We start from the raw sequence: 111,366 nt of genomic DNA, 5'->3' as shown, positions 1-111,366 counted from the left end.
TCTACGTGGTGCCGGCGCTCGGGCTCACCGTGGCGATGACCTCCGACGAGCGCCTGCCATCGGCCAGCAGCGGGCACCGCGCCGCGCTCCACGACCTGCTCGCGCGCATCGTGCGCGACATCGGCGCGCACGCGCCGTAGCGGCCGAGACGGCTCCGACGCCCTCGCATGCGGCGGCATCCTTGCGGACCCAGCGCGCGCCGGCTAGCCTCGTGCGCAGGGGAGAGCGACGCCGTACGGGAGAGGAGAGGGCAAGGATGACCATTCGGGTGTTCATGGTCGACGACCATGCGCTGGTCCGCACGGGGCTGCGCATGATCCTGGCCAACGAGGGCGACATCGAGGTCGTGGGCGAGGCGGACAGCGGCGAGGCCGCGCTTCCGGAGATCCGCAGGCTCGCCCCGGACGTCGTGCTGTGCGACCTGCACCTGCCGGGACTGAGCGGTCTCGAGGTGACCGAACGCATCGTGCGCGGCAAGTACGGCCCGCGCGTCATCGTGGTGTCGGTGCTGGAAGACGGGCCGATGCCCAAGCGCCTGATCGAGGCGGGCGCGTCCGGCTACGTCGGCAAGGCTGGGGACGCCAGCGAGCTGGTCCGCGCGGTGCGCGTGGTGGCCGCGGGCCGCCGCTACCTGGCGACCAGCATCGCGCAGAACATGGCGCTGTCGGGACTGGCCGGCGACGACAGCCCGTTCGACCAGCTGTCCGCGCGCGAACTGGAGATCGCCATGCTGCTGATCCAGGGCCTGCGCCAGGAGCAGATCGCCAAGCGGCTCAGCCTGAGCGCGAAGACCGTCAACACCCACAAGACGCGATTGTTCGCCAAGTTGCGCGTGCAGGACACCATCGCGCTGGCGCGACTGGCCGCGCAGTACGGACTCGCCGACCCGTCCCACGCGCTGTAGCTCCGCCTCGCGCGGCGATCCGCGCTTCGCGTTTCGCGCAAGGGAACGCGGGGCCGCTTCATGCCGCCGCCGCAAACGCAACGGGCGGCCCGAAGGCCGCCCGTGCTTGCGATGCCGAGGTGCGGGCCGGTCAGGCTTGCTTGCCGGCGGCGCGGTCCTCGTCTTCTTCAGCGCCGGTCGCGTCCGCGTTGGCGTTCGTGGTGTCCGCGTCCGCAGGCGCCGCGATGGCGTCGAACAGGCCCGGGGCGACCGGTGCGGCGCCGGGCGCTGCCTCGGTCCCGGTATTCGCGGTTTCCGGTGCCGGATGCGGGCGTGCGGGCGTGTCCTGCGGCCGGTCCGCAGCCTCCGCGACGGCGTCGGCCGGCGCGGGGGCGGCGCGCTGGACCGTCTCGGCGGACGCGGTGTTCTGCGTCGCTCGATCCGCATCGGCGGCCGCCGTCGCTTCGGGGAGCGTCGGCGCCTCGGCCTTGGCCTCGGCCTCCGGCTCCGGCTCCGGCTCGAGTGCCGGTGTGGTTTCGACGGCAGCCGTCGGAGCCGGTGCCGGTGCGGGAGCCGGTGTAAGCGCAGGCGCGGGTGCAGGTGCAGGCGTCGCCGGTGCCTGCGTCGCCTCGATCGGCGCACGTTCCGGTGCGGTCGGCGCCTCCGTCTTCGCGCCGGCGCCGGCTTCGATCGCGGCGACCGTCGCCGTGCTGGCGGCGACCGCGGCCGGCGCTTCGCGGCGCGGCTCATCGCTGCGCCGGGACGGCCGCGCCGGTCCGGCGGCGTGGGCATCGGCGGGCTGGACATCGTCGAAGTCGAACTCGGGCTGCGAGCCGTCCACGGCCTGCGTGGGGCCGTCCTGCCCGGCCTCGTCGTCGAGCGCGTCCAGGCCATTGTCCTGCTCGGCACCCGCTTCGCCGGCGCCGCGGCGGCGGCGACGGCCGCCACGACGACCACGGCGGCGACGGCCGCCTTCCGCCGTGGCGGTCTCGTCGGTGGGCGCGGCGTCGCCGTCGGGCCGGAGGGCTTCGGTCCCGGTCGCGGCTTCGTCTGCGACGACCTCGGGCGCGGTCCGCTCCTCGGTCCGTGCGCTGGGCTCGGTCGCGGCCTGTCCGGCTACCGCGGCCGTGGCGGCGGCAACGGCCACGGCCGTCCCGGCCGGGACGGTCTCGTCGCGGCGGATGTCCTCCTGCGCCTCTCGCGCCTCGCGGCGGGCATCCTCGCCTTCGGCCTTGCGGGCGTTCTTCGGCGGCTTCGGCGCGCGTGGCGGCTTCGGTGCGGCGGGCGCCTGGCCGGCCTGCGCCTGCGCGGCTGCCGGTTGCGACGGCGCCTTCTGCGCGGTCGCGCGGTCCGGTTGGCCGTTGCGCTGTTCGCGCCCGTTCTGGCCGCCGCGCTCGCCGGAGCCGTTCTGGCCGTTCTGCTTGGCGCCGCGACGCGGCTCGTCGCGGCGCTGCGCGTCGCGGCCCTGGCGGCGGTCGCGGCGGCCGTTCTGGCGATCGCGTTCGCCGTTGCGTTCGTCGCGCGACTGCGCCGGGGCGGGCGAGGCCGGGCGCGCGGGCGTGTCGGCGGCCGGCGCTGCGAACAACCGCTTCAGCCAGCCGACGACGCCGACGACAGCGGGCGCCGAAGGTGCCGGGGCGGGCGCTGGCGCCGGCGTCGGCGCGGCCGGCGCGGGCGCCGGCTCCTCGCGCGGCTCGCGCACCGGCGCGGGCTGCGCGGGACGCACGTTGGTGACCGCCGGCGGCGGGATGTTGAGGTTGTTCTTGTTGAGCGCGATGGTCGCCAGCTTGCGCGGGGTGCCGCGCTGGTAGCTGGGCTTGCTGGTCTCCTCGCCGAGCTCGTTCTCGCGGATGCGGGTGACCTCGTAGTGCGGGGTCTGCAGCTGCTCGTCGGCGACGATCACGATCGGCGCCTTGTGCCGCTTCTCGATCTCGGCCAGCGCGCCGCGCTTCTCGTTGAGCAGGTAGTTGGCGATCTCCACCGGGGCCTGCACCAGCACCTGCCCGGTGTTGTCCTTCATCGCGTGCTCCTCGGCCACGCGGATGATCGACAGGCTCAGCGATTCGACGCTGCGCATGCGGCCGTGGCCCTCGCAGCGCGGGCACACGATCTGGCTGGACTCGCCGAGCGAGGCGCGCAGGCGCTGCCGGCTCATCTCCAGCAGGCCGAACTTGGAGATCCGGCCCAGCTGCACGCGGGCGCGGTCGTACTTCAGCGCGTTCTGCAGGCGGTTCTCCACCTCGCGCTGGTGCTTGTTCGACGACATGTCGATGAAGTCGATCACCACCAGGCCGCCGAGGTCGCGCAGGCGCAGCTGGCGGGCGACCTCGTCGGCCGCTTCCAGGTTGGTGTGGAACGCGGTTTCCTCGATGTCGCCGCCGCGGGTGGCGCGCGCGGAGTTCACGTCCACTGCGGTCAGCGCCTCGGTCTGGTCGATCACCAGCGCGCCGCCGGAGGGCAGGCGGATGGTGCGCTCGTAGGCGTTCTCGATCTGCGACTCGATCTGGAAACGGTTGAACAGCGGGGTGTCGTCGGTGTAGTGCTTGAGCTTGCGCTTGTTGTGCGGCATCACCTGCTCGACGAACTCCAGCGCCTCGGCGTACATCTCCGGGGTGTCGACCAGGATCTCGCCGATGTCGGCGCGCATGTAGTCGCGCAGGGCGCGGGTGATCAGCCGCGACTCCTGGTAGATCAGGAACGGCGCCGGCTTGCTCAGCGCGGCTTCGGCGATCGCGCGCCAGATGCTGAGCAGGTAGTCGAGGTCCCACTGCAGCTCTTCGGCGTCGCGGCCGACGCCGGCGGTGCGGATGATCACCCCCATGTCGTCGGGGATGTTCAGCTTGTCCATCGCCTCCTTGAGCGCGGCGCGGTCCTCGCCCTCGATGCGGCGCGAGACGCCGCCGGCGGTCGGCGAGTTGGGCATCAGCACCATGTAGCGGCCGGCCAGCGAGATAAAGGTGGTCAGCGCCGCGCCCTTGTTGCCGCGCTCCTCCTTCTCGACCTGGACCACCACCTCCTGGCCCTCGCGCAGCAGCTCGCGGATGCCGGCGTTGCGGGGATCGACCCCGGCCTGGTAGTAGTCGCGGGAGATTTCCTTCAGCGGCAGGAAGCCGTGGCGTTCGGCGCCGTATTCGACGAAGGCCGCCTCCAGCGACGGCTCGAGCCGGGTGATGCGGCCCTTGTAGATGTTGGACTTCTTCTGTTCCTGCGACGGCTGCTCGATGTCGATGTCGTACAGCGTCTGGCCGTCCACGATCGCGACGCGCAGCTCTTCGGCCTGCGTCGCATTGATCAGCATGCGTTTCATGGTGCGTTCCTCGCGCGCTGCCACCGCGCGGAACGCCGTGGGCGTTTCGCCTCTGGACACTTGAGACCGCACCGCCCCGGTCGGGGACCGGATCGCGCGGGGCAGGGCCCCGGCGCTTCGCGGCGCGGTCTTGGGGTTTCCAGCGCTACGACACCACGGCAGGCCGCGGGAGCGCTTTGTTCGTCTTGCCTGTTTCGGGGCCGGCGGCGCCGTCGGCTCGGGGGCCGGGGCGCCGCGCGGGTCATGTTCAGCACCGGACCTCGCGGGCCGGACGATGGCCGGGTCTGCCGGTGAGCCGCTAACATGTCCGCCCCGGGGGCGGTGGCCGCGCACTGCATCGGAATCCAGAAAGCGGGGCTTTCGGCCCCTGAGCGCCCGGCCCGTCCCTTGCGGCGGTACCCTGCGCAACTTCCTGCGAAATCAAACCCTTATCTCGCGCGGCGAGTGTAGCAGATCAAAATCGCCGATGTCCCATTCACCTCCATCTCCCCGCGCCGGGGGCGCCCGCACCGTGCGGGTGCCCGAGGACCGCGACGGCCAGCGGCTGGACAACTTCCTGCTCGGCCAGCTCAAGGGCGCGCCGCGCAGCCTCGTCTACAAGCTGGTGAGATCCGGGCAGGTGCGCGTGAACGGCGGGCGCGCCAAGGCCGAGCGCAAGCTGGCCGGCGGCGACGAGGTGCGCATCCCGCCGGTGCGGCTGGAGGCCGACGGGGCGCCGCAGGGCGGCCCGGGGCGTTCGCTGCTGCAAGCGCTGGAGGCGGCGATCGTGTACGAGGACGAGCGGCTGCTGGCGCTGAACAAGCCCTCCGGCATCGCCAGCCACGGCGGCAGCGGGATCGCCTTCGGCGCCATCGAGACCCTGCGCGCGCTGCGCCCCGAGGGCAGCTTCGAGCTGGTGCACCGGCTCGACCGCGATACCTCCGGCCTGCTGGTGGTGGCCAAGAAGCGCAAGGCGCTGACCGAGCTGCAGGCGCTGATGCGCGGCGAGGGCGGGATCGAGAAGCGCTACCTGGCGCTGCTGCTGGGGCGCATGCCGGATGGCGTCATGAGTGTGGACGCACCGCTGCAGGTGGGCCTGCGCCAGGGCGGCGAGCGCCATGTGCGGGTGGACGCGGCGGGCAAGCCCTCGCTCAGCCACTTCAAGGTGCTGGAGCGTCGCGGCGGGCATTCCTGGTGCGAGGTGCGGATCGAGACCGGACGCACCCACCAGATCCGCGCGCACGCCGCGCACCTCGGCCATCCGGTCGCCGGCGACGACAAGTACGGCGACGCCGAGGCCAACCGCCGCCTGCGCGACCAGGCCGGCCTGCGCCGCCTGGCCCTGCACGCCGCTTCCATGGCCTTCGCGCTGGATGCCGGCCGCGCGCCCTACGTGCTGCACGCGCCGCTGGCGCCCGAGCTGGGGCAGGTGCTGGACCGGCTGGGGTGATCGGCGGGCGCCCGCATTGCGGGGCGCCCGCCTGGCACGCCGGCGTGGCTCAGAAGGTCGCGCGCAGCGACAGCGTGGCGTTGCGCGGTTCGCCGTAGAAGTTGCCGCGGCCGGTGGCGGAGATGCGGGTGTAGTAGACCTTGTCGAACAGGTTGCCGATGTTCAGGCGCAGCATCAGGCCGTCGCGGAGCCGGTAGCCGACCAGCGCGTCGACGACGGCGTAGCCCCCCTGGCGCACCACGGTCGGCACGGCCAGCTGGGCGTTGCCGCCCTCCACCGCGGAGTAGTAGTTCACCCCGGCGCCGACCTGCAGCCCGGCCAGCGGGCCGTCGGCGACGTCGTAGTGGATGAACAGCTTCAGGCCGTGCCGGGGCGATATCCGGGTGAACGGGCGGTTCTCGTTGCTGGCGTCCTTCGCGTACTCGTTGGTGTTGTAGGCGTAGCCGCCGACGATCGACCAGCGGTCGGTGAGGCGGCCGTTGGCCTCCAGCTCGATGCCCTGCGATTCCACTTCGCCCTCGGCGACGAAGAAGCCCTCGTTGTCCGGATCCGGCTGCGCGCGGCCGACCTGCTCGATCCGGTAGGCCGCGGCGCTGAGCAGCAGGCGGCCGTCCAGCACCTGGCCCTTGACGCCGCCTTCCCACTGCTCGCCGCGGGAAGGCTCGATCAGGTCGCCGTCGGCGGTGCGGCTCTGCTGCGGCTGCAGGCTCTCCACGTAGCTGGCGTAGGCCGTCCATTGCCCGGTCACGTCGAACGTCAGCCCCGCGAACGGGGTCAGTTCCGACGGCATCCGGTTCTGCGTCCACGGCCCCAGCCGGACCGGCTGCGGATCGGTCAGGCTCGGCCGGTCGCGGGTGAAGCCGTCGCGGGCCTCGATCTTCCAGTGGCTCAGGCGCGCGCCGGCCAGCAGGTTCAGGCGATCGCCGAGGCTCAGGTCGGCGTGGCCGTAGACGCCCCACTGGCGGGTCTTGTTCAGGCCGCCGCTGTTGGGCCGGTAGGCCGGACGCGGGATGGCGTTGTCGGGAGCGAACACATCGATGCGCGCGAACGCGCTGTCGCGCCACTCCTCGTAGTGGTAGTCGTTCTTCTGCAGGTCCGCGCCGAACAGGACCTCGTGCTCGCGCCCGAACAGCCTGAAGGCGCCGGAGACGTTGACGTCCACGCTGGTCCAGTCCTCGGTGGAATCGCCGTAGTAGGCGATCTGGTTGACCCAGCCGTTGTCGGGCGTGACCGGGCCGCTGCCGACGTAGGCGTAGTAGTTCAGCGCATCGTGGCTGGCGCGCTGGAAGGTGGCCCTGGCGCGCCAGTCGTCGCCCAGGCGCCAGTCGAGCTCGGCGAAGCCGACCAGGCTCTGGCTGTCGAGCGCGTTCCAGTCGGCGCCGAGGTAGGTGGAGCGGGGCACCGACAGCAGGCCGCCGCCGACGTACCCGGGCAGGCCGGTCTGGATCGGGGCCAGGTAGTCCTGGTAGTGGGCGCCGACGGTCAGCGTGGCCTGGTCGCCCAGGTCCAGCGCGGTCGCGCCGTACAGCACGTAGCGCTCGCGGCGGCCGACGTCGTAGAACATGTCCGACTCGTGGGCCGAGGCGGCGAAGCGCCCGCGCAGCCGGCCGCCCTCGACCAGCGGCCCGCCCACGTCCACCTCGGCGCGCAGGTTGTCCCAGCGGCCGGCCAGCAGCGCGGCGCTGGCCTGGAAGGTCCGTTGCGGGCGCTTGCGCACCAGGTTGATCGCGCCGCCCGGCTGCGCCGCGCCGGAGAACAGGCTGGAGGCGCCGCGCAGCACCTCGACGCTCTCGTAGACCGTCAGGTCCGGGCGCGTGCCCGGGTAGCCGATCGAGGCCACGCCGTCGATCAGGTAGGCGTCGATGTTGAAGCCGCGCGAGATGTAGGTCTGCCCTTCGGAGCTGACCCCGGTCACGGTGATGCCCGGCGTCTGCAGCAGGGCGTCCTCCAGGGTGTAGAGGTTGCGCAGCTCGATCTGCTCGCGCGAGATCACCGAGATCGTCTGCGGGATGTCCTTCAGTTCCGCGGCCTGCTTGGCGCCGGCGCTGTTGCGGGTGCCGGTCACGATCACGTGGTCGAGCGAGGTCGCCTCGGCCGCGGCGCCCGCGTCCTGCGCCTGGGACAGCGCCGGCGCGCCCGCCAGCAGGGCGCCGAGCGCGACCGCCAGCCGGAGGCGCGCGGGCGCTTGCCCGGATGCCGGGGAGAAGGAGGCGCGGAATGGCCGGCGGTGGGGCGTGCAGCGGGCGGTACGGACGAACATGGTGGGGGCTCTCGGGGAGGGGGCGGAGAAAAGCGCAGGCGTACGCGCCCGGGGAACGGGCACGGCGACGGCTTGGGGGGCGGGCTGGGCCTCGCGATCTCCGGGATCGGGCCTGGCTGGACGATGGGCGGGACGGCACTGGCCGTGCGCCTCAAGAACGATAATGGTTATCGTTCGTAAAAAAGTTGTCAATGGAGGCGCACGCTCGGCGTGCGCGACCTCGGGCGTGCGCCCGCGAGATGTGCGGGCACCCGCGTCGATCGGCGATCGCGTTCGCGCGGGCGAGGCGCGGACGCGCGGCGTCGCGGCTCAACCGGTCGCGCGCGCCTGCAGGGCGCGCAGGCGCGCGCCGATCAGCTCGAGGTTGGCCTGGCCGCCGCGCAGCGCGTCGGCGTGTCGTTCGGGCAGCACCGCCTCGGCCAGCCGGCGCAGGCGCTCGCCGCTGGCGCGCCAGCGTTCGGCCAGCGCCGGCGCGTGCTCGGCCAGTCGCGCGCGTTCCTCCGCCTGCGGCAGGCCGTAGCCCGGCGTGCCGTCGAGCAGGCGCGCCGGGCGGATCAGCAGGCCCTCCAGCGCGAGGGTGTCGTCGAGCAGGGCGCGGCCGGCGCGCGCCTCGGCGTCGCCGTGCGGCAGCCGGCGTTGCAGCGCATCGCGCGCGCGCCGTTCGGCGCGCCGCAGCGCGGCGTCCTCCAGCACCAGCAGGGCGGCGCTGGCGCGCAGGTCGCCGCGCTCCAGCCACGGCCGGCGCTGCGCGGGCGCGAGATCCAGCCACGCGTCGGCGTCGCGCACGGGCAGCGCGAGGCGCTCGCGCGCGACGGCGAACAGTTCGGCGTGGTGCGCGTCCGCGGACGGGAAGCGGTAGCCGAGCCGTACCGCGTCGTCGCCTTCGGGCGGTGCGGGATCGGCCACGCCGGCGCGTTCGAGCCGGCGCAGCAGCGCGGTCGGCGTGATGCTCGCCAGCCGCTGGCCGGCCAGCCGCGGCACGCCGTCGTGCAGCAGCTTGAAGGTCTCGGTGGCGCAGTTGTTGCCGAGGAAGGTGTAGCGGCCGTCGTAGCTCCAGTGCAGCTGCGCGGCGCGTTCGAGCAGCCCGGCGATCTCGCCCGGCGACAGCCGCAGCGGTACCGAGCGCAGCCCGCGCAGCTCGACCTGGGTGTACTCGTCGATCACCTGCGACAACGGCAGCACGAACAGCCGCGAGGGGTAGCGGCCGGTCAGGCCGCCCCAGCCGGAGACCTGCACGTCGTCGACGAAGGCGCGGAAGGACAGCACGCGGTGGTGGCCGAGGTCGAGGCGGCAGTCGGGGCCGGGCGCGCGGCCCGGCGCGCACACCACCAGCCGCAGCATGCTGTGGCCCCAGCGGCTCATCGGCGATGCGGCGGGCTCGGCCAGCAGGTACTCCACCGCGAACACGCGCGCCGGGTCCAGCGGTTCGTACACGCCGTCGGTGGCCGGGGCGACGAAGGGCAGCGCGTCCGGGCACGGCGGGCCGCCGGCGGCGGCGCCCGGCGTGCCCAGGCGCTCGGCGAGGTGCCGGTGCAGCGCGGGCCGGCGGCAGGCGTAGGCGGGGTCGAGCAGGAAGTGCTCGAGGTTCACCGCTAGGAATTCCGCCGGCGCGCGCAGCTCGTAGGGATCGGGCGAGCGGTCGCGCATCGGGTTGCGCGCGTTGCGCAGGCCGAGGCGGCGCGGGCGCACCTGCCAGCCGGCCAGGTCGAGCAGGCGCGGCTCGCGCGACAGGTCCAGCCGCTGGTCGAGCGCGTGGGCGATCTCGTGCAGCAGCGCCGCCAGGGCGGGATCGCGTTGCGGCGGGACGGGCGTACCGGGGGCCGCGAGGCGCGGCGCGAGCAGGGCGCGGTCCAGCGCGATGCGGTGGCCGCGCTGGCGGCCGTGCACGCCGACCGGCAGGTCGTCGCGCAGGCCGAGCCGCAGCGGCCCGATGCGGGCGGCCAGGGCGGCCGGCAGGCGGGCGCCGGCATCGGCGATCAGGCGCCGGGCGGCGGCGCGTTCGGCCGGCGAAAGGCCGGTCGCATCGAGATCGATGGTCAGGCCGGCCTGCGCCGGCCACTGGGCGAGGGCGAGCGCGGCCGCTGCGGCCAGCGCGTGGAGGCGCCGGCGGCGCCGCGGGCTCACAACGCCAGGATCGCCCGCGCCAGTTCCAGGTCGCTGGCCGCGCGGGCCTCGGGCGAGCGGGTGCGCAGGTGGTGCAGCGCGGCCTCGAGGCGCACGCCGCGGATGCGGCCGTCGCTGGCGACGAAGCTGGCCGCGTCGGCGCGCGCCTCGACGACGACCTTGTCGCGGCCCGCGCTGCTGGCGGAGGTGCCGGCGGAGCTGGCGGAGGTGCCGCCGGCGGTGGTGCCGGCGAAGCTGGAGGCGACCGCGGGCGATGCGGCGGTGGCGGCGAGAAGCAGGGCGGCGAGCGTCGGGCGCAGCGACATCGGCGGAACATCCGGGATTCGGGAATCCGGCGTAGGGTAGCGCAAGCGCGACCGTTCCCGCCGCTGGGAACGCGCTCAGGCCCGCGCCGCGCGGCTTGCGGATTCGCGCAGGTAGGCGAGCGCGCCCTGCGCGGCGATGCGGCCGCTGGCGAAGCAGGCGGTCAGCAGGTAGCCGCCGGTGGGGGCCTCCCAGTCCAGCATCTCGCCCGCGGCGAAGCAGCCGGGCCGCGCGCGCAGCATCAGCTCCGGCGTCAGCGCCTCCAGCGCGATCCCGCCGGCGGTGCTGATCGCCTCGGCGACCGGGCGCGGGCGCAGCAGGCGCAGCGGCAGCGCCTTCGCCGCCGCGGCCAGTCGCGCCGGGTCCTGCAGCGTGTCCTGCGGGCACAGCTCGCGCAGCAGGCCCGCGCGCGCGCCGGCGATGCCGGCGCTGCGGCGCAGGTGCTCGCCGAGGCTGCGCTTGCCGCGCGGACGGGCCAGTTCGCGCGCCAGACGCGCGGCGTCGCGGCCCGGCACGAGGTCCAGCGCGAGCGTGGCCTCGCCATCGCGCTCGATGGCCTCGCGCAGGTCGGCGGCGATGGCGTACACCGCGCTGCCCTCGATGCCGGTCGCGGTCAGCACGAATTCGCCCTGCAGGCTGCGCGCGCGGCCGGCGCCGTCGCGCCAGTGCAGCACCACCGGCTTGAGCGGGGCGCCGGCGTGGCGCGCGGCGAAATGCGCGCTCCAGCCGACGTTGAAGCCGCAGTTGGCCGGACGCAGCGACGCCACCTCGATCCCGGCCTCGCGCAGCCACGGCACCCAGGCGCCGTCGGAACCGAGTTGAGGCCAGCTCGCCCCGCCCAGCGCCAGCACGGCGGCGGCGGCCTCGACGCGCTTCTCGCCGTCCGGCGTCTCGAAGCGCAACGCGTGCCCGGCGTCCCAGCCGGTCCAGCGGTGGTGGACGTGGAAGCGCACCCCGGATTCGCGCAGCCGCCGCACCCAGCCGCGCAGCAGCGGCGCCGCCTTCAGGTCGTCGGGAAACACCCGGCCGGAGCTGCCGACGAAGGTGCCCACGCCCAGGCCGGCGGCCCACTCGCGCAGGGCCTGGGCGTCGAACGCGCGCAGCCAGCCGCCGACGGCATCGCGGCGCGCGCCGTAGCGCTCGCGGAAGCGCTCGGGCGGGTCGGAATGGGTCAGGTTGAGGCCGCCCTTGCCGGCGATCAGGAACTTGCGCCCCACCGAGCCCTTGGCCTCGAACAGGTCGACCTCGCAGCCGGCCGCGCGCAGCGTCTCGGCGGCCATCAGGCCGGCAGGGCCGCCGCCGACGACCGCGACGGTGGGCAGGGAAAGGGCAGGCACGGGCATCGCGGCATTATCGCCGGCGGCCGCCCGGGACGGGCGGCTCAGGCGGCCGGCGCGCGGCGTTCGCGGCGCTCGGCCTCGAGCGCTTCCAGATGCGCATCGAGCGTGCGCCCGTGCGCCGCGGCTTCCTCGGCGGCGGCGGCGCGCAACTGCGGCGCGCAGCGCAGCCGCAGCGGCTCGCCCTCGCGGCGCTGGGCAACGTGGCGCAGCATCGCCAGCGCCATCGATGCGCTGTCGGTGGCCGCGGCGGTGCGGCCGTCGAGCAGCAGCAGCCATTCGCCGTCGCGCAGCGCGGCCGCGGCGACGGTCTCGCCGGCCTCGTCGGTCAGGCGCGCCTGGACCTGCAGCGCGTCGCCCAGGCGGCGGATCGGCCGCGCCGGGTCGGCCCTGCGCCGCGCATCGCGGCGGGCCTTGGAGAATCTGGACATCTCGGGTTCCGTTCGATCGCGGGGCCCATCCTACGGGATGCGCGGCTGAACGCCGGGCGACGCCGTCTTGCCGCGACCGGTGCCGGCCCCCATCTTGCGTCATCCCCAGGCGTTTCGGAGACGCGGACATGGCGACCGGATGGGCCGGCGACGGCGCGGTACAGGATAGGGCCGGTTAGCGCGAATGGCATACCTCGCATGGCTCCCCGTGGCCGCCAGGCCACCCGCAGGGCCGGCCCAGCGGACGCGCGCAGCCGCGTCATCACTCCATTGCGTATCGACATACGCGCCGTCGTTCTTCCTTGCCGCGCACGCCCGCTGGACCGGTGCGAGGCATGCCATTCGCGCTAACCGGCCCTGGATCGACGCGACCGTCGAGGATGCGATCAAGCGCGCGCGCAGCCGGCTGGGCCAGGGGCCCGGGCTGTCCCGCTGCGAGACGTGCGACGCGGAGATCCCGCAGGCGCGGCGCCGGGCGGTGCCGGGGGTGCGCCTGTGCGTGGATTGCCAGGAAGCCGAGGACCGCGCCCAGGGCGCCGCCGCCGGCTACAACCGCCGCGGCAGCAAGGACAGCCAGCTGCGCTGAGCGCGACGGGCGCTCATTCCTGCACGCGCGGCGCGCCGCCCGGGATCTGCGGCGGGGGCGGCAGCGGGGCGCCGCGCCAGCGCCGCACGGTGCGCTGGAAGAACAGGTTGTTGGGCACCTGCAGGACGGTGCCGGCGCCGCTGCCGCCGGTTTCCTGCAGGGTGGTGTAGACGAGGTTGATGTCGCTCACCCGCCCGCGCAGGCCCGGCTTCTCGCCGTTGTCCAGGATCTCGATGTAGTCGTGCAGCCGGAACGGCCGCGTGGTGAAGATCAGGATGGTGCAGAAGATGTTCGACAGCACGCTCCAGGCAGCGAAGAACGCCACCGCGGCCACGGCCGCGAAGCCGGTGAAGGCCGTCCACAGCACCGTACCGGACACGCCCAGCCGCTCCAGGATCAGCAGCAGCGCGCCGCCGTAGATCACGAAGCCGAACACCCGGCGGGTGCCGACCGCCAGCTCCGGCGGCAACTCGTAGCGGGCGTTGACGCGGCCGATGATGCGCCGGACCAGGCGCAGCAGCAGCCAGGCCACGACCAGGATCAGCACCACCTGCGCGATCGGCACGATCACGCCGAGCCAGTCCTGGAGCCAGAGCGGCAGTCGCTCGCGCATGTGGTCGCGGCCTTGTACACGGATCGGGACCGGTCATTCTAGCGGCGCGGCGCCCGGGTCCCGAACATGCCATCCGCGCCGTCGCATAATGCGCACTTCCGCCCAGCCGACCGCCCGCGATGCGCACGCCGCTGCTCCTGCTCGCCGTTCTCGCCCTGCTGCCGACCTGGGACGCCGCCGCGGCCTGCCGCAGCGGCCGCGTGCTCGCCATGGGCGAGCACGCGGCCGGCGCGAGCGGCCTGCCGGGCGTGCGGGTCTCCGACGGGCGCCGCATCGCCACGACCGACGCGCAGGGGCGCTATGCGCTGCCCGAGGCGCCGCAGGGGCCGGTGTTCGCGATCAAGCCGGCGGGGTACGCCGCGCCCGCGCGCGCCGACGGCCTGCCCGATACCTGGCGCGGTGCCGACGCGGGCGACTGCGACTTCGTCCTGCGGCCCGAGCCCGTGCGGCGCGAGGCGCTCGAGGTGCTGGTGTTCACCGACCCGCAGACCGGCGATCCCGAGCAGGTGGGCTACTACCGCGACAGCGTGGTCGCGCCGCTGGTCGGGCGCCATCGCGCCGCGCTGGGACTCACCCTGGGCGACGTGGTCGACGACGACGTCTCGCTGTACCCGGCGCTCAACGCGGCGACCGCGCAGCTCGGCGTGCCGTGGCTGCACGTGCCCGGCAACCACGACCTCGACCTGGACGCGGCGAACGACGAGGACTCGCTGCGCAGCTTCCGCGCCGCCTACGGGCCCGACACCTTCGCCTGGGAGGAGCCGGAGGCGGTCTTCGTCGGTCTGGACGACGTGATCCACCGTCCCGGCGGGCGGCCGGGTTACATCGGCGGCCTGCGCGAATCGCAGTTCGAGTTCCTCGAGACCTACCTGCCGACCGTGCCGCGCGACCGCCTGCTGGTGCTGATGCTGCACATTCCGCTGTTCGACGCCCCGGCCGACCGCGAAACCTTCCGCGCCGCCGACCGGCAGCGCCTGTACGCGCTGCTGGCCGCGCACCCGCGCACGCTGGTGCTCAGCGGCCACCGCCACGAGCTGCAGCACGTCTTCCACGATGCCGCGGCCGGCTGGCCCGGAACGCGGCCGCTGCACGAGTTCAACGTCGGCGCGGCCAGCGGCGCGTTCTGGAGCGGCGCGCCGGACGCGCGCGGGATTCCCGATGCGACGATGGTCGATGGCACCCCGCACGGCCACGCGGTGCTGCGCGTGGCCGGCGGCGGCGACTACGCGCTGGCGTGGCGGCCGGCGCGCGCCGGCCAATCCGCCGCCTTCACCGAGGCGATGGCCCTGCATGCGCCGAAGGTGCTGCGGCAGGGCGCCTACCCGGCCTGGGGCGTGTACGCCAACGTCTTCATGGGCCTGCCGGACACGCGCGTGGAGTACCGCATCGGCGATGGCGAATGGCGGCCGATGCAGCGCGTGGTGCGGCCGGATCCGCGGCTGACGCTGGAGAACGCGCGCGACGACCTGGCCGAGCGCCTGCGCGGGCGCGACCGGTCGCCGGAGGCGGTCCCGTCGACGCACCTGTGGCGCGGCGCGTTGCCGACCGACCTGGCGCTCGGCGCGCACCGGGTGGAGGTGCGCGCCTTCGATCGCTGGCAGGGCGAGCAGCGCGGCAGCCTGGACTACCGGCTGGAGGCATGGCCGCCGGCGGGCGCGGACTCGCCGTAGCGGTACGAGCGCGCCGGAAGCCGTTACGGCGCGCTGCGCGGCGGCGCCTTGAACGGCACCGCGGGCCCGGGCTCGATGCTGGCGCGCCAGGCCTGCAGGCGCTCGCCGATGCGCGCGCCCACCGCCAGCTGCGGCAGCGAGGGCGCGAACCCCTCCGCGCGCTCGCGCCGGGCGATGGCGCGGGTGGCGTCGTCGTAGGCGGCGATGAAGTCGGGGCGGCGGTTCAGGCCGTCCACCAGCCAGGCGCGGCCGAAGAAGGTGAGGTCGGCATCGGCGCCGCAGCCGAACGAGGGCCGGTCGGACGCGGCCGCGGTGATCAGCAGGGTGTCGGGCGATTTCAGCTCGGGCACGAAGCCGCCGGAGAAACAGGCCGAGATCGCCAGCACGCGGTGGCGGATGCCGGCCGCATCCAGCGCCTCGCGCAGTTGCTTGGGGCGGATCTCCTCGTCGACCATCGGCCGCAGCACCGCGGCCAGGGCGTGGTCCTCGCTGCCGTGGGTGGTGACGAACAGCAGCAGGAGGTCCTCGTCGGGATCCATCGCGCGGCCGAGCGCGGCCAGCGCGTAGCGCAGGTTGTCCAGGTTGGCCAGCGCGCGCGGCGCGTCGCCGAGGCTGTCGGGGTGGTTGATCAGGGTCAGGGTGCGGCCGCCGTTGCCCAGCCGCTGCGCGGCCACCCGCTCCAGGTGCAGCACCTCGTTGCGGAACACGTCCTCCTGGCCGTCGCCGGCCACGCCCAGCACGTAGAGGTCGGGCACGCCCGGGCGCTGCGCCGGCATCGCCGCGATCGTGGCGTCGATCCGTTCGCGATCGCTGGCCTGCCAGGTCGGCTCGGCGGCGCGGGCGCCCGGCGGCAGCGCGACGAGCAGGGCGGCCAGAACCAGCGGCCAGGCGCGAGCGGCGTGCGCGGCCATCGCCTAGGCCGGTTCGAGCTGGTCGAAGCGCTCGATGCGCGGGTGGCCGTGGGCGGCCTCGCCCTCGCGCGGTTCGGGATAGTCCTCGCGGCGGTCCAGGAGCACCGTGCGCAGCCCGCTCTCGCGCGCGGCGTCGAGTTCCTCGACCACGTCGGACAGGAACACGATCTCGCCCGGCGCCGTGCCCAGCGCCTGGGCGATGCGCGCGTAGCTGGCGGCCTCGCGCTTGCCGCCGGTCTCGGTGTCGAACCAGGCCGAGACCAGGGCGCGCAGGTCGCCGGCTTCGCTGTGGCCGAAGAACAGCTTCTGCGCCGGCACCGAGCCGGACGAGTACACCGCGATCCGGCGGCCGGCGGCGTGCCAGGCGCGCAGCGCGCGAGCGGCGTCGGGATAGACGTGCGCGGCGTAGGCGCCCTGGCGATAGCCTTCCTCCCAGATTAGGCCCTGCAGAGCCTTGAGCGCGGTGTGCTTGCGGTCGGCGTCGATCCACTGCTGCAGCGTGCGCACCACCGCCTCGTCGCCGTCGGCGCCGGTCTCCGCGGCGACCTGGTCCAGCCAGCGCCGCACCCCGGGCTCGCGCCCGTGCGCGGCGACGAAGGCCGGCAGGTGCTCGCGCGCGTAGGGGAACAGCACCTCCTTGACGAAGGAGATGCTGCTGGTGGTCCCCTCGATGTCGGTCAGGACCGTCGCCGGCAGGTCGGCGGCCGTGCTCATGCGCGCTCGTAGCGCGGGAACTTCCGCGCGATGTCGGAGCCGGTGAAGTGCCCGACCCAGCCGTCCGGCTTCTGGAAGAAGCGGATCGCCACGAAGTACGGCTCCGGGCCCATGTCGAACCAGTGGGTGGTGCCGTCGGGCACGCTGATCAGGTCGTCCTTCACGCACTCGATCTCGTAGACCTTGTCGCCCACGTGCAGGGTGAACAGGCCGGAGCCGGCGACGAAGAAGCGGACCTCGTCCTCCTGGTGGAAGTGTTCGTCCAGGAACTTGCTGCGCAGCGCGTCCTTGTTCGGGTTGTCCGGGGCGATGCTGATGACGTCCACGCTGTTGAAGCCGCGCTCGGCGACCAGGCGGTCGATGTCGGCCTTGTAGGCGGCGATGACCTCTTCCTGCGAGGCGCCGGGCTCCACCGGCCGGCTGGCCCGCCAGCGTTCGAAGCCGGCGCCGATCTTGGCCAGCTCGCGGGCGATCTCGTCGCCGTCCTGGGTGACCAGCAGCGGGGTGTCGGGGGCGTCGTCGGCGAAGATGCGCAGGCGGCTCATGGCGGGGGATCTCCTGGCGGGCCAGATGAAAAGGCCCCTCAGACTAGCAATCGGGCGGGAAATGGGGAGTCTCGCGGCGGAACACAGGCCGCGCGCGGGCGCAACGCCGCGCGCGGCCGTTCAGGCGCGCATGCCGAGCCGGCGCAGGTCCAGCTCGCAGCCCAGCAGGAACTCGAACGCCTCCAGATGCCGGCGCGCCTCGGCCATGTCCCGGCCCCAGGCGTACAGGCCGTGGCCGTCGATCAGGTAGCCCCACAGGGGCTGGCGGTCGAGCAGGGCGTCCACCTGGGCGGCGAGGGTGGGCATGTGCTGGCTGTTGGGCAGCACCGGCAGGTCCAGCGCCACCTCGTGGGTGTCGTTGCCGCGGAACGCCTTCAGCAGTTCGTAGCCCTCCAGCCGTACCCGGCCTTCGCCGGCGAACAGCCGCGAGGCGACGGTCTGGGTGCGCGAGTGGGTGTGCAGCACGCAGCCGACGTCGTCGAAGCGGCGGTAGAGCTGGGTGTGCAGCAGCGTCTCGGCGGAGGGGCGGTGGTCGCTGCCGACGGCCTCGCCCTCCATGTCCACGACCATGATGTCGGCCTCGCGCAGGCGGCCCTTGTCGCGCCCGGAGACGGTGATCGCGGCGTGGCGCGCATCGAGCCGGCGCGAGAAGTTGCTGCTGGTGGCCGGCGTCCAGCCGAGCGCGGCCAGCTCGCGGACGTTGACGATGATCTCGCCGGCGAGTTCGCACAGCCGGTGGTGGTCGTAGGGGACGGCGCTCATGGCGGGAATTCCGTGGCCAGGCATCACTATACCGGCTCGCCGCGCGCATCGCGCCCGCGGCGTCGGCGCGCGCCGGGCCGCCCGCGCCGATCCGCCGCGCTGCTAAGCTTGGCCGGCTTTTCGGGAGAGAGAGAATCCATGTCGCATTCCGCCGCACCCGGCCGCCGCAAGCTGCCGCTCCACTGGAAGATGGCCATCGGCTTCGGCGCCGGCCTCGCTGCGGGCCTGGTGGCCTACCTGACCAGCGCGGACGCGGCCTGGGTCGATGCCTTCACCCGCTACGTCACCACGCCGTTCTCGTCGATCTTCCTCAATCTCATCTTCATGCTCATCGTGCCGCTGCTGTTCTCGGCGCTGGTGGCGGGCATCGCCGAGATGGGCGACGTGCGCGCGCTGGGGCGCATCGGCTGGCGGACGCTGGCGTACACGGTGGTGCTGTCGGCGCTGGCGGTGCTGATCGGCCTGCTGATGGTCAACTGGCTGCAGCCCGGCGCGGGCGTGGACCGGGCGCTGGCGGATTCGCTGATCGCGCAGAACACCGAGCGCACCCAGCAGATCGTCAGCAGCGTGGACGAGACGCCCCGCGGCATGGACATGCTGCTGTCGATCGTGCCCGACAACGTCATCAGCGCCGCCTCCGACAACGCCTCGATCCTGGCGCTGATGTTCTTCGCGGTGATGTTCGGCGTCGGCCTGGTGCTGTCGGACCCGCAGAAGACCGCCTCGCTCAAGCGCGTCATCGACGGCGTGTTCGAGGTCTCGATGACCCTGATCAACCTGGTCATCCGCCTCGCCCCCTACGCGGTCTTCTGCTTCATGTTCAACCTGGCGGCGGTGTTCGGCTTCGAGCTGCTGCTGCGCCTGGGCGCCTACGTGGGCGTGGTGGTCGGCGCGCTGGCGCTGCACATGTTCGTCAGCTACTCGGTCGCGCTGCGCCTGGCCGGCTATTCGCCGCTGGCGTTCTTCCGCGGCATCCAGGAGGCCGCGGTGATGGCGTTCTCCACCGCCTCCAGCAACGCCACCCTGCCGACCGCGCTGCGGGTGGCCGAGGACAACCTGCGCCTGCCGACCAAGGTCTCGCGCTTCGTGCTGACCGTGGGCGCCACCGCCAACCAGAACGGCACCGCGCTGTTCGAGGGCGTGACGGTGCTGTTCCTGGCGCAGTTCTTCGGCGTGGACCTGACCCTGGGCCAGCAGTTGATGGTGATGCTGGTGTGCATCCTGGGCGGCATCGGCACCGCGGGCGTGCCCTCCGGTTCGCTGCCGGTGGTGGCGCTGATCTGCGCCATGGTGGGCGTGAACCCGATCGGCATCGGCCTGATCCTGGGCGTCAACCATTTCCTGGACATGTGCCGGACCACGCTCAACGTGACCGGCGACCTGGCGCTGGCGGCCATCGTGGCCCGCGGCGAGGTCCGCGAGGACGGCCAGGCCGCGGCGCCGGAGCCGGGCGCCGGCTGAGCGCCGCGGAAGCGTGGCGGCGGCCGCTGCCGCCGAGGATGCGGGCGGCCGGCTGCGAAAGCGGCCTGTGCGCGCCCTGCGCTGGGCGGCGCGGCAGGCGCGCGCTCAGGCGGCGTCGGTCGCGCGGCGGGCGAAGCCGCGGTAGGCCGCCCAGGCCAGCAGGGCGATGATCATCGAGCCGATCAGGGTATCGGCCGGCGTCGACCAGACCAGCAGGCCGCAGGCGACCAGCGCGCCCATGCCGAGCATGCGCTCGCGCCCGCTGGACGGTCGTGCGCGGGTGCCCAGCAGCAGCGCCAGGCCGGCGGAGGCGTAGGCCATCACCACCAGCATCACCACCATCTCGATCAGCGTCTCGAACTGGTCGCCGACCGTCGGCGCCAGGGTCAGCACCGCCAGCGCGCTCATCGACACGGTCACGATCAGCAGGCCCCAGCCGGCCGAGCCGTTGTCGCGCAGGCGGCCGAAGATCGCGGGCAGGTAGCCGCGCTGGGCGGCGCGCGCGCCGGTCTCGCCGGAGACCAGCATCCAGCCGCCCAGGGTGCCGGTGGCCTTGATCGCGGCCGCGGCGGCCATCGCCGGGATCGCCCACGCGCCGAACATCTCGCCGGCCACCAGCGCGAACGGCGCGCTGGACTCGGCCAGCACCTCCGCCGGCACGATGCCCATCATCAGCACCGAGGAGATCAGGTACACGGTGCCGGCGATCAGGATGCCGCCGATGGTCGCGCGCGGCACGTTGCGGTCCGGGTCGTCGACCACGCCGGCCACCATCGCCCCGGTCTCCAGGCCGACGAAGGCCCAGAAGATCGGCGCCAGCGAGCCGAACATCACCGCCGCGTCCGACTGCCCGGACACGTTCCAGGCGCTGCGGTAGATCTCGCCGTCGAAGCTCGCCCAGCCGGCGCCCAGCACGCAGGCCACCGGCAGCAGGCCGAAGATCACGCAGAACGACTGGAAGCGCGCGATCGGCCGCGGGCCCATCAGGTTCAGCGCGAACATCAACCAGATCAGCAGCAGCTGGCCGGCCAGGCGCACGCCGTAGCCGTCGTCCACCGGCAGCAGCAGGATCAGGTAGCCGAAGGCCGCCACCGCGATCGCGTTGTTGCCGATCCAGGAGGAGATCCAGTACAGCGTGCTGGTGAGGAAGGCGAGGTCGCGGCCGAGCACCGGGCGCACGTAGTCGTCCGGGGAATCCATGTGCGGATACAGCCGCGCCAGCCGCGCGAACGCGGCGCCCAGCACCACCGCCAGCGCGGTGGCCAGCAGCCAGCTCAGCGCGGTCACCGCGCCCGACTTGGCCAGCGTGGCCGGCAGCAGGAAGAAGCCGGAGCCGATCATGTTGTTGGCGACCATGAAGGTCGCGAGCACCGGGCCGATCTTCTTGGCGTGGGTTGTCATGGGCGGTGCCGGTTCGGCCAGGACGGGGACGGGCGGGCGCGGCCGTGCGGCCCGGTCAGCGCGGGTGGCGCAGCTTGCTCCGGCGGTAGCCGTAGGCGAAGTAGACGATGAAGCCGATCACCGTCCAGCTCAGCAGCACCAGCCAGTTGAGCAGCGGCATGATCGCGACCAGACCCAGGCAGAAGAGCACGCCCAGCGTGCCGACCAGATAGACCGCGGGAACGCGGAACGGGCGGTGCAGGCCCGGCTGCGTGCGCCGCAGGACCATCACGCCGATGCAGACGGTGGCGAAGGCCACCAGGGTGCCCATCGACACCACGTCGCCCAGCAACTGGATCGGCAGCAGCGCGGCCATGACGGCGGCGATCAGCGCGACCAGCACGGTGCCCTTGTGGGGCGTCTGGAACTTCGGGTGGATCGCCCCGAAGAAGCGCGGCAGCAGCCCGTCCTGGGCCATCGAATAGAAGATGCGCGGCTGCCCCATCAGCATGACCAGGATCACCGTCGTCAGGCCGGCGATGGCGCCGATCTCGACCAGGCTCTTGAGCCAGGACAGGGCGGGATAGGCTTCCAGCGCGGTGGCGACGGGCTTGGCCGTGCCCAGCGACGTGTAGGGCGCGATGCCGGTCAACACCGCCGAGACCGCGATGTAGATCACCGTGCACAGCAGGAGCGAGCCGAGGATGCCGATCGGCATGTCGCGCTGCGGGTTCTTCACCTCCTGCGCCGCGGTGGACACCGCGTCGAAGCCGATGTAGGCGAAGAACACGATCGAGGCGCCGCGCACGACCCCTTCCCAGCCGAAGCGGTCGCCGCCCTGGTTCTCCGGCACGAAGGGCAGCCAGTTCTCGGCGTTCACGTACTGCGCGCCGAACCCCAGCAGCAGCAGGATCACCAGCACCTTGACCGACACGATGATGGCGTTCGCGGTCGCCGACTGGGTGATGCCGACGTAGCACAGCGTCGCGACGGCGGCGATGATCAGCACCGCCGGCAGGTTGAACAGCGCGCCCGTGAGCACGAAGCTACCGAACTCGCAGGTGCCGGCCGAGGCCGCCTCGTGCGTGCAGAAATTGATCGGCGCCTGGCTGAGCGCGGCGGGAATGTGGATCCCGATGCTTTCCAGGAAGCTGAGCGTATAGCCGGACCAGCCGACGGCCACGGTGGACGCGGCGAACAGGTACTCGAGCACCAGGCTCCAGCCGACGAACCAGGCCACCGCTTCGCCCAGCGTGGCGTAGGTGTAGCTGTAGGCGCTGCCCGAGGCGGGGATCATGGCCGCGAACTCGGCGTAGCAGAGGCCGGCCATGGCGCAGGCGAATCCGGCGATGACGAAGCTGAGCATGATCGCCGGGCCGGCGTGATTGGCCGCGGCGGTTCCGGTGATGACGAAGATGCCCGCACCGATGACCGCGCCCAGGCCGAGCATCACCAGATGCTTGGCGGTGAGCGTGCGCTTGAACGTCGCTTCCCCCCGGATGCTTCCTTCGACGGGCTCCCCTGCGTCCACGTGCGGCTGGGCCTGGATCGGCTTCTTGATGAGCAGGTTGTTGAACATCTGGTTCCCCGAAGGATGAGTTCTCGATCGCCGCGGCCGCGATGATCGGTGCCGGCGGTCGTCGTGCCGCGCCCCCGCAACCGCCGTACCTTGCCAAAGCTGCAGGACGATCACAAGCGCATGAAGGCAGGGATAATGCCGCGACCCGCCTGCCGGAACCGCCGATGCCGATGCCCGCCGCGACCAGCCGTCGCCCCCGCCTGGCCGCCGAACTGGCCGCCTACGGGCGCCGCTGGCGCGAGGAGGCGGCGGCGACCGCCGCATTCATCGAACTCGCCGGGGACGCCGCGGATCCGTTCGTGCGCGAGCGCCTCGCCGGCCACTTCACCGCCTCGGCCTGGCTGGTCAGCGCCGACGGCCGGCGCACGCTGCTGGTGCACCACCGCAAGCTCGGCCGCTGGCTGCAGCCCGGCGGCCATGCCGATGGCGATCCGGACCTGGCGGCCGTGGCGTTGCGCGAGGCGCAGGAGGAGACCGGCGTCGCCGGGCTGCGGCTGGAGCCGGGCATCTTCGACCTCGACCGCCACCGCATCCCCGAGCACGGCGGGGTGCCGGCGCACTGGCACTACGACGTGCGCTACGTGGTCCGCGCCGGCGCCGACGAGCGCTGCGCGGTCAGCGCGGAATCGCTGGCGCTGGCCTGGCGCGGCATCGACGACCTCGCGCGCGACGGCGACGCCGATCCCTCGCTGCGCCGCATGGCGCGCAAGTGGCTGGCGCGCGCGCCGGCGGCGTAGGGGCGCGCCGGGCGGGGACGGCTACGGCGGATCGCCGTCCCCGGCCAGCCCCAGCTCGGCGCGCATCGCCTCGCGCATGAGGTACTTCTGCGCCTTGCCCGAAACGGTCATCGGGAAGGTCTCCACGAAGCGCACGTAGCGCGGCACCTTGTAGTGCGCGATGCGGCCGCGGCAGAACGCGCGCACCGCCTCCTCGTCGAGCTGGGCGCCTTCGGCGAGCCGGATCCAGGCGCAGATCTCCTCGCCGAAGCGCGCGTCCGGCACCCCGAACACCTGCACGTCGGCGATCGCCGGGTGGCCGTGCAGGAACTCCTCGATCTCGCGCGGGTACACGTTCTCGCCGCCGCGGATCAGCATGTCCTTGAGCCGGCCGACGATGCGGCAATAGCCGTCGGCATCGAGCGTGGCCAGGTCGCCGGTGCGCATCCAGCCGTCGGCGTCGAGCACCTCGGCGGTGCGCTGCGGCTCGCCCCAGTAGCCGCGCATCACCGAATAGCCGCGCGTCCACAGCTCCCCGGTCTCGCCCGGCGCCACGGTGCGGCCGTCGGCGTCGACGAGCTTCGCCTCCACGTGCGGGTGGATGCGGCCGACCGAATCGACGCGCCGGTCGAGCGGGTCGTCGGGCGTGGTCTGGAAGCTGACCGGGCTGGTCTCGGTCATGCCGTAGGCGATGGTGACCTCGCTCATATGCATGCGCGAGACCACCCGTTTCATGACGTCCACCGGGCAGGGCGAGCCGGCCATGATCCCGGTGCGCAGGCTGGAGAGGTCGTAGGCGTCGAAGTCGGGCAGGCCGAGCATGGCGATGAACATCGTCGGCACCCCGTGCAGGGCGGTGCAGCGTTCGGCCTGCACGGTGCGCAGGGTGGCCTGCGGGTCGAAGCCTTCGCCCGGCACCACCATGCAGCTGCCGTGGGTCGCACAGGCCAGGTTGCCCAGCACCATGCCGAAGCAGTGGTAGAACGGCACCGGGATGCACAGCCGGTCGTGCTCGGTCAGGCGCATGCGCTCGCCGACGAACCAGCCGTTGTTGAGAATGTTGCGGTGGGTGAGGGTCGCGCCCTTGGGCGAGCCGGTGGTGCCGGAGGTGAACTGGATGTTGATCGGCTGCTCCGGCCGCAGGCCGGGCTCGACCGCGCGCAGCCGCGCGTGCGCCGCGGCATCGTCGCAGGCGGCCACGTCGTCGAAGCGCCAGGCGCCGGGCACGTCCTCGCCTTCGCCCAGCACCAGCACGTGGCGCAGGTCCGGCAGGCGCTCGGCGAACAGCAGCCCCGGCGCGGCCCGCGCCAGCTCCGGGGCCAGCTCGCGCAGCATGTCCAGGTAGCGCGAGGTCTTGAACGCGCGCGCCAGCACCAGCGCGCGGCAGCCCACGCGGGTGAGCGCGTATTCGAGTTCGTGGCTGCGGTAGGCCGGGTTGATGTTGACCAGCACCAGGCCGGCGCGCGCGGTGGCGAACTGCATCAGCACCCATTCGGCGCGGTTGAGCGACCAGATGCCGACGCGGTCGCCCGGCGACAGGCCCAGCGCCAGCAACCCGGCGGCCAGCCGCGAGACCGCGCGGTCCAGCGCGCGCCAGTCCATCCGCACGCCTTGCGGCGGCACCACCAGCGCGGGGCGATCCGGCCAGGTGCGGGCGATGCGCGCCAGCAGCGCGCCGACGGTCTCCTCCAGCAGCGGGGGCGCGTCGGCGCCGCGGACGTGGCTGGTGGCGAGCGGGGCGGTGCGGGACATCGGCTGGCGCACGGAACGGGCGGGGCTCCATCCTAACCGCGACCGCGCGCCGGGCGCACCGCAGGCGATCGCCTACAATACGGCGCGCTTTCCAGGAACCCACGATGTCCGAGTTTCCCGATTGCCCGCAGTGCGGGCGCTCCAACGTCTACGCCGACCGCGACCAGTGGGTCTGCCCCGATTGCGGCCACGAATGGCCCGCCAGCGCCGCGAGCGAGGAGGCCGCCGGTCCGGTGGTGCGCGACAGCAACGGCAACCCGCTGGCCGCCGGCGACACCGTCGTGGTGATCAAGGACCTCAAGGTCAAGGGATCGTCGATCCCGCTCAAGCAGGGCACGGTGATCCGCAACATCCGCCTGGTCGAGGACGACCCGGAGCACATCGAAGGCCATTCCGACAAGATCAAGGGCCTGGTGCTGAAGACGCAGTTCCTGCGCAAGGCCTGAGCGAGGCGTCTTCCGAATCGGGTGCAGCGAAGCGGCGGGGCCCGGTCGCCGGCAAATTCACCAGGCTCCCTGCAGTTGACCGGGAAGCGTGGCGGCGATAACGCGTGGCCATGGAGCTGGCCTGCACTGGCCGCATTGCTTACCGTCCGGGCTTCCGGCGCCGGATTGCACGATCGAGCGTCGATTGGCAATGGTTGGCGATCGCCTTTCTCGCGTCCTCGTCGGTACCCTCGAGAGTGGCCGATCCACCAATCACGGTACGGGCTTCTTGCAATGCTCTCCGCGCGCCGTCAGCGCTTCTCCTCAATACCCGTGGCCCGTGTTGCGCCGGAGGGACGGCAGGCAAGTGCAATCTGTCGTTCGTCGTCAACAGAGACGAAAGAAAGCATATCTCGAGAAACGCGGCCAGGTATTCTTCGTCTTGCTTCCGGGCTGCCGCTGCCGCACTGGCATGCAGGCTCTCGTGCAGGCCCGTGGATATCGAGTTTCTGACGGAGGTTCTGAAGGCGATGTTGGATTCGTCGCTTGCCGTGACATAGATTTCGATGATTGCGTAATCCGTCGCCTCGTGGCGCCTGACTATTCTCAGTCTCGACTCAGGTCTTACGAAGACCAATCTCAGGTCGATCGGTCTTTCTGCGCGTTCGGACGCATATCTTAGCCAGTGGACTGCGTTCTCGATTTCTTCATGCAGCCATTCCGTGTCGTTCCACGCGGGGCTATCGAATTCGGTGTCTCTGGCCACCGTCAACATCGAGCCATCCTTTGCAGCCGCGCTCGCCACGATCGTGCTCGAAATTTCCCGTTTAAGAGGGGTTGATGGATCCCCCTCCAAAGCGCTGGTGGAGTCGATGAACTCGCTGCCACCGAATCTGATTTGCCTCACGGCCCAGAATTCACCGGTGGCGGGTAATCCTGCGCAGGCGGAGGCGAGGAGTGAAGCGCATAGTGCCAAAAGAAAGCATATCCCCTTAGTGCTCATGTGCTGTTCCGCCAACGAGGTAGCGCGGGGGAGTCTGGTGGTCGGATTTTGTTCGCGTCAAGTCCGTTTCTTCGACATGATTCGGGGCTCTTGCCCGTAGCCGCATATGGACGCAGCGTTCGATCCGCTGTGATTCGGCGCATGGCGGTAGGCTGAGCCAGCGTGCCGATGCCGACGCCGACCGCAAGCAGTGGGTCCGGCCCCGAATGCGGCCGCGAGGTCCGCGAACGCCGCGAGCGGGGAGGCCGCCGGTCCGGTGGCGAGCGACAGCAACGGCGCGGGGCGCGAGGGATCGGGTGCGATCCCGGCCTCTACGGCCCAGCCTCTACAGCATCGCCAGCTCGACGTTGCGCAGGGTGCGGCCGTACTGGTCGCGCAGGTGCACCTTGCGCTCCAGGTCGGCGACGATGTGCCCGCTGAAGTCCACGCCGGTGAGGTCCTCGATCATGTTCAGGCCGCCCGGCGTGTCGACGTTGATCTCCATCATCTTGTCGCCGACGATGTCCAGGCCGGCGAAGTACATGCCGTCGCGCACCAGTTTCGGGGCCGCGATCTCGGCAAGGCGAAGCGCGTCGGCGTCGGGCTCGGCGGCCTCGTAGCGGCCGCCGGCGCTGATGTTGCTGCGCGCGTCGCCGCTGCCGCTGTAGCGGCGCAGGCAGGCGTAGGTGCCGTCGACCCGCAACGGGCGGCCGTTGAGGGTGAGCAGGCGCAGGTCGCCATCTTTCGCCGCCGGCAGGTACTCCTGCACGATGGCGTAGCCGTCGCGGACCACCGCGTCGATCATCTGGTTGAGGTTGGCCTCGCTGTCGGGGGCCACCACGAACACGCTCTGGCCGCCGGAACCCTGCAGCGGCTTGATGACCCCGTGGCCGCCGTGGGCGGCGATGAAGGCCTTGATCTCGTCGGGGTTCAGGGTGATGCAGGTCTCGGGCCGCAGGGCTTCGGGGAAGTGCTGGAAATAGGTCTTGTTGGCGGCGTCGGTGAGGTGGGTCGGATCGTTGAGCACGATGACGTGCTTGGCCGCGGCCAGCTGCGCGAACAGCAGGCCGCTGTTGGGCGCCCAGGGCCGGTCCTCCAGTTCCTCGGCCGGATCGCTGCGCAGTATCAGCACGTCCAGATCCTCGACGCAGATGCGCTCGCTGGTCGCGTCCTCGGCCTGCAGCTCGGCCAGCAGCGCGGCGTCGTCGGCGTAGTCGCCGCGGCGCGGGATGCGCGCCCTGGCGCAGACGCGGCCGTCGGCGTCGTAGATGAAGTCGCCCAGCCCGATCACGGCGACGCGATGGCCGCGCGCGGCGGCGGTCCGGGCCAGGCGGATGGTGGTGTAGTTGTCCTGCTCGGTCTCGATGCGGTTGACGACGAAGCCGATGGCGATGGCGGCGCGGGTCATGCGGCGGGTTCCGTGTGGTAGAGGCGGTGCACGGGCAGGCTGCGGCACAGCGACAGCCGGTGCGGGAAATCGTCGCCGCCGCAGTAGCGCGGCAGCAGCGCGGGCGGGGCCAGCCAGCCCGCCCCCCGCAGCGCTTCGAGCGCGGGCAGGTGGGCGAGCGCGAACTTGCCGGCGAACAGTGCCTCGAAGTCGCCGCCGGCGTGCAGGTACGCGACCAGGTCGCGCAGGCCGCGCAGGTACACCGCGTCCTTGGTCAGCCCGCCGCCGCGCAGCGCGCGCACCGCCACGTCGAAGGCGTCGTCGGTCGGCAGCCCCTCGGCGGCGTGCAGCCGCTCGAAGATTCCAGGCACGTCGCCGCCTTCCAGCGCCATCGCGGTGGCGACCACGCGCGCGGCCAGCACCCGCAGGCGCTCGCCCGGCAGGTAGCCGGCCAGGAATTCCGCCAGCACGCCCAGCCCTTCCTGCAGCGGATCGTAGTGGGCCAGTCCCACTTTCAGTTGCGCCAGCGGTTGCCGCGCGCCGTTGTGGCGGGTGACCACGTGGGTGCCGATCTCGTGCTGGATCAGCGGCTGCAGGCGCGCGCGCGGCAGGCGCAGGTTGCCGTCCACGTAGAACGTGCCGTGCGAGACCATCATCATCGAGTTGAGGTCGGTATCGACGATGACCTCGGCATGGAAGTCCGGCGCGCGCTCGCCGTACCAGGCCAGTTCGGCCTCGACCGCGGCCATCGTCTCGTCGATGCCGGCGTCGGCGGGCAGCGGTGCGCTGGTCGGCACCTCGCGCAGGATCCGTTCGGCCAGCGCCAGCAATTCGGGTTCGACGCCGCCGAACAGCGCCACGCTGGCCTCGACGAAGCCGGGACGGCCGCGCAGCCGCACCAGCTCGACCTGCCGCACGAGTTCGTCGCGCTTCTCGGCCAGCAGGCCGGCCAGCAGCGGCGATTCGATGTTCTCCACCGGCAGCGCTTCCAGGCGCGCGCGGGCGGTATCGAGGTCGAGTCCGAGGTCGATGTAGCGCAGCGCCGGCGCTTCCTGGCGGCCGCTGTCCTCGAAGGCCCGCCACAGCGCGTCGTTGCCGATCGGCGACAGCGCCAGCAGCCAGTCGAGTTCGGCGTCGAGCCTGGCCAGTTCCGCGTCCACCGCCGCAGCCACCGGCGGCAGCGCGCGCGGCGCGGTATCGGCGGGCCGCGCGGCGGTGTTCATGCGCCGAACGCGCCGCGCACCGCGGCCACCGCGCGCTCCAGGCCCTCGCGCAGGTCATACAGGCGCGCGATGTCGGCCTGGCCGGTCCACTCGTCCATGAAGGTCTTCTTGTACTCGATGGACAGCGTGCAGATCCGGTTGCCGTAGCGGGCGTGGATCCACTCCGGGAAGTAGCCGCCGCCCGGATAGCGCACGTTCTCGCGCACGTCGGGGCGGGCGCCGGCGACCGGCTGCGCGCGCAGGGCATCGGCGAACGCGTCCACCACCTCGCCCCAGCGGCCGCGGTCGAGCGTGGTCGCGCCGAGATCGATCTCCGGATTGCCGTCGGCCGGCGCGGGCGCGGCTTCGGCGCCGTCGCGGCGGTGGTTGTAGCTGTGCAGGTCGAGCACCAGCAGGCTGCCGTGGCGATCGAGCAGGGCGTCCAGCAGCTCGGCCGCCATCGCATAGAAGCGGTCGTGGATGGCCTGCGAGTGCTCGATTTCCTCGGCCGGCAGCTCGCCGTTCCAGAAGCGGATGCCCCAGGTGTCGGCAGGATCGCTGGACAGCGCCTTGTCGCGCGGGCGGTTCAGATCGACCTCGAAGCGCGAGCGGCGCGCCCGCAGGCGGACATCCCCGACGCCGGCGAACAGCCCGGTCAGCGGGTCCTCGTCGCGGCGGCGGGTCTCGGTGTCGATCAGCAGCCGCTCGCGCAGCGAATCGCGCATGGCGTGCCCATCGTGGATCGCGGCCGCCAGCACCGGGCCGTCGCCCAGGACCAGGTCCCAGTCTTCGCAGGGGCGTACGGCCAGGCACTTCGCCTCGCGCAGCCAGCGGGAAGAGGCAGCGGTTGCGTGGTTCATGGCCGCGCATGCTGGCCGCCGTCGCATGAGGCGCCCGTGGAGACGCGCCGGCGGCGTTCAGGCAGATGCACGCGGCGTCAGGCATCGCTGCCGGCGTCGGACCGCGCTATGCGACCTCGATCTCCACCTCGCCGACGCGCACGCGCTGGCCGGCGCGGATCTTGGCGGTCTTGCGCAGCTCGACCGCGCCGTCCACGCGCACCTCGCCGGCGGCCACCAGCGCCTTGCCGGCGCCGCCGCTGTCGACCAGCCCGACGAGCTTGAGCAATTGGTTGAGTTCGACGAAGTCGCGGTCGAGCGCGAAGCGGATGCGGGGCATGCGCGCATCTTCGCACGGACCTGAGGCGCGCACCGCCGCTACGGCGCGGTCTCCTCCGGCGGCACGCCGGGCACGCCGACGCGGATGGCGCGGGAGTAGTCGTCCCGGCTGGCGGCGCGGGCGCGCGCGTTGATGTGGCCGCGCGCGCGCAGCGTCGCCAGGTCGACCCCGGGCGTCAGCCCGCCCTGGTCGTGGACGTAGCCGTCGAAGTAGCCCGACAGCAGCAGGCGCGGGTCCAGCGGCAGCCCGGGCGCCAGCCGGCGGGCCAGCTCGAACACGATCGTGGTGCAGTTGCTGGTCGCGGTGTTGTAGAACGCCGGCTCGCGGCGGATGCGCTCGGCCTCGTCCAGATAGCCCAGGAACAGCGCGCGCAGGTCCTGCGGCGGCACGTTCAGCCGGTACAGGTACACGTCCTCGCCGCGGGCGTTGCTGCGGGTGCGCACGATGTCGCGCTCGTCGGCGGCGATCAGCACCTGCTCGAACTGGCGGAAGAAGCCGCCGATGGCCGAGAAGCGCTCGTGGCGTTCCTTGCGGATCTCCAGCGAGAACACCAGCCGCTGGCCGTCGTCGAAGCCGAACGAGACCAGGGTGTGGGCGATCGCCGGGCCCATCCAGTACGACAGCACCAGGTCGGCGCTGCGCAGGCGGCGCAGGTCGTAGCTGCGGGTTTCCCAGCGCACGTCGTAGTCGTCCGGCGTGCGCCATTCGAAGTCGCGGACCTCGTGCAGGACCACGCGGTCGCCGTCGATCTCGGCGCGCAGCAGCCGCGCGACGTCGTCCGCCCAGACCCGGTCGTGCGAGGGCGCGAGCGTGCTCCACCAGCCGAGCAGGACGGCGAAAGCGGCCGCCCACAGCAGCGGGGCGGCACGGCGCCCGGTCCACAGCCCGCGGACGGCCGCCGCGGTCAGCGCGAGCCAGAGCGCGGGCAACGCGGCGCGCAGCGCGGGCGGCGACGGGCCCTGGTACCACAGCGCCAGCGCGCCCCAGGCCGCGCAGGCCAGCGCGAGCGTCGCGAGCGCGATGCGCAGCGCCGCGCGCCGGCGCCCGGGGGCTTGGGCGGCCGGCTGCGTCATCGGTCGGCGCGGGCGCGCCAGGGCGCCGCCGCGGCGCGCGTGCGCACGCTCATCGCGGTGTCAATGCGCGCGCGGGCGCAGCCAGTCCAGCGCGGTCCGCAGGCGCGCATGCAGGGGCGGATCCACCGGGCCTTCGTCCATCAGGCCGGACGCCAGCGCGCGCCGGAACGGGGGCAGGCCGGCGCTGGCGCGCAGCGCCAGCCAGCGCACCGGGCGCATCGCGGCGCGGTCGTCGGTGTACAGCTCCACCACCGCGCGGGTAGCCAGGAACAGCGGCAGGCTGCCGCGGCGGTGGCGGCGGTCGTAGCGCGCCAGCGCCTGCGGATGGGCCGGATCGGCGTGGCGCTGCAGCGACAGCCGCACCGCCTCGGCCAGGCGCTCGACCCCGGCCAGGCCGAGGTTGAAGCCGTGCGCGGTGACCGGGTGCATGCCGACCGCGGCGTCGCCGACCAGCGCGGCGCGGGTGGTCGCGAAGCGCCGCGCGAACACCGCCACCAGCGGGTAGCGGTGGCGGCTGCTGGCGGTGCGCATCGGGCCGAGGCGGCCTTCCAGCCGGCGCTCGACCTCGCGCGCGTAGGCCTCGTCGTCGAGCGCCTCCAGCCGCGCGGCCTCGTGGCCGGCGAGCGTCAGCACCACCGAGGAGGTGTGCGCGTCCAGCGGCAGCACCGCGCGCGTCTGCGCGTCGCCGAACCATTGCCAGGCCTCGCCCTCGTTGCTCACCTCGTCGTGGCGCATGCGGCACACCAGCATGTGGCGGCCGAAATCGTGCAGGTCCGCCTCGATGCCCAGCGCCTGCCGGGTCTGCGAGAAGCGGCTGTCGGCGGCGACCAGCAGCCCGGCGCGCAGCACGCGGCCGTCGGCGAGGACGACCTCGGCGGCGCGCTCGTCGGTGCGGACCGAGGCGACCGGGGCGCCGGCATGGACGCGCACCTCCGGCAGCGCCTGCACCGCGCGCCAGGCGGCCGCGCGGATCAGGTGATTGGCGACCAGGCAGCCGAGGCGGTCGTGGCCGCTGTCCAGTCCGTCCACGCGCAGCTCGCGCGAGACGTCGCGCTCCATCACCCGCGCCACGCGCAGCGGCCAGGCCGCGTCCTCGGGCAGGTGCGCCCAGATGCCCAGCTCGCGCAGCAGGCGCATCGAGCCGTGGGTGAGGGCGATCTCGCGGCCGTCGAACGCGGGCTCGGCCAGCGCGGCCTCCGGCTGCCGTTCGACGAGCTCCACGCGCAGGCCGAGCGGGGCCAGGGCGCAGGCGAGGGCGAGGCCGGCGGGGCCGGCGCCGATGACGACGACGTCGGTCGTCCAGGGGGAGGCGGATGCGGTCATGGGGGCAGAGTCTATGCCTTCCGGCGGACGGGCGGCTTGACCTGGCTCAAGGTGGGCCGGATCGCGCCCGGCGCGCCCGCGCGGTAGGCTCTGCGCCCCCAAGGCGGTGCGGTGAGGCGAATGGGCGACGACGGAGGATGGTGGCGGCGCGTCTGGTCGCGCCTGCGCGGGCCGGTGGACGCGTCGGGCAAGCGCCTGCGGCGGCCGTTCGTGCGCCGCTACGGGCGCTACGCCTCGCTGCAGTTCACGCGCCGGCAGACCCAGAGCCGGATGCTGGCCGAGGATCCGGACCGCCTGCTGATCGACTACACGCGCACCATGCTGGCCGCCCTGCTGTGGGCGCCGGCGCAGGCGCGCATCGGCATGATCGGGCTGGGCGGCGGTTCGCAGGCCAAGTTCATCCACCGCTACCTGCCCGCGGCGCGGTTGGAGGTGGTGGAGAACAATCCCTGGGTGATCGGGCTGCGCGGTGAGTTCGGCGTGCCGCCCGACGACGCGCGGCTGCAGGTGATGCTGGGCGACGGTGCGGAGTTCGTGGCCGCGCGCCCGGGCCGCTACGACGTGCTGCTGGTGGACGGCTACGACGAGACCGGCATTCCGCCGATGCTGGCCACCGACGCGTTCTACGCCGCCTGCCGGCGCGCGCTCGCGCCGGGCGGGGCGCTGTCGGTGAACCTGTTCTGCGCCGATGCCGACCGGCACCTGGCGCGGTTGCGCGCGGCCTTCGGCGCCGATCGGGTGCTGCAGGTGGAGGAGACCCGGATGCGCAACCGCGTCGCCTTCGCCTGGACCGGGGCGCGGCCGCCGGCGGATGCGGCGAAGCGGCTGCTGGCCGCTCTGCCCGCCGCGGCCGCGCCGCAGCTGGCGCCGGCGCTGGAGCGGGTGGCGCGGGCGCTGGCGGCGTCGGACGGGCGCTGACGGCGAAGCGCCCGGCGGGGCCGGGCGCTCGTGCGGACTCAAGGCGGAGGCTATTCCTCCTCTTCGCCCGGATTCGGCTCGCGGCGCGGCTCGCGGCCGCCCTGGCGGTCGGGATCCTGCTCGCGTCCGGGCGGCTGGCCTTGGGCCGGCGGCCGGCCCTGCGGGTGCTGTGCGCTCATCTGGGACTCTCCATCGTGTCGGGGGACGCGGCGTCCGCTCGGACAGCCGCGCACCGACGCTAGGCGCCGGCCGCGGCGCGGGACGTGAAATCGCGGTCGCGGCGGCGTGAGGAGGCTGAACCCTTCAGCGCGGTACCGGGGGCGTTACCCGATATGGGCGAGCACGTGCTCGGCGCTGGAAACCTTGAACTCGCCCGGCGCCTCCACGAACAGCTCGCGCACCACGCCGTCCTCGGCGTACAGCGCGAAGCGCTTGGCGCGCATGCCCATGCCGTAGGCGCTGGCGTCCATCTCCAGGCCGAGCGCGCGGGCGAAGTCGCCGTTGCCGTCGGAGAGCATGCGCAGGCCGGCGGGCACGCCGAGCTGCTCGCCCCAGGCATGCATCACGAACGGGTCGTTGACCGCCAGGCAGGCGACCTCGATCCCGCGGGCGCGGAACTCGTCGAAGCGCTCCACGAAGCCCGGCAGGTGGCGTTCGGAGCAGGTCGGGGTGAACGCGCCCGGGACCGCGAACAGCACCACCTTGCGGTGCTCGAACAGGGTCGGGGTGTCGATGGCCTGGACGCCATCGTCGAAGTACTTGAGCACCACTTCGGGGATGCGGTCGCCGGGCTGGATGGGCATGGGGGAAACCTCGCTGGGGGAGTGAACGCAGTCTAGCCGCTCTCCGGGCCCCTCTTGAAACCGGCGGCGCGGACGCTACATCGCCGTCATCCCGGGCCGCGCGATGGCGCCGGTCCCGTTACCAGGCGTATCCAGGAGGAGCACACGATGAGACACGTTGTCCGCAATCCGCTGCAAGGCGCCGCCGCGTCCGGCTTCCAGGACGAACTGCGGCAGATGTTCAACACCTTCTTCCAGGCCGACGACGACCAGGACGCTTCGTCCGTGGTGACCAGCCAGTGGGTCCCGCGGGTCGACATCAAGGAGGAGTCCAACCGCTTCGTGATCTACGCCGACCTGCCGGGCATCGATCCGGCCGACGTCGAGGTGCTGATGGACAAGGGCATCCTGAGCATCCGCGGCGAGCGCCGCAACGAGACCCAGGAGGAGAACGGCAAGTTCTCGCGCGTGGAGCGCCGCTACGGCAGCTTCCACCGCCGCTTCGCGCTGCCCGACAGCGCCGATCCCGATGGCGTGACCGCGTCCGGCCACAACGGCGTGCTGGAGATCAGCATCCCGAAGCGGCCGGAGACCACGCCGCGGCGCATCCAGGTCGGCAAGCCCGAGTCGATGCCCACCCGGCAGTAAGGGCGGGCGCACGCGTCGCCGACGCAATGCCGGGCGCCCGATGGGCGCCCGGCTTCGTTCCGGCCCCTTACACTAGGCGCGTGGGCGGCGGGCGCCGTCCGGGCCGCGAAGCCGCGTGTACGACCCATTCCTCCGCGCGTTGCCCCTAGACCCGCTACGGGCCTGCGCAGCGACGGACCGGGCAGCACACGGGCGGGCTTTACGCCTCGGGCGTTTCGGCCGCCCACGTTCCCAGGCCTCCGTGCTCGTCGGCGAGCCCGCCGGACCGTCCGGCGGGCCGCGCGAGCCATCCAGACAGAAGACGGGCGAATGCAGTTCAAGGATTACTACGACACCCTCGGCGTCGAGCCGGGCGCCAGCGAGGCGGACATCAAGACCGCGTATCGCCGGCTGGCGCGCAAGTACCACCCCGACGTCAGCAAGGAGGCCGATGCCGAGGAGCGCTTCAAGGCCATCAGCGAGGCCTACGAGGCCCTGCGCGACCCCGCCAAGCGCAGCGCCTACGACCAGCTTCGCGCGCGCGGCTACCGCCCGGGCGACGAGGTGCAGCCGCCGCACGGCGGCTTCGGCGGCGGCGAGGGCCCCGATTTCGACGAGATCTTCGCCGGCGGCGCGGGCGGCGGCTTCAGCGACTTCTTCGAGGAGCTGTTCGGGCGCCGGCGCGGCGCCTATCGCGGCGCGCAGGGCCCGCAGGCGCCGCGCGGGGATACCCGCGCGCGGTTGGCGGTGCCGCTGGAGGCGGTCTACCACGGCCGCAGCGTGCGCATCTCGGTCAACGGCAAGTCGCTCGACGTCAACGTGCCGCGCGGGATCCGCCCGGGCCAGGTGATCCGGCTCAAGGGCCAGGGCACGCACGGCGACCTGTTGCTGGAGATCGAGTACGCCGCGCATCCCGACTTCGAGGCCGACGGCGCCGACATCATCCACGTGCTGCCGGTGGCGCCCTGGGAAGCGGCGCTGGGCGCGACGGTCAGCGCGCCGACCCTGGGTGGCCCGGTGGAGCTGAAGATCCCGCCCGGCTCCGAGGCCGGCCGCCGGCTGCGCCTGCGCGGGCGCGGCCTGCCCGGCACGCGCGGCGCGCCGCCCGGCGACCAGATCGTCGAGCTGGAGGTGCTGGCGCCGAAGGCGGAAACCGAGGCGCAGCGCGAAGCCTATCGGCAGCTCGAGCGGGCATTCGGCAGCGACTGGCGGCGCTGAGTCGCGGCGGCCTCGCGCCCCTGGCGGTCGCGAGGTCGCTCCGCCGTAGCCGCGGCGACGGCGTGGCTCTCCCGCGAGCGGGCGCACGTCGTTCGTTCTGCCGCGAGCGGGTCCACGCTGTTTTTCCCTTCTCCCGCGAGCGGGTGAAGGTGGCGTGCAGCGCCGGACGAGGGCGCGTTCGGGACGTTCCCTCGCGGGCTGGAAGCGTCGGGAACTACGGCGCCGCGCCCAGGCTGCTGGCGATGGCGTCGGCGAGTTCGGTCTCGCTGAACGGCTTGGTCAGATAGCCGCGCGCGCCCTGGCGCATGCCCCAGATGCGGTCGGTCTCCTGGTCCTTGGTGGTCACCAGCACCACCGGGATGTGCCGCGTGGCCGGGTCGCGAACGATCGCGCGCGTGGCCTGGAAGCCGTTGAGGTTGGGCATCACCACGTCCATCAGGATCAGGTCCGGCAATTCGCGCTTGGCCGCGTCCACGCCGGCCTGGCCGTCCTCCGCGGTCAGCGCCTCGTGGCCCAGCTTCTCGACGATGCGGCGGATGCCGGCCAGCTGCGAAGGCGAATCGTCGACGATCAGGATGCGCGCCATGGAGTTCCCCGTGTCCTGCGCCCGATTGTAGCGGCGGGGCATGCCCCCGCAAGCGACGCGATGTGCGCTGCGTCGCGGCGTCGCGCGCGGTTGCCGGGCGCCGGCGCGGCGGAAGCCCTCCGGCGGCACGGCGCGCCGGGCGCTCCATGTCCGCGCCGCTGCGCGGTCGGCAGGCCCGCGACGGTCCCCCGAAGCGGCACGGGGCCGGGCGCGCCCAGCGAACCGGTCGCCCCGAACGCGTCTACCGCCCAGGCTCCGGGCCGATGCGCACCAGGGTGCGGCCGAGGCCGCCGCCGGCGAGCAGGCGCGCGAAGGCGTCGGGCAGGGTGTCGAGCGTGGCCTCGTGCTGCGCGATGCGGTCGAGGTGGCGCGGCTTCCAGTCGCTGGCCAGCCGGCGCCAGACCTCGTCGCGGATGTCGCGCGCGGTGCCGGCGGAGGCCACGCCCAGCAACGAGACGCCGCGGATGATGAAGGGCATGACCGTGGTCTCCAGCGTGGGGGAGGCGGCCAGCCCGGCGCTGGCCACGTTGCCGTAGGGCGCGGTCTGCGCGAGCAGGCCGGTCAGCATCGGACCGCCGACGTTGTCGAGGCCGCCGCCGAAGCGCGCGGACTCCAGCGCCCGCCGCACGTCCAGCGCCTCGCGCCCGAGCACCTCCGCGGCGCCGATCGCGCGCAGGTAATCGGCCTGCTCGGGCTTGCCGCTGATGGCGTGCACGGTGTAGCCGGCACGGTCGAAGATGTCGACCGCCAGCGAGCCCACGCCGCCGGTGGCGCCGGTGACCGCGAGCGGGCCGAGCGCCGGCGTCTGCCGGTTCTCGGTCATGCGCAGCAGCGCGAGCGCGGCGGTGAAGCCGGCGGTGCCCAGGATCATGCTCTCGCGCAGGTCGAGCCCTGCGGGCAGCGGCACCGCCCACTTCGCCTCCAGCCGCGCGTACTCGGCGTAGCCGCCGTCGCGGGTCTCGCTGAGGCCGCAGCCGGTGACCAGCACCGCGTCGCCCTCGCGGAAGGCCGGGTCGCGCGACTGCACGACGTGGCCGGCCACGTCGATGCCCCCGACCAGCGGGAACCGGCGCAGGATCTTGCCCTGGCCGGTGCCGGCCAGGGCGTCCTTGTAGTTGACCGAGGAGTAGGCGGTGCGGATCACCAGTTCGCCTGGAGCGAGGTCGTCCAGCGCGATCTCCTCGAGGCCGGCGCGGTAGCCGGCATCGTCGTCGTGGATGCGGAAGGCGCGGAAGCGGGCGGGGACGGTCATCGGCGAACCTCGTCGGCGTGGAAGAAAGCCGTCATGGTAAGCATCCAGGCAGGGGACGGAGGCGATCGAACGAATTCGAGCGTGCCCGTCCCGTCTGCCCGTTCGTCGTTCCCGCCGCGCGCCTAGCGCATCACGCTCCGGCGCTTCTCGTCGAGCCACTTCGACGCCTGCGCGGGCTCGTAGGCCCGCATCCACGCCAGCAGCGCGTCGATGTCGTCGCCGTACCAGAGGTCGGCGCGCTGCTCGGGGTGCAGGAAGCGCTCGGCGACCATGCGGTCGATCATGCCGATCAGCGGCGCGTAGAAATCCTCGATGTCGAGGAAGGCGCAGGGCTTGTCGCCGATGCCGAGCTGGCGCCAGGTGAGCATCTCGAAGATCTCTTCCATCGTGCCGAAACCGCCGGGCAGGGCGACGAAGCCATCGGCCAGATCGAACATGCGCATCTTGCGCTCGTGCATCGAGCCCACCACCACCAGCTCGGTCAGGCCCGGATGCGCGACCTCCCAGTCCACCAGTTGCTGCGGGATCACCCCGGTGACCTCGCCGCCGGCTTCCAGCACGGCGTTGGCCACCGCGCCCATCAGCCCGACGTTGCCGCCGCCGTAGACCAGCCGCAGCCCTTCGCGCGCGATCCGGTCGCCCAGCGCCATCGCCCGCTCGACGTAGGCGGGCCTGTTTCCGGGGTTGGAACCGCAGTAGATGCAGATGCTGTTCATGGCGTTGCGACCAGGGGCCGGAGGCCAGGGACCAGGGAGAAGCGGGCCGTGCTCGTCCCGGGCCTCCGGCGGCTGATCCCTGGCCCCTCCACCGTCAATTCGCCTTGTGGATCGCCCGCTTGTCCACCGCCATCGCGGCATCGTGGACGACTTCCGACAGCGAGGGATGCGCGTGGCAGATCCGCGCCAGGTCGTCGGCCGAGCCCTTGAACTCCATCGTCAGCACGCCCTCGTGCACCAGCTCGGACACGTTCGCGCCGACCAGGTGCATGCCCAGCACGCGATCGGTCTCGGCGTGGGCGAGCACCTTCACGAAGCCGGCGGGCTCGCTCATCGCGACCGCGCGACCGTTGGCCGCGAACGGGAAGCTGCCCGCCTTGTACGGGATGCCCTCGGCCTTGAGCTGCTGCTCGGTCTTGCCGACCCAGGCGAGCTCCGGCTCGGTGTAGATGACCCACGGGATGGTGTCGAAGTTGACGTGGCCGGGAAGGCCGGCGATCAGCTCGGCCACCGCGATGCCTTCCTCGAAGCCCTTGTGCGCCAGCATCGGGCCCCTGACGCAGTCGCCGATGGCCCACACGCCGTCCACGCCGGTGTGGCAGTGCGCGTCGACCTCGATGCGGCCGCGGTCGTCGAGCTTGACCCCGGTGCCCTCGGCGAGCAGGCCCTGGCTGGCGGCCTTGCGGCCCACCGCGACCAGCAGCTTGTCCACGGTCAGGGTCTGTTCGCCGTCCTTGTCGGCGTAGCTGACCACGACTTCCTTCTTCTTGCCCTTGCCGGTCACTTCGGTCTTGGAGACCTTGGCCCCGAGCCGGATGTCCAGGCCCTGCTTCTTGAACTCCTTCAGCGCGACCTTGGACACCTCGGCATCGGCGGCGGCCAGGAAGTCGGGCAGGGCCTCGAGGATGGTCACCTCGGCGCCCAGGCGCTTCCACACGCTGCCCAGCTCCAGGCCGATCACGCCGGCGCCGATGACCGCCAGGCGCTTGGGCACTTCGGCGAAGTCCAGTGCGCCGACGTTGTCGACGATGGTCTCGCCGTCGAACTTGGCGAACGGCAGCTCGATGGAGTCGGAGCCGGCGGCGATGATCACGTTGGTGCCGGTCAGCTCGACCTCGGCGCCGTCGTGCTGCTTGACCACCACCTTGCGCCCCGGGTGCAGCGTGGCGAAGCCGTAGTAGGGCGCGACCTTGTTCGCCTTGAACAGCATCGCGATGCCGCCGGTGAACTGCTTCACGATCTTGTCCTTGCGCGCGACCATCGCGCCGACGTCGATCTTGGCGTCCTTGAAGCTGATGCCGTGGTCGCCGAACAGGTGGCCCATGTTCCAGAACTGGCGCGAGGAATCGAGCAGCGCCTTGGACGGGATGCAGCCCACCCGCAGGCAGGTGCCGCCGAGCGCCGGCTTGCCGTCCTTGCCCAGCGCGGCGTCCACGCAGGCGACCTTCATGCCCAGCTGCGCGGCGCGGATGGCGGCGTGGTAGCCGGCGGGGCCGGCTCCGATGACGACGACGTCGAATTGATGGTCTGACATGGTGCGAGTCCTGTTGTGTACGGGACTCGGGACTCGGGACCCGGGACCCGCAAAGCCGCAGCCTGCGCGTCCCGAGTCCTCGCTTGATCTAACGCCGAGCCCCGAGTCCCGAGTCCCGAGTCCCGGCTTCGGGCCTTACAGCCCCAGCAGCATGCGGTGCGGGTTCTCGAGCTGGTTCTTGATGTCGACCAGGAACAGCACCGCGTCCTTGCCGTCGATGATGCGGTGGTCGTAGGACAGCGCGATGTACATCATCGGCGCGGCGACGACCTGGCCGTTGTCGACGATCGGGCGCTCCTTGATCGCGTGCATGCCCAGGATCGCCGACTGCGGCGGGTTGACGATCGGGGTCGACATCAGCGAGCCGAAGGTGCCGCCGTTGGTGATGGTGAAGGTGCCGCCCTGCAGGTCGTCCAGGCCCAGCTTGCCGTCGCGCGCCTTCTTGGCGAAGTCGGCGATGCCCTGCTCGATCTCGGCGAAGCTCATGCGCTCGACGTTGCGCAGCACCGGGGTGACCAGGCCGCGATCGGTGGAGATCGCCACCGAGATGTCGGCGTAGCCGTGGTAGATGATGTCGTCGCCGTCGACCGAGGCGTTGACCACCGGGTGCTTGGCCAGCGCGTTGGCGGCGGCCTTGGCAAAGAAGCTCATGAAGCCGAGCTTGATGCCGTGGTCCTTCTGGAACTGCTCGCCCAGCTCCTTGCGCAGCGCCATCACCTTGCCCAGGTTGACCTCGTTGAACGAGGTCAGCATGGCGATGGATTCCTTGGACTGCATCAGGCGCTCGGCGATGCGCTTGCGGATGCGCGTCATCGGCACGCGCTCCTCGGGGCGCGCGCCGCCGGACACGCCCTGGGTCTTGCCGGAGGCGTAGTTGAGCAGGTCCTCCTTGGTCACCGCGCCGCGGCGGCCGGTGCCCTCGACCTGCGACGGGTCGATGCCCTTGCTCTCGGCGGTGAAGCGCGCGCCGGGCGGCAGGTCGGCGGTCTTGCCGCCGGAGACCGGCTGCGGCTTGGTCGAGGCCGGCGCCTTGTCGTCGGCCCGCTTCGCTTCCGGCTTGGGCTGCACTTCCTCGGCGCCGGCGGCCGGCGCTTCCTTGCCCTGGCTGCCCGATTCGGCGGGGGCGGCCTCGGCGGCGGCGCCCTCCTCGATGATCGCCAGCACCTGCTGGCTGTTCACCGTGGCGCCTTCCTCGAACTTGATCTCCTTGATCACGCCGTCGACCGTGGAGGGCACTTCCAGCACGACCTTGTCGGTCTCCAGGTCGACGAGGTTCTCGTCGCGCTTGACCGCGTCGCCGGCCTTCTTGTGCCAGGTCGCGATGGTGGCGTCGGAGACGGATTCGGGCAGGACGGGGACCTTGATTTCAGTGGCCATGCGGGCTTCCTGGCGGTGTGACGTGGAGAGGGGTGGACCGGCATCCGGGATGCCGGGGGCGGATCGCCGTGGCGGTCCTCATGGGGTCATTCGGCCGCGACCTTGCCCTTGAGCGGGTTGACCAGGGCGTCGGCGACGAGCTGCTTCTGCTCCTCGACGTGATCGTTGAAGTGCCCGACCGCGGGGCTGGGCGAGCGCGCGCGGCCGGCGTAGTGCAGCTTCTGGCCCTCGGCGAGGCAGGCGTCGAGATGGTGCTTGATCTGGTACCAGGCGCCCTGGTTCTGGGGCTCTTCCTGGCACCACACCAGGTCGGTGGCCTTGGCGTAGCGGGCCAGCTCGGCGGCCAGCAGTTCGCGTGGGAACGGATAGAGCTGCTCGATGCGCAGCAGCGCCACGTTCTCCAGCGACTGCTTCTGCGCTTCCTCCAGCAGGTCGTAGTAGACCTTGCCGGAGCAGGCGATCACGCGCTCGACCTTCTTCGGATCGGCGGCGCCGTCCGGGATCAGGTGCAGGAACTCGCCGCGGGCCAGCTCCTCCAGCGAGGACACCGCCAGCTTGTGCCGCAGCAGCGACTTCGGCGTCATCACCACCAGCGGCTTGCGCGTCTTCATGCACAGCTGCCGGCGGATCATGTGGAAGGCCTGCGCCGGCGTGGTGGGCACGCAGACCTGCATGTTCTCCAGCGCGCACAGCTGCAGGAAGCGCTCCAGCCGCGCCGAGCTGTGCTCCGGGCCCTGGCCCTCGTAACCGTGGGGCAGGAACAACGCCAGCCCGGACAGGCGCTGCCACTTGGCCTCGCCCGAGGACAGGAACTGGTCGATGACCACCTGCGCGCCGTTGGCGAAGTCGCCGAACTGCGCCTCCCAGATGTCGAGCGTGCCCGGCTCCGAGGTGGAGTAGCCGTACTCGAAGGCCATCACCGCTTCCTCGCTGAGCAGCGAGTCGATGATGGTGGCGTCGTCGGGATTCTTCACCAGCTGCTGCAGCGGGACGTAGTCCTCGCCGGTCTTCTGGTCGTGCAGCACCGCGTGGCGGTGGAAGAACGTGCCGCGGCCGGAATCCTGGCCGACCAGGCGCAGGCGGTGGCCCTCGTCGAGCAGGGTCGCGTAGGCCAGGTTCTCGGCGAAGCCCCAGTCGGCGGGCAGCTCGCCGGCGGCCATCTTGCGGCGGTCGTCGTAGATCTTGGCCACGCGCGGATGCAGGCTCAGCGATTCCGGCAGCGTGGTGATCTTTTCGGCCAACTCGACCAGGCGCTCGGGCGCGACCCGGGTGTCCACCGGATCGGACAGCCGGCCGGACAGGTAGGGGCTCCAGTCGATGGTGAGGTCGTAGTCGTCCGGCCGCGAGTCGGCCAGCTCGGTGGTCACCTCGCCGGCGTCGAGCTTGTTGCGGTAGTCGTCCACGATCGCCTTGACCGCGGACTCGTCCAGCACGCCCTCGGAAACCAGCTGCGCGGCGTACAGCTCGCGGGTGGTCTTGTGCTTGCGGATGATCTGGTACATCAGCGGCTGGGTCGCCGCCGGCTCGTCGGCCTCGTTGTGGCCGTGGCGGCGGTAGCAGACCAGGTCGATGACGACGTCCTTGCGGAAGGTCTGGCGGAACTCGTAGGCCAGCTCGATGCAGTAGACCACCGCTTCGGGATCGTCCGCGTTCACGTGCAGCACCGGCGCGCCGACCATCTTGGCCACGTCGGTGCAGTACAGGGTGGAGCGCGCGTCCTGGCGGTCGCTGGTGGTGAAGCCCACCTGGTTGTTGATGACCACGTGCACGGTGCCGCCGACGGCGAAGCCGCGCGCCTGCGACATCTGGAACAGCTCCATCACCACGCCCTGGCCGGCGAAGGCGGCGTCGCCGTGCAGCAGCACGGGAATCACGGCCTTGCGCTCGCGGTCGCCGCGGCGGTGCTGGCGCGAGCGCGCGCTGCCGGCCACCACCGGGTCCACGATCTCAAGGTGCGACGGGTTGAACGCCAGCGCCAGGTGGACGGCGCCGCCGGGGGTCTGCACGTCCGCCGAGAAGCCCATGTGGTACTTGACGTCGCCGGTATGGGGACGGTCGCCGGCGACGTGCTCGAACTTGCCCTCGAACTCGTCGAACAGCTTGCGCGGGTTCTTGCCGAGGGTGTTGACCAGCACGTTCAGGCGGCCGCGATGGGCCATGCCGATCACCAGATCCTTGACCCCGTCCTGGCCGGCGCGCTGGATCAGCGCGTCGAGCAGCGGGATCAGCGAGTCGCCGCCTTCCAGCGAGAAGCGCTTCTGGCCGACGTACTTGGTGTGCAGGTAGCGCTCCAGGCCCTCGGCCGCGGACAGGCGCTCGAGGATGCGGCGCTTCTGTTCCGGCGTGCGGCGGAAGCGGCCGCCGTCGAGCTCCAGGCGGCGGTAGATCCACTGCCGCTGCTCGACTTCCGGGATGTGCATGAACTCCGCGCCGATCGGCCCGGTGTAGGTGGCCTTGAGCAGCGCGAGCAGGTCGCGCAGCTTCATGCGCTCGTTGCCGGCGACGCCGCCGGTGCTGAAGTCGGTGTCGAGGTCGCGCTCGGACAGCGAGTGGAACGGCAGTCCCAGGTCCGGCGGATCGATCGGCGTGGTCAGGCCCAGCGGGTCGAGCCGGGCGCTCAGGTGGCCGCGCGCGCGGTAGGCGGTGATCAGCCGGCCGACGTTGCGCTCGCGCTCGTCGCCGGCCCCGGCGACCGCCTGGCCGCGCAGCGCGAGGCGACCGGCCTCGGCCACCGCCGCCATGACCGCCGAGTGCGGCACGTCGCCGTGCTCGCGGCCCTTGAAGCCCTCGAACCAGGTTTTCCAGCGGGGATCGACGCTGTCGGGATCCACGAGGTACTGCTCGTACAGCTCCTCGATGTAGGCGGCGTTGGCGCCGAGTTGCGACGACTGGGCGAACTGCTTCAGAAGACTGTCCACGTCTGGTTTGGGGCTCGGGGAGAAGGGGGCTGCGCGGCCCGGACGTGGATCGAATCGGTCGCCCGGGCGCGGACGCATGGAAGATCCCGATTATAGCCTCAGCCGGCGGCGAGACGCGACCCGCGCGAGCCGCGGGCGCGCGCGGCCGGCCGCCATTCAGGATGCGTCGCGCGCGACGACCGCGGCGACCTCACCAGGCCAGCGCGCGATACTCGCTGCAGGGGCGCGCACGCGCCCACACCGTGTCGAAGGTCGCCGCGAGCTGGCGGGCGCGCGCGGCACCGTCCAGGTCCGCCTCGCCGTCGAAGCGGTCGCCGAGGCGCCGGAAGTAATAGCCGCGCTCGCTGATCGCGAATGCCGAGGCGTAGGCGCGATCGACCGGATCCTCGACGGCGCGGAAAGCGAACGCGCTGGGCAGGCGTTGCGCCAGCGCCAGCAGCGGCGCATGCGCGCGCTGCGGCGCGTTCGGCGCTTGCAGCAGCAGGCGCACCTCGGCGGCGCCGGCGGTGGCGAACCGGCGCAGCGCGGCCAGCACCGGCGCGGCGTCGAACAGCCCCGGGTCGAGGTCGCGGCTGTAGAGGCGCAGCCGGCGCCGCGCGCCCCGTACCAGCGCCGAGACCACCGCCACCGCGTCCTCGCAGGTGCGCACCGTCTGCGCGCGGCCGAGCACGCGCCGCATCGCCTGGTGCGCGATGCCCGCCTCCTCGAAGCGACCGCCCTCGGCCAGGAAGCCGTGGCGGGCGTAGAAGCCGATCGCCGGCGCCTGCGCGTGCAGGCGGACCTCGGCCAGCCCCTGCGCGCGGGCCTCGTCCAGCAGCGCCTGGAGCAGGGCGTCGCCGACGCCGCGCCCGCGCCAGGCGCGCAATACCGCCATGCGGCCGATGCGCCGGCCGGGCGCCAGCCGTGCGGTGCCGATCGGCGCGCCCGTGGCGTCGCGGGCGAGCACGTGGACGCTGAGCGCGTCCAGGTCGTCGCGTTCCAGCGCCTCCGGCACGCCCTGCTCGGCGACGAACACCTCGCCGCGTACCGCCAGCAGCGCGCCGGCGTCGCGCGGCCATTCGGCCCGGGCGACGCGGAACGACGGCGCCGCCGGCCCGCTCAAGGCGCGGTCTCGTCCTCGTCGCCGGCGTCGTCGTCGCCCGGCATCAGCAGCCGGTAGTGGCCGCCTTCGAGCAGCGCGATCGCCGCGTCGCGGCCGGCCGGCGACAGGCGCGCGTAGCGCTCGCCGTCGATCGCGGTCGCGGCGGCGAGCGCCTGCGCGTCGCGTACCGGCAGGGCGATGTCCTGGCCGGCGGCGTACAGGCGCGCGCCCTTGCGCGCGCGGCGCCAGGCCGTGCGCGTCCACGGATGCCGGTACAGGACGCCGCCGGCCTCCAGGTCCCGCTCCACCTCGGCGCGCGGGCGCGGGGCCTCGTCGGGCACCGCCTCGCCGCTGGCGCGGTAGAGGGTGATGAAGCGGCCGAACCAGTCGCCGAGCCGGTCGGGATCGTTCATGCGCAACCGGTTCAGCGCCTCGACCACGCGGCCCATCGCGGCGGCGTCGATCTCGTAGGGATCGCGCGCCGGCGCCAGGTCGGGGTCGCGGTAGCGCTCGGCCTCGTCGGCCTCGGCGATCATCGCATCGACCCAGTCGCCGAGCAGCTCCGCCGACGAGGGCGCGCGCATGCCCACCGAGAAGGTCAGGCACGGGTCCTCGGCCACGCCGTGGTGCGGCACCCCGGGCGGCAGGTAGAGCATGTCGCCCGGCGCCAGCACCCACTCGTGGCTCGGGTCGAAGCGCTGCAGCAGCTTCAGCTCCACGTCGGGGCGGAAATCCAGCGGTGGACCGGGGCGGGCGTCGATCGCCCAGCGCCGGTGGCCGTGCGTCTGCAGCAGGAACACGTCGTACTGGTCGATGTGCGCGCCCACCGAGCCGCCGGTGGCGGCGAAGCTGACCATGATGTCGTCGATGCGCCAGCGCGGCAGGAAATCGAAATGCGGCAGCAGCGCGGCCACGTCGGCGTCCCACTTGTCCACGTCCTGCACCAGCAGCGTCCAGTCGCGGTCGGGCAGGCCGGGGAACAGCGACTCCTCGAACGGGCCGTGGCGCAGCCGCCAGCGGTCGTGCCGGCGATCGTGCTCGACGATGCGGGCCAGCACGCCGTCCTCGCAGGCCAGGCCGGCCAGGTCCTCGGGGGCGATCGGCGAGACGAGGCCGGGGAAGGCGTTGCGGATCAGCAGCGGGCGCTTCTGCCAGTAGTCGCGCAGGAAGCGGGCGGGGGGCATGCCGAGCGGGCCGCGCGCGGCGGCCCGGCTGGCGTCGATCTCGATGGGGGGCGGGGTGCGGCTCATGGCGCGGGAGCCTACGCGAAAACCGCGCCCCCCGCGCAGCGACCGCGCGCGACCGCGGCGTGGCGCTCGCCGCGGGCCGCGCCGGTCAGACCTCGCGGGCCAGGCGCTCGGCCAGGCCGGTGTAGCCGGCCGGGGTCAGCGCGCGCAGGCGCTGGCGGGCGTCGTCGGGCAGTTCCAGCGATTCGACGAAGGCCCGCATCGCCTCGGCGTCGATGCCCTGGCCGCGGGTCAGCGCCTTGAGCCGTTCGTAGGGATTGGGCAGGCCGTGGCGGCGCATCACCGTCTGCACCGCCTCGGCCAGCACTTCCCAGGCGGCGTCGAGGTCGGCATCGAGCCGCAGCGGGTTCACCTCCAGCTTGCCCAGGCCCTTGGCCAGCGAATCCAGCGCGACCTGGGTGTGGCCGAAGGCGGTGCCCAGCGCGCGCAGCACGGTGGAGTCGGTCAGGTCGCGCTGCCAGCGGCTGATCGGCAGCTTGGCCGAGAAGTGCTCGAACAGCGCGTTGGCCACGCCGAAGTTGCCCTCGGCGTTCTCGAAGTCGATCGGGTTGACCTTGTGCGGCATGGTCGAGGAGCCGACCTCGCCCTCCTTGAGCCGCTGGCGGAAGTAGCCCAGCGAGATGTAGCCCCAGACGTCGCGCGCGAAATCGATCAGGACGGTGTTGGCGCGCCGCGTCGCATCGCCGATCTCGGCGATGGTGTCGTGCGGCTCGATCTGCGTGGTGTAGGGGTTGAAGACCAGCCCCAGGCCCTCGACGAAGCGGCGCGCGAAGGCCGGCCAGTCGATGTCGGGGTAGGCGGCGACGTGGGCGTTGTAGTTGCCGACCGCGCCGTTGATCTTGCCGGTCAGCTCGACCGCGGCGATCTGCCGGATCTGCCGCTCCAGGCGGGCGACGACGTTGGCCAGCTCCTTGCCGAGGGTGGTCGGCGAGGCGGTCTGGCCGTGGGTGCGCGAGAGCATCGGCTGCCCGGCCTGCGCGTGGGCGAGCGCGCGCAGCGCGTCGGCGATGCCGCGGTAGGCCGGCAGCAGCGCCTCGTCGCGCGCCTGCGCCAGCATCAGGCCGTAGGCGAGGTTGTTGATGTCCTCGCTGGTGCAGGCGAAGTGCACGAACTCCAGCGCCGGCGCCAGCCCGGCCTGGTCGCGCAGCCGCTCCTTGATGAAGTACTCGACCGCCTTGACGTCGTGGTTGGTGGTGCGCTCGATCTCCTTGACCCGCGCCGCGTCGGCGACCGAGAAGCCCTCGGCGAGCGCGGCGAGCGCGGCGCGGTCCGCCGCGCCGAAATCGGCCAGCTCGACGATGCCCGGCTCGGCCGCCAGCGCCAGCAGCCAGGCGATCTCCACCCGCACCCGCGCCCGGATCAGTCCGTATTCCGAGAAGATCGGCCGCAGCGCATCCACCTTGGCGGCGTAGCGGCCGTCGAGCGGCGACAGGGCGAGCAGGGCGGCTTCGGACATGGGGGTTCCGGCGTACGGTGGGCCGCGCATTTTAGGCGCGCGCGCCCCGCAGGCGCCATCGACGCGGCCCGCGGCGCACCGCCGCGCACAGGCGCTGGCGTATGCTGGCGGGCGTCGCCAGCGCCGGCGTCGCGACGCGACCGGCGGCCAGCCAGCCCTTCGACGCTTCCTACTGGAGACCGAGCATGCCGGAGTCCTTCCGCATCGAACACGACAGCATGGGCGAACTGCAGGTGCCCGCCGACGCCCTGTGGGGCGCGCAGACCCAGCGCGCCGTGCAGAACTTCCCGATTTCCGGCCGGCCGATGCCGCGCGGCTTCATCCGCGCGCTGGGCCTGGTCAAGGCCGCGGCCGCCGAGGCCAACGGCGGCCTGGGCCTGCTGCCCGAGCGCCTGGCCGCGGCGATCGGCAAGGCCGCGCAGGCGGTCGCCGACGGCGAGCACGACGCGCACTTCCCCATCGACATCTACCAGACCGGCTCCGGCACCTCGTCGAACATGAACGCCAACGAGGTCATCGCCCGGCTGGCCTCGAGCGAGCGCCGCCAGGTGCATCCGAACGACCACGTGAACCTCGGCCAGAGCTCCAACGACGTGGTCCCCACCGCGATCCGGGTCGGCGCGGTGCTGGCCGCCGAAGAAGACCTGCTGCCGGCGCTCAAGCACCTGCGCAAGACCATCGATCGCCGCGGCCGCGCGCTGGGCAAGGTGGTCAAGACCGGCCGCACCCACCTGATGGACGCGATGCCGCTGACCTTCGCCCAGGAGTTCGGCGCCTGGTCCGCGCAGCTGGACTCGGCGCGCGCGCGCATCGCCGATGCGCTCAAGCGCCTGCGCCGGCTGCCGCTGGGCGGTACCGCGATCGGCACCGGCATCAACGCCGATCCGCGCTTCGGCAAGCACGTCGCCCGCGCGCTCTCCAAGCGCACCGGCGTGCGCTTCGAGAGCGCGGCCGACAAGTTCGAGGGCATCGCCGCGCAGGACGATGCGGTGGAGCTGTCCGGCCAGCTCAACGCGCTGGCGGTGGCGCTGATGAAGATCGCCAACGACCTGCGCTGGATGAACTCCGGCCCGCTGGCCGGGCTGGGCGAGATCGAATTGCCCGCGCTGCAGCCCGGCAGTTCGATCATGCCCGGCAAGGTCAACCCGGTGATCCCCGAGGCGACCTGCATGGTCTGCGCGCAGGTGATCGGCCACCACGCCGCGATCACCGTGGCCGGGCAGAGCGGCAACTTCCAGCTCAACGTGATGCTGCCGCTGATCGCGGCCAACCTGCTCGAGTCGATCCAGTTGCTGGCCAACGTCTCGCGGCTGCTGGCCGACCGCGCGATCGCGGGCCTGCGGGTGCGCCGCGACAACGTCGCCGCCGCGCTGGACCGCAACCCGATCCTGGTCACCGCGCTCAACCCGGTGATCGGCTACGAGAAGGGCGCGGCGATCGCCAAGCGCGCCTACAAGGAAGGCCGCCCGGTGCTGGAGATCGCGCTGGAGGACAGCGGCCTGGACGAGAAGACGCTGCGCGCGCTGCTGGACCCGGCCGCGCTGACCCGCGGCGGCATCCACGGCGAGCCAGGCGGCGGGGGCGGCTGACCGCCCCTCAGGGTGCGTCGTCGAGGCAGGCGGCGCAGGCGGATTCGGCGAAGCGCCGCAGGCAGATGCCGCGGACCTGCGCCGGGTCCAGCCCGTCGGGCACCTCGCTGCGCAGGCCGTCGCGGAACAGCGCGCAGGTGCGCGCGCCGATCCGGGCGATCGCCGGTTGCTGCAGCGCGACCCGCTGGCCGACGCTCTGGCTCAGGCGGGCGCCGTCGCCGTCGGCGCGCAGCTCGATCAGCCCGTCGCCGTGCCAGAGCTGCAGCGCGGCCGAGCCGTCGGGGCCGGCCACGAACAGCGCGTTCTGGCCGCGGCGGCCGTCCAGGGTCAGGCCGATGTTGTCGCCCTCGTCCCAGGTGACGTAGCCGCCGCGTTCCTGGCCGCTGCGGTCGTACAGCACGACGCCGGCCGCCTTGCTGCCGCGCGGTACGCGGCGGCCTTCGATGACGGCGTCGGGCAGGTCGCCGCCGATGCGCACCCGCGCCACGCCCTGCGGGTCGGTCACCACCAGCTCGCTCACCCGCAGGCTGTCTTCGGGCGCGCGGGTCGCGAGCCAGGCGATCGCGGCGATCGCGGCCGCCAGCAGCAGCGAGGCCAGCGCCAGCCCGCCCGCGAGGCGGCGATGGGCGCGCTCCAGGCGCCGCAGGCGCGTCTGCAGTTCGGTTTCCAATGCGCCGTTCTCCCCGTTTGCGCGCATGGCGCGGTCGATCGCCCTGGGGACGCCGGCGCTCAGCGCCGGCGCGGCAGCTCGACGGCGCCGGTCACTCCGTCGTGGTCGACGTCGCCGCTGCCCTTGGCGCGCAGGCGCAGATCGCCGCGCACGTTGCGCACGTCGAGGTCGCCCGAGCCGAGCGAGCCGACCGTCACGCTGCCGCGCACGTCGGCCACCGAGACGTCGCCGGAGCCGATGGCGCCGATCTCCACCGGGCCGTCCACGCCCTGCAGCTCGAGATCGCCGGAGCCGACGTTGCCGACGCGGACCGGACCGGCCAGGCGCCGGGCGACGAGGTCGCCGGAGCCGAGCGACAGCACTTCCAGCGCGCCGGCGTCCTCGATGCCGAGGTCGCCCGAGCCGACCTTGGCGGTGACCCGGCCGCGGATGTTGCGCAGTTCCACGTCGCCCGAACCGACGTCGGCGCTGGCGGCGGCGGCGCCGCTCAGCCGGGCGTCGCCGGAGCCCACCTTCAGCTGCACCAGCACGCCGTCGGGCACGCTGCCGGCGATGTCCAGGTAGGCGTAGCGCCGGCCCAGGGAAAACCCGCGCGGGCGATCCTCGGCGAGCGTCACCACCAGCTTGTCGCCGTCGCGCCGCTGCGCGAGGACCAGGCCGTCGAGCAGGCCGGCGCTGGAGGCGCAGGCGCGGCCCTGCAGCGCGCCGTCGGCGCCGGCGGCCGCGTCCAGGCGCAGGGTGTGCCGGCCGATCTCGAACAGGATCGTCTTCGCCCCGGCCAGGTCGAGCTGCAGCTGGCGCGGCTCGGCGTGGCGGCAGTGCGGCGCCTGCGCGCCGCCGGCGAAGGGCAGGGCGAGGCCCGCGGCGAGGGCGAGCGCGGGGGCCAGTCGAACGGGAAAGGAGGGGCGAGCCATCGTTCAGCCCTCGTCCCGCCAGCGGCGCAGGCGCACCGCGCCGGCGATCATCGCGGCGCCGGCGATGGCGCCGGCCCACATCTTCGGCGACAGGAAGCTCGAGTACAGCATGCCCAGGCTCCAGAAGCCGCGTACGCCCTGCAGATCGACCCGGCCCGCGGCGGCGAGCGCCTCGACGTCGACGCTGTCCAGCCAGCCGAGCGGGACCACGCCCAGCAGCAGGCGGCCGACGATGTTCTTCCAGAACCATGCGGTCTCCGCGCCGAACAGCTGCATCGCGTTGAACCACCACACGAACAGGCCCAGCAGCACCGGCACCAGCACCGCCCACAGGAACGGCTTGTTGCGCGCCCAGGCCGAGCACAGCAGCAGCCAGCCGACGGTGGGCAGCGCCCAGACCGCGTAGACCGGGATCGCGGCGACGAAGTACAGCGCCAGCTTGAACGGCGCGCCACCGGCCCACACGAGCTGGAAGGCGTCGCCGCCGTGGCTGGCGACCAGCGCGGTCAGCAGCAGTGCGAACAGCAGCATCGTGGCCAGCGCCGCGACGGTGGCCAGTACCGGCGCCACCAGCAGCGCGCTCGCCACCTTGGACAGCACGGTGTCGCGGTCGGAGACCGGCATCGATTTCCAGAACAGCACGCTGCGGTCCTTGCGGTCGTCGTACAGCGCGCCCAGGCAGTAGAAGAACACCACGAAGGCCATGACGATGAAGGGCCAGCTGGAGGCCATCATCAGGCTCATGTCCAGCGTGGCCAGGAGCTCGCGCAGGTCCTCGCGGCTGAGCTGCTGCATCAGCAGGCTGAGGTCGAGCCCGTTGACGGTCACGCCGTCGATGACGATCCCGCCGTCGGCGGCGGCCCGGCGCGCGGCGACCAGCGCGACGACGGCGAAGATCGCGGTCAGGCCCAGCGAGATCGCGCCGGCGACCGCCGGCGCCCATAGGAAGCCGCCCTTGTGTTCCCAGAACTCCCGTCGCAGCAGCATCGCGAAGGGATGCCGCCGCAGCGGCCGCGGCGCCGGCGCCGGCGCGCGGGCGGGGCGGGTTTCGGTGTGCGCGTTCATGCGTAGGTCCCCTTCATCTGGGCCACGAACAGGTCGGCCAGGCCGGGCGTGCGCGTCTCGCCGTAGGGCGCCAGGCCGGCCTGGCTGACGCCGTCGAACAGCATCACGGTCTTGCCGAACGGCAGCGCGCGCTCGCTCATCGGGCCCAGGGCGCGGGCGTCGTCGGCGTGGGCGGCGTCCACCAGCAGCTCCACGAAGCGCTCGCCGACTTCGTCCATCGAGGCGTCCAGCACCACCTTGCCGTCGCGGATGAACATCACGTCGGTCAGGATGTGCTCGATCTCCTCGACCTGGTGGGTGGTGATGAGGATGGTCTTCTGCTCGTCGAAGTAGTCCTCCAGCAGGCGCTGGTAGAACTCCTTGCGGTACAGGATGTCCAGGCCCAGGGTCGGCTCGTCGAGCACCAGCAGGCGCACGTCGATGGCCATCACCAGCGCCAGGTGCAGCTGCACGATCATGCCCTTGGACAGCTCCCGCACCCGGGCGCCGGGCTTGAGCTTGGTACCCGCCAGGAAGCGCTCGCAGCGCGCGCGGTCGAAGCGCGGGTGCACGCCCTCCACGTAGTCGATGGCCTGGCCCACCCGCAACCAGCGCGGCAGCACCGCCACGTCGGCGATGAAGCAGACGTCGTTCATCAGCCGGTCGCGCTCGCGGCCCGGGTCCAGGCCCAGTACGCGCAGCTCGCCGTCGACCCGGATCAGGCCGAGCAGCGCCTTGAGCGCGGTGGTCTTGCCGGCGCCGTTGGGGCCGATCAGCCCGACGATGCGGCCGGGCGCGATCTCGAAGCTGGCGCCGTCGAGCGCCACCGTGTTCCTGTAGGTCTTGCGCAGATCGCGCGCCTCGATCACGTTGCCGTGCGCGTTCATTCCCCACCTCCGTTGCGTACCGGCTTCATCAACTGGTCCAGGCTCAGGCCCAGGCGCTGGATGCGTTCGAGCACCTGCGGCCATTCCTCGCGCAGGAACCGCTCCCGCTCGCTGGCGAGCAGCTTCTTCGACGCTTCTTCGGTCACGAACATCCCCAGGCCCCTGCGTTTTTCCACCAGCGATTCGTCGGCCAGTTCCTGGTAGGCGCGCGAGACGGTGATGGGGTTGAGTTGGTAGTCGGCGGCGACCTGGCGCACCGAGGGCAGCGCGTCGCCCGGCTTGAGGACGCCGTCGAGCATCATCGCGATGACGCGTTCCTTCAGCTGCCGGTAGATCGGCGCGCCCTCGTTCCACTGGATGTTGGCCATGGTCAGCTCCGTCCCTGGCGGGCGCCGTGGGAGAAGGAGAAGTAGGGCATGGCGATGGCCCGCCGCTTGGCGCGGGCGCGCCGTGCCGGCTCGGCATCGGTCTCGCCGGGGCGGGCGCCGTCCGGGGGGGGCGGGGCGTCCTCGCCTTCCAGCGCCGCCAACGCACCGAGCGCGGCGGCCGCGGCCACGAAGCCGCCGATCACGGACGCGGTCTCGGCGGGCGACGTCGCCTCGGCCAGCGCGCGCTCCAGCCGCTCGGCCTGGGCATCGATGGCCGCCTCGGTCGTCGGCGGCACCGGGGCGCTCCGCGCCGCGGCCGCGGGGTCGGCCGCCGGCGGTGCCGGTCGGAGGGCCAGCAGCCCGGCCAGCGCGGCCAGGCCGGCGAGGGAGAAAGCCAGTATCGTGTGGTGGAGCTTGCGGTTCATGCCGAACCTCCTGCCCTGGTTGATCGGTGTTGTATGTAACTATAACACCAGTTCGGCGGCGGTCAAGCGTTGCCCCAGGCCAGTCCCGGCCTGTCCTGCGATGCCACTCGAGATGGGGATCGTGATGTCAATCAAATCAATGTGTTGCTTGTTCTTGCTGATGGTGGTCGGCGCCTGCGCGCAAGCATCCGAAAGCGTGCTGGAGCACCGCTACCGCCCGCTCGCCGGCCGCGAGCCGGTCGATCTGCAGGCGACCTACGGCGGCCAGGTGCTGCTGGTGGTCAACACCGCGAGCAAGTGCGGCCTGGCGCCGCAGTTCGAGGCGCTCGAACGCCTGCACGCGCGCTACGGCCCGCAGGGGTTCTCGGTGCTGGGCTTCCCCTCCGGCGACTTCAAGGAGCAGGAGTTCGAGGACGAGGCGCAGATCCAGGAATTCTGCACCCTGACCTACGGGGTGCGCTTCCCGATGTTCGAGCGCGTGCACGTGATCGGCGAGCGGGCCACCCCGCTGTTCCGCGACCTGGCCGCGGGCAGCGGCGGGTCGGTGCCGCAGTGGAACTTCCACAAGTACCTGGTGGGCCGCGACGGGCGGGTGCTGGCCGACTGGGGCAGCCGCACCGACCCCGAGGATCCGGCGATCGTGGACGCCATCGAGCGCGCGCTGGCGCAGCCCGCGCCGCGCTGAACGCACGCGATTGCCCGCGGCCGCGGCAGCCCCGACAATAGCGGCCCGTCGCGCCGCGGTTGCGGCGTCACCTACCTGCCCGGAGTTTTCCACGATGAAGAACGCGATGCGCGGCGCCGCCGCGCTGTGTCTGGCCGCGGCCTGCGCCGTCGCCGTCCCCGCCCTGGCCCAGGTGAGCAGCCTGGAAGGCGAGCGGGCGCAGGTCAGTTACATGGTGGGCATGGATGTCGGCCAGTCGATCGCCCCGGTCGGTCCCGACATCGATTACGCCGCGCTCGAGCGCAGCATCCGCAACGCCTTCGAGGGCGGCGAGCCGCTGCTGTCGGAGCAGGAGGTGGCGCAGACCGCGCAGGCGCTGATGCAGCGCGTGGCGCTGCGCAACGGGCAGACGCCGCCCGGCATGCCGCCGGGCACGCCGCCGCCGGAGGTGGACCGCGAGAAGGTCGGCCTGATGGTCGGCGCCGACATCGGCCGCTCGCTGCTGCCGATCCGGGGCGAGTTCGATCTGCCGGTGCTGATCCAGGGCCTGCGCACGCGCGTGGAGGGCGGCGAGCCGCTGCTCGACCAGGCGCGCGCCGACGCCCTGCGGCAGGCCTTCTCGGCGCGGGTACAGAAGGAGATGGAGGCCGAGGCCGCGCGGGCCGGCGAACGCAACCGCGCCGAGGGCGAGGCGTTCCTGGCCGAGAACCGCACCCGCGCCGGCGTGCAGGCGACCGCGTCGGGCCTGCAGTACATGGTGGTGCGCCAAGGTTCCGGCCGGCGCCCGGTGCCCAGCGACCGGGTGCGCGTGCACTACGAGGGCAAGCTGCTCGACGGCACCGTCTTCGACAGCTCCTACGAGCGCGCGCAGCCGGCGGAGTTCGGGCTGAACCAGGTGATCCCGGGCTGGACCGAGGGCGTCGCGCTGATGCCGATCGGCAGCAAGTACCGGTTCTGGATCCCTGGCCACCTCGGCTACGGCGCCCAGGGCACCCAGGGCATTCCGCCCAATTCCACGCTCGTGTTCGACGTCGAGCTGCTCGACATCCTCTGATCGACCGCGCGCTCCCCGGCCGCGTCCATCCCCCGCAGGATTCCCCCAGGAGTTTCCCCATGAAGATTTCCCGCAGCGCCCTGACCCTGTCCGCGCTCGCGCTCGCCACCGCCGTGGGCCTGTCGGCCTGCAAGAAGATCGAGGACGGCCAGGCGCCGGCCGCCGATGCCGCCGCCGACGGCGCCGCACCCGCGGTGCAGGTCGAGGGCCTGAAGACCAACCGCGAGCAGGTGGGCTACGCCATCGGCCTGGATCTCGGCAACTCGATCAAGCCGATCCACGAGGAGGTCGACCTCGACGCCATGCTGGACGGCATCCGCGACGTGCTCGACGACAAGGACCCCAAGCTCAGCAACGAGCAGGTGATGCAGGTGATGCAGGGCCTGTCCGCCCGCATGCAGGAGCGCCAGGCCGCCGAGGCCAAGGCGCGCGCCGAGCAGGCGGAGAAGTTCTTCGCCGAGAACGGCGCGAAGGAAGGCGTGCAGACCACCGAGTCCGGGCTGCAGTACCAGGTGCTGACCGCCGGCAGCGGCCAGTCGCCCAAGCCCAGCGACCGGGTGCGCGTGCACTACGAGGGCAAGCTGCTGGACGGCACGGTGTTCGACAGCTCGATCGAGCGCGGCGAGCCGGTGGAGTTCGCCCTGTCCGAGATCATCCCCGGCTGGCAGGAAGCGCTGCAGCTGATGCAGCCGGGCGCGAAGTACCGGGTCTGGATCCCGAGCCGGCTGGCCTATGGCGAGCAGGGCACCCCGGGCGGCCCGATCCCGCCGAATTCCGCGCTCGACTTCCAGGTCGAGCTGCTGGACGTGTTGCCGGCCGGCGGCGAATGATGGCGGCGCCGGTCGCAGGCCGGCGCGCCGATCCGGCGACGGCACCGCGGCCGCGCCTGCGCGCGCGGCCGCAGGGGCGGTCGCGCGGCGTGGAGAGCGAGGGATGAGCCAGGAACTCGAGCAGCGGGTGGTGGAACTGGAGACGCGGGTCGCGTTCCAGGAACACGCCCTCAACGAACTGAGCGACGCGCTGGCGCAGGTGCGCCTGCAGGCCGCGCAGAACGCGGAACTGCTGCGCCATAGCCTGGAAGAGCTCAAGCAGGCGCGCGGCGCGTTCTACGCCGATCCGGCGGAGGAGCCGCCGCCGCCCCATTACTGAACGACCGACGATGACCGACTCCCTGCGCGACCAGTTGCTGAACCTGGGCTTCAAGGCCTCGCGCCCCGAGCGCAAGCCGTCGCCGCGGCCGCAACGCGCCGGCGGCGACGCGCGCCCGCCGCGCAAGGACGCCGCGCCGCCCGGCAAGGGGCGCAAGCCGCGCCCGCGCGAGGACATCGACCTGGCCAAGGCCTACGCGATCCGCGCGCAGAAGGAAAAGGACGAGCGGATCGAGGCCGAGCGCCGCAAGCAGGAGGAGGCGCGGCAGCGCCGCGAGGCGCGGGCGCGCCTGGCCGCGCTGGTCAAGGGCAAGACCCTGAACCGCGACGATGCCGATATCGCCCGGCATTTCGAGTACGGCGGCAAGATCAAGCGCGTGTACGTGACCGCGGAGCAACTGCGCGCGCTCAACGCGGGCGAACTGGGGGTGCTGCAGATCGACGGCCGCTACCTGCTGGTGACCGCCGCGCTGCTGGCCGAGGCCGAGCAGGTGTTCGCGCCGGCGGTGGCGCTCAAGGTGGATCCGCAGGCGCCCGCCGACGACGATCCCTACGCCGACCCGAAGTACCGGGTGCCCGACGACCTGGTGTGGTGAGCGCGCGCGCCGTGCGGCCGCGCGCCATGAGCCCGCGCGGCTGCGGCCGGCGGCGCGCCGCTACAATGCGCCGATGCCCCTGATCGTCCTCAACGCCGTCGACGTGGGCGTCGGCGGCCCGCCGCTGCTCGAACGCGCCGAGCTGGCCATCGAAGCCGGCGAGCGCATCGCCCTGATCGGCCGCAACGGCGCCGGCAAGTCCACCCTGTTGCGGGTGCTGGCCGGCGAACTGGACCCCGACGACGGCGCGATCCGGCGCCAGGACGGGCTGCGCGTCTCGCGGCTGGAGCAGGAGGTGCCGGCGGGCGCGGCCGGCAGCGTGTTCGACGTGGTCGCCGATGGCCTCGGCGCGCAGGGCGCGTTGCTGGCCGAATACCACCGCCTCGCCCATGCCTCGCCGGTCGACACCGACGCGCTGGCCGCGGTGCAGGCGCGGATCGAACGCGAGGGCGCGTGGGAGACCGAGCGCCGGGTCGGCGAGACGCTGGAACGGCTGGGCCTGGACGGCGAGGCCGCGTTCGCCGCGCTGTCGGGCGGGCTGAAGCGGCGCGTGCTGCTGGCGCGCGCGCTGGTGTCGGCGCCGGACCTGCTGCTGCTCGACGAGCCCACCAACCACCTGGACATCGCCGCCATCGACTGGCTGGAGGGCTTCCTGCGCGAATGGCGCGGCGCGCTGGTGTTCGTCACCCACGACCGCCGCTTCCTGCGCGCGCTGGCGACCCGCATCGTCGAGATCGACCGCGGCCAGGTGACCTCCTGGCCCGGCGACTGGGAGAACTACCTGCGCCGGCGCGAGGAGCGCCTGAACGCGCAGGCGCAGGAACAGGCCCGCTTCGACAAGCTGCTGGCGCAGGAGGAAGCCTGGATCCGGCAGGGCATCAAGGCCCGGCGCACCCGCGACGAGGGCCGCGTGCGACGCCTGAAGGCGATGCGCAGCGAGCGCGCGGCGCGGCGCGAGCAGACCGGCAACGTGCGCATGCAGGCGGCGCAGTCGGGCGCTTCCGGGCGCAAGGTGATCGAGGCGCGCGACGTCTCGTTCGCGTTCGCCGACGGCCGCCCGCTGGTGCGCGATTTCTCCACCACCGTGATGCGCGGCGACCGCATCGGCCTGGTCGGCCCCAACGGCAGCGGCAAGACCACGCTGCTGCGCCTGCTCCTGGGCGAACTGGCGCCGCAGGCCGGCACGGTGCGCCTGGGCACCCAGCTCGAAGTCGCCTATTTCGACCAGTACCGCGCCACCCTGCGCGAGGATTGGAACGCGCTGGAGAACGTGGCCGAGGGACGCGAGTTCGTCGAGATCGGCGGCGCGCGCAAGCACGCGATCGGCTACCTGCAGGACTTCCTGTTCACCCCCGAGCGCGCGCGGGCGCCGATCGCCCGCCTGTCGGGCGGCGAGCGCAACCGGCTGCTGCTGGCCAAGCTGTTCGCGCAGCCGTCAAACCTGCTGGTGATGGACGAGCCGACCAACGACCTCGACGTGGAGACGCTGGAACTGCTGGAGGAACTGCTGGGCGACTACGCCGGCACCCTGCTGCTGGTCAGCCACGACCGCGATTTCCTCGACAACGTGGTGACCTCGACCCTGGTGATGGAAGGCGACGGCCGGGTGGGGGAGTACGTCGGCGGCTATTCGGACTGGCTGCGGCAGCGGCCCGAGCCCGCCGCGGCGCCGCCGCGCGCGGCGCGCGCGACGTCGGCGGCGGAACCCGTGCCCGCGCCCGCGACGCAGCGGCGCAAGCTCAGCTACAAGGACGCGCGCGAACTGGAGGCGCTGCCCGCGCGCATCGAGGCGCTGGAGGCCGCGATCGCGGCCTCGACCGAGGCCATGCACGCGCCCGGCTTCTTCCAGCAAGGCGCCGAGGCGATCGCCCGCCACAACGCCGAGCTGGCCGCGGCCCAGGCCGAGCTGGACGCGGCCTACCGGCGCTGGGAGGCGCTGGAGGGCTGAGCGCGCGCCGGCGCACCTCGTCTCGACGCGCGACTTCCTAGAATCCGCGCTTTCCGCCTGCCGGGGTTGCGCATGATCGTCGTCCACCATCTGGAGAAATCGCGCGCCCACCGCATCGTCTGGCTGCTGGAGGAACTGGGCCTCGACTACGACGTGGTGCGCTACCGCCGCGATCCCGACACCCTGCTCGCGCCGCCGGAGCTGCGCGCCGTGCATCCGCTGGGGCGCTCGCCGGTGGTGGTGGACGGCGGCGACACGCTGGCCGAGTCCGGCGCGATCGTGGAGACGCTGCTGGAGCGCTACGACCCGCAATCGCGCCTGGCGCCGGCGGTGGGCACCCCGGAACGCGTGCGCTGGCACTACTGGATGCACTTCGCCGAGGGCAGCGCGATGCCGCCGCTGCTCATCTCGCTGATCCTCAAGCGCGTGCGCGAGGCGCGCATGCCGTTCTTCGCCCGGCCGGTCGCGCGCACGATCGCCGACCGCGTCACCGCCAGCCTGGTGGCGCCGCAGCTGCGCGCCAACGGCCAGTACATGGACCAGGCGCTGGCGGCCGATCCGTGGTTCGCCGGTGCCTCCTTCAGCGCCGCCGACGTACAGATGAGCTTCGCGGTCCAGGCGCTGGCCGCGCGCGGCGGCATCGACGACTGGCCGCACCTGCAGGACTGGCTGCGGCGCGCGCAGGCGCGCGAGGCGTGGCGGCGCACGCTGGCCCGGGTCGGCCCGCTGGAACTGGCCGGCTGAGGGGGCGTGCGCTGCCGGGCGCGGTCGGCGTCAGCGCTTGACGCAGTTGCGCTGCGGTTCGCCGGCCAGGGTCAGCTGCGCCTCGTCGCCGCTGTCCCAGAACTCGTTGCCGGCGTCGTCGGCGTAGCGCGCGCCGGAACCCGAGATCTGGTGCTGCAGGGTCAGCGTGCCGCCGGGGTGGTTCAGCGTGTAGGTGTCGGCCACCGGATCGTAGGCGACGCTGACGGTGACGTCGGCGCACGTCCAGGTGGAGGTGGCCCCGGCGGCGGGCTGCTCGCCGGCGGCCGCGTCCGGCGTCGTGCTCGCGGCCGGCGCCGGCAGCGCGTCGTCCACCGGCGGCGTGGCGGCCGGGTCGGGGCCGGAACGGTCGCCGCAGGCGGACAGGGCCAGCACCAGCGCGGCCAGCGGCAGCAGGCGCAAGGAAGTCGTCTTCATCGTCGTGCTCCTATGGGGGTTACGGAATGTCGGCCGCGCGGCGCTCAGGGCGTGCGCAGCATGCGGAACGGGGCCGTGCCCGCGCGTCCGGCCTCGACCGGCACCGGCGCGGCGGTGGCGAACATGCGCTCACCCTCGGGCGTGCGCAGCGAGGCATGCACGCCCAGGCGGCGGCCGGGCGGCACTCGGCCCGGGTCGTAGCGCAGGGCGAAAGCGTAGGGCGGGCCGGGCAGGGACGGGAACTCGCTGCGCGCATAGGCCTGGCCGCCGTCGAGGTCGACCAGTTCGACCGTCAGCACCGACCCGGCCGGCATCATCAGCTTCTCGTAGAACGTCGCGCTGCCCTCGACCACGGCCCCGGAAGGCGCCGGCTCCGGTGCGGCGGGGACGCCGTGGCAGCCGGTCAGCGCCATCGCGGCCAGGCAGGCCGCCATCCAACCTGCGCCCATCGCGCGCTCCTTCCGGGATGATCCGGCCCCGAGCCTAGCGCTGAGGGCATGAGCCGGGGGTCAACGCCCGCCATCGCCGCCGGATGCCGGCCCCAGCTCGAACTCGGCACGCACGCCGAAATGATCGGACGGCCAGGTGCCGTCGGCGCCGGGCCGGTCCAGGACCCGCTGCGCGGCGACGGCGCGCAGGCCCGCGCCGCGCGCGAACACGTGGTCGATGCGGCGGCCGCGCTCGAAGTAGTGCGGGTTGAGCGTGGTCCGGGCCGCGGCGGCGGGATCGATGGCGGCCAGCACGTCCACGTAGCCGGCCTCGCGCAGGGCGGCGAGCTCCGGTGCGCCGGCCTCGGCGTTGAAGTCGCCGACGATCGCGCTCGGGCCGTCGCCGGCCTGGGCGCGCACGTGCGCGAGCACGTCCTGCAACTGGCGCGCGCGGATCGCGCCGCCCTCGTCGGTCCAGTGCAGGTGGGTGGCGAACACGTCCAGCGCGCGGCCGCCGGCCTGCACGCGCAGGTGGGCCACGGTGCGGCCGTCGTCCAGCGGCGCCAGCCGGCGCTGGCTGCGCGCCAGCACCGGCAGCCGGGTCAGCAGCGCGTTGCCGTAGCGGCGCGCCTGGCCCTCGGGATCGGCGGAGACGAAGAACACGCTGTAGCCCAGCGCCTGCCCGATGTCCTCGGCCTGGTTGCGCAGGGCGTCGTGCTGCAGCACCTCCTGCAGCGCGACGACGTCCGCGTCCAGCGCGCGCAGGCCCTCGATCACCAGCGGCCGACGGCGTTCCCAGCGGTCGCGGTCGTGGTACAGGTTGAGCGTGACCAGCGACACGCGCGCGGCTTCCGCCTGCTGCGCGCTCGGCGCCGCGCGGGGCGCGGGCGCGCAGGCGGCGAGCGCCGCGGCCGCCAGCGCGAGCACGGCCGGCAGGATGCGGTTCAAGGCGCGGACTCCAGGCGGAAGACCGGGTAGAGCCCATAGCGCTCGTCCCAGGCCGGATGGCGGCGATAGAAGAAGTCCAGGCGCGCGCGCGGATCGGCGGCGAAGTCCGCGTCCTCGCGCAGGCGGCGCTGGAATTCGGCCGCCAGCGCGGCATCGGCGGCCAGCATCTCGCGCGCCACGTCCTCGGCGACGTAGGCCTCCATGTATTCCTTGCGCTCGAAATGGTTGTTGAAGCGGCCCCAGGCGGCGAACGAGTCCGGCGCCTGCGGCTCGAGCAGGGCCACGACCAGCCGTGCGGCCGGCTGCGCGATCGGCACGAACAGCGCGCCCGCCGGCACGTCGCGCGGCTCGTCGCGCCATTCGCCTTCGAGCGTCAGGCGCTGGTGGCCCTCGACGGTCGCGGCGGCCAGCGCCGCGCTGGCGGCGCGGAAGGTCCGCACCGGCGCGGCCGGCAGCGCGCGCTCCAGGCGGCGGTAGGCGATGCCGTGCAGGTCCAGTCGCTCGGCCACCCAGGCGGCGTGCGCGGGCGGCACCAGATAGCCGCCGCGCGGGGCGACCGCGGTACGCGCGGGCACGATCGTGTCGCGCAGCGGGACGCGCCAGACCTGCGGCGTGGTCTCGTCGTAGCGGGTCATCGTCGCCCCGGACACCTCGGACGGCGTGCGGGTGTAGGCGTAGCCGCGGAACTCGATGGTGCGCGCGGCGTCGGTCGCGCGGTAGTCCAGCGGCACCTCGGTGCCGCCGAGGGCGGCGGCGCGGCGGTCGGCCTCGCGGGCGATGCGCTGCCATTCGCGGCCGTGGCGGGCGATGCGCTCCAGCACCGAGACGATGGTGTTGCGGGTAATCCGCACCCGCACCGGGTACGCCTTCCAGGAGTGGGTCTCGACCAGCATGACCAGGCGGTTGCGCAGCGGGAAATAGCCGGTGGAGAAGCGCGGCGGCGCGACGCCGTCCTCGAAGCCGGAGGCCGGGTCGTCCTCGACCACGAACGAGGGGTAGAACGGCAGCGGCAGCGAGCCCTGCGCGGCGAGGTCGGCGAGGGTGCCGTCGCGCCACGCGCGCCCGGCCTCGCGCAGCGCCGCGTCGCCGGCGTGCAGCGGTTCGACCTGGATCGAGATGTCGTGCTCGAACTGCGCGCCGTTGGTGGCGTGCAGGTCCACGACCGCCAGCGGGTCCCAGGCTTCGACCAGGCGCAGCATCGCCTGCATTTCCGGCGCGTCGGCCTTGGCGTAGTCGCGGTTGAGGTTGTGGTTCTGCGCGGTGGTGCGCCAGCCCATCTCGCGCGGGCCGCGCTGGTTGGGGCGGTTCCAGGCGCCGAAGCGCTCGTGGCCGTCGACGCTGAACACCGGCACGAACACCCACACCAGCGCGTCCAGGGCGCCGGGCGCGGCCTCGCCCGCGAGCACCTGCCGCAGCGCCAGGAAGCCGGCGTCCTTGCCGTCGATCTCGCCGGCGTGGATCCCGCCCTGGATCAGCACCACCGGCAGCCCGCGCGCGCGCGCCGCCTCCGGGGTTAGCGCGCCGCTGCGCGAGACCGCCAGCGCCTTCATCGGCCGGCCCTCGGGCGAGACGCCGAAATCGAAGCAGCGCACCGCCTCGGGCTCGGCGCGCTGGAAGGCCTCGCACAGCGCGATGGTCTCGTCGTAGCGGCCGGTCTCGACGAAGCCGCTGCGCTCGGCCACGGTAGTCAGGTCGGCGGCGGACAGGAGGGCGGGGCACAGCGCCAGCAGGGCGAACAGCGGCAGGCGAAACGGCATCGGCGGGCATCCGGACGGGCAGCCGGCATGGTAACCGAGGGGCGCCCCCCGATCCGGCGGGCGACACGGCCGCCGGATCGGCTACGCTTGCGCGTCTTTCCGCCGCGAACCGTGCCGATGTCCCAGCCCAGTCCCGCACTCCCGAACCCGTCCGGCCGCATGCCCCGGCAGATCGGCTACATCATCGGCAACGAGGCCTGCGAGCGCTTCAGCTTCTACGGCATGCGCAACATCCTGGTGCCGTTCCTGATCAGCTCGGTGCTGCTGGCCTATCTGCCCGAGGGCGATCGCGACGGCGCCGCCAAGGACGTCTTCCACACCTTCGTCATCGGCGTGTACTTCTTCCCGCTGCTGGGCGGCTGGCTCTCCGACCGCTTCTTCGGCAAGTACCACACCATCCTGTGGTTCTCGCTGATCTACTGCGCCGGCCACGCCTGCCTGGCGCTGTTCGAGAACAACGCCACCGGCTTCTACACCGGCCTGTTCCTGATCGCGCTCGGTTCGGGCGGCATCAAGCCGCTGGTGGTGTCCTTCTGCGGCGACCAGTTCGACCAGAGCAACAAGGACAAGGCCAAGGTCGTCTTCGACGCGTTCTACTGGATCATCAACTTCGGTTCCTTCTTCGCCTCGCTGCTGGCGCCGCTGTTCCTGCGCCACTACGGGCCGGCGGTCGCATTCGGCATTCCCGGCGTGCTGATGTTCATCGCCACCTTCGTGTTCTGGCTGGGCCGCAGGCACTACGTCAACGTGCCGCCGGCCCGGCGCGATCCGCATGCGTTCTTCGAGGTGGTCAAGACCGCGCTGCGCGCCGAGCGGGCGGGCGCCGGCCGGCCCGGCCTGCTGGTCGCGTTGTTCGGCATCGCGGTGGCCGTGCTGCTGCTCGCGCTGTGGGCGTTGTCCGTGCTGGGGATCGTCCCGGCCGCCTGGGCGGAATCCTTCAACTTCGTGATCTCGGCCTGCCTGGCGCTGGGCGCGATCATCGTCGCCGGCGGCGTCGGCGCCTCGATGCAGCTCGAGCGCGCGCGCGGCCTGCACCCGGACGCGGCGGTCGACGGCGTGCGCGCGGTGCTGCGCGTGCTGATCGTGTTCGCGCTGGTCACGCCGTTCTGGTCGCTGTTCGACCAGAAGGCCTCGACCTGGATCATCCAGGGCCGCGAGATGGTGATCCCGCACGAGGCCGCCTGGTGGCCGAGCTGGCTGATCCAGGACGCGGCGCAGATGCAGGCGCTGAACCCGCTGCTGGTGATGCTGCTGATCCCGTTCAACAACCTGGTGCTGTACCCGGCGCTGCGCCGTCTCGGTTTCGAGCCCACCGCGCTGCGGCGCATGGGCTGGGGCATCGCGTTCTCGGGCGTGGCCTGGATCGCGGCCGGCGCGATCCAGCTCTGGATCGACGACGGCGAGCAGGTCTCGCTGAGCTGGCAGGCGCTGCCTTACCTGCTGCTGACCTTCGGCGAGGTGCTGGTCTCGGCCACCGCGCTGGAGTTCGCCTACAGCCAGGCGCCGCACGCGATGAAGGGCGTGATCATGGCCTTCTGGTACCTCACCAGCACCTTCGGCAGCCTGTGGGTGCTGCTGACCAACGCCGGCGTGCGCAGCGACGCGGCCACTGCCTGGATCGCCGGCAGCGGGCTGAGCGAGAACGCGTTCCTGATGTTCTTCTTCGCCGGCTTCGCCTTCCTCGCCGCGGCCGCGTTCGCGCTCTACGCGCGGCGCTATCCCATGCAGGACAATTACCGCACCGCCTGACCCCAGCGAGGACACCGCCCGATGATTTCCGGTCCCGTGACCATGATCCTGATCGCGATCACCGTGCTGGTGTCGTGGCAGGCGTTCAACAACCCGCGGCTGCTGGAGCGGCTGATCCTGTGGCCGCCGGCGATCGATCGCCAGCGCCAGTACGACCGCCTGATCGGCCACGGCTTCATCCATGCCGACTGGCAGCACCTGCTGTTCAACATGATCACGCTGTTCTTCTTCGGCGGCCTGATCGAGCGCGCCTTCGAGCCCTACATCGGCAAGCTGGGCTTCGTGCTGTTCTACCTGTCGGCGATCCTGGTGGCGATCCTGCCCACCTACCTGCGCCATCGGCACGACCCGCACTACCGCAGCCTCGGCGCCTCGGGCGCGGTCTCGGCGGTGCTGTTCGCGTTCGTGCTGCTCAGCCCGTGGTCGCTGATCTTCGTGTTCTTCATCCCCATGCCGGCGATCCTCTACGCGGTCGCCTACGTCGGCTACTCGATCTGGATGGATCGCCGCGGCGGCGACAACGTCAACCATAGCGCGCACCTGTGGGGCGCCGGCTACGGCGTCCTCTTCACGGTGATGATGGAGCCCAGGGTGATCGGCAGCTTCCTCGGCCGGCTCGCGAATCCGTCGTTCTGATCGCGCCAGCGCTCACCCGGACTGCATGGGGGCTGTGCTACTCCTCGCGGCCACCCCATCACCGGAGACGAGCCGATGCCGATCACCCGCGCGCGCGCCAGCGCCCTGCTCAACCAGAGGGAGATGGCGCTGTACGACGACAGCCGCGTCAACGTCCTGCGCAAGCTCGACGCCAAGGCGCTGGACAGCCGCATCGTGCGGGCGCGCGAGGCGCGCAACCGCGCGCGTGACCTGGTGCAGCGGCAGAAGCTCGCCTCGCGCGATCGCACCGGCAGCAAGCGCGGCGCCAGCGGCGCGGCCAACCAGCGCAGCAAGGACAAGGCCGAGCTGCTGGCCGACGTGCTGGCGCGGTTCGAGGATCAGCGCAAACAGGTCGGTCGCGCCGTCGCCAGGACGGCGACGGCTTCGGCCGCACGCAAGGCGCCGGCCAAGCGCGGCGCGGCGGCGAAGCCATCCACGACCGGGCGTTCGGGCACCGCGAAGAAAGCGGCTGCGAAGAAGACCGCCGTGAAGAAGACCGCCAGGAAGACGACCGGGAAGACCGCGAAGACGACAGCCGCGAAGACGACGGCCGGGAAGACGGCGGCTGGCGCGACCGCGGCCGGCCGCAAGATCGCGAAGACTGCCGCAAAGGCCGCCGGCGAGGCCAGCCGCGGAAGCAAGCCGGCCGCGAGCGGGCGCAAGCGGGCCGCCGCGGGATCCGCCGGCGGCGCCGCGGTGCCGCGCAAGGGCGCGACACGCCGTGCCCGCATCACGCCAGAGCAGGCGCTGGAGCGCACCCGCGCGCTGCTGGAGGCCAAGCAGGCCCGCGATCGCGAGCCCAAGCCTTGGGAGGCGGTCGCGCACGGCGAGGGCGGCGCGGCGCAGCCGGGCTACCAGTCCGATGCCGCGGCCCGGCGCGCCGAGCAGTTGCACGAGGCGGAGGCGCGACTGCCGGCGATCCACGGCAGCAACAGCACCCGCGACCGGCTCAACCAGGGCCGCCGCGACCATCGGCGCGCGCCGGGAGACGAGTGAGATGCGCATCGAGCACGATCCGCGCCGGGGCCTGTTCGAGACCGTGGTCGAGGGCGTTCGCGCGCATCTGGAATACGGGCGCGAGGACGGGCGCCTGGCGATCCTGCACACGGTCGTGCCCGAGGCCGTCGGCGGCCGCGGCATCGCCGGGGCGCTGACCGAGGCCGCGCTCGACTACGCGCGGGCCGAGGGGCTCAAGGTGGAACCGCGCTGCGCGTACGCCCAGGCCTGGTTCCGCCGCCACCCGGAGGCGGCGGACCTGCTGGCCTGAGCCCGCCGCATCTCGCGCCCCCTATTCACACACGAGCGCAGAAGTAGGGTATTGTGCAACCACTGTTCAAAGCCGGGATCACGGTACATCGTGGCTCCGATGCGGTAGATCGACGCTGTACGGTCCGGTGACCCCGGCCGGGGATCCGCTCCATCGCTTTCGCGTTACCCCTTGCTCGACAGTCTCGGTTCGCACCGCGGGCCGTGTCCAATCCAAAACACTGTTAGTTCCAAGGAGTAACACCAATGTCCGATCGTCAGACCGGCACCGTGAAGTGGTTCAACGACGCCAAGGGCTTCGGCTTCATCACCCCCGAGAGCGGCCAGGACGTCTTCGTCCACTTCCGTTCGATCCAGGGCACCGGCTTCAAGTCGCTGCAGGAAGGCCAGAAGGTTTCCTTCAAGGTCGTCCAGGGCCAGAAGGGCCTGCAGGCGGACGAAGTCCAGCCGCTGTAATTCCTGCCGCAAGGCGGAACGAGAAGCCCGGCCATTCGGCCGGGCTTTTTCGTGGCCACGGCACGGGCCGGCGATGGAGACGGCGGTGCCGCGGCGGCGTCGGGCGTTCGCGCGCGGGCGCCTTGCATGGCATCCTCACACCGCCGCGGCTAGCCTCGCGGCATCACGCATCGATGGGGAACTACCGAACATGAAGCTGTGGCGGCTGCGCCCGATCGCACCGGTGCTGGCACCGGCGTTCGTCCTGGTCCTGGCCCTGGCCGGTTGCCGGCGCGAAGAGGAACCGGCGCCTGTCGCCGGGAATGCGACGACACCGGCCGCGCCTGCGGAAACGCCCGCGGACGGGCCGGCGGCGCCGCCGGCGCTGGAAGATGTCATCGAGCGCACGCCGCGCTACGTGGTGGGCATCAGCTATCCGCCCGAGGCGAAGAAGTATCCGGGCCTGGCGGCCGAGCTGGAGCGCTACGCGCAGGCCGCGCGCGAGGAACTGCTGCAGGCCGCGGCCGCGGCCGGCGAGGGCACCGGCGGCGCCCTGTACGATCTCTCGCTGGAGTTCCGCATGCTGGCCGAGACCCCGCGGCTGGTCGCGGTGGCCGCCGACGGCAGCAGCTACACCGGCGGCGCGCACGGCAACCCGCTGGTCGCGCGCTTCGTCTGGTTGCCGGCGCAGTCGCGGATGCTGCAGGCCCGCGAGCTGATTGCCGACGAGGCCGGCTGGCGCGACGTTTCGGCCTATGTGCGCGAGGCGCTGTACGCGGCGCTGTCGCAGCGGATCGACGCCGAGGAGCTGGAGCCGGTCGAGCGCAGCCAGCTGCTGCGTACCGGCGGCCGGATGATCGACGAGGGATCGGCCCCGGCCGCGGACAAGTTCGAGCTGTTCGAGCCGGTGCTCGGCGCCGGCGGCCGTATCGAGGCGCTGCGGTTCGTGTTCCCGCCCTACCAGGTGGGACCGTACGCCGACGGCACCCAGAGCGTGGAAGTCCCCGCCGAGGTGCTGCTGCCGCACGTGGCCGACGAGTACCGCGACCTGTTCGCCGCCGCGCCGGTCGCCTGAGGCGCACCGGCGCCCGTTCATGGCGTAGACTGGCGCCGGGCCGGGCAAGGGCCGGCCGCTTCCGGGTCGTACCATGGCCAGCGCAGACCGTTTCCGGCGACGCGTGGAGGCCCTGCTGGCGGAAGCCGACGTGCGCGTCGACGGCGACCGCCCATGGGACCTGCGGGTCGAAGACGAACGCTTCTACCGGCGCGTGCTCGCGCAGGGCTCGCTCGGCCTGGGCGAGAGCTGGATGGACGGCTGGTGGCGCACCGAGGCGCTCGACGAACTGCTGCTGCGGCTGATCCGGTCCGGTCTCGGCGAGCGGGTGCGCGGCGCCGGCGAACTGGCCGACGCGCTGCGCGCGCGCTGGGGCAATCCGCAGGCCGGCCGGCGCAGCTTCGAGGTCGGCGAGCGCCACTACGACCTCGGCAACGATCTCTACGCCGCGATGCTGGGCGCGCGGCTGGTCTACAGCTGCGGGTACTGGCGCCAGGCCCGCGATCTCGACGCCGCGCAGGAGGCCAAGCTCGATCTTTGCTGCCGCAAGCTCGGCCTGCGGCCCGGCATGCGCCTGCTCGACATCGGCTGCGGCTGGGGCGAGATGCTGAAGTACGCGGCCGAGCGCTACGGCGTTGAAGGCGTGGGGCTGACGGTCTCGCGCGAGCAGGCCGAGTACGCGCGCGCGCTGTGCGCCGGGCTGCCGGTGGAGATCCGCCTGCAGGATTACCGCGCGCTGGACGAGCGCTTCGACCGCATCGTGTCGATCGGCATGTTCGAACACGTCGGGGTGCGCAACTACCGTACCTATTTCCGCGTCGCCCGGCGCTGCCTGGCGCCCGACGGCCTGTTCCTGCTGCATACCATCGGCGGCAACCGTTCCCGCAGTCGCACCGATCCGTGGATCGCCAGGTACATCTTCCCCAATTCGATGCTGCCGTCGGCGGCGCAGGTCACGCGCGCGCTGGAAGGGCGTTTCGTGATCGAGGACTGGCACAACTTCGGCGCCGACTACGATCGCACCTTGCAGGCCTGGCGCGACAACATCGAAGCGGCATGGTCGCGGCTGCCGGCGCGCTACGACGAGCGCTTCCGGCGCATGTGGCTGTTCTACCTGGCCGGCTCCATGGCCAGCTTCCGCGCACGCTCGATCCAGCTCTGGCAGCTGGTGCTTTCGCCCGGCGGCGTGCCGGGCGGCTACGTCGCTGCGCGCTGATCGTTCGGGAGGGCGCTGGGGGGAGGCGGTCGGTCCGCGCGCCCAGGCGTCCGCGCATCGGCCAGCCGCGCGACCTCGACGTTCAGCAGGCACCTGGCGAAAAGATAGAAGCGGTAGGCGTCCCTGAAGTTCGAGCCGAGCCCGAAGGAGACGCGGACGGCGCCGCAGTCGCCCTTTTCGAGAATCTTTTCGTCGAAGGCGGCGCAGTCGAGGATCTTCTCGGTCTTGTCGAGCTCGCAGTATTCCGTTCCGGCCGAGACGTAGGTGGCGTGCTGCACCGCGCCCAGATTGCAGAAGCACCCGTTGCGCAGCACGATGCCGAAGGGCTCGGCGAGCCGCTTGATCAGCGCGTGCGGGATGGGGGCGTTGTCGCAATCGAAGAAGTTCAGCATGACCGTCGCGCCCTTGTGCTCGGCCGGGGGGCCGTAGATGCAGCACAGCGGGGATCGGCTCCGGACGTCGTGCCGGAGCTCCGCCAGCTGCCGTTCCAGCCATCTCGCCAGCGTCGCCGAGCGCGCGCCGATGCGCTCGAGCCCCAGCCGGGAGACGAACTCGAAGCCCTGGGCGATGGCGTGGAAGGACGCGTAGTTGGGCGTGCCGACCTCGAAGCGCTTCCAGTCGTCGTGGTAGAGCAGCCGGTCCGTCGGCGACCAGGGGCCGGAGTAGTAGCACACGGCGCCGCCCGCGAAGGACGGCGGCGTCAGCTTGCGCAGGGACGATCTCCTCGCGAGGAGGCACCCGGCACCGGTGGGATGGCCGAATATCTTGTAGAACGAGACCGGCACGAAGTCCGGACGATGCACCGAACAGTCCAGTTTGCACTGGGGCACGAACGCCGCGGCGTCGCACAGCACCATGGCGCCGCGTTCCTGGGCGAGCCGGATCCACTTCAGATCGTGCCTGGCGCCGGTGGCGTTCGACTGCGCGGGGTAGGCCAGCAGATGCGGGCGGCCCGGCGGCAGCGTCTCGAGCGCGCGCTGCATCGAGGCCTCGACGATCAGCAGTTGCTGGTCCAACGGGACGTACTTCACCGAGGCCCCCTTGGCGCGCGCGTATTCGCGGATGCCGTGGACCGAGGTGTGGTTGTCCTTGGCGAGCAGCAGCTCCGAGCCGGGCTCGAAGGGGAAGGATTCCGCTACCAGCCGGATGGCGCCGCTTGCGTTGGGCGTGAACACGATTTCGTATTCGTCCGGCGTGCAGCCGAAGAAGCGGTAGATCGCCGTGCGGGCCCTTTCCAGGGCTGCGGCGGAGGGCTTCGAGCCGCTGTGCGGGTTCCCCAGGATGTCGCGCCGGAGCGCCCGATAGTCGTCCTCGAGCAGACACTCCGGGGGCAGGGCGGCGCCGACGTGATCCAGGTAGGCGACCTGGTGGGCGTCCAGCCGCGAAAACTCGCCGTTGCGCAGCGCCTCCGCCTCGGCGTAGGGGTAGGTCGGGCATTCGGCGAGGAAGGCCGCCTTCAGGGCACGGTAGGGCTGCAGCGATCGGGCGTCCTCGGGCGGCAGCGCCTCGTCCTCCCCGCTCTCGGCGCGCTCGGGCGCGAGCCGGATGAAGGCGCTCAGTTCCGAGAAGTCGGGCGCCCGGCTCGGCACGGCCACCGCCTCCTTGGCGGCCTCGTCGACCTGCGCGCGAAGCAGCCAGGCGCTGACCCGGTAGTGGCGGGACGGTACGTGCGCATGCAGTTCGCCGAGCATCAGATCGAGGTAGCGCTGCCGGGCAGCCGCGTCGCACTGGTTGAATTCTTCCAGGAGGATGCAGGCGTTGAAGAGGAACTCGCGCGTGTCGTCGTCGTCCAGGTGGAAGGTCAGGGGATGCGAGGTCGCGACCTCGTCGATGCCCCGGCACAGCCCTTCCAGGGAGAACGCCTGGATGATGGGAGCAGGATCGGCCAGGCTGAGGGCCGCGTTCATGATGGCCGACGGGGTCCCGAAGCGCTCCCGGGAGAGCTGGCGGGTCAGCTCGAACAGTTCGTTGTACTGGAACACGGTGCCGTAGATGCGGCCTCCCGGGCGCAGCACCCGCCTGAATTCCCGCGCGACCCGTGCCTTGTCCGGAGGAAACATCAGGCCGAAGCCGCAGACGATGACGTCGAAGCTGTCGTCCTCGAAGGGCATGTCGGCCATGTCCACGTCGGCGCGGAAGACGACGTTGCGCCGAAGCTCTTCGCTGACGGCCTTCTTCGCGATCTCGATGGTGATCTTCGACAGGTCCGTGGCCACGAGCCGCAGGTTCAGCGGCTTGGCCAGATCCTCGTAAAGATGCGTGGTGATGCGGCCGGTCCCGCATGCGACCTCGAGCACGTCGCGAGGGGGCGCGTCGGGACGGATGTCTTGTCGGATTTCCCGGACCAGGAGTTCTCCGTACGGTTTGAAGAGGCGGGGGCCGAGGACCCGCTCGTAGAACTCCATGTAGGTGCTCAGGGACCATTCCTGATCCGATACGGTCTTGCAAGCTTGCTGCGCGACGCTGGCCATTGCGGTCTCCTTGCGATTCGGTCCTGGAATCTCGAGTCAAACCGGGGTGCTGCTCCCATGGGGCCGACGGATGGATGCCCGCCCGCGCCGAGGACGGTGCGGCATCGCGCGCGCAGCGGCGGCGGTCGAGATGCCATGGAGAAGCGCCGGCGATCGCCCGGTCGGGCGCACCGTCGGCGCGTTCGTCGGATCGTGGCGCGGCGGGGGGACTGTCGAGAAACGGCGCGCATGGCGCCGGGCACGACGCCACCGGAGCGCAGGCGATACGGGGCGGGTCGCTGCGGCCTCGGATCGGCCGCACGGGCGGCGGGCCGCCACGGTCCACCCGGTATCGCGCCGGGCCGCTAGCGGCGCGGTTTCGGGTCCCGGTCCGGAGCGCCGGTCGCTCGCGACGGCGCCGTCCGGAGGGGCGAGCGGGCGTGCGTCGCCGTTGTCCATGTCCATCGGACGGCCTCGCAGATCGAAGTCTCCAGCTTCTCGGCGACGGCGTCGGCCCATTCAGCAGGCAACCGCGCGTCGCTGCCTGCCCGCACTTCTATCCCAGGAGACCGGTCGGGTCAACGTCCGGCGGGCGTCGCAAGGCGTGCGAGGGCTTCCGCGCCCGACGAACGGGCCGGCCGCGCGTTCGCGCCGGCCCGGTCGGGGGGGGCGGACGATCGAGCGGGCCCCGAAACGCGACAGGCCGCCCGGGTCGCCCCGGACGGCCTGCCGCGACACCAGTCCGCGGGCGTCAGTCGTCGTTGCCGGGCACGGGCTCGGCCGATTCCGGCGCGGCGGAGTCGTCGGCGGTGGCGACCAGGCCGCGCTTGACCAGCAGCGGCCGGATGTCCGGCTCGTGGCCGGCGAAATCGCGGAACAGCTGCAGCGCGTCGCGGCTGCCGCCGCGCGAGAGCAGCGTCGCGCGCAGGCGGTCGCCGTTGGCGCGGGTCAGGCCGCCGTGTTCCTCGATCCACTTCACCGTGTTGGCATCGAGCACCTCGGACCAGATGTAGGCGTAGTAGCCGGCCGCGTAGCCGCCCATGATGTGGCTGAAGTAGGGCGTGCGGTAGCGCGGCGGCACCGGCGCGTAGTCGATGCCGTCGGCGGCGAGCGCGCGCGCCTCGAAGGCGACCACGCCGTCGGCGTCGGGGATCTGCTCGGCCGGGGTCTGGTGCCAGCGCTGGTCGAGCATCGCCGCGGCCAGGTATTCGGTGGTGGCGAAGCCCTGGTTGAACTGGGCGGCGGCGGTCACCTTGTCCAGCAGCGCCTGCGGCATCGGCTCCCCGGTCTCGTAGTGCTTGGCGTAGTTGGCGAGGATGCTCGGCCAGTCCGCCCACATCTCGTTGACCTGCGAGGGGAATTCCACGAAGTCGCGCGGCACGCTGGTGCCGCTGAAGTAGGGATAGGTCACGTCGGAGAACATGCCGTGCAGCGCATGGCCGAACTCGTGGAACATCGTGGTGACCTCGTCCCAGGTCAGCAGCGTCGGCTCGCCGGCCGGCGGCTTGGGGATGTTGAGGTGGTTGGCCACGACCGGCTTGGTGCCCATCAGCGACGACTGCGAGACGTAGGAGTTCATCCAGGCGCCGCCGCGCTTGGACTCGCGCGCGTAGGGGTCGAAGATGAAGATCGCCAGCTGGCTGCCGTCGGCGTCGAAGACGTCGTAGACGCGGGTGTCGGGGTGATAGAGCGGCAGGTCGGTGCGCTGCTTGAAGCTGATGCCGTAGAACTGATTGGCGGCGTGGAAGACGCCGTTCTCCAGCACGTTCACCATCTCCAGGTAGGGCTTGAGCTGGGCCTCGTCGAACTCGTACTTGGCCTGGCGCACCTTCTCGGAATAGAAAGCCCAGTCCCAGGCGGCCAGCTCGAAGCTCGGCTCGCCCTTAGCGGCCTGCTCCTGGTCGATCATGCGCTGCAGCTCGGCGGCCTCGCGGCGCGCATTGGCCACCGCGGCCGGGGCGAGCTGCCCGAGCATGTCGTTGACCGCCTCCGGGGTCTTGGCGGTCTCGTCGGCGAGCACGTAGTGGGCGGTGGTGGGGAAGCCCAGCATCCGCGAGCGCTCCGCGCGCAGGCGCAGCACCTGCGAGACGATGGCGGTGTTGTCCCACTGGTTGCCGCGCGCGCCGCGGGCGACCGAGGCCTCGTGGATGCGGCGGCGCAGGTCGCGGTCGGTCAGCTGCGACAGCGGCGGCTGGCCGGTGGTATTGAGCAGGGTGATGACGTACTTGCCCGCCAGCCCGCGCGACTTCGCCGCCTCGGCGGCGGCGGCGATCTGCTGTTCGGTCAGGCCGTCCAGTTCCTCGCGGGTATCGACCACCACCGCCGAATCGTTGACCTCGGCCAGCACGTTCTGGCTGAAGGTGGTGCCGAGGGTGGCGAGCTCGGCGTTGATCTCCTTCAGGCGCGCCTTCTGCGCCTCGTCGAGCTGCGCGCCGGCGCGTACGAAATCGTTGTAGTACTGCTCGACCAGGCGCGTGCCCTCGGCGTCGAGGCCCAGCGAGGCGCGGGTGTCGTACAGGGTCTTGATGCGCGCGAACAACCGCGGGTCGAGCGAGATCGCGTCGCGGTGCGCGGCCAGCTTCGGCGAGTACTCGGCCTGCAGCCGCTTGCGCGCGTCGTTGGTGTCGGCGCCGACCAGGTTGTAGAACACGCGCAGCGCGCGGCCGAGCAACTGGCCCGACTTCTCCAGCGCGACGATGGTGTTGTCGAACGTCGGCGGCTCGGGATTGGCGGCGATGCGCTCGATCTCGGCCAGGTTCTCGCGCATGCCGGCGTCGAAGGCCGGGGCGAAGTGCTCGTCGCGGATGCGGTCGAACTGCGGGTACTGCAGATCCAGCGGGCTGGCCTGGAAGAAGGGGTTGTCCTGCTGCGCCTGCGCGGGCGCGGCCGCCTGCGCGGGCGCGGCGTCCTGGGCAAGGGCGAGGGCGGGGGCGCTGAGGCCGGCGATGGCGGCGGCGAGCGCCAGGCTGAGCGGATGCTTCATCGGCGAATCCTGGAACGGCGGAACCCCGAAGAATACCCCGCCGGCCGGGGCCGGGGCCCGTGACCATCGGCACAGGCGGTACCGGGGCGGGCCTCCGCGGGGGCGCACGGGCGCGCCTTCGCGGGATAGACTGGGCCGCCCGCCCGCAACCCGCCATGCCGACCCTCTACGACTTCGATGCCGTCGACCTCGAAGGCGGCCCCGCGCCGCTGGCGCGCTATCGCGGCCAGGTCGCGCTGGTGGTGAACGTGGCCTCGGCCTGCGGCTTCACCCCGCAGTACGCCGGGCTGCAGGCGCTGTGGACGCGCTACCGCGAGCGGGGCCTGGTCGTGCTGGGCTTTCCGTGCAACCAGTTCGGCGCGCAGGAGCCGGGCGACGCGGAGGCGATCCGCGCGTTCTGCGACCTGCGCTACCGGGTGGATTTCCCGATGTTCGCCAAGGTCGAGGTCAACGGGCCGGGCGCGCACCCGCTGTGGCGCTGGCTGCAGGACGCGCGCCGCGGCGTGCTGGGCACGCGCGCGATCAAGTGGAACTTCACCAAGTTCCTGATCGGCCGCGACGGCCGGCCGCTGCGCCGCTATGGTCCGGCGCGGCGCCCGCAAGCCCTCGCGGGCGCGCTGGAGCGCGCGCTGGCGCAGCCGCCGCCGGGCGCCTGAGGGCCGGCGGCGGACCGGCGCGGCTTCAGCGGACGATGGTCACCGGCACGTCGGACTGCGCCAGCACCTTGCCCGAGACCGAGCCCAGCAGCATGCCCTTGACCGCGCCGCGGCCGTGCGAGCCCATGACGATCAGGTCGGCGCGGCTCTTGTGCGCCACGTCGAGGATGGTGGCGGCGATGTCGCCGATCTCGCGCCGCTCGGTGAACTCGACCTTGGCGCGGGCCAGCGTCTTGAGCGCCGGGCCCAGCAGCGCGTCGTGCGATTCGGCGTGGTGGCGGGCGGCGGCTTCGGCGCCGATCTTGCGCTCCACGCCCGGGAACAGCTCCGGGTTCACCGCGACCACGGTGATCCGGGCCTTGGCGGTGGCGCGCGCGAGCTTGATCGCGAACTTGACGGCGCGCTGGCTGATTTCGCTGCCATCCACGGCGACGACGATCTTCATGTGGCGGTTCTCCCGGAAACTGTCCGGATTGTAGACGCCGCCGAGGCACTGTGGAACGGCGCCCCAGGCCGCGCCCGCGATCGCGGACCGCGCGGCGGGAACGCGGACGCCGCGCGTCGCCCGCGGTCAGCGCTCGACGAACGCGCGCTCGAACACGTACTGGCCGGGCGTGCCGATGCGCGGCGCCGGCGAGAAGCCGCGGGCGTCGAGCAGGGCGCGGAAGTCGGCCAGCATCTGCGGACTGCCGCAAATCATCGCGCGGTCGTGTTCCGGGTCCAGCGGCTCGATGCCCAGGTGCTCCATCATGCGACCGCTCTCCATCAGCGCGGTCAGCCGGCCCTGGTGATCGTGGCCGCCGAAGACGAAGGGCTCGCGGGTGACGGCCGGGTAGTAGCGCAGCTTCGCCGCGATCTGCTCGCCCAGGAACTCGTGCTGCGGCAGCTCGTTGACGAAGTAGTCGCGATAGGCGAGGTCCGCGGTGCGGCGCACGCCGTGGCACAGGATCACCCGCTCGAAGCGCTCGTAGGTCTCCGGGTCCTTGACGATCGACAGCCACGGCGCGAGCCCGGTGCCGGTACCGAGCAGATACAGGTTGCGGCCCGGGTGCAGGTCGTGGATCAGCAGGGTGCCGGTGGGCTTGCGCCCGACCACGATCCGGTCGCCGGGACGGATGTTCTTCAGCCGCGAGGTCAGCGGGCCGTCGGGCACCTTGATGCTGAAGAACTCCAGCTGTTCCTCCCAGTTGGCGCTGGCGATCGAGTAGGCGCGCAGCAGCGGCTTGCCCTCGGTCTCCAGGCCGATCATCACGAACTGCCCGTTGTCGAAGCGGAAGCCGTCGTCGCGGGTGGTGGTGAAGCTGAAGTAGTCGTCCGTCCAGTGGCGGACGTCGAGCACCGTCTCGGTGCCGAATGCGGAGGACATGCGCGGGCCAGATCCGGGAGAAAACCCGCCTATTGTAGACGATGAGAGCGGTTCTCATCGGAGGCGGTGCGCGCGCCCTCCACGACGGCCGTGGCAGGGTAGCGGCATGCGCGGCGCACCCCGTCTCTGGACCATCGGCCATTCCACCCGCCCCCTGGAGGTGTTCCTGGGGATGCTGTCCGAGGCCGGCATCTTTACGGTGGCCGACGTGCGGCGCTATCCCGGCTCGCGCCGCAACCCGCAGTACGCGGCGGAGGCGCTGGCCGCCAGTCTGCCCGGCGCGGGGATCGGCTACCTGCCGATGCCCGAACTCGGTGGCCGCCGCCGGCCGCGCGAGGATTCTCCGCACACCGCCTGGCGCAACGCTGCCTTTCGCGGCTACGCCGATTACATGGACACGCCCGCCTATGCCGCCGCGCGGGCGCGCCTGGGGGATGCGGCGCTGGAACGTCCGACGGCGGTGATGTGCGCGGAGGCGATGTGGTGGAGCTGCCACCGCAGCCTGATCGCCGACGACTTCAAGGCGCGCGGCTGGGAGGTCGTGCACCTGATGGCGCCCGGCAAGGCGCAGCTCCATCCGTACACGGCGGCGGCGCGGATCGTGGACGGCCGCCTGGACTACGGCGCGCCGGCCGGCGACCAGGGCGCGCTGTTCCCGGGCTGAGCGCGCGCGTCGGGACGGGCGCGGCGTGGCGCCCGTCCCGCCGCGGCTTCATCGCATCACCCGCAACACCAGCAGACGCCGGCGCGGTAGGTGCCGCCGAAGCCCTGGCAATCGGGCTCGCAGATGGAACTGCACTGGCGCGCCTGAGACTGCGAGGCGGTGCCGCTGGCCACGGCCTGGACGCCACCGAAGGCCATGACGCCGAGGAAGCCGGCGGCGAGGAGCGCCTTGCGCGGGGAGAACCTGGACTGCTTCATGGCGATGACTCCTGGGCTTGGGGTGCGGCCGCGGGCGGCGCGTCCGTGCGCATCGCGGCCAGCAGGGAACCGACCTGGTCCATGGTGTCGAGGGGGCCGGGGTGCGCGTGCTGCACGCGCCCGTCCGGGCCGATCAGCATCGCCAGCGGCACGCTGTCGCCGCGGTACAGCGCCAGCAGGCGGCGATCGCGCACCGCGGCCACCGGGAAGTCGAAGCCGTGTTCGCGGGCGTAGGCGGCGATCTCGGCGTCCTCGCCCTTGCCCAGGCCGATCATGCGCACGGTGCCGCCGAGGCCGGCTGCGCGGCGCGCCAGTTCGCGCACCCTCGGCGCCGATTCCAGGCAATACGGGCAGTGCGCATCGAAGAAGTAGAGGATCTGGAAGCCGCCCTCCGGCGCGCCCAGCCGCAGGCGCTCGCCGTCCAGCGCGGCGACCTCCACCACCGGCACGTACATGCCGTAGTAGGGCGCCGTGGCGCGCTGCAGCAGCCAGTCGTTGTCGGCGCGCAGGCGGTGGTTCTGCCAGCCCAGCACGGCCACCAGGGCCAGCGCCAGGCCCAGCGCGATCTGCAGGTACGGAATCCGCCGCATGGCCTCGCCGCCTCCCTTCGTCGTCTTCGGCCACGCTATCGGCGGCGACGCGCGCGCGTCAACGCGATTTAGCGGACGCGCAGCCCAGTTTCGGCATGAACGGGCGCGATGCGCCGTGCCGGGGCGCCGTCAGCGGTAGCCGGCCGCCTGCAGCTCGAACAGCTCCGCGTAGCGCCCGCCGGCGGCCATCAGTTCCTCGTGGGTGCCGCTGGCCTCGATCCGGCCCTGCTCCAGCACCAGGATGCGGTCGGCCATGCGCACGCTGGAGAAGCGGTGCGAGATCAGCACCGCGGTGCGCCGGTGCGAGAGCTCCTTGAAGCGGCCGAACACCTCGTATTCGCTGCGCGCGTCGAGCGCGGCGGTGGGCTCGTCGAGGATCATCACCTGCGCGTCGCGCATGTAGGCGCGGGCGATGGCCAGCTTCTGCCACTGCCCGCCGGACAGGTCCACGCCGGTCTTGAAGCGGCGCCCGATCAGTTGCTCGTAGCCGCCGGGCAGGGATTCGATCACCTCGTCGGCCATCGCCCGCCGGGCGGCGTCGCGGATCCGTTCGCGATCGTGCATCGCCTCGATCCGGCCCACGCCGATGTTCTCCGCCGCGCTCAGGTGGTAGCGCACGAAGTCCTGGAAGATCACCCCGATGTTGGCGCGCAGGTCGTCCAGGTCGTAGTCGCGCAGGTCGCGTCCGTCGAGCAGGATGCGGCCCTCGTCGGGGTCGTACAGCCGCGCCAGCAGCTTGACCAGCGTGGTCTTGCCGGCGCCGTTCTCGCCCACCAGCGCCAGCACCTCGCCGGCGCGCAGCTCGAAGTCCAGGTGCCGCACCGCCCAGCGCTCGGCGTCGGGGTAGCGGAAGCCGACGTTCTCGAACACGAAGCCGCGCTCGATCGGGCGCGGCACCGGGACCGCGCCGGGGCGCGAGCGGATCTCCGGCTCGATGGCGAAGAACGAGAACAGGTCGTCGAGGTACAGCGCCTGGCCCGCCACCTGCGAGAAACCAATCAGCAGGCCTTCCAGCAGCTGTCGCAGGCGCAGGAAGCTGCCGGCCAGGAAGGTCAGGTCGCCGATGCTGAAGTCGCCGCGCAGGGTGCGCCAGACGATGTAGGCGTAGGCGACGTAGTAGCCCAGGGTGCCGAACGCGGCCAGCAGCGCCCCCCACAGCGCGCGGCGCCGGGCCAGCGCGCGATTGGCGCGGTAGAAGCCCTCGGCCAGGCGCCGGTAGCGCTCGATCAGGAAGCGGTGCAGATCGAAGATCTTCACCTCCTTGGCGGTCTCGACGCTGGCGCCGGTCTGGCGCACGTACTCCAGTTGCCGGCGCTCGGGCGTCCACTGGAAGTTGAGCGAGTAGCCGAGCGCGTTGAAGTGCGACTCGCCGACGAAGGCCGGCACCAGCGCCACCGCCAGCAGCAGCATCAGCCAGGGCGCATAGATCACCAGGCCGGCGGCGAAGCTCACCACGGTCACCGCATCCTGCGCCTGGCCGAACAACTGCCCCAGCAGGTTCATCCGCCCCATCGTCTGGCGGCGCGCGCGGTCGAGCTTGTCCTGCAGTTCCGGGTCCTCGAAGTCCTCCAGGTCGAGCGTGGCCGCGTGTTCCATCAGGCGCACGCTGGTGGCGTTGGTGAACAGTTCCGACAGCAGCGACTCGGCATAGGCCACCAGCCGGCCGAGCAGGTCGGACAGCACCGCCAGGCCGAACTCCGCCAGCACCAGCCACAGCAGCGGGTCCAGCCGGCCGGCGTGCCAGGCCGCGGCCAGGTCGGGCGCGCCCGGCCCGGCACCGGCCAGCCGCACGACCTCGTCGATGATCAGCTTGCCGACGTAGAGCATCGCCACCGGCAGCACCGCGCGGACCAGGCGCAGGCCCAGGCTGGCGGCGGTGAGCGCGGGGCTGGTGGCCCAGACCTGGCGCAGGAACGGCGGCAGGTTGCGCATCGCGGCGAAGCGCTCGCGCAGACTGGGCTGGGCGCGGGCGGGCGTGGGGCTGGGGGCGGCGGCCATCCGGGGAATTCTGCATGAATGCGTGCGCGACGCCGTGAGCGCGCCACCGGCCGCGATGGCCTGACCGGTGCCGGGGCGGGCGGCTATACTGCCGGACGACGGCGCCCTGGGTGGCGCCGTCGCTCAATGAAAACAACGACTTATCTGTCGCCGATGCCGGGGCCGGAGATCCGGGCCCTCACCTTGGAGCGGCCGCGCCCTGGCGCTGCGCCGCGAGGCTAACGTCCCTACGCATGCGCCTGTCCACGATCAAGCTCGCCGGATTCAAGTCCTTCGTCGATCCCACCACGCTGCACCTGCCGACCAACATGACCGGCGTGGTCGGTCCCAACGGCTGCGGCAAGTCCAACATCATCGACGCGGTGCGCTGGGTGATGGGCGAGAGCACCGCCAGCCGCCTGCGCGGCGATTCGCTCACCGACGTGATCTTCTCCGGCTCCACCGCCCGCAAGCCGGTGTCGCAGGCGATGGTGGAGCTGATCTTCGACAACAGCGACCACACCATCACCGGCGAGTACGCCTCGTTCAACGAGATCTCGGTCAAGCGCACGGTCAGCCGCGACGGCCAGAGCGCCTACTACCTCAACGGCACCAAGGTCCGCCGCCGCGACATCACCGATCTGTTCCTGGGCACCGGCCTGGGGCCGCGCAGCTACTCGATCATCGAGCAGGGCATGATCAGCCAGATCGTGGAGGCGCGCCCCGAGGACCTGCGCGTGCACCTGGAGGAGGCCGCCGGCATCTCCAAGTACAAGGAGCGGCGCAAGGAGACCGAGACCCGCATCCGCCACACCCGCGAGAACCTGGACCGCCTGAGCGACCTGCGCGAGGAGGTCGGCAAGCAGCTCGACCACCTCAAGCGCCAGGCGCGCCAGGCCGAGCAGTACACCGCGATCCAGGCCGAGCGCAAGATCCGCGATGCGGAATGGAAGGCGCTGGAATTCCGCGCGCTCGATCGCCAGTTGCAGGCGCTGCGCGAGGGGCTGGCGCAGGAATCGACCCGGCTGGAGCAGCTGGTGGCCGAGCAGCGCGAGGCCGAGCGCCGCATCGAGACCGGGCGCGTGCGCCAGCAGGAGGCCGGCGAGGCGCTGGCCCGTGCGCAGGCGGCGGTCTACGAGGTGGCCGGCGCGCTGGCCCGCATCGAGCAGCAGATCGCCCACCAGCGCGACCTCTCCGCGCGCCTGCACCGCGCCCGCGACGAGACCGCCAACGCGCTGGCCGAGATCGGCGCGCACATCAGCGGCGACCGGGCGCGGCTGGAAGCGCTGCAGGCCGCGATCCTGGAGGCCGGGCCCCGGCTGGAGTCGCTGCGCGCCGAGGACGAGGCGCGCCAGGAGGCGCTGCGCGAGGCGGAAGCGGCGCTGGCCGACTGGCAGCAGCGCTGGGAGGCGCATGGTCGCGAGTCGGCGGAGGCCGCGCGCGCGGCCGAGGTGGAGCGCACCCGCGTGGACTACCTCGACCGGCAGTCGCTCGACGCCGATCGCCGCCGCGAGCAATTGCTCGCCGAGCGCGCCGGGCTCGACCTCGACGCGCTGGCCGAAAGCTTCGCCGCCATCGAGCAACGCCACGAGGAGCAGCGCGCCGGGCTCGACCTGCTGACCGAGGACCTGGAGGCGCGCAAGCAAGAGGCGCTGGCGCTGCAGGACGAGCAGCGCGCCGCGCAGGAGGAATTGTCGGACGTGCGCAAGCGCGCGCAGGAGTCGCGCGGGCGCCTGTCCTCGCTGGAGACCCTGCAGCACGCCGCGCTCGGGCAGGAGCAGGGCGCGGCGGTGGCATGGCTGCGCCGCCGCGGGCTGGATTCGGCCGCGCGCGTGGGCGAGCGGCTGCAGGTGGAGCCGGGCTGGGAGAACGCGGTCGAGGGCGCGCTGGGGCAGCTCATCGAGGGCGTGCTGGTGGAGGCGCCGGAGACCCTGGTCGAGGCGCTGGGCGACCTCGGCGAGGGCCGGCTGGCGCTGGTCTCGGCCGAGGAGGGCGAGGCGGCGTTCGCGCCGACCTCGCTGGCCGCGCGGGTGCGCGGGCCGCTGGCGATCCGCCGGCTGCTGGCGCGCCTGCACGTGGCCGAGACCCTGGCCGAGGCGGTGGCGCTGCAGGCGCGGCTGCCGGAGGGCGATTCGGTCATCACCCGCGGCGGCGAGCGCCTGGGCGCCGGCTGGGTGCGGGTGCTGCGCTCGGGCGCGGCCAAGCAGGGCGCGCTGCTGCGCGAGCGCGAGATCCAGCAGTTGCGCGCCGGCATCGAGGCCCTGCAGGAACGCGAGGGCGAACTCGAGGCGGCCGCCGCGCAGCGCCGCGAGCGCCTGCTGGCCGCCGAGCAGGCGCGCGAGGAGGCCCAGCGCGCGCTGTACGTGGCCCACCGCGGCGTGTCCGAGCTGGCCGGCCAGCTGCAGAGCCAGCAGGGCCGGCTGGATTCGGCGCGCCACCGCATCGAACGCATCGACGCCGAGCTGGAGCAACTGATCGAGTCGATCGACAGCGCCGGCGCGCAGGCGCGCGAGTCGCGCGGCCGGCTCGACGACGCGGTGTCGCGGATGGCCGAGTACGAGCAGGCGCGCCGCGAGCTGGAAGCCGAGCGCGCGGCGCTGGTGCAGGCCCGCGACGCCGCCCGCGACGCCGCCCGCGCCTCGCGCGACGCCGCGCACGCGCTGGCGCTGTCGCTGGAATCGCAGCGCGCGCAGGTGGTGGCGCTGGAGCAGTCGCTGGAGCGCATGGGGCACCAGCGCGGCCAGCTCGATGCGCGGCTGGAGGAGATCGCCGGCCAGCTCGCCGACGGCGACGCGCCGGTCGGCGACCTGGAGGCCGAGCGGCAGGCGGCGCTGGAACAGCGCGTGCTGGCCGACAGCGACCTCGCCGCCGCGCGTTCGGCGCTGGACGGGATCGAGGCCGAACTGCGGCAGCTCGAGCAGACCCGCCAGCAGCGCGACGCCCACGCCATCGCGCAGCGCGAGGCCATCGCCCAGCGCCGGATCGACCAGCAGGCGCTGGTGATCCGCGCCGAGCAGCTCGCCGCCGCGGTGGCCGAGGCCGGCTTCGAGATGGAGGCGGTGCTGGCGAACGTGCCGGAAGACGCCAGCCCGGCGGCGTGGGAGCGCGCCGTCGCCGACTTCGACGCCAAGCTGCGGCGGCTGGAGCCGGTCAACCTGGCCGCGATCCAGGAGCACGCCGAGGCCGCGCAGCGCAAGGAGTACCTGGACAGCCAGGACGCCGATCTCAACGCCGCGCTGGAGACGCTGGAAGAGGCGATCCGCAAGATCGACCGCGAGACCCGCGGCCGCTTCAAGGACACCTTCGATCGCGTCAACGCCGGCGTGCAGGAACTCTACCCGCGCCTGTTCGGCGGCGGCCATGCCTACCTGGAACTGACCGGCGAGGATCTGCTCGACACCGGGGTGGCGATCATGGCGCGCCCGCCGGGCAAGCGCGTGTCCAACATCTCGCTGCTGTCCGGCGGCGAGAAGGCGATGACCGCGGTGGCGCTGGTGTTCGCGATCTTCCGCCTGAACCCGGCGCCGTTCTGCCTGCTCGACGAGGTCGACGCGCCGCTGGACGAGGCCAACGTGGGTCGCTTCACCGCGATGGTGTCGGAGATGAGCGAGAAGGTGCAGTTCCTGTTCGTGACCCACAACAAGGCGACCATGGAGGCCGCGCACCAGCTCAGCGGCGTTACCATGCGCGAACCCGGCGTCAGCCGGCTGGTCTCGGTGGATCTGGCCGAGGCCGCCCGCCTGGCCGGCGCGGCATGAGCGCCGCGGATCGCCCGCGGCCGGCGCCATCGCGCGCCGGCGCGCCCACTGAACTCGAGGGAGTGTTTCGATGACCGACATGTGGCTGATGCGGATCGGCATCGCAGTGGCAGGGGCGATCCTGCTCGCGGCGATCTGGTACTTCGGGACCCGGCCGCGCCAGGGCGGGCAGGGCCGCCGGGTACGCGCGGGGGACAGCAGCGGCGAGCGCGACCGCATGGAGCCCACGCTGGGCGCGCAGATCGAGCAGGAGCTCGATGCCGCCGGCGAGGCCGCGGACGAACCGGAGCGCCATGCGGAACTGGACCTGTTCGACGACGCGGTCGGCGAGCCGGCCACGCCCAACTCGGAGCTCGGGCGCCGGGTCAGCGACGACTTCGACAAGATCGTCACGCTCTACATCGCCGCCCGCGCCGGTCAGGTCCTGCGCGGTCCGGACATCGTGGTCGCCGCCGAGAAGGCCGGGCTGACCTACGGCCACATGAATGTCTTCCACCGCCTGGTCGAGGGCCACCCCGAGCGCGGGCCGATCTTCAGCGTGGCCAACATCCGCAAGCCGGGCAGCTTCGAGATGTCGGAGATCCAGTCGCTGGAGACCCCGGCGATCGCGTTCTTCCTGACCTTGCCGGCGCCCACGCCGGCGCTCGACGCCTGGGAGATGATGCTGCCCACCGCCCAGCGCATGGCCGAGCTGCTCGACGGCGTGCTGCTCGACGAACAGCGCAACGCCCTGGGCCGCCAGCGCGTGGCCCACATCCGCGACGAGCTGCGCGCCTGGGACCGCGAGCGCGAGGTGCCGCCGGTGACGCGCAGCCCGCGCTGGTAACCCGGGCGCGGTCGCGCACGGACGCTGGTTTCAGTCGGCGATGCCCAGCAGCCGCGCCCGTGCGCGCTTGGCCGCCGGCAGGTGCTCGAAGCCGGAAATCCGCAGCCGCGGACCGAAGGGGCCGTTGATGTAGGGCGCCACGAGCAGCTCGCCGTCGATCACGACCGCCATGCGCTTGCCGATGCGGGACTTGCTGAGCGCTTGCAGTTCGCGGCCGCTGTCCTCGTCGAGCACTACGTCGAGCAGCGGGCGCCCGTCCTCGTCCACGTCGACGATCGCCTGCTCGATTCGATCGCCCGGAATCCGCAGCGCGGGCTCCGGCAGGAACGCCGGCGCTTCGTCCCGATCGCGCGCATCGGCGACCAGATCGTGGAGGGTCAGGTCCCGGCAGCCGCCGGATGCGCAGCGCGAGGCGCCGTCGTCCACGAGCGGGGCCTGCGCGCAGCCGCCCAGAAGCAGGGCGGCCGCAAGAAGGAAAAGCCTGTGCATGGTCGTCTCCGGCTCACGGGCGGCGCAAGCATAGCGGGTAAAATCGCCCGATGACCGCACCGGCCGCCCGCATCGACGCCCTGCGTCGCCAGATCGAAGACGCCAACCACCGCTACTACGTGCTCGACGATCCGGCGATCCCGGACGCCGAATACGACGCGATGATGCGCGAGCTGGAGGCGCTGGAGGCCGAGCACCCGGCGCTGGCCTCGCCCGATTCGCCGACCCGCACCGTCGGCGCCCGGCCCGACGGCGGCTTTCCCGAGGTCCGCCACGCGATCCCGATGCTGTCGCTGGCCAACGCCTTCGAGGACCCGGACGGCGGCGACGACGATCGCCTGCGCTACCGCGAGGTGGCCGAATTCGAGCGCCGCATCGAGGACAGGCTCGGCACCCGCGCGCCGCGGTTCTCGGTGGAACCCAAGCTCGACGGCCTGGCGATCAGCCTGCGCTACGAGCACGGCCTGTTCGTGCAGGGCGCCACCCGCGGCGACGGCGCCACCGGCGAGGACGTCACCGCCAACCTGCGCCAGGTGCGCTCGGTGCCGCTGAAGCTGCTCGGCGGCGCCGCGCCGGCGGTGCTGGAAGTGCGCGGCGAGATCTACATGCCGCGCAAGGCCTTCGAGGCCTGGAACGCCCAGGCGCTGGCGCGCAACGAGAGACTGCTGGCCAACCCGCGCAACGGCGCCGCCGGTTCGCTGCGCCAGCTCGATCCCGCGGTGACCCGTCGCCGGCCGCTGGCCTTCTTCGCCTACGGCGTGGGCGAGGTGGAGGGCCTGGACCTGCCGCCGACCCATTCCGAAACCCTCGCGCTGCTGCGCGAGCTGGGCTTCCCGGTCGCGCCGGAGGTGGACGTGGCCACCGGCTTCGAGGGCCTGATCGCCTATTACCGCCGCATCGGCGCGCTGCGCGACACGCTGCCCTACGACATCGACGGCGTGGTCTACAAGCTCGACCGCTACGACCAGCAGCGCGTGCTGGGCTTCGTCTCGCGCGCGCCGCGCTGGGCGCTGGCGCACAAGTACCCGGCGCAGGAACAGGCCACCGTGCTGCGCGCGATCGAGATCCAGATCGGCCGCACCGGCGCCGCCACCCCGGTGGCGCGGCTGGAGCCGGTGCAGGTGGCCGGCGTCACCGTCACCAACGCCACTCTGCACAACGCCGACCAGATCGCGCGGCTGGACGTGCGCGAGGGCGACACCGTCATCGTGCGCCGCGCCGGCGACGTGATCCCCGAGATCGTGCGGGTCGTCGAGGACCGGCGCCCGCCCGGCGCGGTGCCCTGGTCGATGCCCGCCGCCTGCCCGGTGTGCGGCTCCGAGCTGGTGCGTGAGGAGGGCGAGGCCGCCTACCGCTGCACCGGCGGGCTGGCCTGCGGCGCGCAACGCAAGGAGGCGCTGCGCCACTTCGCCTCGCGGCGCGCGATGGACATCGAGGGCCTGGGCGAGAAGCAGGCCGATGCACTGGTGGAATACGGCTTCGTGCGCTCGGTGGCCGACCTGTACGCGCTCGACGTGCCCGACCTGGTACGGATGAAGGCCGCGCTCGACGCCACGACCGCCGCCGACCTGCTGCAGGCCGTGGCCGACAGCCGCGGCGCGCTGCGGCTCGACGACGAGGCCCGCGCCCTGCTGGAGCAGGACCCGCCGGACTGGCGCCGCGCCGAGTTCCTGCGCCGTCACCTGCAGGTGGACCCGGCGGCCGGCAAGCTGGCCACCAAGTGGGCGGAGAACCTCGTCGCCGGCATCGATGCCAGCCGTCGCACCACGCTGCCGCGCTTCCTGTTCGCGCTCGGCATCCCGCACCTGGGCGAGACCACAGCCAAGACGCTCGCGCAGTGGCTGGGCCGGCTGGAATTCGTGCGCGAGGTGCCGGCGGTGGTGCTGCAGGCGCTGCCCGACATCGGCGCGGAGGTCGCGCGCTCGATCGCGACCTTCTTCGAGCAGCCGGGCAACGCCGCCGTGGTCGATGCGCTGCTGGCCGCGGGCATCCGCTTCGAGGACGAGGGCCGGCCCGATCCGGCGCTGCGCGAGCGGCTGGGCCTGGCGCATCTGCTGGCGGCGCTGCCGGTGGCCAAGCTCGGCGACAAGAGCGCGCAGCGCCTGGCCGAGACCTACGGCAGCCTGGACGCGCTGCTGCAGGCCAACGCCAGCGGCTGGGCCGGTGCCGGCGCCTCGGCCGCGGGCGCGGAGAACCTGCAGGCCTATCTGGCCGATCCCGCGGCCCGCGCCGCGCTGGTCGCCGCAGACCGCGCCATGGCCCGCCTGCTGGAGGCCGCGCCCGCGCGCGAGCGCCGCGCCGCCGGGCCGCTCGACGGCAAGAGCGTGGTCCTGACCGGCACGCTGGCCTCGATGACCCGCGACGAGGCCAAGGCGCGGCTGGAAGCGCTGGGCGCCAAGGCCGCCGGCAGCGTTTCGGCGAAGACGAGCTTCGTCGTCGCCGGCGAGGCGGCCGGCTCCAAGCTCGCCAAGGCCGAGGCGCTGGGGATCGAGGTCTGGGACGAGGCGAAGCTGCTGGCGTTCCTGGAGCGCCACGCGTGAGGCGCGCGCTTGCGCGGGCCGCGCGCGCATGAGCTGGCGCCCCTCGGCCGCGCCCGCGGCGCTGCGCCTGCGCGCGCGGCTCAATGCCGAGATCCGCGCCTTCTTCGCCGAGCGCGGCGTGCTGGAGGTGGAAACCCCGGTGCTGTCGCAGGCCGGCAACACCGAGCCCAACATCGCCTCGTTCTCGCTCGAGTTCAGCGGCCACCGCGATGCCGGCGCCGCCCGCCGCTGGCTGCGCACCTCGCCGGAGTATCCGCTCAAGCGCCTGCTGGCCGCCGGCGTGGGCGATTGCTACGAACTCGGCCGCGTGTTCCGCGACGGCGAGGCGGGCGGGCGCCACAACCCGGAGTTCACCATGCTGGAGTGGTACCGGGTGGGCTGGGATCACCGCCGCCTGGCCGAGGAGTGCGCGCAACTGGTGCAGGCGGCGCTGGGCCTGGTCGGGCGCCGGGCGCGGCTGCGCAGCGTGCGCTACCGGGAACTGTATCGAGAGACGCTGGGCCTGGACCCGATGCGTGCCGACCTGCCGGCGCTGCGCGAGGCGCTGGGCGAGGTGGCGGTGGACGGGGAGGGGCTGTCGCGCGACGACTGGCTGGACCTGCTGATGACCCACCGCATCCAGCCCGGATTCCCGCCGGACCAGTTGCTGGTGCTGCACGATTACCCGGCCTCGCAGTGCATGCTGGCCCGCGTGCGCGACGACGACGGCGACGCCCACGATCCAGTGCCGGTGGCCGAGCGCTTCGAGCTGTTCCTGGGCCCGCTGGAGCTGGCCAACGGCTATCACGAGCTGGCCGACGCCGGCGAGCAGCGCGCGCGCTTCGGGCGCGAGCTGGCCGAGCGCGCGCGCCGCGGCGCGCCCATGCCGCCGGTCGACGAGCGCCTGCTCGATGCGCTCGCGCATGGCCTGCCGGATTGCGCCGGGGTCGCCCTGGGCGTGGACCGGCTGCTGATGGCGATGCTCGATACCCCGCGCATCGCCGACGTCGTCGCCTTCGATTTCGCCCGCGCCTGAACGGCGGCGGCGCGGCGCCGACCCCCCGTCGACTGCAGGCGTCACCGTCAGCGTGTAGATTTGGGCCGGGTTCGCAGTCACGAGGGGAAGGCATGTTGCGACGGGCCGTCATCGCGTTGGTCGCCCTGGCCTGCGGAGGCTGCGGGCTGACCGCGCGCCTGGGCTTGGGCGAACGCCAGCCCGCCGCCGACGCGCCGGGCGAGCCGCGCGTGTTCCGCTGCGAATCGCGCGACAACCGCCGCAACTATTGCCCCGCCGATACCCGCCGCGGCGTGCGCCTGCTGCAGCAGAACTCCTCGCACCCCTGCGTGCAGGGCAGTACCTGGAGCTACGACGACCGCGCGGTGTGGGTCGCGCGCGGCTGCAGCGCGGACTTCATCGAGGGCCCGGTGGACCTGGCTGGGCGCGCGCCGCCGCAGAAGGTGCGCTGCGAATCGCGCGGTACCCGGACCACCCGCTGCAACGTGGTGGTGGCCGACAGCGTGATCCTGACCCGCCAGCTGTCCGAGACCCGCTGCGTGCAGCGCCAGAACTGGGGCTGGGACCGCGGCGGCATCTGGGTCAACGGCGGTTGCGCGGCGGAGTTCCTGGCGCGCTGAGCGCGCCGCCGCGCCCGGCATAGAATGGGCGCATGAACGACGCCTTCGACTACGCCCGCTACGACCGCATCCGCCCCATCCGCTGGCTCGGCGACGCGCTGGAGCTGCTCGACCAGCGCCGCCTGCCGTTCTCGGTCGAGTACGTGCGCTGCGCGCGCAGCGACGCGGTGGCCGAGGCCATCCACGCGCTGACGGTGCGCGGCGCGCCGGCGATCGGCATCGCCGCGGCCTGGGGCGCGGTGCTGGCTGCGCGCGAGGTCGAGGCCGCCGACGGCGCCGAGGCCCTGCAGCGCCTGGAGCCGGCGCTGCAGCGGCTCAACGCCGCGCGGCCGACCGCGGTCAACCTGGCCTGGGCGCTGTCGCGCATGCGCAACGCGCTGGCCGGCGCCGGCGCGGACTGGCGGCAGGCGGCCGAGCGCGAGGCGCAGGCCATCGCCGACGAGGACCTGGCCGCCAACCGCCGCATGGGCGAGCTGGGCGCCTCGCTGATCGCCCCGGGTTCCGGCGTGCTGACCCACTGCAACACCGGCTCGCTGGCCACCGCCGGCTTCGGCACCGCGCTCGGGGTGATCCGCGCCGGCGTCGCCCAGGGGCGCATCGAGCGCGTGTTCGCCGACGAGACGCGGCCGTGGATGCAGGGCTCGCGGTTGACCGTGTGGGAACTGCAGCGCGACGGCATCGACGCCACCCTGATCGCCGACGCCGCCGCATCGCACCTGCTGCGCAAGGGCGAGGTCGACTGGGTGGTGGTCGGGGCCGACCGCATCTGCGCCAACGGCGACGTCGCCAACAAGATCGGCACCTACCAGCTCGCGATCTCGGCGCGCTTCCACGGCAAGAAGTTCATGGTGGTGGCGCCGTCGTCCACGGTGGACATGGCCACGCCCTCGGGGGACCGCATCGAGATCGAGGAGCGCGACCCCGGCGAGCTGCTGGGCGTGGGCGGCGCGCGCACCGTGGCCGAGGGCGTGCGCGCCTGGAACCCGGTGTTCGACGTCACCCCGGCGGCGCTGATCGATGCCATCGTGACCGAGCGCGGCATCGTCGAGGCCCCGGACGCCGCGCGCATGCGGGCCCTGTTCGGGCCGCCGCCGGTCGCCGCGTAGGGGAGGGCGCGGCCCCTCGATGCGCCGCGCCGGCGCGGCCACGCGGGCCGGCGGCGCATCGCACCCGCGCGGACGGAACGGGCGATCCGGCCGGCCGGGCAGCCTGCGGCCTAGCGGGCGAAGGCGGTGTCCTGTTCCTGCGCCTGCTGCGGCGACGGCTGATCGAGCGCCTGGCGATGCGCCTGCACCCGGGCGTCCCACTGCGCCTGCCGCTCCGGCGAGATCTCCAGGCCCGGCAGGGCCGGCGGCTGCGCGGCGGCGCCCTGCACGGCGGATTCGCGCGCCGGGTCGCCGAAGCGCTCGTGCAGGCCGGCGGCGCGCTGGGCGTCGATCACCGCCTCGATGTAGTGCAGGTCCACGCGGTGCATCAGCATCTTGCCGGGGATCAGCCGCTGGCCGAAGGACAGCGGGTCGGGATCGGGCAGCTGGATCGCATGCCCCGGCGCGTCCGGCATCAGCCGGTTGATCAGGAACGCGTCTTCCTGCAGGTGGGTCAGCACCTCGTTCCTGACCTTGTAGGTGCGGACGAGGCCTTCGCCGGCGTACTCCTTGGCCGCGGCCGGGTCGACGCCCTCGCGCTCCAGCGTGCGGTCGTGCACGCCGGACGCGTTGTAGGTGACCGCGGGGGTGTCGGTGATCATCGCCGAGGCCGCGGCCAGGCCGCCGCCGAGCGAATGGCCGGTCAGCACCAGGTCGTCGCCGTAGGCGGCGCGGGCCTTGCGCGCGACTTCGAAGGCCTGTTCGTACTGGTCGCTGGTCAGGCCCAGGCCCTGGCGGAAGTTGTGCTTCCAGTCCTGGCCCTCGTTGGTGCCGGCCATGACCAGCACCACCTGGCCGTGTTCGCCGCGGTAGAAGCCGGCGTCGAAGCCGTTGCGGTCGCTGCGCAGCAGCGCCGGGTCGATGCCGGTGGCGCGCAGTTCGTCGTCGGGGATCCGCGACCAGCCGGCCGGCACGTCGTCGGGCGGTGGGAACGGCTGCCCGGCGCGGCGGGCGTCGGCGACGTCGTAGAGGTCCTGCACCAACCCGGGGAATTGCACGTCCTCGGCCCGCGGCTCGGTGCCCCGCATCCGCTCCGAGAACGAGCCGCCGTCCTGGATCGCCTGTGCCTGGTTCCCTGCCATCGTCTCGACTCCCTTGGATCGTCAACGCTGTTCGGCCCGGCGGTCGCCGCCGGGGCGGTGGTCATTTCGCTTCGAGCGGTATCCCGTTGCGGGCGAGCCATTCGGTGACCTCGCGCCGCCCCGCCTTGCCCTGCGGGTTCATGATCCGCTCCGGCGTCATGTAGAAGTACGCCTGGAACGTGGCTCCCTGCGCGTTCTCGTGCCGGGGATCCACGCCCGCCTCCAGCAGCCGCAGGATCGTGCCGGCGTGGTTGCCGGCCACGTGCAGCAGCGAGTTGCCGGTGCGGTCGGTGCGCCGCAGGTCGGCGCCGGCGTCGACCAGCAGGTCGATCTGCGCGCGGCGGTCGTTCTGCACCGCCTTGAAGATCGGCGTGCGGCCGGTGTCGACGGCGGGCTCGTCCACCGGCGCGCCGCGCTCGACCAGGATCGCCAGGTACTGCGGGTCCTCGATCGCCGCGGCCATGTGGGCGACGGTCTCGTTGTCCATGCCGATCTGCGCGGGGTCGGCGCCGGCGTCGAGCAGGGCGCGGAACGCGCCGGGCTGCTGGTGCCAGATCGCCCATTCCAGCAGGGTGACGTTCTGGTCGCCGCGCGCGGACAGGTCGGAGCGCGGCGCCAGCTCGCGCACGCGCGCCTCGTCGCCGCGCCGGATCGCCTCGGCCAGTTCGGCCACCTCGGGAGGGAAAACCTGGCTGATGTCCGTGGTGGTCACGCGTGCGGGCTCCTTTGCGCCGGTGGGGATGCCGGCCGAGGCGACGACGGCCATGCCGAGCGCCACGGCCCCCAGATGTCGGGTGGTCCTGTTCAATTCGCGTCTCCTGACGGGCGGGCCGCGCGGGGGCGGCCCGGTCCGGATGGCATGGGGCGCAGCCTAGCAGGCTGAACGGGTCGAGTGGACTGCGGGAATGTGACCGGAGTTGCACGCTCCGCGATGCGCGCCGGTTCCCGACGAGCGGTCGCGCTTGGCGCGGCGCGGGCCACCGGCGCCCGCGCCGGTGGCGGTGCGTGGGCGCGATGTCCGGCTAAGTGCTTGTTTTTACGCTGGATCGGTTTGGGATGAACGGGGCCGGCGTGGTATGATTCGATGTCTTTTTCCCACGCGTTGCCGGCGGCCGGCGCGCGGGCCGCCCGGCTTCCGGCGCGGCCGTCCGTCCCGCGCCGCGCCGCGCAGCCAGGATGCAAGCCCTCTCGATGGTCGATTCCTCGAACGAAATCATTCCCGTCAACCTCGAAGACGAGATGCGCCGCAGCTATCTCGATTACGCCATGAGCGTGATCGTGGGCCGCGCGCTCCCGGACGTGCGCGACGGCCTCAAGCCGGTCCACCGCCGCGTGCTGTACGCCATGAACGAGCTCGGCGCGCACAGCAACAAGCCCTACTACAAGTCGGCGCGCATCGTCGGCGACGTGATCGGTAAGTACCACCCGCACGGCGATTCCGCGGTGTACGACACCCTGGTGCGCATGGCGCAGCCGTTCTCGCTGCGCTACCTGCTCATCGACGGGCAGGGCAACTTCGGCTCGGTCGACGGCGACTCCGCCGCGGCCATGCGCTACACCGAGGCGCGCATGTCGCGCCTGTCGCACGAGCTGATGGCCGACATCGACAAGGAGACCGTCGATTTCCAGCCCAACTACGACGAGAAGGAACTCGAGCCCTCGGTGCTGCCGGCGCGGGTGCCGAACCTGCTGGTCAACGGCTCGGCCGGCATCGCGGTGGGCATGGCCACCAACATCCCGCCGCACAACCTGTCGGAGGTGATCGACGCCACCATCGCGCTGATCGACGATCCGCAGATCGACATCGACGGGCTGATGGAGCACATCCCCGGCCCGGATTTCCCCACCGCCGGCATCATCAACGGCGTGGGCGGCATCCACCTGGCCTACCGCACCGGCCGCGGCCGCGTGCGCATCCGCGCGCGCGCCGCGATCGAGGTGGCCGACAACGGCCGCGAGGCCATCGCCGTCACCGAGATCCCGTACCAGGTCAACAAGGCGCGGCTGATCGAGAAGATCGCCGAGCTGGTCAAGGAGAAGAAGCTCGAGGGCATCAGCGAGCTGCGCGACGAGTCCGACAAGGACGGCATGCGCATCTACATCGAGGTCAAGCGCGGCGAGTCGGCCGAGGTCGTGCTGAACAACCTCTACCAGCAGACCCAGATGGAGTCGGTGTTCGGCATCAACATGGTGGCGCTGGTCGATGGCCGCCCGCAGCTGCTGAACCTCAAGCAGATCCTCGAGGCCTTCGTGCGCCACCGCCGGGAGGTGGTGACGCGGCGGACGATCTTCGAGCTGCGCAAGGCCCGCGCGCGCGCCCACGTGCTGGAAGGCCTGACGGTCGCGCTCGCCAACATCGACGAGATGATCGAGCTGATCAAGACCTCGGCCAACCCCAACGAGGCGCGCGACCGCATGCTCGCGCGGACCTGGGAGGCCGGCCTGGTCGCCACCCTGCTGGAGGCCGCCGGCGCCGAGGCCTCGCGGCCGGAGGACCTGCCGGCCGGCGTGGGCCTGGTGGAGGGCGGGCGCTACCAGCTCACCGAGACCCAGGCCCAGCAGATCCTGGAGATGCGCCTGCACCGCCTGACCGGGCTGGAGCAGGACAAGCTGACCGACGAGTACCGGCAGCTGCTGGAGGCGATCCGCGGCCTGATCGAGATCCTCGAGGATCCGGACGTGCTGCTGGAGGTGATCCGCACCGAGCTGCGCAACCTCAAGGAGGAGTTCGGCGACGCGCGCCGCAGCGAGATCCGCGCCAGCGAGGAGGATCTCGACATCCTCGACCTGATCGCGCCCGAGGACGTGGTGGTCACCCTGTCGCACGCCGGCTACGCCAAGCGCCAGCCGGTCACCGCCTACCGCGCGCAGAAGCGCGGCGGCCGCGGCCGCAACGCCGCGGCGACCAAGGACGAGGACTTCATCGACCAGCTGTGGCTGGTCAACACCCACGACACCCTGCTGACCTTCACCAGCGCCGGGCGCGTGTTCTGGCTGCCGGTGCACCAGCTGCCCGACGCCGGCCCGCACGCGCGCGGCCGACCGATCGTCAACTGGATCCCGCTGGAAGCCGACGAGAAGGTGCAGGCGGTACTGCCGGTGCGCGAGTACACCGAGGGCCACTACGTGTTCTTCGCCACCCGCAACGGCACGGTCAAGAAGACCCCGCTGACCGAATTCGCCTTCCGCCTGCAGCGCGGCAAGATCGCGATCAACCTCGACGAGGGCGACGCCCTGATCGGCGCGGAGCTGACCGACGGCGCGCGCGACATCCTGCTGTTCGCCTCGAACGGCAAGGCGGTGCGCTTCGACGAGAACACCGTGCGCCCGATGGGCCGCACCGCCACCGGCGTGCGCGGCATCCGCCTGGCCGAGGGCGAATCGGTGGTCAGCCTGATCGTGGCCGAGCTCGCCGGCGAAGCCGCCGACGACGCGGTCGAGGAGGCCAACGGCATCGAAGGCAACGGCCACGACGACGGCGAGGCGGTGCAGATCGAGCACGAGGACGAGCCGGACGCCTACATCCTCACCGCCACCGAGAACGGCTACGGCAAGCGCACCCGCCTGGCCGAGTACCCGCGCAAGGGGCGCGGCACCCAGGGCGTGATCGGCATCCAGACCACCGAGCGCAACGGCCGGCTGGTCGCCGCGGTGCTGCTGAGCCGGCGCGACGAGGTGCTGCTGATTTCCGATGGCGGCACCCTGGTGCGCACCCGCGCCGCCGAGATCTCGGTGGTGAGCCGCAATACCCAGGGCGTGACCCTGATGCGGCTGTCGGAGGGCGAGCGCCTGCAGGCGGTGGAGCGGGTGGATGCCTCCATCGAGGATGCCGCGGCCGAAGGGATCGCCGACGACGCCGGCGATAGCGCGCCCGGCGCGGAACTGCCGGCGGTCTGACCGCCGGCGCACGGCCCGGGCCGTCCGGCGGCCGTCCCAGGGCCCGTTCACGCCTACCGTCACGCGAGCTGTTCGTTCTCCGGCAAGCGGGGGCCATGCCGTCCCTTCACCCGCAAGCGGGTCCATGTCGTCCCTTCTCCCGCGAGCGGGCGCATCTCGTCCCTTGGGAAGGAAAAAACAGGATGGTCCCCGCTTGCGGGGGAAGGAAGAACAGGATGGCCTCCGCTTGCCGGGGAAGGGAAAAGCGGGATGCTCCCCGCGCGCGGCGAAAGAGGGCCTTTCCCGCGCCGAATGTGGATCCGGCCTAGCCTGGCGCGGTGGCGCGGCCGACGCGGCTGCCGGTTTCGCGTCCCAGGCGCGCGGCCAGCCAGCGGCCGGTCTCCGACAGCGCCGCCAGGTCCACGCCGGTCTCGAGTCCCAGCCCGTGCAGCATGTACACCGCGTCCTCGGTGGCGAGGTTGCCGCTGGCGCCGCGCGCGTACGGGCAGCCGCCGGTGCCGGCCACGGCCGCGTCGATCACCCGCGCGCCCAGGTCCAGGCAGGCCAGCACGTTGGCCAGCGCCTGCCCGTAGGTGTCGTGGAAGTGCAGCGCTAGCGCCTGCACCGGCACTTCGGCGGCGACCGCGCGCAGCATCGCCGCGGCTTTCGCCGGCGTGCCGACGCCGATGGTGTCGCCCAGCGACACCTCGTAGCAGCCCATCGCGTGCAGCGCGCGCGCCACCCGCACCACGTCGGCCAGCGGCACCTCGCCCTGGTAGGGGCAGCCGAGCACGGTGGAGACGTAGCCGCGCACGCGCACCCCGTCGGCGCGCGCGCGCGCCATCACCGGCGCGAAGCGCTGCAGCGATTCGTCGATACTCGCGTTGATGTTGCGGCGGTTGAAGGCCTCGGAGGCGGCGGTGAACACCGCGATCTCCTCCACGCCCACCGCGCGGGCGCGCTCGTAGCCGGTCTCGTTGGGCACCAGCACGGGGTAGGCGATGCCGGGGCGGCGCTCGATGCCGGCGAACACCTCGGCGGCGTCGGCCAGCTGCGGTATCCATTTCGGGCTGACGAAGCTGGTCGCCTCGATCGTGCGCAGGCCGGTGCGCGAGAGCCGGTCGATCAGCTCGATCTTCACCGCGGTGGGCACGATCGCGGATTCGTTCTGAAGCCCGTCGCGGGGCGAGACCTCGACGATGCGCACCGCATCCGTCACGGCGCGGGCTCCAGCTCGGCCAGCACCGTCTCGGCCTCGACGAACTCGCCCACCGCCACCGCGACCGCGGCGAGGGTGCCGTCGCGCGGCGCCTTGATCGCGATCTCCATCTTCATCGCCTCCATCACCAGCAGGTCCTGGCCGGCGGCCACGGCGTCGCCGGCCGCGGCGCGGACCACCACGATGCGGCCGGGCATCGGCGCGCGCAGGCGGTCGCCGGCACCCGCGTCCGCGCCGTCACCGCGCGCTTCGTGCAGCACGCGGGCCACCTCCAGGCGGCGTTCGCCGTCGTGGACCAGGCGCACGTCGCGGTCGCCGCCGATGCGGAAGCGACGCGCGGTACCGTCGAGCCGCAGCGACAACCAGGGACCGTCGCGGTGCGCGCCCTCGGCGAGGACCGGCGCGGCATCGTCGAGCGCGATGCGCCAGGCGCCGCGCCGGCCCTCGGCATGCGCGTCGAAGGCGCCCTGCGCGTCGCGCAGGCGCAGGCGCACGCGGCCGGTGCCGGCGCCGTGCCAGCCGTCGCCGGCCGCCCAGGGCGAGCCGGGATCGCCGGCGTCGGCGCGCGCGGCGTCGTCCTCCAGCGCCAGCAGTTCGTCCACCGCGGCGGCGATGCGCAGCATCGCGTCGGCCTGCGCATCGGCCGGGCGGCGCAGCGCATCCGGTTGGCGATCGAGGTAGCCGGTGTCGATGCGGCCCTCGACCACCGCCGCATCGCGCACCAGACGCTCCAGGAACGCCACGTTGGACTTCGGGCCGCCGATCTCGCAGGCCGCCAGCGCCTCGCGCAGCCGCGCCAGCGCGCGCGGGCGGTCGGCATCGTGGACGATCAGCTTGGCGATCATCGGGTCGTAGAAGATCGTCACCGTGTCGCCCTCGACCACGCCCGCGTCCACCCGAACGTGGGCGTCGGGCGCGGGCAGGCGCAGCCGGGCCAGCCGGCCGGAGCCGGGCAGGAAGCCGGCGTCGGGGTCCTCGGCGTACAGCCGCACCTCGATCGCATGGCCGCGCGCGGCGATGGCCTCCTGCGGCAACGGCAGCGGCTCGCCGGCCGCGACCCGCAGCTGCCACTCCACCAGGTCCAGCCCGGTGACGAGCTCGGTGACCGGGTGCTCCACCTGCAGGCGGGTGTTGATCTCCATGAAGTAGAACGCACCGTCAGGCGCGACGATGAACTCCACCGTGCCGGCGTTGGCGTAGTCGATCGCGCGCGCCGCGGCGACCGCCGCCTCGCCCATGCGCGCGCGCAGCGCCGGGGTGAGGAAGGGCGAGGGCGCTTCCTCCAGCACCTTCTGGTAGCGGCGCTGCGCCGAGCACTCGCGCTCGCCCAGGTGAATGGTGCCGCCGTGGCGGTCGCCGAAGACCTGGATCTCGATATGGCGCGGGCGCTCGATGTAGCGCTCCAGCAGCACGCGGTCGCGGCCGAAGGCGTTGGCGGCCTCGCGCCGGCAGCTCTCCAGCGCGGCGGCGAACTCGCCGGCCTCGCGCACGATGCGCATGCCCTTGCCGCCGCCGCCGTGCGCGGCCTTGATCATCAGCGGATAGCCGACGCGCGCGGCCTCGCGCGCCAGCGTTTCCGGCGCCTGGTCCTCGCCGGTGTAGCCCGGCACCACCGGCACCCCGGCCGCGGCCATCAGGTCCTTGGCGCCGGCCTTGCTGCCCATCTTGCGCATCGACGCCGCCGACGGGCCGATGAAGCGGATTCCCGCGGCCTCCACGGCCTCGGCGAAGTCGGCGTTCTCGCTGAGGAAGCCGTAGCCCGGGTGCACCGCCTGCGCGCCGCGCTCGCGCGCGACCTCCAGGATCGCCTCGCCGCGCAGGTAGCTGTCCTGCGGGCGCGGCCCGCCGATCGGCCAGGCTTCGTCGGCCAGGCGCACGTGCCGGGCGCCGGCGTCGGCCTCGGAGTACACCGCGATGGTGCGGATGCCGAGCCTGCGGCAGGTGCGGATCACGCGGCAGGCGATCTCGCCGCGGTTGGCGATCAGGACGCTGGAAAACATTCGGTCAACCTTTCCCTTCGGGGCCGGCCGCCCAGGCGGGCGCGCGCTTGTCGAGGAAGGCCGACAGTCCCTCCTGGCCTTCGGCGGAGACGCGCAGCGCGGCGATGAGCGCGGCGTTGTCGTGGTCGCGGCGGTCGCGGTCGGGTTGCGCCAGCACGTCGCGCACCAGGCGCTTGGCGTCGGCGGCCGCGAACGGACCGGCCTTGAGCAGCAACGCGATCTGGCGCTCGACCGCGGCATCCAGCGCCTCGGCGGGCACGACCTCGTGCAGCAGGCCCATGGCCAGCGCGCGGCCGGCGTCGAACACCTCGGCCGTGGCGAACCAGCGGCGCGCCTGGCGCGGCCCGATCGCGGCGATGACGTAGGGCGAGATCACCGCCGGCAGCAGCCCGAGCCGGCTCTCGGTGAGCCCGAACTTCGCCTCCGGCACGCCGATGGCGATGTCGCAGCAGGCGACCAGCCCGACGCCGCCGCCGAACGCCGCGCCGTGCACGCGGGCGAGGGTGGGCTTCGGCAGTTCGTCCAGGGTGCGCATCAGGCGGGCGAGGGCGAGCGCGTCGTCGCGGTTCTCGGCCTCGCTCGCGCCGGCCATCGCGCGCATCCAGTTGAGATCGGCGCCGGCCGAGAACGAGGCCCCGGCGCCTTCGATCACCACCGCGCGGATCGCGGGATCGGCGGCGGCGCCTTCCAGCGCCGCGGTCAGTTCCGCGATCAGCGCGGCGTCGAAGGCGTTGTGCAACTGCGGGCGGGCCAGGCGCAGGCGCAGCGCGGCGCCGTCGCGGAGGATCTGCAGGGAGGCGGTCATGCGCGCGGGACGCTCCGGCAGGAAGGCCCGCCATGATAGCGCCTCGCCCCTCCGCGCCCCTCCGCGCCCCGCGGCCCACCGCCATGCCCGCGGCGGGCCTACAATGAGAACCATTCCCGTTGCCGCCGGGCAACCGCCACCGATCCTGGAGTTCCCATGTCCGTTCGCCGCCGACTGCCCACCCTGGGCGCCGTCGCCTCGCTGTTGCTGCTCAGCGCCTGCGCCCGCCAGCCGGAGGCGCCCGCGGCGCAGGCCGCGGATGCGGCAAAGCCCGCCGACGCCGCAGCGCCGCCCGCCTACCGCGCCCAGCTCGACGCCTACCGGGCCTGGGTCCTGGCCCAGATCGAGCAACTGGAGCGCGACACCGTCGCCTTCGTGGAGGCGGTCAACAGCGGCGAGCTGGACGCCGCCGCGCGCCTATACGCGCCTTCGCGCCAGGCCTGGGAGCGGATCGAGCCGGTCGCCGGCCTGTACCCGGCGCTGGACCGCGGCATCGACGCCCGCGCCGACGACTTCAAGCAGGCCGAGGCCTCGCCCGAATTCGGCGGCTGGCACCGGCTGGAATACGCGATCTTCGTCCAGCGCGACGTCGACGGCCTCGGGCCGGTGGCCGCGCGGCTGGTCGCCGACACCCGCCAGCTGCGCGAGGAGGTCGCCGCGCTGCGCTTCGACGCCGAGACGGTGGTGGCCGGGGCCGCGGAGCTGATCGAGGAAGTGGCGGCCACCAAGGTCGGCGGCGAGGAGAACCGCTACGCCGGCACCGACCTGTGGGACATCCACGCCAACCTCGAGGGCGCGCGGCGGATCGTGGATCTGTTCCGCGAGTCGCTGGCCGCCGCCGATCCGGCGCTGCTGGCGCAGGTCGATGCGGACTTCGCGCATTTCGACGCGCTGCTGGGCCGCTATCGCGAAGGCGAGGGCTGGGCCCGCTACGACCGGGTCGGCGCCGCCGATCGCAACGAGCTGAAGGGCGCGAGCGCGGCGCTGGCCGAGTCGCTGTCGCGCCTGCGCGGCGCGCTGCGCCTGGGCTAGGAGCGCGCGCATGGCCGGCGACGAAGACGGCGAGGGCGGCCGCGGCGGCTGCCCGATCTCCCGCCGGCAATTGTTGCGCGGCGGGGTCGCGCTGGGGGCGGCCGCCACGCTCGCCGGCCTGGGCGGTTGCGCGCGCGGCGACGGCGATTCCGCGACCCGCACCGCCGCCGACGACGGCACCCGGCAGCGGCAGCCGTTCCACGGGCCGCACCAGGCCGGGATCGTCACCCCCACCCAGGCCGCCGCGCTCGTCGCCGCATTCGACGTGCTCGGCCGCGACCGCGAGCGCCTGCGCGAGCTGCTGCGGCGCCTGACCGGACGCATCGCCTTCCTGACCCAGGGCGGCCCGGTGCCCGCGCTCGACCCGCGCCTGCCGCCGGCCGATTCCGGCCTGCTCGGCCCGCAGGTGTTCCCGGACAACCTCACCGTCACCGTCGGCGTCGGCGCCTCGCTGTTCGACGACCGCTTCGGCCTGGCCGCGCTGAAGCCGCGGCACCTGGTGGAGATGCCGGCGTTCCCCAACGATGCGCTCGACGCCGCGCGCTGCGACGGCGATCTGCTGCTGCAGATCTGCAGCAACACCGCCGAGACCAACCTGCACGCGCTGCGCGACATCGTCAGACACCTGTCGGGCTTCGTCGGGCTGCGCTGGACGCAGGGCGGCTTCCTGCCGCCGCACACCGTGCAGAAGCTCGGCCGCGACTCGATCATCAACCTGATGGGCTTCAAGGACGGCACCGCCAACCCGGACGCCGCCGACGCCGGCCTGATGGCGCGCCTGGTGTGGGTGCAGCCGGGGCAGGGCGAACCGGCCTGGGCGACCGGCGGCAGCTACCAGGTGGTGCGGATCATCCGCAACTTCGTCGAATTCTGGGACCGCACCCCGCTGCGCGAGCAGGAACGCATCATCGGCCGGCACAAGGACAGCGGCGCGCCGCTGGGCATGCGGCGCGAACACGACGCGCCCGACTACGCCGCCGATCCCGACGGCGCGATCACGCCGCTCGACGCGCACATCCGGCTGGCCAACCCGCGCACGCCGGGTACCCGGCGGATCCTGCGCCGTGCCTTCAACTACGCCAATGGCGCCACCCGTTCCGGCCAGCTCGACATGGGCCTGCTGTTCGTGTGCTACCAGTCGGACCTGGCGCAGGGCTTCGTCGCCGCGCAGACGCGGCTCAACGGCGAGCCGCTGGAGGAATACGTCAAGCCGGTCGGCGGCGGCTACTGGTTCGCGCTGCCCGGCGTGCCCGAGGCCGACGGGTACCTCGGCCAGGGCCTGTTCGCGGGCTGAGCGCGATCCCCCGGCCGCACCGATCCGGGCTGCATCGGTGCCGCGGGCCGGGCCGCCCGCGGCCAGGGCCCGAGCGTCGCCAGCACGTCGTGGCCACCGGATCGCCCGGGGCCGGGCGGTCGAGCCCCGCGCGCCGCGGACGCGCCCGGATCGAAGGTCGGGCGCGGGCGGAGGGCGGCAGGGACGGGCATCGGACGGTCCGCCGGCGCGGGAGTCCCGGAGCGGGCTTCAGTGCCGCAGCCCGGGCCGCTTCGGCGGGCGCCGGGTGTCGTGGGTCGGGGTGACCTCGACGGTCAGGCTGAAGGTGCGCACGTCGCCGCCGAACAGCGCGCCCACGCCCACCACCTGGCGATTGATCTCCTTGCCGTCCTCGTCGCGGATCACCAGCACCACCGCGTACTCCCAGGCGCCGCCCTCGGCCGGGTGGCGGATGGTGCCCTCCACCTGCAGCGCGTTGCTGCTCGCGCCCGCCACGCTGGCGGGCGCGTCGAAGCGCAGGTAGTGCCGGCACGACGGACAGATCGTCGCGCTCTGCAGGATCGTGGTCTTGCAGTGCGGACAGGTGCGGGTCGCGCCCGCCGCGCCGGGCCGGGAAGGGCTCACGAGGCGAGTTCGGCGTCCGCCTTGGCCGCGGCGCGAGCCGGCTTCTCCGCGGCCGCGGGCGCGCTCTCCCAGCCGCACTCGACGTGCCCGCGGATCTTGGACCCGGAGGCGACGGTCAGGGTGCCGGCCTTGAGGTCGCCGCTGAGCACCGCGCTGTCCAGCAGCTCGACGCGCTGCGCGGACTCGATGTTGCCTTCCAGATCGCCGGCCACGATCACCTTGTCGGCGCGCACCCCGCCGTTGAGCTTGGCGCCGCGCTCGATGGTCAGGTCGCCCTGCACGTTGACGTCGCCCTTGAACCTGCCGGCGATGCGCACGTGGCCGGTGCCCTCGATCTTGCCCTCGATGGTCAGGTTCGAGGCGATCAGCGATTCCTGGACCTGGGGCGCGGCGGGCGCGCGCTGGGCCTGCACGGGCGGTGCGCTCTGGGTCGGGCGGAAGTCGGCGGCGGCGGGCGGGGCCGGCGGCGGGTTGTCGCGCACGGACGGGGCGGGATCCTGGGCGAAGGAGGGCGTGTCTTTCTTCGTGGAACCGGGCGGGGTGAAGATGGCCATCGTAAGACTCCTCGGCAGAGCGTTTGAGCGGAACGAGAAAGCGCGAAAGGGCGCCACGGCAGGAGATCTGCCGGCCGAGACTAGCATGCGGATGGGTCCGGCCCGTTGTGACCGGCCTCACCGAATCTCCCTTGCGCTCAATGCCTTACGCGGGGCTGTTGAGCCGCAGGCTGCGCTGCGTGCACGCCGCCTGCACGGCGGCCGCAGGCGCGCGGCTCACATCCGGAAGACGCCGAACCTCGCCGGCTCGATCGGCGCGTTGAGCGAGGCCGACAGGCCCAGGGCGAGCACGCGGCGGGTGTCGGCCGGATCGACGATGCCGTCGTCCCACAGCCGCGCGGTGGCGTACCACGGGCTGCCCTGGACCTCGTACTGCTCGCGGATCGGCGCCTTGAACGCTTCCTCGTCCTCCGCGCTCCAGGTGCCGCCCTTGGCCTCGATGCCGTCGCGCTTCACCGTCGCCAGCACGCTGGCGGCCTGCTCGCCGCCCATCACGCTGATCCGCGCGTTGGGCCACATCCACAGGAAGCGCGCGCCGTAGGCGCGGCCGCACATGGCGTAGTTGCCGGCGCCGAAGCTGCCGCCGATGACCACGGTGAACTTCGGCACGCTGGAGCAGGCCACCGCGGTGACCATCTTCGCCCCGTCCTTGGCGATGCCGGCGTTCTCGTACTTGCGACCGACCATGAAGCCGGTGATGTTCTGCAGGAACAGCAGCGGGATGCCGCGCTGATTGCACAGCTCGATGAAGTGCGCGCCCTTGAGCGCGCTCTCGGAGAACAGGATGCCGTTGTTGGCGATCACGCCAACCGGGTAGCCGTGCAGGTGCGCGAAGCCGGTGACCAGGGTCTTGCCGTAGCGCGCCTTGAACTCCTGCAGCTCGCTGCCGTCGACGATGCGCGCGATCACCTCGCGCACGTCGAACGGGCGGCGGGTGTCCTTCGGCACGATGCCGTACAGCTCCTCGGCCGGGTACAGCGGCTCGCGCGGTGCGCGCACGGCCAGTTCCACCCGCTTGCGGCGGTTGAAGCCGGCCACGATGTCGCGCGCGATCTGCAGCGCGTGGCGGTCGTCCTCGGCGAAGTGGTCGGCCACGCCGGACACGCTGGTGTGCACGTCGGCGCCGCCCAGCGATTCGGCATCCACCACCTCGCCGGTGGCCGCCTTCACCAGCGGCGGCCCGCCCAGGAAGATCGTGCCCTGTTCCTTGACGATCACCGACTCGTCGCACATCGCCGGCACGTAGGCGCCGCCGGCGGTGCACGAGCCCATCACCACCGCCACCTGCGGCACGTTCTCCGCGCTCAGCCGCGCCTGGTTGTAGAAGATGCGGCCGAAGTGCTCCTTGTCCGGGAACACCTCGTCCTGCAGCGGCAGGAACGCGCCGCCGGAATCGACCAGGTACACGCAGGGCAGGCGGTTCTCGCGGGCGATCTCCTGCGCGCGCAGGTGCTTCTTGATCGTCATCGGGAAGTAGGTGCCGCCCTTGACGGTGGCGTCGTTGGCCACGATCACCACCTCCAGCCCGGCGACCCGGCCGATGCCGCAGATCAGCCCGGCCGCCGGCGCGGCGTCGTCGTACATGCCTTCGGCGGCCAGCGGCGCGATTTCCAGGAACGGCGAACCGGGGTCGAGCAGGGCCAGCACGCGCTCGCGCGGCGGCAGCTTGCCGCGCGCGGCGTGGCGCTGCTGCGCGGCCTCGCCGCCGCCGGCGCGCGCGCGCGCCAGGCGCCGCGCCAGCTCGTCGGCGAGCGCGCGGTGATAGGCGGCGTTGTCCTGGAAGTCGGGCGAGCGGGTGTCGAGGCGGGTCTCGATGACGGGCATGGGCGGGCAGGGCGCTGAAAGGCGACAGGATACCCGGGCGGCTGCGGGCGCGTGGGCGACGCGCGTTCCGGGGACCGCACCGCGCACCGCTCGCCGCGATCCCGGGGCCTCGCCGGCGTGCCAGCGGCCCGCCGGATCGGCGCGGCGAAAAACAAGAAGGCCCGCGGCGGGCGCGGGCCTTCGGTGGGAGCGCGACGCGAACGATCAGTGGTCGTCGGTGCGCGCATCCTGGGCGGTGTCGTCGGCACGCTCGGCGGCACGGTCGAGCGCGTCCGCGGTGTTGCGCGCGGCCTTCGCCGCGGCCGCGGAAGTCTCGGCGGCGGCTTCGCGGGCCGCGGCCTCGCTGCGCTCCGCGGCGCGGCGCGCGGCCTCGCGGGCCTCCTCGGTCGCCTCGGCGGTGCGCGCGGCGGCGGCATCGGCCCCGGCCGAGATCGCCTGCCCGGTCTCGCGCAGCGCATCGCGCGCGGAGTCGCCGGCGCGTTCGGCGGCGGCCTCGGCCTCGGCGGCATCCTGGCGGGCGGCGGCATCGTCGGTGCGATTGCACGCCGACAGGGCCAGGGTGCAGGCGACGGCGAGCATGAGCAGTTTCTGGTTCATCGGTTTCTCCAGGTGCCCGCGAACGGGCGTGGTCAAGACCGGCGCAGTTTGGCAGGCGGCGGTGAAGGAGGCGTCGAAGGGCGCGTCCCGCACCCGCGGGCCGGCCGGGCGCCGGGCGTCTTGCGGGAGGCAGCCCGTCCGTCGCGGCTCCGGCGCACCGCTCGCGCGCGCGGACCATTCGCCAGTCGAATACCGCAGCGAGTATCCCGCTCCCGGAGCGGACAAAAAGAAACCGCCGCAAAAGCGGCGGTTTCCATCGCAACATCGGCGCGGGCGCAACGCCCGCGACGCGATGGCCGTTACGGCTGCTCGTCGGCGGCCTGCTCGGCGTTGTCGGCGGCGTCTTCCGCGACGTCGGCCGCGGCCTCGGCGGCGTCGGCAGCGGCGTCGGCGGCCTCGTCGGTCGCAGCGGCGGTCGCGTCGCTCGCGGCGGCGGCAGCGGTCTCCGCGGCCACGGCGGCGGTGTCGGCGGCCTCCTGGGCGGCGGAGTCGAGCGGCGCAGCAGCGGCGTCGGCCTGGGCCTGCGCCTCGGCGGCGGCGTCGGCGGCGTCGGCAGCGGCGTCCTGGGCGGACTCCTGGTTCGAGCACGCGGCCAGGGCGAAGCCCATGGCCAGAGCGAGCAGAGCCTTGTTGATGGACATCGGTGTATTTCCTCGTCGTAGTTGAACAAACGCGCCAGAAGTGCGCGCCGGGCTACATCATGACAAGCCCAAGAAGACTGTCAAGCGGGCGCTTGATTTTTTTCGTAAAGAGCTCGTTAACCCCTTTTAGGCGAGTTCCACCGCGATCGCCGTCGCCTCGCCGCCGCCGATACACAGGGAAGCGATTCCACGCCGGAGGTTGCGCGCTTTCAAGGCGTGCAGCAGGGTCACCACCAGGCGCGCGCCGGAGGCGCCGATCGGGTGGCCCAGGGCGCACGCGCCGCCGTTGACGTTCAGCTTTTGGTGGGGGATTCCAAGATCCTTCATCGGCGCCATGGCCACGCAGGCGAAGGCCTCGTTGACCTCGAACAGGTCGACGTCCTCCACCGACCAGCCCGCGCGCTGCAACACGGTGCGGATCGCGGCGACCGGCGCGGTAGTGAACCACTCCGGCGCCTGCGCATGCCCGGCGTGGGCGACGATGCGCGCCAGCGGCGCCAGGCCGCGGCGCGCCGCCTCGTCGGCGCTCATCAGCACGGTGGCGGCGGCGCCGTCGGAGATCTTCGAGGACGAGGCGGCGGTCAGCCGGCCCTCCTTGCCGAACGCGGCGCGCAGGGTGGGGATGCGCGCGAGGTCGATCTTGCCGGGCTCCTCGTCGGTATCGACCACGGTCTCGCCCTTGCGGCCCTTGACCGTCACCGGCACCACCTCGTCGCGGAACGCGCCGCCCGCCACCGCCTCCTGGGCGCGGCGCGCGCTCTCGGCCGAGAACGCGTCCAGGTCCTCGCGGCTGAAGCCGTACGCCTCGCAGGTACGGTCGCCGAACACGCCCATGGCCAGGCCGTCGTAGGGGTTGGTCAGGCCGTCCCAGGCCATGTGGTCGAGGAACTCGGCGCTGCCGTAGCGCACGCCGGTGCGCGAGCCGTTGAGCAGGTGCGGCGCGTTGGTCATCGATTCCATGCCGCCGGCCACCACCACCGACGACGAACCGGCGCGGATCAGGTCGTGGCCGAACATGATCGACTTCATGCCCGAGCCGCAGACCTTGTTGACGGTCGTGCAGCCGGCCGCGTCGGGGATGCCTGCCGCGCGCGAGGCCTGCCGCGCCGGCGCCTGGCCGAGGCCGGCCGGCAGCACGCAGCCCAGGATCACCTCATCGACCTGGTCGGCGCCCAGCCCCGCGTGTGCCAGCGCGCCCTGGATGGCGGCCGCGCCCAGCGTCGGCGTGGGCACCCCGGTGAACTGGCCGAGGAAGGAACCGATGGCGGTGCGCTTGGCGCCGACGATGACGACATCTTGCATGGCGGACTCCGGAGTCTGGCCCGGGCGGGCAGCGGGAACGCCGATTATCCCGCCGCGCCGGGGGGCGCGGCAAACGCCCGGGCCGAGCGCGCGAGAATGCGCACGAGGCTGGCGCGCGCGCGCGCCAGCCGGTATAGAGTGCCGGACGCGCGGTGGGCGCGAGGGGTTCTAGGGAGAAGGAACGTCATGACGAAGACGATGCGCGGCGCCGGCTGGCGCCATCTGCGCCGGTCGCTGCTGGCCGGGTCCGTGAGTGCGGTGCTGGCGGCCTGCGGCGGGGGCGGCGGCGGCAACCGCGCCGAACCGCCGCCGCCGTCTCCCCCGCCGCCGCCGTCCCCGCCGCCGACCGTCGTCGAGCCGCCGAACCCCGCCTACAGCCGCCACCTGGAGCTGACCAACGCCTACCCGGCGCTGGACGCCGGGCTGACCGGCAAGGGCGTGGTGGTGGGGGTGGTCGACAGCGGCGTCAACCGCAAGCACCCCGCGTTGAGCGGGCGGGTGAGCGCGAACCTGATCTACATCGGCAGCCAGGGCAACGACCTCAGCGTCGACGACAAGGTCGGCCACGGCACCGCGGTCGCGCAGACGATCGCCGGCACCCCGTTCGGGCAGTGGCCGGGCGGCCTCGCCCAGGGGGCGACCCTCGTCTCGGCGCGCATCATCAACGACGAGCCGCCGGACGACGACGGCAGCGGCGACGGCAACGCCGTCGGCGGCGCGCTGGGCCTGGCCCCGGTCCACCAGGATCTGATCCAGCGCGGCGTGCGGGTGATGAACAATTCCTGGGGCGGCCTGTACTGGGACGACGCCAACGCCACCGCGCCGATCGCCGCCGAGTACCGGCCCTTCATCGTCGACCACGGCGGTCTGGTCGTCTTCGCCGCGGGCAACCGCGAGCCCGGCGACGCGCTGGCGCTGACCGACATGGCCGGTCTGCCCAGCCAGCAGGGTCCCGGCGGCAGCACGCCGGCGGCGGACCTGGAGCGCGGCTGGCTGGCGGTGGTGGCGGTGGATACCGATGCGCCCACCCAGCTCGCCGAGTACTCGCGCACCTGCGCCTACGCCATGAGCTACTGCCTCGCCGCGCCCGGCGACGTGGTGGTGACCGGTACCGACGACGCGCCGGACGCGCCCGAGTACTGGCAGTGGAGCGGCACCTCGTTCGCCGCGCCGCAGGTCTCCGGCGCCGCCGCGCTGGTGTGGGAAGCGTTCCCGTACTTCGACAACGACCTCGTCCGCCAGACCCTGCTCGGCACCGCCACCGACATCGGCGCCCCCGGCGTGGACGAGGTGTTCGGCTACGGCCTGCTCGACGTGGGTCGCGCCATCCAGGGTCCGGCCCGCTTCGACTGGGGCCGGGTGACGGTGGACTTCGACGGCCTGGAATCGGAGTGGTCCAACGACATCGCCGGCGCCGGCGGGCTGACCAAGCGCGGCGACGGCCGGCTGGTGCTCTCCGGCGACAACAGCTACTCCGGGCAGACGCGGGTGGAGCAGGGCAGCCTGCACCTGACCGGCACGCTGCGCAATTCCGACGTCGCCATCGCCGCCGGCGGCACGCTGGGCGGCGGCGGCCGGGTCGGCGGCGACGTGTCCAACCAGGGCACGCTCGCGCTCGACGCCGGCGAGGGCTTCACCATCGGCGGCGACTACGTGCAGGGCGCGAGCGGCCGGCTGTCGGTCACCATCGGCCACGGCCTGCTGCACGTACAGGGCGACGCCAGCCTCGACGGCACCCTGCACGTGGCCGGCGTGCGGCCGGGCTACGTGCGCCGCGGGCGCGAGGACATCCTGAGCGTGGACGGCACCCGCAGCGGCCGCTTCAGCCAGCTCACCTACGACGAAAACCGGATCTTCTTCGACGGTTCGATCCGCTACGGCACGCAGACCGCCTGGCTCGACATCGTCCGCCTCGACGTGCGCTCCACCGCGGCGGCGCTGGGCGTTGCGACCCCGGCTTCGCTGGCGGCGGCCGAGCGCGTCGAAGGCGCGTTCCGGCGGATCGACGATCAGCTCGACCAGGGCCGGGGCCCGGTGGCCGAGGGCTTCATCCGCACCGCCGGCGAGTTCCAGCGGATTCCGGATGCCGAGGCCGCGCGGACCGCATTGTCGAGCCTCTCCGGCGAACTGCACGCGGTGGCGTCCAGCATCGCCTTCGACACCGTCGACATCGGCCGCCGCGCGCTTTCTTCGCAGCTGGCCGAGTCCCTGGACCGGCCGCAGGCCACGCGCAGCTGGCAGCGGCGCCTGGGCGCGGGCGGGGAGGGCGGTTTCGCCACCGGGCAGTCCGCGCTCGACGGCTGGATGATCGGCCAGGACGTCCGCCTCGCCGACGGCACGCTCGCCGGCTTCGCCTTCGGCGAGGTCCACGCCGACAGCCGTCGCGAGGGCAGCGGCGATCGCGGCCGCGACCGCCAGCTGCAGGCGCAGCTGTATGCCGGCAAGGCGCTGGGCGATGCGCACCTGAGCGCGCAGCTCGGCGTGGGCCGCTTCGAGCGCGACCTGCGGCGCGACCTGTTCACCGGCGCGCGCTGGTCCGGCGTGCACAGCGCCTACTCGGGCGACGTGTTCAACGCCGCGGTCGAGGGCGGCTATCGCCTCGGCATCGGCGCCGATGCGCACCTCATGCCCTACCTGGGCGCGGAGTACACGCGGCTGGACAGCGACGGTTTCCAGGAGCTGGGCGCCGAGGGCTTCGGCCTGCGCGCCGACGCCTGGACCTCGAGCCGCAGCCAGGCCATCGCCGGCCTGCGCGGCGGCTGGGAACTCGGCGCGTTGTGGACGCTGCGCGGCTACGCCGAGTGGCAGCAGACGCTGTCGGCCGACGGGCTGGACCTCGACGCGTCCTTCGTCGGCGCCGAGGCCTGGTCCTCGCTCGGCGGCCTGCAGCCGGGCCGCTCCGGCGGGCTGTTCGGCCTCGGCATCGACGCCTGGGCCGGCCGAGACGCCACCGTGAGCTTCGGCTACGACCAGCGCTTCGGCCCGCGCGGGGAAGACCGCATGCTCTCGCTGCGCTACGTCCGCGGCTTCCGCTGACGAGCGGGGAGCATTCTGTTTTTCCCTTCCCCCGCAAGCGGGGGCGCATCTTGTTTTTCCTTCCCCCGCAAGCGGGGGCCATGCTCTCTTTCCCTTCCCCCGCAAGCGGGGGAAGGTGCCGAAGGCGGATGGGGGCACGCCGCA

General features: G+C 72.7%; 99 protein-coding genes (1 of these 99 only partly in view). 38 read left to right on the top strand and 61 right to left on the bottom strand.

Annotated elements, in window-relative coordinates:
• Positions 1–140: the final stretch of a serine hydrolase domain-containing protein gene (locus Z164_RS0110165; protein WP_043689745.1), read on the top strand. Its footprint begins 895 nt before the window's first position; the window shows 140 of its 1,035 coding nt (coding positions 896–1,035); its start codon lies off the left edge, out of view; the stop codon is at positions 138–140.
• Positions 141–256: 116 nt separating this feature from the next.
• Complete coding sequence (locus Z164_RS0110160) at positions 257–904, top strand: response regulator (RefSeq protein ID WP_024890590.1); 648 nt, start codon at positions 257–259, stop codon at positions 902–904.
• 130 nt (positions 905–1,034) lie between these two features.
• Here Z164_RS0110160 and Z164_RS20335 read toward each other — a convergent pair whose 3' ends face one another.
• A complete protein-coding gene (locus Z164_RS20335; RefSeq protein ID WP_425477221.1) occupies positions 1,035–4,190 on the bottom strand; it encodes an Rne/Rng family ribonuclease in 3,156 nt (1,051 codons plus the stop codon).
• Positions 4,191–4,656: 466 nt separating this feature from the next.
• Between Z164_RS20335 and Z164_RS0110150 the strand changes: the two genes are divergently transcribed.
• Entirely contained in the window at positions 4,657–5,619 is a 963-nt protein-coding gene (locus tag Z164_RS0110150) for an RluA family pseudouridine synthase (protein WP_043689743.1), read from the top strand.
• 49 nt (positions 5,620–5,668) lie between these two features.
• Here the strand turns inward: Z164_RS0110150 and Z164_RS20330 are convergent, their stop codons facing one another.
• The 5 genes from Z164_RS20330 to Z164_RS0110125 form a co-directional block, all read right to left on the bottom strand.
• The gene (locus tag Z164_RS20330; RefSeq protein WP_052338405.1) at positions 5,669–7,879 is read right to left on the bottom strand and encodes a TonB-dependent siderophore receptor; all 2,211 of its coding nucleotides are present in this window, start codon (positions 7,877–7,879) and stop codon (positions 5,669–5,671) included.
• 309 nt (positions 7,880–8,188) lie between these two features.
• Entirely contained in the window at positions 8,189–10,003 is a 1,815-nt protein-coding gene (locus Z164_RS21370) for a DUF7844 domain-containing protein (protein ID WP_081770143.1), read from the bottom strand.
• A complete protein-coding gene (locus Z164_RS0110135; RefSeq protein ID WP_024890588.1) occupies positions 10,000–10,308 on the bottom strand; it encodes a DUF2388 domain-containing protein in 309 nt (102 codons plus the stop codon). Before Z164_RS0110135 ends, Z164_RS21370 begins: the two co-directional genes overlap by 4 nt.
• A gap of 75 nt (positions 10,309–10,383) precedes the next feature.
• Complete coding sequence (locus Z164_RS0110130) at positions 10,384–11,649, bottom strand: TIGR03862 family flavoprotein (RefSeq protein WP_024890587.1); 1,266 nt, start codon at positions 11,647–11,649, stop codon at positions 10,384–10,386.
• A gap of 38 nt (positions 11,650–11,687) precedes the next feature.
• Positions 11,688–12,074 (bottom strand): hypothetical protein, encoded by a 387-nt coding sequence (locus Z164_RS0110125; protein WP_024890586.1) that lies wholly within the window; start codon positions 12,072–12,074, stop codon positions 11,688–11,690.
• Positions 12,075–12,414: 340 nt separating this feature from the next.
• Between Z164_RS0110125 and Z164_RS23340 the strand changes: the two genes are divergently transcribed.
• Positions 12,415–12,660, top strand: coding sequence for a DksA/TraR family C4-type zinc finger protein (locus Z164_RS23340; protein WP_043689799.1), 246 nt, complete (start codon positions 12,415–12,417; stop codon positions 12,658–12,660).
• Between the two features lie 13 nt (positions 12,661–12,673).
• Here Z164_RS23340 and Z164_RS0110115 read toward each other — a convergent pair whose 3' ends face one another.
• Entirely contained in the window at positions 12,674–13,273 is a 600-nt protein-coding gene (locus Z164_RS0110115) for a mechanosensitive ion channel family protein (protein ID WP_024890584.1), read from the bottom strand.
• Positions 13,274–13,392: 119 nt separating this feature from the next.
• On the opposite strand from Z164_RS0110115, the gene Z164_RS0110110 reads away from it, so the two are divergent.
• Positions 13,393–14,943 (top strand): calcineurin-like phosphoesterase C-terminal domain-containing protein, encoded by a 1,551-nt coding sequence (locus Z164_RS0110110; protein ID WP_024890583.1) that lies wholly within the window; start codon positions 13,393–13,395, stop codon positions 14,941–14,943.
• A gap of 23 nt (positions 14,944–14,966) precedes the next feature.
• On the opposite strand, the gene Z164_RS0110105 is transcribed toward Z164_RS0110110, so the two are convergent.
• The 4 genes from Z164_RS0110105 to Z164_RS0110090 all read right to left on the bottom strand — a co-directional run bounded on the left by Z164_RS0110105 (position 14,967) and on the right by Z164_RS0110090 (position 17,875).
• Positions 14,967–15,854: a C13 family peptidase gene (locus Z164_RS0110105; protein WP_024890582.1), complete on the bottom strand. Its 888-nt coding sequence runs from the start codon at positions 15,852–15,854 to the stop codon at positions 14,967–14,969.
• Positions 15,855–15,857: 3 nt separating this feature from the next.
• Positions 15,858–16,568 (bottom strand): acireductone synthase, encoded by a 711-nt coding sequence (gene mtnC, locus Z164_RS0110100; RefSeq protein ID WP_043689742.1) that lies wholly within the window; start codon positions 16,566–16,568, stop codon positions 15,858–15,860.
• Entirely contained in the window at positions 16,565–17,113 is a 549-nt protein-coding gene (locus Z164_RS20315) for a 1,2-dihydroxy-3-keto-5-methylthiopentene dioxygenase (RefSeq protein WP_043689739.1), read from the bottom strand. Before Z164_RS20315 ends, mtnC begins: the two co-directional genes overlap by 4 nt.
• A 120-nt stretch (positions 17,114–17,233) precedes the next feature.
• Positions 17,234–17,875, bottom strand: coding sequence for a methylthioribulose 1-phosphate dehydratase (locus Z164_RS0110090; protein ID WP_024890580.1), 642 nt, complete (start codon positions 17,873–17,875; stop codon positions 17,234–17,236).
• Positions 17,876–18,013: 138 nt separating this feature from the next.
• Between Z164_RS0110090 and Z164_RS0110085 the strand changes: the two genes are divergently transcribed.
• On the top strand, positions 18,014–19,336 hold the full coding sequence (locus Z164_RS0110085) for a dicarboxylate/amino acid:cation symporter (RefSeq protein WP_024890579.1): 1,323 nt from the start codon (positions 18,014–18,016) through the stop codon (positions 19,334–19,336).
• Positions 19,337–19,441: 105 nt separating this feature from the next.
• Here the strand turns inward: Z164_RS0110085 and Z164_RS0110080 are convergent, their stop codons facing one another.
• Both Z164_RS0110080 and Z164_RS0110075 read right to left on the bottom strand, forming a co-directional pair.
• Complete coding sequence (locus Z164_RS0110080; protein ID WP_024890578.1) at positions 19,442–20,737, bottom strand: amino acid permease; 1,296 nt, start codon at positions 20,735–20,737, stop codon at positions 19,442–19,444.
• 55 nt (positions 20,738–20,792) lie between these two features.
• Entirely contained in the window at positions 20,793–22,295 is a 1,503-nt protein-coding gene (locus Z164_RS0110075; protein ID WP_024890577.1) for an amino acid permease, read from the bottom strand.
• A gap of 164 nt (positions 22,296–22,459) precedes the next feature.
• Here Z164_RS0110075 and Z164_RS0110070 point away from each other — a divergent pair, with 164 nt between their 5' ends.
• A complete protein-coding gene (locus Z164_RS0110070; protein ID WP_201769593.1) occupies positions 22,460–23,032 on the top strand; it encodes an NUDIX hydrolase in 573 nt (190 codons plus the stop codon).
• A gap of 21 nt (positions 23,033–23,053) precedes the next feature.
• On the opposite strand, the gene Z164_RS0110065 is transcribed toward Z164_RS0110070, so the two are convergent.
• Entirely contained in the window at positions 23,054–24,763 is a 1,710-nt protein-coding gene (locus Z164_RS0110065) for an AMP-binding protein (RefSeq protein ID WP_024890575.1), read from the bottom strand.
• Positions 24,764–24,867: 104 nt separating this feature from the next.
• On the opposite strand from Z164_RS0110065, the gene Z164_RS0110060 reads away from it, so the two are divergent.
• Positions 24,868–25,209, top strand: a complete 342-nt coding sequence (locus tag Z164_RS0110060; RefSeq protein ID WP_024890574.1) for a zinc ribbon domain-containing protein YjdM — start codon at positions 24,868–24,870, stop codon at positions 25,207–25,209.
• A 139-nt stretch (positions 25,210–25,348) separates the two neighbouring features.
• On the opposite strand, the gene Z164_RS22460 is transcribed toward Z164_RS0110060, so the two are convergent.
• From Z164_RS22460 to ubiM, 7 genes are all read right to left on the bottom strand, one after another.
• Positions 25,349–26,191 (bottom strand): hypothetical protein, encoded by an 843-nt coding sequence (locus Z164_RS22460; protein WP_152540916.1) that lies wholly within the window; start codon positions 26,189–26,191, stop codon positions 25,349–25,351.
• Positions 26,192–26,516: 325 nt separating this feature from the next.
• A complete protein-coding gene (locus tag Z164_RS0110055; protein ID WP_201769592.1) occupies positions 26,517–27,578 on the bottom strand; it encodes an ATP-grasp domain-containing protein in 1,062 nt (353 codons plus the stop codon).
• Positions 27,575–28,780, bottom strand: a complete 1,206-nt coding sequence (locus Z164_RS0110050) for a peptidase MATCAP family protein (RefSeq protein ID WP_024890572.1) — start codon at positions 28,778–28,780, stop codon at positions 27,575–27,577. The genes Z164_RS0110055 and Z164_RS0110050 overlap by 4 nt, the downstream gene beginning before the upstream one ends.
• Positions 28,777–29,619 carry an N-formylglutamate amidohydrolase gene (locus tag Z164_RS0110045; RefSeq protein ID WP_024890571.1) on the bottom strand — a complete coding sequence of 281 codons (843 nt, stop codon included), beginning with the start codon at positions 29,617–29,619 and terminating at the stop codon, positions 28,777–28,779. Before Z164_RS0110045 ends, Z164_RS0110050 begins: the two co-directional genes overlap by 4 nt.
• Before the next feature lie 106 nt (positions 29,620–29,725).
• Complete coding sequence (locus Z164_RS0110040; RefSeq protein ID WP_024890570.1) at positions 29,726–29,938, bottom strand: RNA-binding S4 domain-containing protein; 213 nt, start codon at positions 29,936–29,938, stop codon at positions 29,726–29,728.
• Between the two features lie 38 nt (positions 29,939–29,976).
• Positions 29,977–31,011, bottom strand: a complete 1,035-nt coding sequence (locus Z164_RS0110035; RefSeq protein ID WP_052338404.1) for an Lnb N-terminal periplasmic domain-containing protein — start codon at positions 31,009–31,011, stop codon at positions 29,977–29,979.
• Positions 31,012–31,071: 60 nt separating this feature from the next.
• Positions 31,072–32,334, bottom strand: a complete 1,263-nt coding sequence (gene ubiM, locus Z164_RS0110030; RefSeq protein ID WP_024890568.1) for a 5-demethoxyubiquinol-8 5-hydroxylase UbiM — start codon at positions 32,332–32,334, stop codon at positions 31,072–31,074.
• A gap of 120 nt (positions 32,335–32,454) precedes the next feature.
• Between ubiM and Z164_RS0110025 the strand changes: the two genes are divergently transcribed.
• The gene (locus Z164_RS0110025; RefSeq protein WP_024890567.1) at positions 32,455–33,252 is read left to right on the top strand and encodes a spermine/spermidine synthase domain-containing protein; all 798 of its coding nucleotides are present in this window, start codon (positions 32,455–32,457) and stop codon (positions 33,250–33,252) included.
• Positions 33,253–33,302: 50 nt separating this feature from the next.
• Here the strand turns inward: Z164_RS0110025 and Z164_RS23555 are convergent, their stop codons facing one another.
• Positions 33,303–33,431: a hypothetical protein gene (locus Z164_RS23555; protein ID WP_269079012.1), complete on the bottom strand. Its 129-nt coding sequence runs from the start codon at positions 33,429–33,431 to the stop codon at positions 33,303–33,305.
• Between the two features lie 144 nt (positions 33,432–33,575).
• Positions 33,576–34,055: a peroxiredoxin gene (locus tag Z164_RS0110015; RefSeq protein WP_024890566.1), complete on the bottom strand. Its 480-nt coding sequence runs from the start codon at positions 34,053–34,055 to the stop codon at positions 33,576–33,578.
• A gap of 147 nt (positions 34,056–34,202) precedes the next feature.
• Here Z164_RS0110015 and Z164_RS0110010 point away from each other — a divergent pair, with 147 nt between their 5' ends.
• Together Z164_RS0110010 and Z164_RS0110005 are read left to right on the top strand one after the other, a co-directional pair.
• Complete coding sequence (locus Z164_RS0110010) at positions 34,203–34,682, top strand: Hsp20/alpha crystallin family protein (protein ID WP_024890565.1); 480 nt, start codon at positions 34,203–34,205, stop codon at positions 34,680–34,682.
• A 309-nt stretch (positions 34,683–34,991) separates the two neighbouring features.
• The gene (locus Z164_RS0110005) at positions 34,992–35,879 is read left to right on the top strand and encodes a DnaJ C-terminal domain-containing protein (RefSeq protein ID WP_024890564.1); all 888 of its coding nucleotides are present in this window, start codon (positions 34,992–34,994) and stop codon (positions 35,877–35,879) included.
• Positions 35,880–36,093: 214 nt separating this feature from the next.
• On the opposite strand, the gene Z164_RS0110000 is transcribed toward Z164_RS0110005, so the two are convergent.
• The 9 genes from Z164_RS0110000 to purB all read right to left on the bottom strand — a co-directional run bounded on the left by Z164_RS0110000 (position 36,094) and on the right by purB (position 48,046).
• On the bottom strand, positions 36,094–36,465 hold the full coding sequence (locus Z164_RS0110000) for a response regulator (protein ID WP_024890563.1): 372 nt from the start codon (positions 36,463–36,465) through the stop codon (positions 36,094–36,096).
• Positions 36,466–36,706: 241 nt separating this feature from the next.
• Positions 36,707–37,717, bottom strand: coding sequence for a YhdH/YhfP family quinone oxidoreductase (locus Z164_RS0109995; RefSeq protein ID WP_024890562.1), 1,011 nt, complete (start codon positions 37,715–37,717; stop codon positions 36,707–36,709).
• A gap of 122 nt (positions 37,718–37,839) precedes the next feature.
• A complete protein-coding gene (locus Z164_RS0109990) occupies positions 37,840–38,433 on the bottom strand; it encodes an LOG family protein (RefSeq protein ID WP_024890561.1) in 594 nt (197 codons plus the stop codon).
• 94 nt (positions 38,434–38,527) lie between these two features.
• Positions 38,528–39,967 (bottom strand): dihydrolipoyl dehydrogenase, encoded by a 1,440-nt coding sequence (lpdA, locus tag Z164_RS0109985; RefSeq protein ID WP_024890560.1) that lies wholly within the window; start codon positions 39,965–39,967, stop codon positions 38,528–38,530.
• A 135-nt stretch (positions 39,968–40,102) separates the two neighbouring features.
• Positions 40,103–41,344 carry a dihydrolipoyllysine-residue succinyltransferase gene (sucB, locus tag Z164_RS0109980; RefSeq protein ID WP_024890559.1) on the bottom strand — a complete coding sequence of 414 codons (1,242 nt, stop codon included), beginning with the start codon at positions 41,342–41,344 and terminating at the stop codon, positions 40,103–40,105.
• Positions 41,345–41,430: 86 nt separating this feature from the next.
• A complete protein-coding gene (locus tag Z164_RS0109975; protein WP_043689737.1) occupies positions 41,431–44,262 on the bottom strand; it encodes a 2-oxoglutarate dehydrogenase E1 component in 2,832 nt (943 codons plus the stop codon).
• Between the two features lie 190 nt (positions 44,263–44,452).
• Complete coding sequence (locus Z164_RS0109970; RefSeq protein ID WP_052338414.1) at positions 44,453–45,298, bottom strand: GNAT family N-acetyltransferase; 846 nt, start codon at positions 45,296–45,298, stop codon at positions 44,453–44,455.
• Positions 45,299–45,360: 62 nt separating this feature from the next.
• The gene (locus tag Z164_RS0109965) at positions 45,361–46,593 is read right to left on the bottom strand and encodes a cupin domain-containing protein (protein ID WP_024890556.1); all 1,233 of its coding nucleotides are present in this window, start codon (positions 46,591–46,593) and stop codon (positions 45,361–45,363) included.
• Positions 46,594–46,678: 85 nt separating this feature from the next.
• Positions 46,679–48,046 carry an adenylosuccinate lyase gene (gene purB / locus Z164_RS0109960; RefSeq protein ID WP_024890555.1) on the bottom strand — a complete coding sequence of 456 codons (1,368 nt, stop codon included), beginning with the start codon at positions 48,044–48,046 and terminating at the stop codon, positions 46,679–46,681.
• Positions 48,047–48,231: 185 nt separating this feature from the next.
• On the opposite strand from purB, the gene Z164_RS0109955 reads away from it, so the two are divergent.
• Positions 48,232–49,635, top strand: coding sequence for a class II fumarate hydratase (locus Z164_RS0109955; protein ID WP_024890554.1), 1,404 nt, complete (start codon positions 48,232–48,234; stop codon positions 49,633–49,635).
• A gap of 7 nt (positions 49,636–49,642) precedes the next feature.
• Here Z164_RS0109955 and Z164_RS21365 read toward each other — a convergent pair whose 3' ends face one another.
• From Z164_RS21365 to Z164_RS0109925, 6 genes are read right to left on the bottom strand one after another with little or no spacing between them, the layout of a single operon-like run.
• Complete coding sequence (locus Z164_RS21365) at positions 49,643–50,332, bottom strand: hypothetical protein (protein ID WP_152540915.1); 690 nt, start codon at positions 50,330–50,332, stop codon at positions 49,643–49,645.
• Between the two features lie 32 nt (positions 50,333–50,364).
• Entirely contained in the window at positions 50,365–51,219 is an 855-nt protein-coding gene (locus Z164_RS0109945; protein ID WP_052338403.1) for a GIN domain-containing protein, read from the bottom strand.
• A 3-nt stretch (positions 51,220–51,222) separates the two neighbouring features.
• Positions 51,223–52,284, bottom strand: coding sequence for a hypothetical protein (locus Z164_RS0109940; protein ID WP_024890551.1), 1,062 nt, complete (start codon positions 52,282–52,284; stop codon positions 51,223–51,225).
• Positions 52,281–53,150, bottom strand: a complete 870-nt coding sequence (locus tag Z164_RS0109935) for an ABC transporter ATP-binding protein (protein ID WP_024890550.1) — start codon at positions 53,148–53,150, stop codon at positions 52,281–52,283. Before Z164_RS0109935 ends, Z164_RS0109940 begins: the two co-directional genes overlap by 4 nt.
• Positions 53,147–53,518 carry a GntR family transcriptional regulator gene (locus tag Z164_RS0109930; RefSeq protein WP_024890549.1) on the bottom strand — a complete coding sequence of 124 codons (372 nt, stop codon included), beginning with the start codon at positions 53,516–53,518 and terminating at the stop codon, positions 53,147–53,149. Before Z164_RS0109930 ends, Z164_RS0109935 begins: the two co-directional genes overlap by 4 nt.
• A gap of 2 nt (positions 53,519–53,520) precedes the next feature.
• Positions 53,521–53,943 (bottom strand): hypothetical protein, encoded by a 423-nt coding sequence (locus Z164_RS0109925; protein WP_024890548.1) that lies wholly within the window; start codon positions 53,941–53,943, stop codon positions 53,521–53,523.
• Between the two features lie 139 nt (positions 53,944–54,082).
• On the opposite strand from Z164_RS0109925, the gene Z164_RS0109920 reads away from it, so the two are divergent.
• The 7 genes from Z164_RS0109920 (at position 54,083) to Z164_RS0109890 (ending at position 60,097) form a co-directional block, all read left to right on the top strand.
• Positions 54,083–54,628 carry a glutathione peroxidase gene (locus Z164_RS0109920; RefSeq protein WP_236621787.1) on the top strand — a complete coding sequence of 182 codons (546 nt, stop codon included), beginning with the start codon at positions 54,083–54,085 and terminating at the stop codon, positions 54,626–54,628.
• A gap of 94 nt (positions 54,629–54,722) precedes the next feature.
• Positions 54,723–55,661 carry a BamJ family beta-barrel-assembly machinery protein gene (bamJ, locus tag Z164_RS0109915; RefSeq protein ID WP_024890546.1) on the top strand — a complete coding sequence of 313 codons (939 nt, stop codon included), beginning with the start codon at positions 54,723–54,725 and terminating at the stop codon, positions 55,659–55,661.
• 59 nt (positions 55,662–55,720) lie between these two features.
• Positions 55,721–56,491 (top strand): BamJ family beta-barrel-assembly machinery protein, encoded by a 771-nt coding sequence (gene bamJ / locus Z164_RS0109910; RefSeq protein ID WP_024890545.1) that lies wholly within the window; start codon positions 55,721–55,723, stop codon positions 56,489–56,491.
• A 103-nt stretch (positions 56,492–56,594) separates the two neighbouring features.
• Complete coding sequence (locus tag Z164_RS0109905) at positions 56,595–56,810, top strand: SlyX family protein (RefSeq protein ID WP_024890544.1); 216 nt, start codon at positions 56,595–56,597, stop codon at positions 56,808–56,810.
• A gap of 10 nt (positions 56,811–56,820) precedes the next feature.
• Positions 56,821–57,405, top strand: a complete 585-nt coding sequence (locus Z164_RS0109900) for a DUF2058 domain-containing protein (protein WP_024890543.1) — start codon at positions 56,821–56,823, stop codon at positions 57,403–57,405.
• A 73-nt stretch (positions 57,406–57,478) separates the two neighbouring features.
• Positions 57,479–59,353 (top strand): ATP-binding cassette domain-containing protein, encoded by a 1,875-nt coding sequence (locus Z164_RS0109895; protein ID WP_024890542.1) that lies wholly within the window; start codon positions 57,479–57,481, stop codon positions 59,351–59,353.
• A 72-nt stretch (positions 59,354–59,425) separates the two neighbouring features.
• Positions 59,426–60,097, top strand: coding sequence for a glutathione S-transferase family protein (locus Z164_RS0109890; protein WP_024890541.1), 672 nt, complete (start codon positions 59,426–59,428; stop codon positions 60,095–60,097).
• Positions 60,098–60,127: 30 nt separating this feature from the next.
• Here Z164_RS0109890 and Z164_RS20305 read toward each other — a convergent pair whose 3' ends face one another.
• Genes Z164_RS20305 through Z164_RS0109870 form a run of 4 tightly spaced genes read right to left on the bottom strand, consistent with a single transcriptional unit; the run spans position 60,128 to position 63,665 of the window.
• Entirely contained in the window at positions 60,128–60,532 is a 405-nt protein-coding gene (locus Z164_RS20305; protein ID WP_024890540.1) for an MliC family protein, read from the bottom strand.
• A gap of 44 nt (positions 60,533–60,576) precedes the next feature.
• Entirely contained in the window at positions 60,577–60,981 is a 405-nt protein-coding gene (locus Z164_RS20300) for a YbaY family lipoprotein (protein ID WP_024890539.1), read from the bottom strand.
• Positions 60,982–61,041: 60 nt separating this feature from the next.
• A complete protein-coding gene (locus Z164_RS0109875; protein ID WP_024890538.1) occupies positions 61,042–61,908 on the bottom strand; it encodes an endonuclease/exonuclease/phosphatase family protein in 867 nt (288 codons plus the stop codon).
• Positions 61,905–63,665 carry a M14 family metallopeptidase gene (locus Z164_RS0109870; RefSeq protein ID WP_024890537.1) on the bottom strand — a complete coding sequence of 587 codons (1,761 nt, stop codon included), beginning with the start codon at positions 63,663–63,665 and terminating at the stop codon, positions 61,905–61,907. The genes Z164_RS0109875 and Z164_RS0109870 overlap by 4 nt, the downstream gene beginning before the upstream one ends.
• A 117-nt stretch (positions 63,666–63,782) precedes the next feature.
• On the opposite strand from Z164_RS0109870, the gene Z164_RS0109865 reads away from it, so the two are divergent.
• The 7 genes from Z164_RS0109865 to cfa all read left to right on the top strand — a co-directional run bounded on the left by Z164_RS0109865 (position 63,783) and on the right by cfa (position 70,042).
• Positions 63,783–65,414 (top strand): POT-type proton-dependent oligopeptide transporter, encoded by a 1,632-nt coding sequence (locus tag Z164_RS0109865; protein ID WP_024890536.1) that lies wholly within the window; start codon positions 63,783–63,785, stop codon positions 65,412–65,414.
• A 21-nt stretch (positions 65,415–65,435) separates the two neighbouring features.
• Positions 65,436–66,050, top strand: coding sequence for a rhomboid family intramembrane serine protease (locus tag Z164_RS0109860; protein ID WP_024890535.1), 615 nt, complete (start codon positions 65,436–65,438; stop codon positions 66,048–66,050).
• Positions 66,051–66,125: 75 nt separating this feature from the next.
• Positions 66,126–67,067 carry a hypothetical protein gene (locus Z164_RS22805; protein WP_024890534.1) on the top strand — a complete coding sequence of 314 codons (942 nt, stop codon included), beginning with the start codon at positions 66,126–66,128 and terminating at the stop codon, positions 67,065–67,067.
• Position 67,068: 1 nt separating this feature from the next.
• Entirely contained in the window at positions 67,069–67,338 is a 270-nt protein-coding gene (locus tag Z164_RS0109850) for a GNAT family N-acetyltransferase (protein ID WP_024890533.1), read from the top strand.
• Between the two features lie 245 nt (positions 67,339–67,583).
• On the top strand, positions 67,584–67,793 hold the full coding sequence (locus Z164_RS0109845) for a cold-shock protein (protein ID WP_024890532.1): 210 nt from the start codon (positions 67,584–67,586) through the stop codon (positions 67,791–67,793).
• A 190-nt stretch (positions 67,794–67,983) separates the two neighbouring features.
• Positions 67,984–68,847: an RsiV family protein gene (locus Z164_RS0109840; protein ID WP_024890531.1), complete on the top strand. Its 864-nt coding sequence runs from the start codon at positions 67,984–67,986 to the stop codon at positions 68,845–68,847.
• 73 nt (positions 68,848–68,920) lie between these two features.
• Positions 68,921–70,042, top strand: a complete 1,122-nt coding sequence (gene cfa, locus Z164_RS0109835) for a cyclopropane fatty acyl phospholipid synthase (RefSeq protein WP_024890530.1) — start codon at positions 68,921–68,923, stop codon at positions 70,040–70,042.
• Here cfa and Z164_RS0109830 read toward each other — a convergent pair.
• Positions 70,024–72,513 (bottom strand): aminotransferase class V-fold PLP-dependent enzyme, encoded by a 2,490-nt coding sequence (locus Z164_RS0109830; RefSeq protein WP_024890529.1) that lies wholly within the window; start codon positions 72,511–72,513, stop codon positions 70,024–70,026. The genes cfa and Z164_RS0109830 overlap by 19 nt on opposite strands.
• A gap of 730 nt (positions 72,514–73,243) precedes the next feature.
• On the bottom strand, positions 73,244–75,475 hold the full coding sequence (locus Z164_RS0109825; protein ID WP_024890528.1) for a M3 family metallopeptidase: 2,232 nt from the start codon (positions 75,473–75,475) through the stop codon (positions 73,244–73,246).
• Positions 75,476–75,630: 155 nt separating this feature from the next.
• On the opposite strand from Z164_RS0109825, the gene Z164_RS0109820 reads away from it, so the two are divergent.
• Positions 75,631–76,131, top strand: coding sequence for a glutathione peroxidase (locus Z164_RS0109820; protein ID WP_024890527.1), 501 nt, complete (start codon positions 75,631–75,633; stop codon positions 76,129–76,131).
• Positions 76,132–76,156: 25 nt separating this feature from the next.
• Here Z164_RS0109820 and Z164_RS0109815 read toward each other — a convergent pair whose 3' ends face one another.
• Positions 76,157–76,576 (bottom strand): universal stress protein, encoded by a 420-nt coding sequence (locus Z164_RS0109815; RefSeq protein WP_024890526.1) that lies wholly within the window; start codon positions 76,574–76,576, stop codon positions 76,157–76,159.
• Positions 76,577–76,702: 126 nt separating this feature from the next.
• A complete protein-coding gene (locus Z164_RS0109810) occupies positions 76,703–77,497 on the bottom strand; it encodes a ferredoxin--NADP reductase (protein WP_024890525.1) in 795 nt (264 codons plus the stop codon).
• A 106-nt stretch (positions 77,498–77,603) separates the two neighbouring features.
• Here Z164_RS0109810 and Z164_RS0109805 point away from each other — a divergent pair, with 106 nt between their 5' ends.
• Positions 77,604–78,161: a DUF488 domain-containing protein gene (locus tag Z164_RS0109805; protein WP_024890524.1), complete on the top strand. Its 558-nt coding sequence runs from the start codon at positions 77,604–77,606 to the stop codon at positions 78,159–78,161.
• Between the two features lie 56 nt (positions 78,162–78,217).
• Here Z164_RS0109805 and Z164_RS0109800 read toward each other — a convergent pair whose 3' ends face one another.
• The 3 genes from Z164_RS0109800 to Z164_RS0109790 form a co-directional block, all read right to left on the bottom strand.
• The gene (locus Z164_RS0109800) at positions 78,218–78,418 is read right to left on the bottom strand and encodes a hypothetical protein (RefSeq protein WP_024890523.1); all 201 of its coding nucleotides are present in this window, start codon (positions 78,416–78,418) and stop codon (positions 78,218–78,220) included.
• Positions 78,415–79,008: a peroxiredoxin family protein gene (locus Z164_RS0109795; protein ID WP_052338402.1), complete on the bottom strand. Its 594-nt coding sequence runs from the start codon at positions 79,006–79,008 to the stop codon at positions 78,415–78,417. Before Z164_RS0109795 ends, Z164_RS0109800 begins: the two co-directional genes overlap by 4 nt.
• 129 nt (positions 79,009–79,137) lie before the next feature.
• Positions 79,138–81,006: an ABC transporter ATP-binding protein gene (locus Z164_RS0109790; protein WP_024890521.1), complete on the bottom strand. Its 1,869-nt coding sequence runs from the start codon at positions 81,004–81,006 to the stop codon at positions 79,138–79,140.
• A gap of 233 nt (positions 81,007–81,239) precedes the next feature.
• Here Z164_RS0109790 and smc point away from each other — a divergent pair, with 233 nt between their 5' ends.
• Positions 81,240–84,743, top strand: a complete 3,504-nt coding sequence (gene smc / locus Z164_RS0109785; protein ID WP_024890520.1) for a chromosome segregation protein SMC — start codon at positions 81,240–81,242, stop codon at positions 84,741–84,743.
• A 70-nt stretch (positions 84,744–84,813) separates the two neighbouring features.
• Positions 84,814–85,569, top strand: a complete 756-nt coding sequence (gene zipA, locus Z164_RS0109780) for a cell division protein ZipA (RefSeq protein ID WP_024890519.1) — start codon at positions 84,814–84,816, stop codon at positions 85,567–85,569.
• Positions 85,570–85,599: 30 nt separating this feature from the next.
• Here the strand turns inward: zipA and Z164_RS0109775 are convergent, their stop codons facing one another.
• Positions 85,600–86,058 (bottom strand): SecDF P1 head subdomain-containing protein, encoded by a 459-nt coding sequence (locus Z164_RS0109775; RefSeq protein WP_024890518.1) that lies wholly within the window; start codon positions 86,056–86,058, stop codon positions 85,600–85,602.
• A gap of 50 nt (positions 86,059–86,108) precedes the next feature.
• Between Z164_RS0109775 and ligA the strand changes: the two genes are divergently transcribed.
• The 4 genes from ligA (at position 86,109) to mtnA (ending at position 91,318) form a co-directional block, all read left to right on the top strand.
• Positions 86,109–88,598, top strand: a complete 2,490-nt coding sequence (ligA, locus tag Z164_RS0109770; RefSeq protein WP_024890517.1) for an NAD-dependent DNA ligase LigA — start codon at positions 86,109–86,111, stop codon at positions 88,596–88,598.
• A 28-nt stretch (positions 88,599–88,626) separates the two neighbouring features.
• Positions 88,627–89,613, top strand: a complete 987-nt coding sequence (epmA, locus tag Z164_RS0109765; RefSeq protein ID WP_024890516.1) for an EF-P lysine aminoacylase EpmA — start codon at positions 88,627–88,629, stop codon at positions 89,611–89,613.
• Between the two features lie 92 nt (positions 89,614–89,705).
• Positions 89,706–90,212: a DUF3011 domain-containing protein gene (locus Z164_RS20290; protein WP_052338401.1), complete on the top strand. Its 507-nt coding sequence runs from the start codon at positions 89,706–89,708 to the stop codon at positions 90,210–90,212.
• Positions 90,213–90,244: 32 nt separating this feature from the next.
• Positions 90,245–91,318, top strand: coding sequence for an S-methyl-5-thioribose-1-phosphate isomerase (mtnA, locus tag Z164_RS0109755; RefSeq protein WP_024890515.1), 1,074 nt, complete (start codon positions 90,245–90,247; stop codon positions 91,316–91,318).
• A gap of 110 nt (positions 91,319–91,428) precedes the next feature.
• Here the strand turns inward: mtnA and Z164_RS20285 are convergent, their stop codons facing one another.
• Both Z164_RS20285 and Z164_RS0109745 read right to left on the bottom strand, forming a co-directional pair.
• Complete coding sequence (locus Z164_RS20285; RefSeq protein WP_024890514.1) at positions 91,429–92,439, bottom strand: Tle-like phospholipase domain-containing protein; 1,011 nt, start codon at positions 92,437–92,439, stop codon at positions 91,429–91,431.
• Positions 92,440–92,500: 61 nt separating this feature from the next.
• Positions 92,501–93,205: an ankyrin repeat domain-containing protein gene (locus Z164_RS0109745; protein ID WP_052338412.1), complete on the bottom strand. Its 705-nt coding sequence runs from the start codon at positions 93,203–93,205 to the stop codon at positions 92,501–92,503.
• 425 nt (positions 93,206–93,630) lie between these two features.
• Between Z164_RS0109745 and gyrA the strand changes: the two genes are divergently transcribed.
• Positions 93,631–96,336 carry a DNA gyrase subunit A gene (gyrA, locus tag Z164_RS0109740; protein WP_024890512.1) on the top strand — a complete coding sequence of 902 codons (2,706 nt, stop codon included), beginning with the start codon at positions 93,631–93,633 and terminating at the stop codon, positions 96,334–96,336.
• Positions 96,337–96,640: 304 nt separating this feature from the next.
• Here the strand turns inward: gyrA and Z164_RS0109735 are convergent, their stop codons facing one another.
• From Z164_RS0109735 to Z164_RS0109725, 3 genes are read right to left on the bottom strand one after another with little or no spacing between them, the layout of a single operon-like run.
• The gene (locus tag Z164_RS0109735) at positions 96,641–97,534 is read right to left on the bottom strand and encodes a hydroxymethylglutaryl-CoA lyase (protein ID WP_024890511.1); all 894 of its coding nucleotides are present in this window, start codon (positions 97,532–97,534) and stop codon (positions 96,641–96,643) included.
• On the bottom strand, positions 97,531–99,534 hold the full coding sequence (locus Z164_RS0109730) for an acetyl/propionyl/methylcrotonyl-CoA carboxylase subunit alpha (RefSeq protein ID WP_024890510.1): 2,004 nt from the start codon (positions 99,532–99,534) through the stop codon (positions 97,531–97,533). The genes Z164_RS0109735 and Z164_RS0109730 overlap by 4 nt, the downstream gene beginning before the upstream one ends.
• 4 nt (positions 99,535–99,538) lie before the next feature.
• Complete coding sequence (locus tag Z164_RS0109725) at positions 99,539–100,339, bottom strand: enoyl-CoA hydratase-related protein (protein WP_024890509.1); 801 nt, start codon at positions 100,337–100,339, stop codon at positions 99,539–99,541.
• 156 nt (positions 100,340–100,495) lie between these two features.
• Between Z164_RS0109725 and efeO the strand changes: the two genes are divergently transcribed.
• Positions 100,496–101,371, top strand: a complete 876-nt coding sequence (gene efeO / locus Z164_RS0109720; RefSeq protein WP_024890508.1) for an iron uptake system protein EfeO — start codon at positions 100,496–100,498, stop codon at positions 101,369–101,371.
• Between the two features lie 10 nt (positions 101,372–101,381).
• Positions 101,382–102,665 (top strand): iron uptake transporter deferrochelatase/peroxidase subunit, encoded by a 1,284-nt coding sequence (efeB, locus tag Z164_RS0109715; RefSeq protein WP_024890507.1) that lies wholly within the window; start codon positions 101,382–101,384, stop codon positions 102,663–102,665.
• Between the two features lie 228 nt (positions 102,666–102,893).
• Here the strand turns inward: efeB and Z164_RS0109710 are convergent, their stop codons facing one another.
• From Z164_RS0109710 to Z164_RS0109685, 6 genes are all read right to left on the bottom strand, one after another.
• Positions 102,894–103,268 (bottom strand): hypothetical protein, encoded by a 375-nt coding sequence (locus tag Z164_RS0109710; protein ID WP_024890506.1) that lies wholly within the window; start codon positions 103,266–103,268, stop codon positions 102,894–102,896.
• Entirely contained in the window at positions 103,265–103,822 is a 558-nt protein-coding gene (locus tag Z164_RS23620) for a polymer-forming cytoskeletal protein (protein WP_024890505.1), read from the bottom strand. The genes Z164_RS0109710 and Z164_RS23620 overlap by 4 nt, the downstream gene beginning before the upstream one ends.
• A gap of 216 nt (positions 103,823–104,038) precedes the next feature.
• The gene (locus Z164_RS0109700; RefSeq protein WP_024890504.1) at positions 104,039–105,646 is read right to left on the bottom strand and encodes a carboxyl transferase domain-containing protein; all 1,608 of its coding nucleotides are present in this window, start codon (positions 105,644–105,646) and stop codon (positions 104,039–104,041) included.
• 204 nt (positions 105,647–105,850) lie between these two features.
• Complete coding sequence (locus Z164_RS0109695) at positions 105,851–106,243, bottom strand: hypothetical protein (protein WP_024890503.1); 393 nt, start codon at positions 106,241–106,243, stop codon at positions 105,851–105,853.
• Between the two features lie 299 nt (positions 106,244–106,542).
• On the bottom strand, positions 106,543–106,884 hold the full coding sequence (locus tag Z164_RS0109690) for a hypothetical protein (protein ID WP_024890502.1): 342 nt from the start codon (positions 106,882–106,884) through the stop codon (positions 106,543–106,545).
• A gap of 126 nt (positions 106,885–107,010) precedes the next feature.
• Positions 107,011–108,186 (bottom strand): thiolase family protein, encoded by a 1,176-nt coding sequence (locus Z164_RS0109685; RefSeq protein ID WP_024890501.1) that lies wholly within the window; start codon positions 108,184–108,186, stop codon positions 107,011–107,013.
• Positions 108,187–108,372: 186 nt separating this feature from the next.
• On the opposite strand from Z164_RS0109685, the gene Z164_RS0109680 reads away from it, so the two are divergent.
• Positions 108,373–111,222, top strand: coding sequence for a S8 family serine peptidase (locus tag Z164_RS0109680; RefSeq protein WP_236621786.1), 2,850 nt, complete (start codon positions 108,373–108,375; stop codon positions 111,220–111,222).
• Positions 111,223–111,366: the final 144 nt, after the last annotated feature.

Origin of the sequence: Luteimonas huabeiensis HB2 (assembly GCF_000559025.1) — a bacterium.
Taxonomy (GTDB): domain Bacteria; phylum Pseudomonadota; class Gammaproteobacteria; order Xanthomonadales; family Xanthomonadaceae; genus Luteimonas; species Luteimonas huabeiensis.
This window is presented reverse-complemented; position numbering and strand designations above follow the sequence as displayed.

Excerpts from the sequence above, each read along its gene's own strand:
- Z164_RS0110160 (WP_024890590.1), top strand. The coding sequence starts at position 257 with ATGACCATTCGGGTGTTCATGGTCGACGACCATGCGCTGGTCCGCACG.
- Z164_RS20335 (WP_425477221.1), bottom strand. The coding sequence starts at position 4,190 with ATGAAACGCATGCTGATCAATGCGACGCAGGCCGAAGAGCTGCGCGTC.
- Z164_RS0110150 (WP_043689743.1), top strand. The coding sequence starts at position 4,657 with ATGTCCCATTCACCTCCATCTCCCCGCGCCGGGGGCGCCCGCACCGTG.
- Z164_RS20330 (WP_052338405.1), bottom strand. The coding sequence starts at position 7,879 with ATGTTCGTCCGTACCGCCCGCTGCACGCCCCACCGCCGGCCATTCCGC.
- Z164_RS0110135 (WP_024890588.1), bottom strand. The coding sequence starts at position 10,308 with ATGTCGCTGCGCCCGACGCTCGCCGCCCTGCTTCTCGCCGCCACCGCC.
- Z164_RS0110130 (WP_024890587.1), bottom strand. The coding sequence starts at position 11,649 with ATGCCCGTGCCTGCCCTTTCCCTGCCCACCGTCGCGGTCGTCGGCGGC.
- Z164_RS0110125 (WP_024890586.1), bottom strand. The coding sequence starts at position 12,074 with ATGTCCAGATTCTCCAAGGCCCGCCGCGATGCGCGGCGCAGGGCCGAC.
- Z164_RS0110115 (WP_024890584.1), bottom strand. The coding sequence starts at position 13,273 with ATGCGCGAGCGACTGCCGCTCTGGCTCCAGGACTGGCTCGGCGTGATC.
- Z164_RS0110110 (WP_024890583.1), top strand. The coding sequence starts at position 13,393 with ATGCGCACGCCGCTGCTCCTGCTCGCCGTTCTCGCCCTGCTGCCGACC.
- Z164_RS0110105 (WP_024890582.1), bottom strand. The coding sequence starts at position 15,854 with ATGGCCGCGCACGCCGCTCGCGCCTGGCCGCTGGTTCTGGCCGCCCTG.
- mtnC (WP_043689742.1), bottom strand. The coding sequence starts at position 16,568 with ATGAGCACGGCCGCCGACCTGCCGGCGACGGTCCTGACCGACATCGAG.
- Z164_RS20315 (WP_043689739.1), bottom strand. The coding sequence starts at position 17,113 with ATGAGCCGCCTGCGCATCTTCGCCGACGACGCCCCCGACACCCCGCTG.
- Z164_RS0110090 (WP_024890580.1), bottom strand. The coding sequence starts at position 17,875 with ATGAGCGCCGTCCCCTACGACCACCACCGGCTGTGCGAACTCGCCGGC.
- Z164_RS0110085 (WP_024890579.1), top strand. The coding sequence starts at position 18,014 with ATGTCGCATTCCGCCGCACCCGGCCGCCGCAAGCTGCCGCTCCACTGG.
- Z164_RS0110080 (WP_024890578.1), bottom strand. The coding sequence starts at position 20,737 with ATGACAACCCACGCCAAGAAGATCGGCCCGGTGCTCGCGACCTTCATG.
- Z164_RS0110075 (WP_024890577.1), bottom strand. The coding sequence starts at position 22,295 with ATGTTCAACAACCTGCTCATCAAGAAGCCGATCCAGGCCCAGCCGCAC.
- Z164_RS0110070 (WP_201769593.1), top strand. The coding sequence starts at position 22,460 with ATGCCGATGCCCGCCGCGACCAGCCGTCGCCCCCGCCTGGCCGCCGAA.
- Z164_RS0110065 (WP_024890575.1), bottom strand. The coding sequence starts at position 24,763 with ATGTCCCGCACCGCCCCGCTCGCCACCAGCCACGTCCGCGGCGCCGAC.
- Z164_RS0110060 (WP_024890574.1), top strand. The coding sequence starts at position 24,868 with ATGTCCGAGTTTCCCGATTGCCCGCAGTGCGGGCGCTCCAACGTCTAC.
- Z164_RS22460 (WP_152540916.1), bottom strand. The coding sequence starts at position 26,191 with ATGAGCACTAAGGGGATATGCTTTCTTTTGGCACTATGCGCTTCACTC.
- Z164_RS0110055 (WP_201769592.1), bottom strand. The coding sequence starts at position 27,578 with ATGACCCGCGCCGCCATCGCCATCGGCTTCGTCGTCAACCGCATCGAG.
- Z164_RS0110050 (WP_024890572.1), bottom strand. The coding sequence starts at position 28,780 with ATGAACACCGCCGCGCGGCCCGCCGATACCGCGCCGCGCGCGCTGCCG.
- Z164_RS0110045 (WP_024890571.1), bottom strand. The coding sequence starts at position 29,619 with ATGAACCACGCAACCGCTGCCTCTTCCCGCTGGCTGCGCGAGGCGAAG.
- Z164_RS0110040 (WP_024890570.1), bottom strand. The coding sequence starts at position 29,938 with ATGCCCCGCATCCGCTTCGCGCTCGACCGCGACTTCGTCGAACTCAAC.
- Z164_RS0110035 (WP_052338404.1), bottom strand. The coding sequence starts at position 31,011 with ATGACGCAGCCGGCCGCCCAAGCCCCCGGGCGCCGGCGCGCGGCGCTG.
- ubiM (WP_024890568.1), bottom strand. The coding sequence starts at position 32,334 with ATGACCGCATCCGCCTCCCCCTGGACGACCGACGTCGTCGTCATCGGC.
- Z164_RS0110025 (WP_024890567.1), top strand. The coding sequence starts at position 32,455 with ATGGGCGACGACGGAGGATGGTGGCGGCGCGTCTGGTCGCGCCTGCGC.
- Z164_RS23555 (WP_269079012.1), bottom strand. The coding sequence starts at position 33,431 with ATGAGCGCACAGCACCCGCAGGGCCGGCCGCCGGCCCAAGGCCAGCCG.
- Z164_RS0110015 (WP_024890566.1), bottom strand. The coding sequence starts at position 34,055 with ATGCCCATCCAGCCCGGCGACCGCATCCCCGAAGTGGTGCTCAAGTAC.
- Z164_RS0110010 (WP_024890565.1), top strand. The coding sequence starts at position 34,203 with ATGAGACACGTTGTCCGCAATCCGCTGCAAGGCGCCGCCGCGTCCGGC.
- Z164_RS0110005 (WP_024890564.1), top strand. The coding sequence starts at position 34,992 with ATGCAGTTCAAGGATTACTACGACACCCTCGGCGTCGAGCCGGGCGCC.
- Z164_RS0110000 (WP_024890563.1), bottom strand. The coding sequence starts at position 36,465 with ATGGCGCGCATCCTGATCGTCGACGATTCGCCTTCGCAGCTGGCCGGC.
- Z164_RS0109995 (WP_024890562.1), bottom strand. The coding sequence starts at position 37,717 with ATGACCGTCCCCGCCCGCTTCCGCGCCTTCCGCATCCACGACGACGAT.
- Z164_RS0109990 (WP_024890561.1), bottom strand. The coding sequence starts at position 38,433 with ATGAACAGCATCTGCATCTACTGCGGTTCCAACCCCGGAAACAGGCCC.
- lpdA (WP_024890560.1), bottom strand. The coding sequence starts at position 39,967 with ATGTCAGACCATCAATTCGACGTCGTCGTCATCGGAGCCGGCCCCGCC.
- sucB (WP_024890559.1), bottom strand. The coding sequence starts at position 41,344 with ATGGCCACTGAAATCAAGGTCCCCGTCCTGCCCGAATCCGTCTCCGAC.
- Z164_RS0109965 (WP_024890556.1), bottom strand. The coding sequence starts at position 46,593 with ATGAGCCGCACCCCGCCCCCCATCGAGATCGACGCCAGCCGGGCCGCC.
- purB (WP_024890555.1), bottom strand. The coding sequence starts at position 48,046 with ATGTCCGAAGCCGCCCTGCTCGCCCTGTCGCCGCTCGACGGCCGCTAC.
- Z164_RS0109955 (WP_024890554.1), top strand. The coding sequence starts at position 48,232 with ATGCCGGAGTCCTTCCGCATCGAACACGACAGCATGGGCGAACTGCAG.
- Z164_RS21365 (WP_152540915.1), bottom strand. The coding sequence starts at position 50,332 with ATGCGCGCAAACGGGGAGAACGGCGCATTGGAAACCGAACTGCAGACG.
- Z164_RS0109945 (WP_052338403.1), bottom strand. The coding sequence starts at position 51,219 with ATGGCTCGCCCCTCCTTTCCCGTTCGACTGGCCCCCGCGCTCGCCCTC.
- Z164_RS0109940 (WP_024890551.1), bottom strand. The coding sequence starts at position 52,284 with ATGAACGCGCACACCGAAACCCGCCCCGCCCGCGCGCCGGCGCCGGCG.
- Z164_RS0109935 (WP_024890550.1), bottom strand. The coding sequence starts at position 53,150 with ATGAACGCGCACGGCAACGTGATCGAGGCGCGCGATCTGCGCAAGACC.
- Z164_RS0109930 (WP_024890549.1), bottom strand. The coding sequence starts at position 53,518 with ATGGCCAACATCCAGTGGAACGAGGGCGCGCCGATCTACCGGCAGCTG.
- Z164_RS0109925 (WP_024890548.1), bottom strand. The coding sequence starts at position 53,943 with ATGAACCGCAAGCTCCACCACACGATACTGGCTTTCTCCCTCGCCGGC.
- Z164_RS0109920 (WP_236621787.1), top strand. The coding sequence starts at position 54,083 with ATGTGTTGCTTGTTCTTGCTGATGGTGGTCGGCGCCTGCGCGCAAGCA.
- bamJ (WP_024890546.1), top strand. The coding sequence starts at position 54,723 with ATGAAGAACGCGATGCGCGGCGCCGCCGCGCTGTGTCTGGCCGCGGCC.
- bamJ (WP_024890545.1), top strand. The coding sequence starts at position 55,721 with ATGAAGATTTCCCGCAGCGCCCTGACCCTGTCCGCGCTCGCGCTCGCC.
- Z164_RS0109905 (WP_024890544.1), top strand. The coding sequence starts at position 56,595 with ATGAGCCAGGAACTCGAGCAGCGGGTGGTGGAACTGGAGACGCGGGTC.
- Z164_RS0109900 (WP_024890543.1), top strand. The coding sequence starts at position 56,821 with ATGACCGACTCCCTGCGCGACCAGTTGCTGAACCTGGGCTTCAAGGCC.
- Z164_RS0109895 (WP_024890542.1), top strand. The coding sequence starts at position 57,479 with ATGCCCCTGATCGTCCTCAACGCCGTCGACGTGGGCGTCGGCGGCCCG.
- Z164_RS0109890 (WP_024890541.1), top strand. The coding sequence starts at position 59,426 with ATGATCGTCGTCCACCATCTGGAGAAATCGCGCGCCCACCGCATCGTC.
- Z164_RS20305 (WP_024890540.1), bottom strand. The coding sequence starts at position 60,532 with ATGAAGACGACTTCCTTGCGCCTGCTGCCGCTGGCCGCGCTGGTGCTG.
- Z164_RS20300 (WP_024890539.1), bottom strand. The coding sequence starts at position 60,981 with ATGGGCGCAGGTTGGATGGCGGCCTGCCTGGCCGCGATGGCGCTGACC.
- Z164_RS0109870 (WP_024890537.1), bottom strand. The coding sequence starts at position 63,665 with ATGCCGTTTCGCCTGCCGCTGTTCGCCCTGCTGGCGCTGTGCCCCGCC.
- Z164_RS0109865 (WP_024890536.1), top strand. The coding sequence starts at position 63,783 with ATGTCCCAGCCCAGTCCCGCACTCCCGAACCCGTCCGGCCGCATGCCC.
- Z164_RS0109860 (WP_024890535.1), top strand. The coding sequence starts at position 65,436 with ATGATTTCCGGTCCCGTGACCATGATCCTGATCGCGATCACCGTGCTG.
- Z164_RS22805 (WP_024890534.1), top strand. The coding sequence starts at position 66,126 with ATGCCGATCACCCGCGCGCGCGCCAGCGCCCTGCTCAACCAGAGGGAG.
- Z164_RS0109850 (WP_024890533.1), top strand. The coding sequence starts at position 67,069 with ATGCGCATCGAGCACGATCCGCGCCGGGGCCTGTTCGAGACCGTGGTC.
- Z164_RS0109845 (WP_024890532.1), top strand. The coding sequence starts at position 67,584 with ATGTCCGATCGTCAGACCGGCACCGTGAAGTGGTTCAACGACGCCAAG.
- Z164_RS0109840 (WP_024890531.1), top strand. The coding sequence starts at position 67,984 with ATGAAGCTGTGGCGGCTGCGCCCGATCGCACCGGTGCTGGCACCGGCG.
- cfa (WP_024890530.1), top strand. The coding sequence starts at position 68,921 with ATGGCCAGCGCAGACCGTTTCCGGCGACGCGTGGAGGCCCTGCTGGCG.
- Z164_RS0109830 (WP_024890529.1), bottom strand. The coding sequence starts at position 72,513 with ATGGCCAGCGTCGCGCAGCAAGCTTGCAAGACCGTATCGGATCAGGAA.
- Z164_RS0109825 (WP_024890528.1), bottom strand. The coding sequence starts at position 75,475 with ATGAAGCATCCGCTCAGCCTGGCGCTCGCCGCCGCCATCGCCGGCCTC.
- Z164_RS0109820 (WP_024890527.1), top strand. The coding sequence starts at position 75,631 with ATGCCGACCCTCTACGACTTCGATGCCGTCGACCTCGAAGGCGGCCCC.
- Z164_RS0109815 (WP_024890526.1), bottom strand. The coding sequence starts at position 76,576 with ATGAAGATCGTCGTCGCCGTGGATGGCAGCGAAATCAGCCAGCGCGCC.
- Z164_RS0109810 (WP_024890525.1), bottom strand. The coding sequence starts at position 77,497 with ATGTCCTCCGCATTCGGCACCGAGACGGTGCTCGACGTCCGCCACTGG.
- Z164_RS0109805 (WP_024890524.1), top strand. The coding sequence starts at position 77,604 with ATGCGCGGCGCACCCCGTCTCTGGACCATCGGCCATTCCACCCGCCCC.
- Z164_RS0109800 (WP_024890523.1), bottom strand. The coding sequence starts at position 78,418 with ATGAAGCAGTCCAGGTTCTCCCCGCGCAAGGCGCTCCTCGCCGCCGGC.
- Z164_RS0109795 (WP_052338402.1), bottom strand. The coding sequence starts at position 79,008 with ATGCGGCGGATTCCGTACCTGCAGATCGCGCTGGGCCTGGCGCTGGCC.
- Z164_RS0109790 (WP_024890521.1), bottom strand. The coding sequence starts at position 81,006 with ATGGCCGCCGCCCCCAGCCCCACGCCCGCCCGCGCCCAGCCCAGTCTG.
- smc (WP_024890520.1), top strand. The coding sequence starts at position 81,240 with ATGCGCCTGTCCACGATCAAGCTCGCCGGATTCAAGTCCTTCGTCGAT.
- zipA (WP_024890519.1), top strand. The coding sequence starts at position 84,814 with ATGACCGACATGTGGCTGATGCGGATCGGCATCGCAGTGGCAGGGGCG.
- Z164_RS0109775 (WP_024890518.1), bottom strand. The coding sequence starts at position 86,058 with ATGCACAGGCTTTTCCTTCTTGCGGCCGCCCTGCTTCTGGGCGGCTGC.
- ligA (WP_024890517.1), top strand. The coding sequence starts at position 86,109 with ATGACCGCACCGGCCGCCCGCATCGACGCCCTGCGTCGCCAGATCGAA.
- epmA (WP_024890516.1), top strand. The coding sequence starts at position 88,627 with ATGAGCTGGCGCCCCTCGGCCGCGCCCGCGGCGCTGCGCCTGCGCGCG.
- Z164_RS20290 (WP_052338401.1), top strand. The coding sequence starts at position 89,706 with ATGTTGCGACGGGCCGTCATCGCGTTGGTCGCCCTGGCCTGCGGAGGC.
- mtnA (WP_024890515.1), top strand. The coding sequence starts at position 90,245 with ATGAACGACGCCTTCGACTACGCCCGCTACGACCGCATCCGCCCCATC.
- Z164_RS20285 (WP_024890514.1), bottom strand. The coding sequence starts at position 92,439 with ATGGCAGGGAACCAGGCACAGGCGATCCAGGACGGCGGCTCGTTCTCG.
- Z164_RS0109745 (WP_052338412.1), bottom strand. The coding sequence starts at position 93,205 with ATGGCCGTCGTCGCCTCGGCCGGCATCCCCACCGGCGCAAAGGAGCCC.
- gyrA (WP_024890512.1), top strand. The coding sequence starts at position 93,631 with ATGGTCGATTCCTCGAACGAAATCATTCCCGTCAACCTCGAAGACGAG.
- Z164_RS0109730 (WP_024890510.1), bottom strand. The coding sequence starts at position 99,534 with ATGTTTTCCAGCGTCCTGATCGCCAACCGCGGCGAGATCGCCTGCCGC.
- Z164_RS0109725 (WP_024890509.1), bottom strand. The coding sequence starts at position 100,339 with ATGACCGCCTCCCTGCAGATCCTCCGCGACGGCGCCGCGCTGCGCCTG.
- efeO (WP_024890508.1), top strand. The coding sequence starts at position 100,496 with ATGTCCGTTCGCCGCCGACTGCCCACCCTGGGCGCCGTCGCCTCGCTG.
- efeB (WP_024890507.1), top strand. The coding sequence starts at position 101,382 with ATGGCCGGCGACGAAGACGGCGAGGGCGGCCGCGGCGGCTGCCCGATC.
- Z164_RS23620 (WP_024890505.1), bottom strand. The coding sequence starts at position 103,822 with ATGGCCATCTTCACCCCGCCCGGTTCCACGAAGAAAGACACGCCCTCC.
- Z164_RS0109700 (WP_024890504.1), bottom strand. The coding sequence starts at position 105,646 with ATGCCCGTCATCGAGACCCGCCTCGACACCCGCTCGCCCGACTTCCAG.
- Z164_RS0109695 (WP_024890503.1), bottom strand. The coding sequence starts at position 106,243 with ATGAACCAGAAACTGCTCATGCTCGCCGTCGCCTGCACCCTGGCCCTG.
- Z164_RS0109690 (WP_024890502.1), bottom strand. The coding sequence starts at position 106,884 with ATGTCCATCAACAAGGCTCTGCTCGCTCTGGCCATGGGCTTCGCCCTG.
- Z164_RS0109685 (WP_024890501.1), bottom strand. The coding sequence starts at position 108,186 with ATGCAAGATGTCGTCATCGTCGGCGCCAAGCGCACCGCCATCGGTTCC.
- Z164_RS0109680 (WP_236621786.1), top strand. The coding sequence starts at position 108,373 with ATGACGAAGACGATGCGCGGCGCCGGCTGGCGCCATCTGCGCCGGTCG.